We start from the raw sequence: 114202 nt of genomic DNA on the forward strand, positions 1-114202 counted from the left end.
TCACCACCGGCGGCACCAGATTGGGCATCACGATCGCCCGCGCGAAATGGGCGGTTGTGCCGGGCAGGACGCCTTTCAGCATCTCCCCGTCTCTCAGGTGGAGGTGCCAGTCATCGGGGCGGCGCAGCGTGAGGCGATCTGTCATGCGGTCCGATAGCACTCCCCGCCGGGCCAGACCAGATCCCCGAAGTCCTTGCGCGGTCGGGTCAGGCTTCCGATATTGCGGGCAGGCTGATCCGAAAGGGGTACGAAGATGCTGGGGTTCCTGGTCGCGTTGCTTGGCGGTTTCATCGCAACCAACATGGAAGAGACGCTCGCCCGCCCGGTGGCGCGTGCGCTCGCGCCCCGTATCGTGGTCGAGCCGGGCGAGATGAAGTTGCTGGCCTTCATGCTGACGATGCTGATCGTCGCGATCCTGCTGGCGATCTTCGACTGGGACTCGCCGGTCGGCTTCATGCTTGGCGGAACGCTCGGCTGGTTTGCCAACCGGATCGTCGCCGCCGTGCGCGCTGGCATCGACAGCCGGTCCGAGGACTGATCACTCCGCCGCGGTCACGTCGCCACGGTTTTCCAGCGCCTTGAGCTTGTTGCGGAACACCGGGCGGTTGGTGTGCTCGATCCCCCAGCGACAGACGCGCTCGGTCAGGTCGATGCGCCCGGATTGCTGCGTATGGGTCAGCAGGCTGCGCAGGTAGGGCATGTAGCGGCGCCGCGCCCGGTAGAGCGACCGGAACCCGGCGGCATCCAGCGTGCCAAGCATCGCCCCGCGCAGGACATCATCGAGGATGTGCATCCCCTCAAGCGCGCGCTCCAGCTCGTCACCGAGGTGGGGACAGGGCAGGCGCAGCACGTTCGGCCGCCGGAACAGGGCGGCGTGCATGTCGTCGAGCGTCAGTTCGGGATCGAACAGCACGTAGGCCTGCCGCGCGGCGTCCAGCATGTCGGGCGCGAAGCCGTAGCGGCTCTCAAACTCCAGCCGCCGAGCGGGCAGGAAGCGCCGGTCCCACCGGGTCGTGTCGGGCGTCAGCGTCGCCTGCGGGCGCAGCGCCACGACCGCCGCGCCGGGCGCCGCGACCGAATAGGCCGCCGCCGCATAGCCGCCAGAGCCCGCGCCGTAGAACAGGACGTTGTCGTAGCTGTCGAAGAAACCGTCGTCGGTCATCCGGTCGATGAAGTCGTAGACCGCCGGATTGCGGAACCATGTCTCGGACGCGCTGAACAGGGTGAGCGAGGTCCATCCTTCGGAGCGGGCGAGACGCCAGCCCCGCGGCTCGCGGCCCGGGTTCGCCTCCTGGACGCGCGGTATCACCTCGAACGCGACCATCAGGTTGCGGTTTCCCTCGATCAGGACGGCGTCGTGCGCGGGGCCGAGCGCTTCGTGGAACCCGAAGTCCCAGCCGGCCTCGCGTACTGCGTCGAGCCACGCCTTCCCCGAAAGTTCGGAGAGATCCACATCGAATTCCATCGTCTCTTCGACCATCGCCCCCACGCCTCGCGACAGGTCCTGTCCGGCCAAGGTGGCCGGCGGTTCGGCAGCGAAAATGGCTCGTCGCGAGGCACCGCGCAACCCTCGACGCCGCGGTGCCGCAAGCGCCCGGACCCTGCGGAATTGCTGAAATGCCAGTTAATCAAGGCTTAACCGCCGCCGCACAAATGACAGATTTGAACCAGTGGTTTCACAATGTTGTCGCCATTCATGGCTCATGCTGTGACGGTCGGGACAGGGACAGCCGATTGTTTCCCTCCATGGGAGAATCTCGCGCCATGAAGAGTCGCCGCCGGACAGCGCCACCTTGACCCCTGCTGCGCCAAGTGCAGCTATGGCCTGAGGAGGCCGCCCATGAACACGATCGAAGACGTAGAGAGCGCACTCGCCGGTCAGGACTACATCTGCGACCGGCCGCTCGCGACGGTGCTGTTCCTCGCCCTCCGGCTTGGCCGTCCGCTGTTTCTCGAAGGGGAGGCGGGGACCGGCAAGACGGAGATCGCAAAGGCGATGGCGGCGGCGCTCGGCCGGCGGCTGATCCGGCTTCAGTGCTACGAGGGGCTCGACGCGTCCTCTGCCGTCTACGAGTGGAACTTCGCGGCGCAGATGATCGCGATCCGGACGGCCGAGGCGGCGGGTGGCACGGATCGCGCCGGCCTGCAATCCGAGCTGTTCGGCGAGGACTTCCTGATCGAACGTCCCCTGCTGGAAGCGATGCGACCCCAGCCCGGCGGCCCGCCCGTTCTGCTGATCGACGAACTCGACCGCACGGATGAGCCGTTCGAGGCGTTCCTGCTCGAAGCGCTGTCCGACTTCCAGGTCACGATCCCGGAACTCGGCACGATCAAGGCGCCCGAACCGCCGATCGTGATCCTGACGTCCAACCGCACCCGCGAAGTGCACGACGCGCTCAAGCGGCGCTGTCTCTATCACTGGGTGGATTACCCGAGCGCGGAGCGTGAGATCGAGATCCTGCGCGCCCGTGTGCCAGAGGCGGCGGACGCTTTGTCGCGCAACATCGTCGCCTTTGTGCAGCGCCTGCGGACGGAGGACCTGTTCAAGAAGCCGGGCGTGGCGGAGACGATCGACTGGGCCAAGTGCCTGCTCGCCCTCGATGTCATCGACCTGTCGCCCGAGGTCATCAGCGACACGCTCGGCGCGATCCTGAAGTACCAGGACGACATCCAGCGGATCGAGACGTCGGTGACCAAGCAGCTGTTGGAGGAGGCGCGGACCGCCGCGGCCGTCTAGCGTTGGCGGCGCAGGCGCTCCACGTAGTCGACGAGGTCCTCGACCGTCGCGACTTCCCACGGCTCTTCCGGCGTTCCCGACCCGTAGGTCAGGCGGATGACGTAGTAGTAGGGCTCCGGCCCGAGCAGGCGGATCAGGACATGGTCGGCGTCCGGTTTCACCGGCTCGGCGATGCCGATCACGTTGAAGCGCCCGGTGCGCAGCACGGAGGTCGCGGGCTGTTCGCGCCGGACCTGACCGACCATGCGGGCCGCGACGACGCCTTCGACCACGGTCCAGCCCTCGGGGAGCGGCTGGTCGTCGAGGTCGTGGGGCATGTCGCGGCTTGGGTCGAACAGCCGTTCGAGTTCCGCCAGCGACCGGATTGCGCGGATCATCGGCGCGCGCTCGGTGCGTTTCGGGCGACGGCGCAGGCGTTGAAGCAATCCGCGCAGGGGACTGCGGCGCGGCGGCTCGCTCCAGTCGAGCTCGATCACGAAGAACGGGGCGCCCCAGCCGTCGATCTCGAACACCGCTTCGTTGCCGTTGCGCGCGGCGCCGATGCAGGTGATCGGATGCCGGAAGATCGGATCGCGGGTATCGCGCTGACGGCGAAGCTGGCGCACCGCCCTTTCCGCGCTGTCCGCAGTAACCGGACCCCACCCGGGGGGCCATTCGCGATCGACCACTTCGCTCATTTTCGCACGTTAACAACTGATCGGGAGGGGAGATATGCCTGACATCTCCGTGCTCGATATTCCGCCAGATGGCAAGCTGGTCCGCAACATCGTCCACTTCGCGCGGGCGCTGAACCGGGCCGGTGTGCCGATCGGATCGGGCCGTGTCGCTGATGCGGTGCGCGCGGTCGAGGCGGCGGGCTTCACCGACCGGGCCGACTTCTACTGGACGCTGCACGCCTGTTTCGTCTCGCGGCCCGAGCATCGTGCGATCTTCGCGCAGATCTTCCGTCTTTATTGGCGCGATCCGCGGTTTCTCGAACAGATGATGTCGATGATGCTGCCGATGGTGCGCGGCACGCAGGAAGAGCGCAAGGCGCGGGCGGCGGAGCGTCGCGCCGCCGAGGCGCTGCTCGACGGACGCGGACCCGAGCCGCCGGCAGAGGAGGAAGAGCCGGAGGAGGTCGAGATCGAGATCGACGCGTCGCAGACCGCCTCCGCGCAGGAAAAGCTACGCTCGCTCGATTTCGAACAGATGTCCGTCGACGAGATGGCCGCCGCCCGCCGCATCCTCGCGACGCTCGACCTGCCGGTGCGACCGATCGCGACCCGACGGCTGGTCGGCGCGCCGCGCGGCGATCGGGTCGACTGGCGCGGCACGATCCGCCGCTCGCTGCGCACCGGCGGCGACATACGCGACATCGCCCGACGAAAGCGGCGCACGCGGATGCCGAACCTCGTCGTGCTGTGCGACATATCCGGGTCCATGTCGCACTATTCTCGGGCCGTTCTGCACTTCGTCCATTCCGTCGCCAACCGGCGCGGGCAGGGTTGGGCGCGCGTGCATGCCTTCACCATCGGAACGCGGCTGACCAACATCACCCGGCACCTCGCCACGCGTGATGTCGATGCCGCGCTCGCAGCCGCCGGGCAGGAGGCGCGGGACTGGGAGGGGGGGACGCGGCTCGGCGCGTGCCTGACCGCCTTCAACCGCGACTGGTCGCGGCGGGTCATGGGGCAGGGCGCGGTCGTGCTGCTCATCACCGACGGGTTGGAGCGGGACGTCGACAGCGGCCTCTCCGCCGCGATGGAGCGGTTGAGCCTGTCCGCGCGGGAGGTCATCTGGCTGAACCCGCTGCTGCGTTTTGACGGTTTCGCGCCACGCGCCGAGGGGATCCGGGCGATCTTGCCCCATGTCGACCAGCTTCGGGCCGGTCACAACATCGCCGCGCTCGAAGGGCTGGCGCAAGCGCTGGCAGACCCGCGCGGCTCTGGCGAAAAGGCCCGGATGATGGCGATGCTCTGACGCGGGTGCTCAGGTGCCGCAGAAGGTTCGGGTGACGCGCTCATCCTCCGCTGGCGGATGTGTCCAGTCGGAGTTTTCTATATTTGGATCATATGGTTGGACGACGATCTTCAGAAGTTTCTCGAACTTCGAGTAGTCGCCGGACTGACCCGCCTGAATGGCTTCTTCAATCCTGTGGAGCCGTGGGATGACCACCGGGTTCACGTCGGCCATCAGCGTTGTATCGGGCGACATTGACTGCCAACGTACCTTCCACTCGTCGAACTTTTCGCGCTCGATGAACTGGTCGCGTGCATCCTCGTGCGGCAGGCGGCGGAAGGTATTGGTGAAATCCGCGCCGTCCGTCGCCATCAAGGTCAGCAGGTCCTCGACCAGCGTGGGCTCTTCCAGCGCCGGCAGACCGAGCTTCTGGCCGAACAGCCGTAGCCATTCGGCCTGGTAGACTTCGGGGAACCGGTGGACGATGTCGGTGAAGTCCCGGATCGCGGCATCTCGATCCTCCATCAGCGGGATCAGACATGTCGCGAATTGCGCGACGTTCCAGACGCCGATCTGCGGCTGCTGCGCATAGGCGTAGCGGCCGAACTGGTCGATGGAGGAAAAGACCGTATCCGGGTGATAGGTGTCCATGAAAGCGCAGGGGCCATAGTCGATCGTCTCGCCGGAGATCGTCATGTTGTCCGTGTTCATCACGCCGTGGATGAAGCCGACGGACATCCAGAGCGCGATCAGGCGTGCTTGACGTTCCATCATCTTTTCAAGGAGTTCCGGGACGGACTTCACGGCCGGGTAGTGCCGCTCGATAACGTGGGTGACAAGCGCAGAGAGCGCCTCGGTGTCCTCGCGCGCGGCGAAGAACTGGAAGGTGCCGACCCGGATGTGCGAGGCCGCGACGCGCGTCAGGACTGCGCCGGGCAGCGTCGTCTCTCGGTAGACCTCGTCCCCCGTCAGAACAGCGGCGAGCGCACGGGTCGTGGGAATGCCGAGAGCGTCCATCGCCTCGCTCATCACGTATTCACGGATCACCGGGCCAAGCGCCGCCCGCCCGTCACCCATCCGGGAATAGGGGGTGGGGCCAGAGCCCTTCAGTTGCAGATCGACCCGGCCCTTCAGCGTCGCTATCTCGCCCAGCAGGATCGCCCGACCGTCGCCCAGCTGGGGGTTCCAGTTGCCGAACTGGTGTCCGGCATAGACCTGCGCGAGGGGCGAGGCGCCGTCGGGAATTTCATTTCCTGAGAACAGTTTGGCGAGCTCTGTTGATGTCAGGCCGCCGGTGTTGATGCCGAGCTCTTCCGCGAGTGACGTGTTGAACGCCAACACCTCCGGCGCGGTCACGGGCGTCGGGTTCAGCGCGGTGAAGAAGCGCTTCGGCAGGCGGGCATAGGAATTGTCGAAGGGGATCGCGAGGGTCATGCGTCTTATCTAAGTGCTGCTCGACCGGGCGCAACTCCGCACAAACCACAAAGAATCCTTTGCGGAGATTTCTTTGTGGTTTAGGTGGGTGCCAATCCCGGAGGTGAACACATGCCCGAACTGCGCAAGGTCCGGCCCGATGCGGCCACGCTCAAAGCCTTGGCCCATCCCGTCCGGCTCCGGATGCTGGGCCTGCTGCGGCTGGAAGGGCCGGACACCGCGACAGGACTGGCCGAGCGCATGGGCCTGAACTCCGGCGCGACAAGCTATCACCTTCGCCAGCTCGAGAAGCACGGCCTGATTGAGCAGGACACCGAGCGCGGCAACAAGCGCGAGCGATGGTGGATGGCCGCGCATGACAGCACGGTGCTCGACGTCGACAGCCCCCTCGGAACGCCCGAGGCGGAGGCGGGCTTCGGTCTGATCCGGTCGATCGTGACGCTTCATATCGCGCAGATCGAGCGCGCGATGGAGGTGGCGCCGACCTTGCCCGCGGAGTGGTGGCAGGCTTCGACCTCCAGCGACGCCACGGTGCGGCTGACGGCAGCGGAGGCGAAGGATCTGAATGAGCGGATGTATGCGCTGCTGGCCGAGGCAAAGGAGATGGAGCTCGCCCGGCAGGGCGCAGAGCCCGACGGCGCGCGGCCCTATACGGTCCTTCTGCACGGCTTCCCTTACGTGGGGCTGACGGAATGAGCCGCCGTCCGCTCTACGGGCTGATCGCGCGGCCGCCGGCTACAGCCAGCGCGACATGAGGCAATAGCGGTCCCGAAGCTTGTAGCCGTCCCTGGCATAGAGCCTGTGCGTCGCCTCGTTCTCGCGGTCGACCTCCAGGTGGATCGCCTTCACGCCGCCATCGCGCAGGCTGACGGACAGCGCATGAAGCGCCTGCGTGGCGATACCACGACCGCGCACGGAGGGGCGGACGTAGATCTCGTCGAGGAATGCATCCATGCCGCCAAGCTCGATCGACCAAGTGAAGCTGACGATCATGTAGCCGAGCGGCGCGCGCGCCGGGCCGAACAGCCAGACGGCCCCGTGGGGCGAGCCCTCGAGCAGCGGCATGAGCGCGGCCTCCCGGTGAGCATCGTCCGCGGCGATCCCGTATTCCTCGTGGAAGCGGGCGACCAGCGACAGCACCGCGGGCGCGTCGTCGGCGGAGGCGAGGCGGATCGGGGTCATAGCTTGCCGATCCGGTCCGCCAGCAGGGCGAAGAAACGGTCGGTATCGATGTCCTTGAGGAATGTCGCGTTGGCGGGCCGGTCGGTGACGCGCCACCAGTCGGCGACGGTCATGCCAAGGGTCAGCTCGGAGCTCGTCTCGATCTCGACATTGATATGACGCCCCGACATCAGCGAGCGGTCGATCAGGTAGGCGATCACGCAGGGATCGTGCAGCGGCGCGCCTTCCGATCCGTACTTCTCCTTGTCGAACCGTTCGAAGAAGTCGGTCCAGGCGGCGATCGTGTCGCCCACTTTCGTTCCCATCTCGCGAAACGGGCGGATGCGTTCGGGCGAGGTCAGCGCTTGGTGCGTGAGGTCGAGCGGCACCACGGTGATCGCGACGCCCGACTTGAAGACGACATCGGCGGCCTCGGGGTCGACGTAGATGTTGAACTCGGCGGCCGGGGTGATGTTGCCGACTTCGAAGTAGGCGCCGCCCATCAGGACGATTTCCTTCACCCGGCCCACGACGTCGGGCGCCCGCTGGAATGCCGTCGCGATATTCGTCAGCGGCCCGAGAGGGCAGAGCGTCACCGTGCCCTCCGGCTCCTCGCGCAAGGTGTCGATGATGTAGTCGACGCCGTGCTTGTCCTGCAGCGGCATCGTCGGCTCTTCCATCGGCGGCCCGTCGAGGCCGGTGGTGCCGTGCACATGCTCCGCCGTGATGAGCGGGCGCGAAATGGGCGCGTCGCAGCCGGCATAGACGGGTACGTCGGTGCGGCCGGCAAGCTCGCAGACGATGCGGGCGTTGCGCTCGGTCAGTGGCAGGGGGACGTTGCCGGCAACGGCGACGATGCCGAGCACGTCGAGCTCTTCCGGTGCGGCGAGGGCGAGGAGAATCGCGACCGCGTCGTCCTGTCCCGGATCGGTATCTATGATGATCTTCTGTGTCATGTTGGGGCGACAAGATCAGCAAGCGCGGGTGAGGTCCAGAGCGGTCATGCCGCGCCGCTCACCAAACCGTGAGGGAACGGTGATCGGGGGGGCGTCGGTTGGTGGGGCAGACACGCAAACGAAATGAGGAGGATCACATGACCTATCTCAAGACGACTATGGCCGCCCTGATCGCAACTCTGCCCGCCGCTGCGTTCGCGCAGACCGACGCGCTCGAGAACGAGATCGAGATGGACGGACCGATGACCTTCGAACAGGTCAGCGAAATGTATCCCGACGTCGAGATGACGGAATTCGCGGCTGTCGACACCAACGGTGATGGTATGCTCGACGAAGCCGAGTTCGAGGACTTTGAAGAGCTCGACATCGACGACGATGACGACGTCGACGGCGGCGACAACGACGACTGATCTTCCCCGTTTTGCATTCCCGGGGAGAGGCCCGTGCCATTCGGCACGGGCCTTTTTTGTTATGGGAACGCGGTCAGGTGGCGCCGCGGCTCAACGCGGCGACGCCGGTGCGGGCCACCTCGTTCAGGCCGAGCGGGCGCATCAGCTCCGCGAAGGCGTCGATCTTCTCCGGCGTGCCGGTGATCTCGAAGACAAAGCTTTCGAGCGTGCTGTCCACCACGTTGGCGCGGAAGATGTCGGCCAGACGCAGCGCTTCGACCCGCGCGTCGCCCTTGCCGGCGACCTTGAAGAGCGCCAGTTCGCGTTCGACCGCGCGGCCTTCGACGGTCAGGTCCTGCACTTCGTGAACCGGGACGATCCGTCCGAGCTGCGCCTTGATCTGTTCGATCACCTGCGGCGTGCCGGTGGTGACGATGGTGATCCGCGACAGGTGCCCGGTATGATCCACCTCCGCCACGGTGAGGCTTTCGATATTGTAGCCCCGGCCCGAGAACAGGCCGATCACGCGGGCCAGAACGCCCGGTTCGTTCTCCACCAGCACCGCGAGCGTGTGCTTCTCCTGCACGTCCGAGAAGGTCGGCCGGAGATTGTAGGCGGAGTGGCTGGTGGAGCCTTGCTGGATGTTGAGCGGTGACATGGGTCAGGCCTCGTCAGGTTGGGGCGACCAGGCGGCCAGATCGCGCCGCCGGTGCAGGATGTCGATGATGTCAATGCGAAGAGTCAGGCGCTTGAAGACCAGAAGGTGCTGACCTGCGATGACAGTGTCATAGTCCGCGTGCCGGTTCAGGCCGGTTATCGCAGTCAGGTTCCTGACGTGGACACGGCTTTCGGCCAGCGCGGTTATTCTCTCGTTCAGCATGTCTTCGTAGGCGTGTGCCTGCTCCGTTCCGAATGTGTCCGTGGTCCAGTTCGCTATCTCGGTCAGTCTGCGTGCGGCTGCCGGAGCGAAGCTGATCTCAAGTGCCATTGCCGCCCGTCTTGTCCTCGTACTTTGCCCGCGCCTCTGCAAAGGCGCGTCGGATCGTTACTTCGGCCGGTTCATCCAACGCGCCATGCTTTTCGTAGTCGGCGATGACGTCGTCGATGCGATCGGCAAGCCGCGCCATCCGAGCCTCATCCTCTTCCAGCATCCGCAGCCCCGCCCGCATCGCTTCGGAGGCGTTCTGGTAGCGGCCGGATGCGACGAGCCGGTCGAGAAGCTCGGACTGGTGATCGGTCAGCACGACGTTGCGGGTGGGCATGGGCGATCCTCCGGCAGGGCCTGTTGGCAGTATATGCCAACAGGCCGCCGTCGCAATGTCAGACCAGCACGGAGCCCTTGGCGTCGATGACGCCCTGGGTCTCTGCGTCGCCCATCAGCATCTCGTTGTGGGCCTTGCCCGACGGGATCATGGGGAAGCAGTTCTCGTGCTTCTCGACGAGGCAGTCGAAGATCACCGGACCATCGTGGTTCAGCATCTCCATGATCGCGTCGTCGAGGTCGGCGGGGTCGGAGCAGACGATGCCCTTCGCGCCGAAGGCCTCGGCCAGCTTCACGAAATCGGGCAGGGCCTCGGACCAGCTTTGCGAGTAGCGCTCGCCATGCAGCAATTCCTGCCACTGGCGGACCATGCCGAGCCGCTCGTTGTTCAGGATGAACTGCTTGACCGGCAGGCGGTACTGAACCGCGGTGCCCATCTCCTGCATGTTCATCAGCCACGAGGCCTCGCCCGCGACGTTGATGACCAGCGCATCGGGGTGCGCCAGCTGAACGCCGATCGAGGCGGGGTGACCGTAGCCCATGGTGCCGAGCCCGCCGGAGGTCATCCAGCGGTTCGGCGCCTCGAAGCCGAGGAACTGCGCGGCCCACATCTGGTGCTGACCGACTTCGGTCGTGATGTAGCGGTCGTAGTCCTTGGTCAGTGCCTCGAGCCGCTCCAGTGCGTACTGCGGCTTGATCGAGGTTTTGCTGCGTTTGTAGGACAGGCAGTTCACCTTCCGCCATTGCTCGATCTGGTGCCACCAGAGCGACAGCCCCTCGCGGTCGGTCTTGCGACCGCGCGACTTCCAGACCTTGAGGATGTCCTCGAGCACGTGGCCGACATCGCCGATGATCGGCAGCTCGACATGGATCACCTTGTTGATCGACGAAGGGTCGATATCGATATGCGCCTTGACCGAGCCGGGCGAGAAAGCGTCGATCCTCCCGGTGATCCGGTCGTCGAAGCGGGCGCCGACGTTGATCATCAGGTCGCAGTCATGCATCGCCATGTTGGCCTCGTAGAGACCGTGCATCCCGAGCATCCCCAGCCATTTGTCGCCCGACGCCGGGTAGGCGCCCAGCCCCATCAGCGAGGAGGTGATCGGAAAGCCGGTCGCCTCGACCAGTTCGCGCAGCAGCTGGCTGGCCGCCGGGCCGGAGTTGATGACGCCGCCGCCGGTATAGAAGACGGGACGCTTCGCCGTCTCCATCGCCTCGACCAGCGCCGTGATGACCGCCATGTCGCCTTTCAGCTGCGGGGCATAGTGGCTCTTCGGGCCTTTCGTCGGCTCCTTGTAGGTGCCGTCGGCGAACTGGACGTCCTTGGGAACGTCGATCAGCACCGGGCCGGGACGGCCCGAGGTCGCGACGTGGAACGCCTCGTGGATCGTTTCCGACAGGCGGTCGGGGTCCTTCACCAGCCAGTTGTGCTTGGTGCAGGGGCGGGTGATGCCGACGGTGTCGGCCTCCTGGAACGCGTCCGAGCCGATCGCGAAGGTCGGGACCTGACCCGAGAGCACGATGATCGGGATGCTGTCCATCAGCGCGTCCGTCAGGCCGGTAACCGCGTTGGTCGCGCCGGGGCCGGAGGTCACGATGGCGACGCCGGGTTTGCCGGTCGATCGGGCGTAACCTTCCGCTGCGTGAACCGCGCCCTGTTCGTGGCGGACCAGGATGTGGCGGATGTCGTTCTGCTGGAAGATCTCGTCATAGATCGGAAGAACGGCACCGCCGGGATATCCGAATACCGTGTCCACACCCTGATCCCGCAGGGCCTGAACCACCATTTTCGCTCCGGTCATCTGACGTGTCATCTGTCTCTCCGTTCGCTGACGTCCGTCGTTTACGCATAAAAAAACCCCCGAGGTCATCGGGGGCGCATGGGGAACCGTTATGGTCTGCCGTTACCGGCCCATGCGCCACGTTCCTACAAGTACGAGAATGCTGTTCATCGGAAGCCTCATGCGTGTTCGCGCTATATGCACCCCGACTCGGACAGGGTCAACCGCGTTTGTGGAGAAAATTGCCGCAAGCGGTATCGGCGCGAAACAATATTGCGAGAGCTTGTGTGCGCAGGCGGAGGGCTTTGGGCCTCTCTCTGACCACTTCAGGCTCTAGTCCTTTGTCCCATCGAGGTAAATGAGTCCTTGGCCAACGGGCAGCGCTGTTCCCTGTTGGCCTGACGTCGTTCAGGCAATTGCACGCGGGTGCATTTGGCCGAGACTTCTAATGAGGTCTTTGTATCGCAACAGGTCGAGACCGCCCGGAGCGAGCCCGTCACCACGGCCGGCGTGCTGCGCCATTTCGTCTGGATGGTGGAAGAGGGGCGGACACCTAGGTCATCTCGCGCGCCATGGTCGGGGCCGACGACATGGTGACGTCCGGATGGTTCGAGAGACTCGGTCAGAGCCTCACGGTCTTGGCTGATCGCCGGCGGCGACGACGGGAGCCATCGCTTCGAGGCGGGCACCGACCTCATCGACCTCACTGGAATGCGCCTCTCTATCGACGACCTGCTCCTGACCGTCGAGGACAGCGAAACCCGGATCGCGGCGGAGGATCTGCGGCTGAGAATCACCCTCGACGGGCACGAAGCGTTCGGCGAAAGCAGCATTCTGATCTGACCTGACGCCGGTTGGATAGGCAGCTTGGCCCCGAAAATTCCCCCTTAGATTGTATTTGGTTGGATCGCTGGAAACAATGATGGCCGGGACACGCATTCGTCCCAGCCGCTGGCGATTTTTCCCAACTTTCTTTTTCAAATTGCCGCAATTCCGCCAATATCCCGCCAGTGGGAGATGCCGCGCCGCGTGGCATCCAGTTCGGAATCCTTTGGGGGGGATGCCATGCCAGACGCCATTCAGGCCTTTATCGACCTGTTGCTTTCGGGAAATCCCGATGCGGCAGCGACATCCACCGAGCTTGCCGACGGCAGCTATCTCGTCACCTGGTTCGGTCCGGCAAGCGAGGGCAGCGCCCCCGTGCTCGGCCAGCTGTTCACCGAAGCCGGTGACACCCTCGGCGAAGAGATCGAGATCGCCGAGTCCGCCGTCTTGACCAGCGGCATCGACGCCGCCGCCGTGGGCGAAGGTGCGACGGTATTCTACGAAGGCCCCGAAGGTGAGATGGCCGCGATGGTCGACCTCCCGGAGGAGGCGACCGATGTCCCTTTAGACGGGGGCGTGGCGGTCACGGCTGACGAGCCGGCCGCCGAGCCTCTGATCTACACCGGTGTCCTGCAGCGCGAGACGGTCGAGGGCACCGAGGGTGACGACACATTCGAGACCTACGGCGGCGACGACACGATCTACGCTGGCGACGGCAACGACACGATCGACTCCGGCAAGGACGGCGACCACGTCTATGGCGGCGACGGCGACGATTCCATCAACGGCAGCTTCGGCAACGACTTCATCTACGGCGGCGACGGCAACGACCTGATCGAAGGCAGCTGGGGCAACGAGTTCATCAGCGGCGGCGCCGGCGACGATGAGATCTACGGCGGCGAGAACAAGGACACGATCTACGGCGGCGAGGGCAACGACGCGCTCTACGGCGGCGACAACAATGACACGATCTGGGGCCGCGACGGCGACGACACCATCTACGGCGATGCCGGCAACGACCTGCTGCGCGGGTTCGACGGCGACGACACCATCCTCGGTGGCGACCGGGACGACGACATCCGCGGCGGCTCGGGCAACGACTCCCTGCACGGCAACGCGGGCGACGACAATGTTCGCGGCAACGGCGGTGACGATACGGTTCGCGGTGGCGACGGCGACGATGAAGTGCGCGGCGGTGCGGGCAACGACTTCGTCATCGGCGGCGACGGCAACGACCTCGTGATCGGCAATGCCGGCAACGACACTGTCGACGGCGCGCTGGGCGACGACCGGGTCCACGGCGGCTTCGGCGACGACGAGCTGCGCGGCGGCGGCGGGGACGACACCGTCTGGGGCGGTGGCGGCGACGACATCGCGACCGGCGGCGACGGCAACGACGTCATCTACGGCGGCGAAGGCGACGACATCATCGAAGCCTCCGGCAACGTGATCGACATCCCGCTGCCCGGCGGAGGTTTCCAGTCCCTGTCCGGCACGCCGAACCGTGGCTACGACGGCCTCTTCGAAGCGGACCAGAACCCCGCCGACGACGAGGACTCGGTGCGTGGCGGTGAAGGCAACGACATCATCACCACGGGCGACGACAACGACACCGTCCGGGGCGGCGAGGGCGACGACTTCATCGACGGCGGCTTCGACGACGACAGCCTCGCGGGGAACTGCGGCGACGACACGATCATCGGCGGCGAAGGCTCCGACCTGATCCGGGGCGGTCAGGGCGACGACCTGATCTACGGCGGCCTCGACCCGCGCTTCCCGGACGAGCTGAACGTCGACGATGCCTCTGACCTCGTGCTCGATAACGGCGATGACGTGATCTACGGCAACGAAGGCAACGACACGATCTACGGTGAGGACGACAACGACGAGATCTACGGCGGCGAAGGCGACGACTGGATCAACGGCGGCAAAGACGACGACATGCTGACCGGTGACGCCGGCAACGACATCTTCTCCTTTGACGAGGACGGCGCCACCGACACGGTCGCCGACTTCACCAAGGGCGAGGACAAGATCGAGATTGCCGGTGTCGAGGATGTCGACGAGTTCGCCGACCTGTTCCTCAGCCAGGACGACAGCACGGCCGTGATCGAGGCGGGCGCGCTGCAGATCAGGCTCGAAGGGGTCGACTCCGCCGATCTGGACGAGACGGACTTCATGTTCATCTGACGCGGGTCATACCGCTCGAGTGAAAGGCCCCGGCACCAACCGGGGCCTTTTTTCGTCACGGTCGCCCTGCGGCTGCCTCGCGCGCCGGCAGGTCGATGCAGAGACGCACCCCTTGGGATCCGGCATTCGTCGATGCGGCTAGAGCCCGACGACCTGCGCCTCGCTAGGATGCGGACCAGGCTTTGATGGCCTTCTTTGATGGCATGCAGCCGAGCCTGGCCGGTGTCGGGGTTACGTCGCTGGCCGCGCCGGGTCTTCAACTCGAGATCGCGATGGTCTTGAACATCCCGGCGAGATCGAATGGGTGAGGACCTGCAGGTCGCGCCGAATGTCCTGGCCACCGAGAGGGGCGGCGAATCGATGCGAATCGATTCACCGTAACTTTTAGGAAGGGCACCTAAGGTGAAGCGGCAAAAGATGATTCTCCCGCTTCTTGTGCTGCAAATTCGGACTCTGACGCTGCGGATTGCCGACGAATTGCCCGACCTTAGCTATGGCGCGATCAAGCCGATGTGAGTAGATTTCCGCTACTTCGGATGCCCGCACCGTGGGAAGGCGTGGGCGCGAACCAATGGGAGGATACCTTGGATAGACGTTCATTCCTGACGAAGGGTGCCGTCGGCGGCACCGCTGCGGCTGCGTCCGCGCTCGCCGCTCCGGCCTATGCGCAAGGCAACCGCACGCTGACGCTCGTCACCACCTGGGGCCGTGGCCTCGCCGGTGTGCATGACAGCGCGCAGTATGTCGCCGATGCGATCACCGCCATGACCGACGGCCAGCTCACGGTCGAGCTTCGCGCCGCCGGTGAACTCGTCGGCGCCTTCGAGGTGTTCGACGCCGTCTCCGCCGGCCAGGCCGACATGTACCACGGCGTCGACTACTACTTCCTTGGCCAGCATCCGGCCCTGTCGTTCTTCAGCCAGATTCCGTTCGGCATGAACTTCCAGGAGTTCAACAACTGGTTCTACCACGACGGCGGCAGCGAGCTGTCCGACGAACTCTACTCGATCTTCGGCCTGAAGGCCTTCCCGGCCGGCAACACCGGCCCGCAGTCCGGCGGCTGGTTCGCCAGCGAGATGAACTCGCCCTCCGACTTCCAGGGCCTGCGCTTCCGCATGCCGGGGCAGGGTGGCCAGGTGCTCGGCAAGCTCGGCGCGTCCGTTCAGAACCTTCCGGGTGCCGAAGTGTACCAGGCGCTGTCGTCGGGTGCGATCGACGGGACGGAGTGGATCGGCCCCTGGGCTGACGAGACCGCCGGTTTCCAGGAGATCACCAACTTCTACTACACCGCCGGTTTCCACGAGCCGGGCCCGAACCTCAACCTCACGATGAACCTCGACGTGTTCGAGAGCTTCACGCCCGCGCAGCAGGCGATCGTCGAGAACGCGGCCCGCGCCAGCAACCTCTGGACCATGTCGCTGTTCATGGCGAACAACTCGGCCGCGCTTCAGCGTCTGCAGTCCGGTGGCGTGCAGGTTCTCGAGTTCTCTGACGAGATCTGGGATGCCTTCGGCACCGCCGCGCAGGAAGTCATCGAGGAGTCAATGGGCGACGAGCTCTACGCGCGCACCTACGAAAGCTACATGGCTTCGCTGACCAGCTCCGCCAACTGGGGCAGCCGCTCCGAAGGGGCCTTCTCGGCTCAGCGCAACCGGGTCATGGGGCTCTGATCCCGCCTCCCGCGCGGCACCCCGCAGAGGGGACCGCGCGGGGGCAAGGTGGCAGGCGCCTCCGGGCGCCGCCACTGACGGGCAAGGGCGGCGCTTACCTGACAGGGCCGGCGCCGCGCCTCCTTTTCTGACAGAGGGAAGAGGTCGAGGATGGAAGACGAGGTCGTGGCCGAAAGCGGCGGGTTCTGGTCCACCTACGAAAACGGGTTCACGCGCTGGGTCGAGCGGCTGCAAGGCAACGCTCCCGAGGGTGCGGAGCCGTTGCCGCCGGCCGGCAATTTCTTCGCCGGGCTGTGGGACGCGATCCTCTGGGTCGTCGGCAACATGTTCGAGGCGGTCTACAACATCCTCTTCGCGATCACGCACCCCGGCCTCTGGCTGGCGTGGGTGCCGCACATCCAGCTCAGCGGCAGCATGCCAGATCTGACGATCGGCGAGTCGCTGATGCGCTTCATCTATTACGGCGGCTCGGTCGAGCTGTTCTTCGCGCTGTTCCTCATCGTGCTCTGCCTCACGGTGGCGGGCATGATCTACAAGCCGTTGATGTGGGGCTGCGTGCGCGTGCTGGAGACCTTCGCCAACGGCGTCGGCCGCTTCATGGCGTGGGCGGGCCTGCTCATGGTGCTGCAGCAGATCCTGATTGTCTTCATGCAGCGCGTCTTTGCGGTCTCCGAGATCTCGCTCGGCTTCGGGGCGACCTTCGCCAAGGACGTCTCCTGGTGGTCGGAGGAGCTGAAGCTCTGGAACGCGCTGATCGTCTGTCTCTGCGTGTCCTACACCTTCGTACAGGGCGGACACGTGCGGGTCGACCTGATCTACAGCGCCGTCAGCGAGAAGACGAAGCGGATGATCGACATGGTCGGGTCCATCATCTTCATCCTGCCGGCAGCGATCCTGACGTGGCTGTTCGCGTGGTTCTTCCTGTGGCGTCACCTCGTCACGCCGAACCCGTCGGCCTCGGAAAGCCTCGACCGGCTTCTGAACAAGGCGCGCGCCGTGCGCTGGAACGTCGAGACCATCGGCTTCAGCCCCAACGGGTTCGATGCCTACTTCCTCTTCAAGCTGCTGCTCTGCGGCTTCGCGGGGATGATCATGCTGCAGGCCGTGGCCTTCTTCTACCGATCCTACCTCGAATGGTCCGAGGGCGAGGCGAGCTACGGCAAGTACCTCGACCGCGACACGCTCGGCGAGGGTGAAGAAGCCTACGAAGGCACCCACTAGGACGAGAGCGGGGACAGGGACATGCTATTCGGATTGGACGGGGTCGAAATCGGCCTGATCATCGTCTTTCTCTGCCTGTTCGGGGGGATCCTCTCGGGCTTCCCGGTGGCGTTCGCCATCGCGGGGGCCGGGGTCATCTCGTTCGGCCTGATCGCGGCGCTCGACTCCGCGGGGCTGCTGATCCACCAGGCCATCGACACGTCGAGCGACGCCTACCGCGCGCTGACGGGGCAGGGGATCAGGCCCGACGACATATCGCATTTCCGATACCCCGACCTGCCGACCGTCGGCACGCCGGTCTTCCCGCAGGGCTGGGAGACGGCGATGGACCGGAACCTGTCCTTCATCGTCAACCGCATCAACGAACGCGTGCTCGCCGGCCAGTCGATCGAGACGCTGCTGGCGGTGCTGATGTTCGTGATGATGGGCATCACGCTCGAACGGTCGAAGATCGCCGACGACCTGCTGACCACGATGTCGCGCGTGTTCGGCCCGCTGCCGGGTGGCCTCGCGGTTTCCGTCGTCGTGGTGGGCGCGTTCCTCGCCGCCTCGACCGGCATCGTCGGTGCGACCGTCGTGACCATGGGGCTCTTGTCGCTGCCCACCATGCTGCGGGCCGGCTACTCGCCGCAGATCGCCACCGGGGTGATCGCGGCGTCGGGCACGCTCGGGCAGATCATCCCGCCCTCGATCGTGATCGTGCTGCTCGGCACACTGGCCGGCGACCTCTACTCCACCGCGCAGGAAGAGCGCGCGCAAGCGCTCGGCTGTTCGGACGCGCTGACCTACCTCGGTGAGCCGGCCGTCGTGTCAGTCGGCACGCTGTTCCAGGCGGCGATGCTGCCGGGTATCCTGCTGGCCTTCCTCTATGCCGCCTATGCCTTTGGCTACGCGATGCTCAATCCGTCCAAGGCCCCCGCAGTCCAGTTCGAGAGCCGGTCGGGCGAAGTCGTCACCCGGCGCGAGGCGATGGTCTGGTACCTCGTCGCACCGCTGGTGCTGATCGCCGCGCTGATCGGCGCGACCGAGGGCCGGGTCGTCGGCAACCAGTACTTCACCGTCGGCACCTATTCCGAGGCCGGGGAAGGCGCATCGCTGCGCACGAACGTCGGGCCGGACTGCCAGGCCGCGATGATCGATCTGCACGGCCAGTCCGCGTGGGACGACGCGGTGGCGGAGCAGGCCCGCATCGACGAGGCCGGCGGCGTCACCCAGGCGGTGCAGCTCTCCGAAGACGAGCGCCGCGACATCCTCGCCCGCCGGATCGCCAACGCCGCGCCGCTCGGCACCGGGATCGCCTTCACCGTGATGCTGCTCGGCATCGTGCTCGCCGCCGCGCGCGGCGCACGTCCGACGCACTCGCCCGCGCCGCTGCTTGTCGGCGGGGCCGGTCTGGCCGTCGTGCTGCTGTTCGACTGGCTTTTCATCTCTCCGATCACCAGCCCCGGCACAACGGCGGTGATCCTCGCCGTGCCCTTCGGGGTCGCCCTCTGGGGGTGCAAGCATGCGGTGCAGCGGCTGGCCACAAATGACCTGATCCGGGTCGTCTTCCCGCCGCTCGTCCTGATCGTCGCCGTGCTCGGCTCGATCCTCGGCGGGATCACCAATCCGACGCCGGCCGCTGCGCTTGGCGCGGGCGGGGCGCTGATGCTTGCGGCCTACCGCAAGCGCGTCGACCAGGGCCTGAGCCCGAAAATGGTGCTGATCGGTGCCGGTGCGATCGTGGTGATGCTGCTCGTCGGGATCAACTTCGACATGCGCATCGACGCCGACATGAGCCTCGAGGACCGGATCGCCTACATCATTGCTTTCGCAGCCTTCCTCGTCTCGATGTTCGGCATCCTCTACTCCTGCTGGGTGCTGTTCGCCGGCGGCGTGCTGACGCCGGTGGTCCGCGAGACCGCGAAGGTGACGAGCATGGTCTTCACCATCCTCATCGGCTCTCAGCTGCTGAACCTCGTCGTGATCTCTTTCGGGGGCGAGCACTACATCCAGCAGTTCCTCAAGAGCTTCGACTCCGAGTTCACGGTCTTCCTGATCGTGATGCTGGTGCTGTTCATCCTCGGCTTCGTGCTCGACTTCCTGGAGATCATCTACATCGTCGTCCCCATCGTCGGCCCCGTGATCTACGGCGGTACCTTCGATCCGAAATGGGTCACGATCATGATCGCGGTGAACCTGCAGACCTCGTTCCTCACCCCGCCGTTCGGCTTCGCCCTGTTCTACCTGCGGGGCGTTGCGCCGCCCTCCGTCACGACCGGGCACATCTATCGCGGGGTCGCGCCCTTCGTGCTGATCCAGGTGGTGGGGCTCGCGGTGCTCTGGTTCTTCCCCGACATCGTCACCATCGTGCCGAGCCTCCTCGACTGACGCGCAACTGTGGGCGGACCAGGTCCGCTGCAACCACCGGTGGGCTGGCCGACAGGCCGGCCCGATTTGGCAAAGACGGCGTGGCAGTTGGCCACGAGGGCAGGGCCGACAGCTGTCATTGAGGGGCCCTCAGAACGTGGCGACGACGGGCGCACAGCGACGATGTGCTCGATCGCAGACAGACGAGCCGCAAAGCACGTGACCCCAAATTTTCGCCGAAAATTTGATAACAGCGGCAAGGTTGAGAAACGGTTCACGCCCGAGCGCCGAACTCTCTGCAAGTCGCTACAAATGTCGTAGATGCGATCGCCGCTGCGGTCACCTCAACGAAACGACAGCAGGTCCCACCGATTGCCGAACGGGTCCCGGAATACCGCGACCTTGCCGTAGATTTCCTCGCGCGGGGCTTCCTCGAACGTCACACCGGCTGCTGTCATCCGCGCGAATGTCGCGTCGAAGTCCTCGACCTTCAGGAAGAAGCCAACCCGTCCGCCGGTCTGGTTGCCGATGGCGGCCTCCTGCGCTGCTCCGACGCCCTTGGCCAGAAGCAGCGCCGCATCGCCGCCCGGCGGAGCGACCAGCACCCAGCGTTTCTCCTCCGACAGTCGGGTATCCTCGACCAGCGTGAAGCCGAGCTTGCCGACATAGAAGTCGATCCCCGCGTCGTAGTCGGGCACGACGATCGTGACGGCGTGGAGTTGCAGCGGGTCAGTCCTCGCGGCGTGTCGGACGGGTGTCCGGCAGGCTGATGCGCGCGACCTGTTCTGCGATCGGGGCGACCGACAACGGATGGGTGTCGGCGTTGAACGTCTCCGGATCGTCGAGCGGCGTCCACTCGGCCTTGTAATAGACTTCGAGCCCCGAAAACCGCGCCTTGTACCCCATCTTGCTGCTGCCCGGCACCCAGTAGCCGAGGTAGACGTAGGGCAGACCCATCTCCTGCGCGAGGCGGATATGGTCGAGGATCACGTATGTGCCGAGAGAACTCTTTTCCTTCTCGGTGTCGAAGAAGGAGTAGACGAGGCTCAGCCCGTCATCGAGCACGTCCGTCAGGCACACCGCCTCGAGCCCCTCGTAGGGCGCACCGCGCGGCGCGGCGGGGTCGTGATACTCGATGATGCGCGACCGGATCGGGGTCTCCTCGATCATCGCGGCGAACTCGAAGATGTCCATGTCGGCCATCCCGCCGGTCGCGTGGCGCGAGTCGAGGTAGTCGCGGAACAGGTCGAATTGCTCTTCCGTCGCCCACGGCGCGAGCGCACGACGCGCGAGGTGCGCGTTCCGGCGCAGCACCCGGCGCTGGCTCTTCGTGGCGGCAAAGCGCGACACGTCGATCCGCGCCGACAGGCAGGCGGAACATTCGGCGCAGGACGGCCGGTAGAGCACGTTCTGGCTGCGGCGGAAGCCCTGCTTGGACAGGGCGTCGTTCAGTTGCTCGGCGCTCTCGCCCTGCAGGGCGGTGAACAGCTTACGCTCCATCCGCCCCTCGAGATAGGGGCAGGGCTGCGGGGCCGTGACATAGAACTGTGGCGCGAGCGGAAGTGTATGGCGCATGAGTGTGTTGCGTCTCCTCGGGGCGACGTTAGCAACCGTGTCCGGGGACGCCAAGTGTCGAGTCGGGCCCCCGCAAGGAGGGACCCGCTCAGAGCGGACGGCAGATTGCCGCGGTGCCCAGCATATGGTCGGTGAGACCCTGCTTGCGGCGTCCCGTCAGCATCATCAGGACCGAGACCGCCTGCAATACGAAGAACGCGATAGAGACCTGGTAGCCGAACGTGTGCAGCATGGCCGCGCGATTCGACAGCTGCTGCCCCTGGCTGTCGCGGATCTGGATGCCGGTGATGAGCATCCCCAGCGTGGCCGAGGCATTGGCCAGCATCGTCCAGCGGTAGAAGAACCCGATCACCAGCATCATCAGTGGGAAGAAGAAGATGCCGGTGAAGGCGGTGAAGGGCAACATGACGACCGCCACGATCGTCACCAGCGTCACGTCGACGAACCAAGCCAGCAAGCGCCGCAGCGGCACGCTGTCGTAGAAGTCCGGCCGCACGTCGGGGTCGGGCAGGCGGGTGGTCTGGTCGGGGTAAGCGTACATCTGTGTGCTTTCGATCATGCGTCCGGCGGTCCCCTGACAGGGGACCGGCCGGGACGGCGTTCAGCGTTCGAGGTGGTGATCCGAGCCTTCGGCTGCAACCCGTGCGGCGCGCGCATCGAGGAAGTCGTCGAACTCGGAGGCGTCCTTGGCCGCGCGCAGGCGGACGAGGAAGGCCTCGAAGTTCGCGCGCTCCTGCTCAAGCCGGCGCAACGTGTCGTCGCGGTAGGCGTCGAAGGCGCTGTTGCCGGTTGGGGCCGGGACCTTCGGCCCCTCGTCGCGGACGTCGGCAGCCGTATCCCCGGAGGCTCCGAAGCGGGTGAAGCCGCGCCAGATGAAGTAGATTGCGAGCGCGACGCCGGATGGCGGCAGGAACACGAAGCCGAGGATCGTGGCGACGGTGGCGAAGCCGGAGAAGGCGATGAAGGACAAGGCGCGCAGGCCGAACCGCTCTTCGGTGAGGAAGATCTCGTCAAAGCCTTTCCAGGCGACGAGCGCAGCGATCACGACGCCGGCAGGCGGAATGAAGACGAAGCCCAGCACCGTGGCAACGATCGAGAAGCCGGTGAAAAACACGATGCGCAGGGCCTTCAGGGCAAAGTCGCCGGACTGGTCCTCGCGGGGCCGGGCGTATTCTGAAATGGACATGGGGCCGAAACCGTCAGCTGGAGGTGAATACGGACCGGGCCGGCGCGATGCCGGCCCGGAGCGGGAAACAGATCAGGCGGTTGCCTCGGTGCCGTCGTCGCCCTCGCGGGCCTTGCGGGCACGGTCTTCCATGAACTGGTCGAACTCCGCCTTGTCCTTGGCGTCACGAAGCCGCTCGAGGAAGGCCTCGAAGTTGGCCTGCTCGTCTTCCAGACGGCGCAGCGTGTCGGCCTTGTAGGCGTCGAACGCGCTGTTGCCGGAAGATTTCATCGCGGCGCGGAAGGCTTGGTGGGTGGCGTTGCCGCGGCGGTAGCCACGGCTGCAGCTGCGGGAGAACATGCGCTTGCTCCAGATCATGTAGAAGAGGATGGCGAGACCGACGGGCCAGACGAAGACGAAGCCAAGCACCATGGCCGCGATCCACGCGCCCTTGCCTTTTTCGTCGAGCCAGGCCTCGGCCTTCGAGAACCATCCCAGGTCGTCCCGGTCCCGGATGGAACGCGTGGGATAGTTTTGGGCGGTACTGTCGGACATTTCGAACTCCTCTCGGGGTGGGTTTCAATGTGAATGCGTTTCACATCACCCGATATGAGACTCGGGGTCCGACCCTTCAAGGGTTCATGTTAAAGATTTTCACATCGCCCGTCGCGGAGTTTTTCGCAGCGGTTCGCCGGATGGGCCGCAGATCCTTGTCAGGCGGTGAAATTTCCCGCTTCGGCCCCGGTGATGCGCAGCAGCTCGTCCGGCGCGATCGGAAAGATATGCTGCGGCGTGCCCGCGGCTGCATAGACCGTCGCGAAGTCCGAAATCCGTGGATCCCAGTACATCCGGGGCGGCGAGAGGTGCCCGACGGGCGAGACGCCACCGATCGCGAAGCCGGTCCGCTCGCGCACCAGCGCGGCGTCCGCGCGGCCAACCGGCTCCCCCGCGACGGCGGCGGCGCGGTCGGGATCGACGCGGTTGCCGCCGGCGGTGAGAAACAGGATCACATCGCCTGACGTCTCGCCCTGGAAGATGATGGACTTCACGATCTGGTCGAGCTCGCAGCCTGCGGCGTCCGCCGCATCCTGCGCCGTGCGCGTGCCGGCCTCCATGTGCAGTACGTCGCCGTCCAGCCCCGCGTCCTGCAGGGCCTTCACCACGCGCTTCAGACTCTTGCTCATGTCGACCGTCCTTTCCGTTGCGGGGCGCACATTAGCGATCCGCGGCTTGTTGACCAGTCGCCGCTTCGGACCGATGGTCCGCGCATGAGTTTCGAAGCCCGCATCACCCGCTGCCCCGACCCGTTCGACAAGGACAAGGGGGAGGAAATCGCCGCCGAACTCGGCGACACCGGCCCCGCCGTCGCTGACCTTCTCAAAGGGACTGCAGGGTGCAGCCCCTACCTCGCCGGCCTGATCCGGCGCGAGCAGGACTGGCTGCTCCCCGCGCTCGACGATCCCGAAGCCGCGCTCGGGGCCGCGCTCGACGCGCCAGGCGAGGCTGAGACGGACGACCTGGGCGCCGCGCTTCGGCAGGCAAAGCGCCGCGTCGCGCTGCTCACCGCACTCGCCGATCTTGGCGGGGTCTGGTCGCTGGAGGAGGTGACCGGTGCCATCTCCCGGCTTGCCGACCGCGCCGTCGACCTCGGCCTGAAGCGCCTGCTCGCCACCGAGGCAGAGCGCGGGCGCCTGCCGGAGAAACACGGCATGTTCGTGCTCGCCATGGGGAAGGGCGGTGCGTTCGAGCTGAACTACTCCAGCGACATCGACCTGATCGTCCTGTTCGACGAGACCCAGCACGACGCGGACGCCTACGACGAAGTGCGCGCCGGTTTCGTGAAGGTCACGAAGCGGCTGGTCTCCCTGCTGTCGGATCAGCGCTCGGACGGCTACGTCTTCCGCACCGACCTGCGGCTGCGGCCCGATGCCTCCGTGACCCCCGTCTGCATCGCGGCGGGTGCGGCCGAGACCTACTACGAGAGCGTCGGCCGCACCTGGGAGCGGGCGGCCTACATCAAGGCGCGCGCCTGTGCCGGCGACATCGCGGCGGGCGAGCGCTTCCTGAAGACCCTGCGCCCCTTCGTCTGGCGCAAGCACCTCGACTTTGCTGCGATCCAGGATGCGCATGACATGCGGCTCAGGATTCGGGATCACAAGGGCTTTGGCCGGTCGGCCGCGCTGCCGGGCCACGACATGAAGCTCGGCCGGGGCGGCATCCGCGAGATCGAGTTCTTCACCCAGACCCGCCAGCTGATCGCGGGTGGGCGCGACCCGTCGCTGCAGGTGCGCGGCACGGTGGAGGGGCTTTCCGCCCTCGCCGCCGCCGGCTGGGTGGGGGAGGACGTCGCGACGTCGCTCACCCATCACTACCGCCAGCACCGCGAAGTGGAGCACCGGCTTCAGATGATCGGCGACGCCCAGACCCACAGCCTGCCGACAAACGACGAAGGGTTCGACCGGCTCGCCGCCTTCATGGGCACCGACCGCGCCACGCTGAAGCGTGACTTGTCCGACCGGCTGGAGGCCGTGGATTCACTCACCGAGGGCTTCTTCGCGCCCGGTGCGACCCCGCCCGCGGCGACCCGTTTCGACAGCGCGGTGTCGGAACGCTGGCAGACCTATCCCGCCCTGCGCTCGCGCCGTGCGCAGGAAATCTTCAAGCGGATCGAGCCCAAGCTCTACGCACAGCTTCAGGAGGCCGCCCGCCCGGAGGAAGCGCTGTCCCAGTTCGACGGGTTCCTGCGCGGCCTTCCGGCAGGCGTGCAGCTGTTCTCGCTGTTCGACGCCAATCCGCAGCTGCTCGGCCTGATCGCGGACATCTGTTCGACGGCGCCCGCGCTCGCCGCCTACCTGTCGCGCAACGCCGGTGTGCTCGACGCGGTGATCGGGGGCGACTTCTTTTCGCCCTGGCCGGGCGTGGAGCATCTGTCGAAGGACATGTCGGAGGAAATCGGGCGCGCGACCGATTACGAAGCGGCGCTCGACGCGGCGCGGCGGTGGGCGAAGGAATGGCACTTCCGCGTCGGGGTGCATCACCTGCGCGGCCTCGTCGGGGCCGAGGAGGTGGGCAAGGATTACGCCGACCTTGCCGAGGCCGTGGTCGCCGGCATCTGGCCCCATGTCGTCGCCGAAGTCACCCGCCGGCACGGGCCGCCGCCGGGCCATGGCGCGGTCGTGCTGGGCATGGGGTCGCTCGGCGCGCGGCGGCTGAATGCGACCTCCGACCTCGACCTGATCGTGATCTACGACGCCGACGGGGCCGAAAGCTCCGACGGCCCGCGCCCCCTGACCTCGCGCGCCTACTACGCCAAGCTGACGCAGGCGCTCGTCACCGCCTTGTCGGCCGCGATGGCGGAAGGGCGGCTCTACGAGGTCGACATGCGGCTGCGGCCTTCGGGGCGGCAGGGCCCGGTGGCGACGGCGCTCTCCGCGTTCGAGACCTACCAGTTGACGGAAGCCTGGACGTGGGAGCATCTCGCCCTGACCCGCGCGCGCACCATCGCCGGTGACCCGGCGCTGGCCAAGGATGTCGAGGCTGTCCGCTGCAAGGTGCTCGCCGACCGGGGTGGCAGCCGGGACGTGCGCGCCGATGTCGCCGAGATGCGCGGCCGGATCGCCGCCGCCAAGGCCCCGCAAGGCCAGTACGACGCCAAGATCGGGCGGGGTCGCCTGCAGGACATCGAACTCTGCGCGCAGGCCGCGACGCTGCTCTCGGGCGGCTCTGCGCGGGAAGTGCCCGACCAGCTCGCGCTCGGCGCGACGGCGGGGATCCTGACCGACGATCAGGCCGCGACGCTGCAACGCGCCTCCGCTCTGTTCTGGTCGCTGCAGTCCGCCTCGCGCCTGCTGACCGGGGCGCCGCTCGATCTCGACGCCGTGGGCGAGGGCGGCTTGCGCCTCATCCTGCGTGAGACGGGTATGGAAAGCGTCGACGCGCTGCGCCAGACTATGACCGAGCTCGGAGACGCCGCCGCCGCGGCCATCGACGAGGTGCTGGGAGGGGAACATGCGTGACGCCGACGATCCGAAGGGCCTGATCCGGGAGGCCTACGCCATCGAGGGGATCAGGGATCCGGAATGCCGGTCGATCTTCCTCGACTGGTATCTGTCCATGGCGGAGGGGGAGGACCCCCGGCCCGCCATCGAACGCCTGCTGGCAAAGTACGGGCAGGGCCGCGACGATCACCCGATGACGCTGACCCTGAAGGAAGGACTCGCGGCGCCGCCTGAGCCGAAGCGCCGGGGTGGCCGGGCAGGGAGGCTCGGATGAGGGGCCTTGGTCTTGGAACCCTGATCGCGCTGCTGGCGGGAACTGCGCAGGCGGCGCTGCCTCCATGTGTCTATGACGACCTCGTCCGCGAGGCGCCGCTGGTCTTTCACATGAGCGTCGACCGGGTCGACGGGCCGGACGCGACGGGGCTCTGCTTCGTGCGCGGCCACATCGCGACGGTCTTCCGGGGCGAGGCGGACGCCGCGCAGCCCGCGACCGTGCGGGTGGCCTGCGCCAATCCCGACAATCTCGTCGGGCCGACGATCTTCTGGGACCGGGACGCCCTGGCCGCCACGCCGTTCCTCGAAGTCCACGGCGCGCCGGGGAAGGGCGTGGCCGGCCATGGCGCCGGCCTTGTCCTTCTCGATACGCCGACGGGCCGGATCGAATGGCAGCCCGAATGTGGCGGCTGACCTAGCGGACCAGCTTCGCCGCCTCAGCGGCCAGCGCGGTGATCGCGTCCCAATCACCCGCGGCGACCTTGTCCGCAGGGGCGACCCAGCTGCCGCCGACGCAGACGGTGTTAGACAGGGCGAGGTATTCCGGCGCGTTGGCGAGGCTGACGCCGCCCGTGGGACAGAAGCGGACCTGGGGGATCGGCGCGCCGATCGCCTTCAGCGCCTTTACGCCGCCGTTCGCCTCGGCGGGGAAGAACTTCTGGACGGTGTAGCCGCGCTCCAGCAGGGCCATCGCCTCGGACGCGGTGGCCGCGCCGGGCAGCAGCGGCAGGTCGTTCGCCTCGCAGGCATCCAGAAGGCGGTCCGTCGCACCGGGCGAAACCCCGAAGGTCGCGCCGGCGGCCTTGGCCTTCTCCACGTCCTCGGGCGTCAGCAGCGTGCCGGCGCCGACGACGCCGCCCTTGACCTTCGCCATCTCGGTGATCGCCTCGAGCGCGGCGGGCGTGCGCAACGTGACTTCCAGCGCGGGCAGACCGCCCGCGACGAGCGCGGCGGCAAGATCGCCGGCCGTCGCGGCATCGTCGATCACCAGCACCGGCACCACGGGGGCGAGGTTGCAGACCTTCAGGGTCAGTTCGGAGGCATGTTCGGGGGTCATCTCATCTTCTCCTTGCCGGGGCGCCCGGCCTGTCCGTCGGAGCCTCCGGCGGGAGGTATTTCGGGCCAGATGACAGGGAGGTCGCTCTCCTCATCTGGCCGATAAATACCTCCCGCCGGCAGGCGGAATTCGCGTCTGTCGCGCCGTCCTCAGACGACCACGGCGGCGCCGTCGGCGGCAAGGCCGACATTGTTGCGGAAGGCGGCGAACAGCTCGCGCCCGACTCCGGTGCCGTTGCCCGAAAGGTCGGCCTCGGCCGGGGTGCGGCCTTCGAGGTCCTCGAGGCATTCCAGCGTGCCCGCCGTCGCGTCGAGACGCATCCGGTCGCCGTCGCGCAGCAGCGCGATCGGCCCGCCATCGGCGGCCTCGGGGCAGACGTGGATCGCGGCGGGCACCTTGCCGGACGCGCCCGACATCCGGCCGTCGGTCACCAGCGCCACCTTCAGCCCCCGGTCCTGCAGTACCGCGAGCGAAGGCGTCAGCCCGTGCAGTTCGGGCATGCCGTTCGACTTCGGACCCTGGAAGCGGACCACGACGATCGTGTCCTCGGTGAACTCGCCCGCCTTGAAGGCGGTCTTCACCGCTTCCTGGTCGTGGAAGACGCGGGCCTTCGCCTCGATCACCTGCCGTTCGGGGGCGACGGCGGAGACCTTGATCACCCCGCGGCCGAGGTTGCCCGACAGCTGCACGAGGCCACCGGTCTTCTGGAACGGGTCGCTCGCGGGGCGCAGGATCTTGTCGTTGTGGCTCTTGCCGTCGGACTTTTCGTAGGTGATCCCGGCATCCGACAGTTTCGGCTCGTGGGTATAGAGCTCGAGCCCGTCGCCCGCGACCGTCTTGGTGTCGTCGTGCAGCATCCCGGCGTTCAGAAGCTCGCCGATCATGTATTGCAGCCCGCCCGCGGCGTGGAAGTGGTTCACGTCGGCGAGGCCGTTGGGATAGACCTTCGCCATCAGCGGAATGACCGACGAGATGTCCGCGAAATCCTGCAGATCGAGGATGACGCCGGCAGCGCGCGCCATCGCCGGCAGGTGGAGGACGAGGTTGGTCGACCCCCCCGTCGCCATCAGTCCGACGATGCCGTTCACGAAGGCCTTCTCGTCGAGGATGTCCGACACCGGGCGATAATCGTTGCCGAGCGCCGTGATCTCAAGCGCCCGCTCGGTCCCGGCGACCGTCAGCGCGTCGCGCAGGTCGGTGTTGGGGTTGATGAAGCTCGCGCCGGGCAGGTGGAGGCCCATGAACTCCATCAGCATCTGGTTGGTGTTGGCGGTGCCGTAGAAGGTGCAGGTGCCGGGGCCGTGGTAGCTTTCCATCTCGGCCTTCATCAGCGCGTCGCGGCCGACTTCGCCGGTGGCGTACTTCTGGCGGACCTTGGCCTTTTCGTCGTTCGGCAGGCCACTGGTCATCGGCCCGGCGGGCAGGAACACGGCGGGGATGTAGCCGAAGGTCGCGGCGGCCATCACGAGGCCGGGCACGATCTTGTCGCAGACCCCGAGGTAGAGCGCGCTGTCATAGACATTGTGGGACAGCCCGACACCGGCGGCGAGCGCGATCACGTCCCGCGAGAACAGCGACAGCTCCATCCCGGTCTGGCCCTGAGTGACCCCGTCGCACATCGCCGGAACGCCGCCCGCCACCTGCGCCGTGGCGCCCGCCGCCCGGGCGGCGTCGCGGATCAGCTGAGGGTAGCGCTCGAACGGCTGGTGGGCCGAGAGCATGTCGTTGTAGGCCGTGATGATCCCGATGTTCGGGGTCTTCTCGGCGACCAGCGCATCCTTGTCGGTCCCCATGGCGGCATAGGCATGCGCCTGGTTGGAACAGCTCATGTGGCTGCGCTTGGGCCCTTCGGCCGCGGCGGCGGCCATCGTGTCCATGTACTTGCGGCGCGGTCCCTCGGAGCGGGCAATGATCCTGTCGGTGACGGCGGCGATGGTCGGATGGAGGCTCATGAGTCGTCCTTTCCTCGCGTTCCCGGCGAAGCCTTAGCAGCTTCCGTTACCGCTAACAAACACTCCGTTTGCCGCGATATGTAAAGGTTTCGGGGGCTTTTTCGGGGCAGCAAACCCGAAATGGCGCGGGTTTGACCACATTTTTGCCCTCCTGCCTACCGAAGCTTTCCTCAAGGGCAGGAGGAGCCCGTGTTCGTTCCGATGCGTCGGGACCTGTTTAGCAAAGGTGATGGATATGAGAACATCCCGATTGATTTCCCTGCTGGCGATCAGTGCCGCCGTCGCGGGCTGTGCCAACGTCGATACGGTGACGCGGGCCACCGGCATGCAGACGACCACGCTCGGCGCCGCCGCGCCGTTCGTGCAGCGAAACTACGACGTGGTCGACGTCCGGGTGGATATCCCGGCCTCGCTGACCGTCTCCGAGGCGAACAGTTTCTACCCCAACGCCGACATCGTCTGGCGCGGTGACCCGCTGGGCGACCGCCGGGCGCAGATCGCCGCGATCTTCGAAAGCGCCTTCGACCGTGGCACCGCGGGCTTCGCCGGCGACCGACCGGTCGTGGTCAACATCACGGTCGAGCGATTCCATGCCCTGACCGAGCGCACGCGCTACACGGTGGGCGGCACGCACTCGATCGACTTCTACATGTCGGTGACGGATGCCGAGACCGGCGCCGTGATCGAGCCGCCGCGCCTGATCGACGCCAGCCTCGTCGGCCTCGGCGGGCAGGCGGCCATCAATGCCGATGCGCAGGGCCAGACGCAGAAGGTGCGGATCACCGACCACCTGACGGCCATCGCCGCGCGCGAGCTTGCGCCGACCGTCTGATACCGTTCGTCTGATCCGGCTTTTCCCGGACGACCGAAGTCTTTAAGGGGGCGGCCATGCTGCCGCCCTCCGACATCCCGACCGTCCGTCTCCTGCCGAAAGCCGAAGCCCGCGCAATCCGGCACGGTTTCCCGTGGGTCTATTCCAACGAGCTCGTCCTCGACCGGCGCACCAAGGCGCTGGAGCCGGGAACGCTGGCCCTCCTCGAGGATGCCGAGCGGCGGCCCATGGGGATCGTCGGGTTCAACCCGGCCTCCAAGATCGCCGCCCGGATGCTGGAGACCAATCTAGAGCTGCCGATCGACGCCGCGTGGTTCGAGGCCAAGTTCGCCCGCGCACTGGCGCACCGCTCGCTGCTCTACCCCGATCCGTTCTACCGGCTGGTCCATGCCGAATCCGACGGCCTGCCGGGCGTCGTGATCGACCGCTTCGGCGATATCGCGGTGATTCAGCCCAATGCCGCGTGGTCCGAGCGCCTGCTCGAACCGATGGTCGAGGCGCTGGTCCGGGTCACCGGTGTCACCACGGTCATCAAGAACGCCTCCGGCCGGTCGCGCGCGCTCGAAGGACTCGACGACGTGACGCAGGTTCTGCGGGGCGAAATGCCGGCGGCGCCGGTTCCGGTTCCTATGAACGGCGCGACCTACCTCGCCGACGTCGGGGGCGGGCAGAAGACGGGCCTGTTCTACGATCAGCGACCGAACCACGCCTTCGCCGCGACGCTGGCGAAGGGAGCACGTGTGCTCGACGTCTTCTCCCATGTCGGGGGCTTCTCGCTCGCCGCGCTGGCCGCCGGTGCGGAGAGCGCCGTCGCCGTCGACGGCTCGACCCCCGCGCTGGAGCTCGCGCGTGGCGGGGCGGAGGCGACCGGCGTGTCTGACCGGTTGACGCTGCGCTCGGGCGATGCGTTCGACCAGCTCGCCGCGTTGCAGGGCGAGGGCGCCCAGTTCGAAGTCGTGGTCTGCGACCCGCCCGCCTTCGCGCCGAACCGGCAGTCGCTCGAAGCGGGCCTTCGTGCGTATGAGCGGATTGCCCGGCTCGCCGCGCCGCTGGTCGCGCCGGACGGCTACCTCGTGCTCTGTTCCTGCTCCCATGCCGCCGACCTGTCGCGGTTCCGCGCGGCCTCGGCCCGGGGGATCGGCAAAGGCGGCCGCCGGGGGCAGCTGATCCATACGGGCTTCGCCGGGCCGGACCATCCGCAATTGCCGCAGCTTGCCGAAAGCGGCTACCTCAAGGCGCTGTTCTTCCGGCTATGAGCGGTCCCCGCCTGCTGGTCGACGCTTGCGTGCTCTACCCGACGGTGATGCGGGAAGTGGTGCTCGGCGTCGCTGCGGAAGGGCTGTTCGACCCTCGCTGGAGCACCCGGCTGCTGGAAGAATGGGCCCGCGCCGCCCGCAAGCTCGGCCCGGCCGGGGAAGAGCAGGCCCGCGCCGAAGTCGCGCAGGTGCGCGCGCGCTTTCCGGCAGCGGAGATCGCGGTGCCCGACGGGCTGGAGCGCCGGCTCTGGCTGCCCGACCCGGACGACATCCACGTCCTTGCGACGGCAATCGGCGGCTCCTGCGACGGCATCATGACGGTCAACGCCAAGGATTTCCCGCGCGGCCTGCTGGCCGAGGAGGGGCTGGAGCGGGTCGATCCCGACGGCTTCCTGATGACCTGCTTCGCCGAGGCGCCCGACCGGGTGGCGCGGGTCGGCGCCGCCGTGCTGGACGAGGCGCGGCGGCTCTCGGGCGAGGCGTGGGAGATGCGCGGCCTGATGCGCAAGGCGCGGCTGCCACGGCTCGGCAAGGCGCTCGCAGGGGCCGGGACGACCTGACGCTTTGGTGACATCGGCCCGGAATCGGGCCCGCTGCCCTTGCCCCCAAGGCAGTTTTCGGGCACGGACAGGCGCCGTTGGCTCACCTTATTATGCCCGCCGCATTTCATTCGCCGGACTTGCCGGCCCGAACCCGCGTTCTGGACGCTCCGCTTGTGCTGACCTCCATCTGGACCGACTACATCGCACCGATGCTGCGACGGCCGCCCCGTTTCCAGGTGGCCGCGCTCTGCCATCGCGCGGGCGATGCCGGGCCGGAAGTCCTGATGATCACCTCGCGCGAGACCAAGCGCTGGATCCTGCCCAAGGGCTGGCCGAAGAAGGGTTACGACGCCGCCGGCGCCGCGCTCGAGGAAGCGTGGGAAGAGGCGGGCGTCAAGTCGCGCCCGGCCACGCCGCGCCGGATTGGCGACTACCGTTACACCAAGCGCCTGACCGGCGGCGTTCCGGTCGAGACGCAGGTCGCGGTCTTTGCCATCGAGGTCGACAAGCTCTATGAGCAGTTTCCGGAAGTATCCGAGCGTGAACGTCGCTGGTACGACCATGCCGAAGCGGCGGACCTGGTGGACGAGGACGGCCTCCGGGACCTGCTGCGCGATCTGCCCGCGCTGATCGGGACGAGCCACTGAGCGGCCGCCCGGCCGGGGAGAGACCTTGAGCGAGCAGGACCAGTCCCAGCAATGGAAGACGCTTGACCACGACCTCAACCGGCTGAGCCGGGTCGAGGCGGCGGCCATGTATTCGACCCGGCCCCTGGTCGGCGTCGGCGTCTCGCTCGCCTTCCTGACGCTTGCCGGGATCGCCGCCGCGTTGTTGACCGGCGCGTCGCCGGGCGCACTCGCCGTGATCGTCGCGGCGGTGTTCGGCGCCTACATGGCGCTCAACATCGGGGCCAACGACGTTGCCAACAACATGGGCCCTGCCGTCGGGGCCAAGGCCGTCTCGATGGCCGGCGCAATCGCCATCGCGGCGGTCTGCGAAAGCGCGGGCGCGCTGATCGCGGGGGGCGAGGTCGTCTCCACCATCTCAAAGGGAATCATCGCCCCCGAGAGCCTCGCCACCGGGCAGGTGTTCATCTGGGCGATGCTGGCCGCGCTGCTCTCCGCCGCCGTCTGGGTCAATATCGCGACATGGATCGGTGCGCCGGTCTCGACCACCCAGTCCGTCGTCGGCGGCGTGATGGGGGCAGGGATCGCGGCCGCCGGCCTCTCGGCGGTCAGCTGGTCGACCATGGGCTCGATCGCGGCAAGCTGGGTGATCTCGCCGCTGCTCGGCGGGGTGCTTGCCGCGCTGATGCTGGCCTTCATCACCGCGCGCATCACGTCGGTCGAGGACAAGCTGACGGCCGCGCGCCGGTGGGTGCCGGTGCTGATCGGCCTGATGGCGGCGGCCTTCGGTATGTATCTCGCCATGAAGGGCTTCAGCCACGTCGCAGAGATCGGCGCGGGCACGGCGATCCTGATCGGCCTCGCTTCCGGCCTGCTGTTCTGGGCCCTGTCGATGCCCCACGTCCGCCGCCTGTCGGAGGGGATGGAAAACCGCAATCGCTCGATCAAGCAGCTCTTCCGGTTGCCGCTCGTCATCTCCGCCGGCCTGCTCTCCTTCGCCCACGGTGCCAACGACGTGGCGAACGCGGTCGGCCCGCTTGCGGCGGTGGTCTATGCGCAGCAGACGGCCTCGGTCTCTTCCGAGGTGGCGATCCCGATCTGGGTGATCCTGATCGGCGCACTCGGCATCTCGGTCGGGCTGATCCTGTTCGGCCCGCGCCTGATCGGCATGGTCGGCAGCCAGATCACCCGTCTGAACCCGATGCGCGCCTATTGCGTCGCGCTCTCGGCGGCGGTGACGGTGATTGCCGCCTCGTGGCTTGGCCTGCCGGTCAGCTCGACCCACATCGCGGTCGGCGGCGTTTTCGGCGTCGGTTTCTACCGCGAATGGCAGGAAGAGCGCCGTGCCCGGCGCCTCCACCGCACGAAACTCGGCCCCCGGATGGCGCGGGAAGAACGCAAGCGCCGCAAGCTCGTCCGCCGCTCGCACTTCATGACCATCGTCGCCGCGTGGCTCGTGACCGTGCCCGCCGCCGCGCTGCTCTCCGCGCTCTGCTTCTTCCTGCTGTCGGCCATCTCCGGCTGACCTTCCGCGAAGTCGCGACGGAACCGCCCCCTGATCCTCCGGGTTTTCCCGGCAAGGAAGAAAGGAGGCGCTGATGGCCGAAAGACATCGCTCCCAGGACCACGAACGCGAAACCGACGACTTCATCGAGGACGACCTCGGCACGCCGGGCCAGCAGGGCCGCGCGCAGGGCAATCTCGAGCGTCAGGTCGGCACGCGGGACGAAGAGAAACAAGCCGAGAAAGGTGCGGGCAAGACCCGCGTCACCAAGTCCGACGAAGCGGGCGAGGGCGATCTCGGCGGACACCACGGCACCGGAAAGGACTGAACCAGATGAGCGCGCACTTGGACAACGGAACCTGGGTCATGATCGCCGACGGCGAGAAGGCCCTCTTCCTCGAGAACCTCACCGACGCCGAGAACCCGAATCTCGAAGTCGTCCGCAAGAAGGAGCAGGAGAACCCCTCCGACCGCGAGCAGGGCGCCAACCGCCCCGGTCGTCGCAGTGACAACGGCACCGGCCAGCGCTCCGCGATGGATGACACGGACTGGCACGAGCTGGCCAAGGAGCGCTTCGCCGACGACCTCGCCGACCTGCTCTACACGATGGCGCACAAGCACCGGTTCGAGAAGATCGTGCTGGTCGCCGCGCCGAACGTACTGGGCGAGATCCGGGGCAAGCTTCACAAGGAAGTCGAGTCCCGCGTCGTCGCCGAGATTCCGAAGACGCTGACGAACCATCCGATCGACGAGGTCGAGAAGATCCTGACGTCCGAACTCGCGGACTGATCAATACCAAGCGCGGCCGCATCGCGGGCCGCGCTTGTCCCGCCCGCCGCGACGTGATTATTGCGGCGGCATGACCGACGCGCATCGCGGCGTACTCTCGATGGTTGCGGCCTGCACCATCTGGGGGCTGTCGCCGCTCTATTATCACAACCTGGACCATGTCCCCGCGGCCGAAGTGCTGGCGCACCGGACACTGTGGTCGCTCGCCTTCTTCGCGATGGTCCTGTTCGTGCAGGGCCGCATCCGTGAGTTGCCGCGCTCCGTAGCCCGTCCAAGGCAGGCGGGCAGGATCCTCGCCGCCGGGCTCTGCATCGGCTGCAACTGGTTCGGCTTCATCTACGCCATCCACAACGGATACGCGCTCGAAGCATCGCTCGGCTATTACATCTTTCCGCTGCTCGCGGTGCTTCTGGGCCGGTTCCTGTTCGCCGAGTGGCTGTCGACCCTGCAGTGGTTCGCCGTCGCCTTGGCCGGCGTGGCGGTGGTCACCCTGACCATCGGCCTCGGCGTGCCGCCATGGATCGCGCTGATGCTGGCGTCGACCTTCGCGGGCTACGGCATCTTCAAAAAGCGTCTGGACCTGCCGCCCGTCGTCTCCGTCACGGCGGAGGTCATGCTGCTGTCGCCGATCGCGATCACGTTCCTCGCGCTGCAGGGTCACGTCTGGACGGCGGGGACGTTCATCCTGCTTGCCCTGTCGGGTCCGATCACCGCCGCGCCGCTGATCCTGTTCAGCTACGCGTCGCGCCGGGTGCGGCTCTCGACCGTCGGCATCGTGCAATACCTCAACCCGACGCTGCAGTTCCTCTGCGCGGTCATGGTCTTTGCCGAACCTTTCACGCCCTGGCACCAGATCGCCTTCGCGATGATCTGGACCGCGCTCGCGCTCTACTCGGTCAGTGCCTTCGGTCAGGAAAGGGCGCTGCGCAGGGCCTCTTCCAGCGCCGCGCTGTCGGGCACCGCGCGGATGTAATCGCGCAGGCTTTCGCCGGCGAACCCCTCGGCGATGACGTGGTCGATCAGTGTAAGGACCGGATCCCAGTAGCCTTCGACGTTCAGAAGCAGGATCGGCTTGTCATGCAGGCCAAGCTGGCGCCATGTGATGACCTCGAACAGCTCGTCGAGCGATCCGGCCCCGCCGGGCAGAACCACGATCGCGTGCGCGTTCATGAACATCACCTTCTTCCGCTCGTGCATCGTCTCGGTGATGATGAACCGGTCGAGGTCGCGCTTGCCGACCTCGAGCTCGAGCAGGTGCGTCGGGATCACGCCAAGTGTCTCGCCGCCGCTTGCCTTCGCCGCACGGGCCACTTCGCCCATCAGCCCGACGTCGCCGGCGCCGTAGACAAGGCGCCAGCCGTTGCGCGCCAGCAGCCGCCCGGTCTCCGCCGCTTCGGTCACGTAGGAGGACCGGACGCCGGGGCGGGACCCGCAATAGACGCAGACGGCAGAGGTATTGGCTGACATGGGCTGACCTTTCGGGACGGGGAGGGTGGCCCGAAGGCCTGCTTTTGACCGGTGATAGCGCCGCTGGTATTGTCCCTCAACCGCCTCGGGGCTATGGCGGAGCGAACAATTCAACGAAGGGCGACGCTGCCATGCCCATTCCGCTTTGGAAGGTCCTTGCCTATTCCGCCGGGGCGCTCGTCGCCACCGGGACAGGCGTCGCCGTCTTTCAGCCCGAACTTCTGAGCCGCCCGACCGTCGAGACGCCCGGTGAAGAGGGCGCGGAGGAAAGCACCGCCGCCGCTGACGCAACCACCGAGGCACCCTCTGCGGCACCCTCCGACGCGCCGGTCGAGGCCGCCTCCACCGAAGATCCCGACCCGTCCGACGATGAGGCCGCCGAGGCTGAAGCTGCCGGGGACATCGCAGCCCCCAGTTTCGACGTTGTCCGGATCGAGCCCGACGGCTCCGGCCTTGTCGCCGGTCAGGCCGAACCGGGCGAGGCCATCTCGATCCTGCTCAACGGCTCCGAAACGATCCGGGCGGAGGCCGACGGTTCCGGCCGCTTCGTCGCTTTCCTCGACCTGCCGCCCTCCGACCAGCCGCGCACGCTTGCGCTGCTCGCCGACCCCGAAGGCGCGGGGCGCCGTTCCGACCAGACCGTCATGGTTTCCCCCTTCACCGGCGAGCAGGTGGCCGCTGCCGAAGTGGAGGGCAGTTCCGACGACGGCGAGACCGTCGACCTCGCGCTCGCGGATGTAGGCGCAGACGACGCGGAGCTTTCCGGGCCAGCTGGCGGCGAGCAACCCGTCGCCGCAACGGAGGTCGAGCCTGAGACCGCCACGGACGCAGTCCAGCCCGACGAGGACGGCTTAGTCAGTGGCAGTCGCGCGACGGTGGACAGTGCGGCCCCCGAAGCTGAAGGCACCGACATCGCGAGTGGTTCAACGGCAGACGGCGCTGCTGGCGAGACGGGCGCTCGTGACCAGACTGCGGACAACGAAGACCCGGCCGACGTCGACGTCGACGTCGCGGCGTCTATGGAGCCGTCCGATGCCGGGCAATCGACCGATACCGAACAGGCGTCGGACATCGAACAACTCGCCGAAGCCGATCAGCCGACCGAGAGCGGACAGCTGGTCGAAACCGGTCCGGCTGCCGAAGCCGTTGCGACCGAAGGCGACTCGTCTGACGTCGCCAATGCAGACCAGCCGACCGACAGCGACACCGCGGCCGAGCTCGCGCAGAACGCCACGACCGGCGACGCGGTCACGGAACCCGACGCGGCAGCAGTCGACGCGACCGCCGCAGCTGCCGTCGATGCCGACAGCGCTCCGGTGGCTGAGGAGCTTGCTCTCACCGAAACAGACGAGGGTCCGGAAACGGACAGCGCGTCGCAAGGTGATGTCCTGGCGATGATCGAAGAGACGGCGCCGATCGGTCAGGTGTCCGAAAGTGAAGTCTTGTCCGAGCAGGGCTCCGATCTTGGGCCGGTTTCCGGCGGCAATGTCCTTGGACTGAGCGCTCATCAGAGCCTGCCGGACGGCGAGACGGCGACGAACCCGACCGTCGCGCAGCCGAGCCCGACGGGAGCGGACAAAGGGACCGACGCGACAGGCCCGCAACCGGCAAGTGACGATCCTACCGGTGCTCAAGTCGCGGAATCCGCCGGCGAGATCGAAGCACAGCCGGAAACCTTTGAAACGGCTGACGCTGCGACCGAGGTGACTGAAGCGCCGTTGAACGCCGCCGAGACGACTGACGCGCAGCCGGACTCCGGCGAGATGACGGACCCACAATCCGATGTCGCCGACGCCAGCGACCCGCGACCCACGACGAGCGAACCGACCCCGGACGCCGCCGCGACCGACATCGCGCCCGAGGTGGCCGGCGGACCGGCGCCGGACGCTCCGCCGCTGCCGGGCACGGGTGTCGCCGATGCCGGCACCACGACGGTCGGTGCGGCACCCGAGGAGGGCGACGTCGCCGCGCTCGCCGAGGCCGCACCGGGCGAGGAAGTGCCCCAAGCCGAGCAGGCGACCGCGCCGCAACCGCCCGAAAGCGAACCGCCCGAGGGCGGCGAAGCCCCGCAAGTCGCCGAGACCGCCGGCACTGCGCCGAGCGCGCCGTCGGTCATCGTCGCCGATCAGGACGGCGTGCGCGTCCTGCAGGCGGCACGTGGCGGTGATGCGGCACCGGATGTGATGTCGAGCGTCGCGCTCGACTCGATCACCTACGACCCCGAGGGCGACGTCGCGATCGCGGGCCGGGCCGGGGACGAGGGCTTCGTGCGCATCTACCTCGACAACGCGCCGATCACGACGAGCCGCATCCGCGAGGACGGCGTCTGGCGCACCACGCTCCCCGAGATCGACACCGGCGTCTACACGCTGCGGGTCGATGAAGTCTCCGCCGACGGCGAGGTGCTGAGCCGGATCGAGACGCCGTTTCGCCGCGAAGCACCCGAGACGGTGGCCCGCGTCATGGCGGAGGAGACGTCCCGTGCGGACTTCTCCGTCGCCGTGCGCACGGTGCAGCCGGGCTCTACCCTCTGGGCGATCGCCGAGGACCGCTATGGCGAGGGCATTCTCTACGTGAAGGTGTTCGAGGCGAACCGCGACCTGATCCGCGACCCCAACCTGATCTATCCCGGACAGGTCTTCCGGCTGCCCGAAGACGGCTGATCCGGCCGGCTGCTCAACCGGCTGCCTCCGGCCATAGTATTTTGGGCCAGATGAGCGAGCGGGACGCGGTGCGCAGTTGAACAGGTGCGTCGCCGTGGGTGGTCTTTCGCGCGGCAGCGCTTAAGTTCGCGTCATGCGTCGACTTCCCAAAACCTCGGCCAATCTCAACAACGAGCGTGTCAGCGGCCTGCGTACCGTGCGCAAGGTCGCGCCCTACCTGTGGCCGGATGGCGAGGGCTGGGTGAAGCGCCGCGTCGTGCTGGCGCTCGCCGTGCTGTTCGTCGCCAAGCTCGTCGCTGTCGGAACGCCCTTGTTCTACAAGGGCGCGGTCGACTCTCTGTCGGGCGAGGGGGAGGGATTCTACCTCGCCCTTGGCGCCATCGGTCTGACGTTGGCATACGGCGGCGCCCGGCTGTTGAACGTCGGCTTCCAGCAGCTGCGCGACGTGATCTTCGCCAAGGTCGGGCAACGGGCGTTGCGTCAGCTCGCGCTCGAGACCTTCAGCCACATCCACCGGCTGTCGATGCGGTATCACCTGACGCGCAAGACCGGGGGCCTGTCGCGGATCATCGAGCGCGGGGTGAAGGGCGTGGAGTTCCTGCTCCGCTTCCTGCTGTTCTCCATCGGGCCGCTACTGCTCGAGCTCTTGATGATCGGTGTCGTGCTCTTCTTCATGTTCGACATCTGGTATCTGGTCGTCGTCGCGGCGGTGATCGGCCTGTATATCTGGTTCACCTTCGCGGTCACCGAGTGGCGGGTGAAGATCCGCAAGGTGATGAACGATCAGGACACGGACGCGAACCAGAAGGCGATCGACAGCCTGCTCAACTTCGAAACGGTCAAGTATTTCGGCGCCGAGGCGCGCGAGAGCCGCCGGTACGACGGCGCGATGCGGGCCTATGTCGATGCCGCGCTCAAGACCTCCTACTCGCTGGCGTTCCTGAACTTCGGCCAGTCGGTCATCATCACCGGGGGTCTGGCCGGGGTCATGGTGATGGCCGCGATCGGCGTGCAGAACGGCGCGATGACGGTCGGCGACTTCGTCATGGTCAACGCCTACATGATCCAGATCACCATGCCGCTGAACTTCCTCGGCACGGTCTACCGCGAGATCCGGCAGGCGCTGATCGACATGGGCGACATGTTCGACCTGCTCGAACAGCCGCCCGAGGTCGAGGACAAGCCGGACGCGAAAACCCTCCGGGTGACCGGCGGCGAAGTGCGCCTCGAAGGCGTCGCCTTTGGCTATGATCCGGAGCGGCCGATACTGAAGGGGATTGATCTGACGGTCCCGGCAGGGCACACCGTGGCACTGGTCGGATCGTCGGGTGCGGGCAAGTCCACCATCGGACGGCTGCTGTTCCGCTTCTACGACGTCACGGAGGGGCGGCTCCTGATCGACGGGCAGGATGTGCGCGATGTCACGCAGGACAGCCTGCACGACCAGATCGGCGTCGTGCCGCAGGACACGGTGCTGTTCAACGATACGATCTATTACAACATCGCCTACGGGAAGGACGTCTCCACCCGCGAAGAGGTTGAGGCCGCCGCGCGTGCTGCCTCCATCCACGACTTCATCCTGTCGCTGCCGCAGGGCTACGACACGCAGGTCGGCGAACGGGGCCTGAAACTGTCGGGCGGCGAGAAGCAGCGCGTCGGTATCGCGCGCACGCTCCTGAAGAACCCGGCGATCCTGCTGCTGGACGAGGCGACCTCGGCACTCGACACCGATACCGAGCGCGAGATCCAGGGTGAGCTGCGCGAGATGTCGGAGGGGCGCACGGTCATCACCATCGCGCACCGCCTGTCGACCGTGGCGGATGCCGACCGGATCGTCGTGCTGGAGCATGGCGAAATCGTCGAGGAAGGCAGTCACGAGATGCTCCTCGCGCGGCGTGGCCGCTATGCGCAGCTCTGGGACCGGCAGGCGGCGGAAGAGGAAGCCGCCTGAACAGCACTGCCCCATTTGGCGGCAACTGCGCGCGCGTGCAGCATTGCACAGCCCGGACGCGGGCCTGCCGGGTTGCGCGACGGAAACCGGAGGCGTAGGGGCAGGGTAATTCCTCCCTCCGGAGTCCCCTCAGATGAACCTGTTCAAGACTGGCCTCGTCCTTGGCCTGCTGTCCGCCGTCGGTCCGTTCACGATCGACATGTATCTCCCCGCGCTGCCCGAGATCGGCCGGGACCTCGATGCAAGCGTGACGCAGGTGCAGATGACGCTCTCCGCCTTCTTCATCGCCTTCGGCCTGTCCCAGCTGTTCTGGGGCCCGTGGGCCGACCAAGTCGGACGCAAACTGCCGATCTACGTCGGCATCGGCATCTTCGCGATCGGCACGATCGGCTGCGCTCTCGCCCCGTCGATCGGGATGCTGGTCGCGATGCGCGTGGTGCAGGGCGTCGGCGCGGCCGTCGTCATGGTGGTGCCGCGCGCGATCATCCGCGACATGTTCACCGGCCCGCAGGGCACACGCCTGATGGCGATGGTCATGCTCGTCATCTCGGTCTCTCCGATGCTCGCCCCGCTCGCCGGCAGCGGGCTGCTGGCGTTCGGCGGCTGGCGGCTTTTGTTCTGGATGCTGGCGGTCGTGGCGGTCGGCTCGATCTTCGTCACGTCGTTCGCTCTGAAGGAGACGCTGCCGGTCGAGCGGCGCCGCGCGATCAATCTCGCCAGCCTGCGGGCAGGCGCGAAGACGCTGCTGAGCGACCCGATCTTCCTCGGCCTGACCTTCATCGGCGGCTTCGGGATGGCGAGCTTCTTCGTCTTCATTTCCTCGGCGAGCTTCGTTTACACCGAGCAGTTCGGGCTCACCGAGGTGCAGTTCTCGCTGGCCTTCGCGGCGAACGCCATCGGCTTCTTCGGGGCGAGCCAGCTCGCCGCGCCCATCAGCGAGCGGTTCGGCGTCGTTCCGGTGATCCGCGTCGCGGTCGGTATCTTCGCCTTCTTCACCACCGCGCTGCTGTTGGTGGCGCTGGCGGGCGGCGCGACGCTCTGGACGATCATGGCGCTGCTGTTCTGCGGGAACGCCGGGCTCGGCTTCGTCATTCCGACCACGATGGTCATGGCCCTCGACGAACATGGCGAGATCGCGGGCCTGGCCTCGTCGCTCGGCGGGACGTTGCAGATGGTCGCGGGCGGGCTGATGATCGCGGTCTCCTCGCCGTTCTTCGACGGCACCGCGACGCCGATGATCGCGGCCATCGCCGTCTGTGGCTGGGTGGCGATGATCCTGACGCTGATCGTGCTGCCCAAGATCACCGCGCGCGACAGGTTCGCCGCCGCGACCTGACGGTTGGTTCGATCGAGCCAGTGTGCTCTCAGGGCGCTGCGACCTACGCGAGAAACGTCAGCAGCGCCCTGTTCACGTCTTGAGGCCGTTGCTGCGGCGCGCGGTGACCGCGCAATCATCGAGGAAGACCGGCTCGCTGCAGCCTGACGGCCAGGTCGTCCGGTGGAGGGAGCGGTGAACCGCTCCCTGACCGAAATCGAGAGCGACGCGGCGCGCCGGATGCTTGCGCGCTAAGAGGGCCCCAGCCTTGGCGTCGTCGCCCGGATGGCCACGGACGGCAGTTGACGGCGCGAGGTGCGTCAATGTCGGGATCAGCGGCTCCGGTCGGTCGGGCTTGACCCGGCCGACCTTCGATCACTCGGCAGCGCGCAGCGGCAGCATCGGCTGCCCGGTCACGTCGCGCGGGCCGGCAGGGGCCACTTCGTCCGGCGTCCAGATGATCTCGGGGTGCTTGATGCGTCGTGCCTCGCGGTTCAGCGCCCAGTCCTGCGCCGCCTTGCTGCCGCGGCCGAAGGACAGCCGGGCAAGGAACCGGGCGATCCAGCGGGCGTAGGTCGTCGCCCAGACCCGCAGCGCCAGCATGGACGGCGTGAAGATCAGCGTCAGCACCGTCGCGATACCAAGGCCGAACACGACCGCGGTCGCAAGCTGCGTCCACCAGAGCGCCGTCGGCGAGCCGAGCGAGTAGCCACCCCCGAAGAAGTCGATCGACAGGCCGAACATCATCGGCGTCAGGCCCGCCATCGTGGTGATAGTGGTCAGCAGCACCGGACGCAGACGTTCTTCGGCGGTGCGCACGATGGCCTGGATACGGGGCATGTAGGCCGCGTATTCCTGGTAGGTGTCGATCAGCACGATGTTGTTGTTCACCACGATCCCCGCGAGCGCGACGATCCCGGTGCCGGTCATGATGATCGAGAAGGCCTGGTCCATGACCAGCATCCCGATCAGCACGCCGGTGGTCGACAGCACGACCGCCAGCAGCACCAGCACGGCGTTGTAGAACGAGTTGAACTGCGCGAGCAGGATGATGAACATCAGCCCCATGGCGCCTGCAAAGGCCACGACGAGGAACTGCTGGCTCTCTTCCTGGTCGGCCTGGTCGCCTGCCCACTCGTAGGAGATGTCGCCGGGCAGCGCCTCGTCCCCGTCGAGCCAGGTCGTCAGCTCTCCGATCCGTTCGTTCGGGTTCACCGGCACGAAGCGCGCGTCGCCGCCGATCGCCTCTTCCAGCTGGGCAAGGGTCACGCCGTCGTTGAGGTGGGAAAGCTGATACTGCACGCCGTCGGGGGCGGTCAGCACGGGCTGGCCGTTGTCGCGGATGCGCACGTCGCCCTCGATCCGGCGCACGAAGCCGAGCGCCCCGTCGCTACCCTCGGGCAGGTCGGAGGCCGCTTCCGGCGGGAGCGTGACCTTGAAGAAGCCGGGCTCCACGTCTGCGCGGACCTCGAAGTAGCGCTCCTGGTCGATCCGGTCGATCTGGGCGAGCTTCTCGACCGGGGTGCGGGTGATGAAGTTCGACAGCGGCACGAGGCCGTCGGCCGTGCGGACGCGCAGCGTGTCGAGGGTGGACAGCGTGCGGTCCTGCTCTGGGAAGCGGACGCGGATCTCGACTTCTTCGTCGGAACTGTCGACGCGCATCGTGTCGAGCAGGATCCCCCGCGTGACGAGCTGGACCATTGCGCCCACGGCGGCAACGTTGGCGCCGAACTGGCCGGCACGTTCGACGTCGACGTCGATCTGCCAGTCGATGCCGGGCAGGGGGAGCGTATCCTCGATCGCGATAAGGCCGGGCATCGACTCGAACCGGGCGCGCGCCTCTTCGGTCGCGGCGGTCAGCTCTTCCCAGTCCTCTCCCTTCAGGCGCAGACTCACCGGCTTGGCGGAGCCGGGGCCCATGGCGAGGTTCAGGATCTCGGTACGGATGCCGGGGATTTCGTCGAGCTTGGCCTTCAGGTTGTCCATCACGACGTTGCCGTCGAGCTCGTCGATGGTGACGCCCTCGTGGGTGCGCACCCAGTCCGGGCGGTCTTCCCAGGGCACGAGTTCGAGCTGAAGCTGGCCGATCGTGTCGGCCGGGCCGCTCGCGCCCGCGGTGTTGGAGTTCAGACCGCCATCACCAGCGAAGGCGAAGACGGTCTTGACGCCGGTGGTATCCAGCGCGGCGAGTTCGGCCTGCCGGACCAGCGCGTCCTTCTCGGCAAGCGAAAGGTTGCCGCGGGCCTGCACGTAGACGATCGACTGTTCCGGTTCGCTGTCTGCGAAGAACTCCACGCCGTTCGAATTCTGGCCGAAGTAGGTGAAGGTGCCGACGACGAAGGCCATCACGGCGCCGATGGCGACGAGCGGCATGATCGGGTTGCCGGTCAGGAACTGGATCAGCCAGCCGAAGGGCGTGTGGCCGCGCTTGGTCGAGATCTTCTTGGGCTGGCGATGGATCGCCGCCGCATCCAGCGTGATGGACAGCAGGATCGCCCCGGCGAGGAACATCGCGATGCCCGGGAGGCTGTCGACGATGCCACCGGTCTGCACCGCGCCCCCGGTCAGCCAGAGCGGGTTCAGCGTCGTCATTGCCCCCGCGAAGGTCAGCGCGGCGGCGGCGGGTACGAGCAGGGCCCGCACGACCCAGGGCAGCGCGCGACGCAGCCCGTCGGCCGCATGGCCGAAGCTGCGCGACATGCGGCCCGTGATGCCGCCCATCACGGGCAGGAACACCAGCGCCACGATCAGCGAGGCGCAGAGCACGAAGATCAGCGTCACGGGGAGCATCCCCATGAATTCGCCCACGACGCCGGGCCAGAAGAGCATCGGCAGAAAGGCGCAGAGCGTCGTCGCGGTGGAGGAGACGACCGGCCAGAACATCCGCTTCGCCGCCTCGGTGTAGGCGTGCATCGGGCCGACGCCCTCGGAGATGCGCTTGTCCGCATATTCGACGACGACGATGGCCCCGTCGACCAGCATCCCCACGGCAAGGATCAGGCCGAACATCACGATGTTGGAGATCGTGACCTCCATGATCGCGAGGAACGCGAAGCAGAGCAGGAACGACGTCGGGATCGCGAAACCCATCAGCAGGGCAGGGCGGGTGCCGAGCGCGGCGAGCACGACGATCATGACGAGCGCGATGGCCGTCAGCACCGAGCCTTCGAGCTGGCTGACCATCGAGGCGATGGTGCGGCTCTGGTCGTTCGAGGTTCCGACCTGGATCGCGTTGCGCAATTCCTCGGGCCAGCCGGCGCGTTCGGCTTCGACTTCCTCCATCACGAGCGCGGAGGTGTCGATGATGTTGAAGCCCTTGCGCTTCACCACCTGCAGCGCGACCGTGTTGACCCCGTCGAACCGCGCGGTGGAGGTGCGGTCCTCGAAGGTGAGGCGGATGTCGGCGAGTTCGCCCAGCGTGACCTGCCGGTCGCCGTCGCTTTTCACGACGAGGTCGTAGACATCCTGCGGCTCGTCAAAGCTCGACGGGATCTTCAGCGAGAAGGCCCCCTGGTCGGTCTCGATCTCGCCCGCGGCGATCAGCTGGTTGTTCTGCACGACCACGTCGACCAGCTCATTTGCGGTGACGTTGTAGGTCTCGAGACGCAGCGGGTCGATCGTGACCTCGAGCATCTCGTCGCGCTGGCCGGTCATGCTGGCCGAGAGAACCGGCTCCAGCCCCTCGAGACGATCCTGCAGGTCCTTGGCGACGCGCAGCAGCGTCCGCTCCGGCACGCGGCCGGTCAGGTTCACGATGAGGATCGGGAATTCGGAGAAGTTGATCTCGTTGATCGTGTAGTTGTCGGCGCCTTCGGGGAAGGACCCTTCGGCGGCGTTCATCGCGTCGCGCACGTCCGACATGGTCTGGGTCTTGTCCCAGCCGAACTCGAACTCCAGCGAGACACCGGCATATCCCTCCGACGCGGTGGAGGTCATGGTCTTCAGGCCGTCGAGGTTCGACAGCTCGGTTTCCATCGGCTTGACCAGCAGCGTCTCGCTGTCCTCGGCGGAGATGCCCTGGAACGGCACCGACACGAAGAGCGCGGGGATCTCGATGTCGGGCTCACCTTCCTTGGGAAGGCCGACGTAGGCTGCCGCACCGGCCAGGATGGAAAGCAGGATGAAGGCAATGACCATCCTCGCACGCGAGGCGGCCCAGTCGATGATGCCGGTCAACCGTCAGCCTCCCGATAGGTGGGCTCCACCGGAACCCCGTCCGTCACGTATTCCTGCCCGACGACGATGATGTCGACCTGATCGGGCAACCCGGTGAGCCAGACCCCGTCGGCGCTGTCGCGCACCATCCGGGCCGGCATGAAGAGCGCGGTGCGGTCGTCGGCGACGGTGCGCACGCCGAGCTCTCCCTCGTCGTTCAGCGTAAGAGCCGATTGGGGCACCAGGTGGGCGTCGCGGCCGTCGGCCTGGATCAGGATCTCCGCCGTCTCGCCGTCGCTGATCGACAGGTCCTCGTTGGGCACCGTGACCTCGATGCGGAAAGTGCGGGTCATCTCGTCGGCGGAGCGGCTGACGAAGGTGACTTCGCCGCGCACGTCCTGCCCGGAGGACAGCCGCGCACCTGCCGTCGCCCCGATATGGATCTTGGAGACGTTGGCCTCAGGCACGAACCCGACGAGGCGGATCGGCTCGAGCTGGATGATCGTCGCGCAAAGCCCGCCGACCTGCACCAGCGAGCCGCGCTCTGCCGTATCTGTTTCCGTCAGGCCACCGAACGGGGCGGTGATGGTCAGGCGCGTGATCTCACGCTCCGCCGCGGCGACGGAGGCCTGCGCGGACTGGATCGTCGCCTGGGCACCTTCGACACCGGCCTGCGCGCCCTCGATCCCGGCCTCTGCACTGGCGACTCCGGCGCTCGCGGCGACCAGCGTCGCCTGCGCGGAGGAGACGGAGGCACGGGCGCTCTCGAGCGCGGCTTCGGCATTGGCGAGCTGGGTCTCGGAGGTGTAGCCGTCCTCGCTCAGCCGGCTGGCGGCGTTGTAGTTGATCTGCGCTTCCGACAGGCGGGCACGGGCCTCTGCGACACGGGCTTCGGCCTCCGCCACGCGGGATTCGGCTTCGGCGCGGCCGGCTTCGGCCTCGGGTATGCGGGCGCGGGATTCCGGCAGGCGGGCGCGCGCCTCGGCAAGGCGGCCCTGTGCCTCTTCCAGCGATGCGGTCCGGGTGCCGGGGTCGAGCTCGCAGAGCACGTCACCCTCTTCCACGGTCGATCCCTTGGGAAGCGGTTCGGAAATCACCTGGCCGGAGGTTTCGGCCCGCACCTCGACAGTGCGGGCGGCCTCGGTGCGGCCCCGCAGGACGACGGCATCGTCGATCGTCTGGGTCTGGGAGGCGAGGGCGACGACCTTCACGCGGCCGATCTCGATCTCACCGTCGGTCACGAGTCCGCCATCGTCTTCGGCGGTAGCCTCGTCAGCGGCGGTCTTGGCCTGCACTTCTTCGACGGTTTCGCCGCGTGCGAACGCCATCAACTGATCGCGCTGAACGATAATGAAATAGAGCGCGACCGTTACCAGGATCGCAGAAATAATGGGCATGAGGCGCATATCGTAGAGCCTGTTCCTGCACTGCGGCGTTCCGAACTTGTCCGTTCACTTAGCGACTTGCCGAAAGACCGCAACCTTTCCGTGAACACATTTAAACTGAACTGACCGGTTTAGTCCAGTCGAGAGGCATTTTCGCCGCACATGCCAAGGCTTTTGTGCATGCGGCCCGCTTTACGGGCAGTCTGTGAACACTTCGGGCGGGGTCTTGTCCTGCTTCTCCGCTTCACGATAAGAGACGCCAGACAAATTCGGCCGTGATGCGGCGTCGGGGAGGCTTTGTGAGCAACAACGACAGTTTTGTTGAAGAAGTGAGCGAGGCCGTTCGTCGGGACCGCCTGTTCGCCACCTTCAGAAAGTACGGCTGGATCGCCGGCCTCGTGGTGATCGCGATCGTCGGCGGTGCCGCATGGTCGGAATACACCAAGGCCCGCGACGCGGCCGAGGCCGAAGCGCTCGGCGATGCGCTGCTCGTTGCGAACGAGGCCGACGACGCCGAGGAACGCGCCGCCGCGCTGACCCAGGTCGAGGCCGACGGCGGTGCCCGTGCCGTGGCCGGAATGCTGTCCGCCGGCGCCCTGGAAGAGGCCGGCGATGCTGCGGCTGCAGCGCAACTGCTGCGCGACCTGTCGAGTGCCGCCGACGTTCCGCCGCTCTACCGCGATCTCGCCGCGCTCAAGGCCGTGATGGTCGACCCCGACATGCCGCCCGAAGAGAAGGTGAACGCGCTCGACAGCCTCGCCCAGCCGGGTGCGCCGTTCCAGCTTCTGGCGAAGGAACAGCAGGCCTACGCGCAGGTCGCCGCCGGTGACCGCGAGACGGCGCTCGGCACGCTCCGCTCGATCGTCGACGATGCCGGCGTTTCGCAGGGCTTGCGCGACCGGGCCCAGACGTTGATTGTGGCGCTCGGAGGAGATGTCACCGACGGTGGCGCCGCTCCGGAAGAATGACGAACGAGAGGCTACAGGCAGTGGTGCGGGGCATGACCAAGTTGAACGGCCGGACCCTACTGGTCGCACTGACGCTGCTGGCGGCCTGCGGTGAGCCGGACGTCCGGCTCCCGGGGGAACGGATCGGACTTCGCTCGTTCAATGGCGGGGCGGACCCGGTCACCTACTCTGAATCGCAGCCGAACACGTCGCGGCCGATCTCTCTGCCCGCGTCCCGGCTGAACGCCGACTGGACCCACCGGGGCGGCAGCGCGAGCCATCTGCTTCAGCATCCCTCGCTCGGCGGCAACCTGTCGCTGGCCTTCCGCACCGACATCGGGTCCGGCAATTCGCGCCGCGCCCGGATCACCGCCGACCCGGTTGTGGGCGACGGGCGGGTCTTCACCTTCGACTCCAACACGCAGGTCAGCGCGGTCTCGACCGCCGGCGCGCCGCTCTGGACGGTGTCGGTGCGTCGTCCGCTGGACCGCGCCTCCGACGCATCGGGCGGCGGCCTCGCCTACGGCGGGGGCATGGTCTACGTCACCACCGGTTTCGGAGAGTTGATCGCGCTCGACGCCGCGACGGGCGGAGTGGCCTGGCGCCAGGACCTCGACGCCTACGGCGGTGCCGCGCCGACCGTGTCGGGCGATCTTGTCTTCGTCTCCGCGCGTGACGGCCGGGCCTGGGCGGTGGAGCGCTCCAACGGGCGCGTGCGCTGGACCATGCCGGCCACCCCCGCAGCGCAGGGCTACGGCGGCGGCTCCGGTATCGCGGTCTCGAACGGCGTGGCGGTCATGCCGTTCCCGAGCGGCGAAGTCACCGCGGCCTTCCAGCAGGGCGGCATCCGCCGCTGGACCTCTTTCGTCGCGGGCCAGCGCACGACGCGCGCGCTGTCGGCCAACATCGACATCTCCGGCGATCCGGTGATCTCGGGCGACCGCGTCTACGTCGGCAACGCGTCGGGGCAGACCGTCGCGCTCGACCTCGCGACGGGGGACGAGATCTGGTCCGCCCGTCACGGCGCGCAATCGCCGGTGATCCCGGTCGGCGGCTCGGTCTTCCTCGTCAACGACCTGAACCAGCTCGTCCGCCTCGACGCGGCGACCGGTGCGTTGATCTGGCGGACCCAGATGCCCGACCTCGCGCAGCGCAACGGCCTGTTCCGCACCCGCACTGCGAGCTTCGCGCATTACGGCCCGGTGATGGCCGGTGGCCGGTTGATCGTCGCCTCCTCTGACGGGCAACTGCGGCAGTTCGATCCGCGCTCCGGTCAGCTGCTCGGCGCGGTCGCGCTGCCGGGTGGTGCGGCGACGAACCCCGCCGTGGCGGGGGGCATCCTCTACGTGGTCAACCGGGACGGCGAACTTCTCGCTTTCCGTTGAAGGCGATCGGGTGTATCGGGCCGGGTTCCAAACCCGCTAGAGTCCATCCATGAGCTTTACCCTCGCCATCGTCGGCCGGCCCAACGTCGGAAAGTCCACCCTGTTCAACCGTCTCGTCGGGCGGCGGCTGGCGCTCGTCGACGACCAGCCCGGCGTGACCCGCGACCTGCGGGAGGGCGAGGCACGGCTCGGCGACCTGCGCTTCACCGTGATCGACACGGCGGGGCTTGAGGATGCGACCGACGACAGCCTGCAGGGCCGGATGCGTAGGCTGACCGAGCGCGCGGTGGAGATGGCGGACATCTGCCTCTTCGTCATCGACGCGCGGGTCGGAGTGACTCCGGTCGATGAAATCTTCGCCGAGATCCTTCGTAAGAAGAGCGCGCACGTCATTCTCGCCGCGAACAAGGCCGAAGGCCGCGCCGCAGAAGCGGGCCTGTTCGAGGCCTATTCGCTCGGCCTCGGCGAGCCGCTCGCGATCTCCGCCGAACACGGCGAGGGAATGAGCGACCTGCTCTCCGTCCTGATGCCGCTGGCGAGCGAGCATGAAGAGCGCGCCGAGACCGATGCGCCGGTGATCGACGTCGATGTCTTCGAGGACGACGAGGACGGCGCGTCCGCGCCCGACTGGCGACCGTCGCAGACCCGGCCGCTTCAGGTCGCCGTGGTCGGTCGGCCGAATGCGGGTAAGTCGACGCTCATCAACAAGATCCTCGGCTACGACCGGCTTCTGACCGGGCCGGAGGCGGGGATCACCCGCGATTCGATATCCCTGTCGCTCGACTGGGACGGCACGCCCGTCCGGTTGTTCGACACGGCGGGCATGCGCAAGCGCGCCCGGGTGCAGGACAAGCTCGAGAAGCTGTCAGTCGCCGACGGTCTGCGCGCGGTGAAGTTCGCCGAAGTTGTCGTCGTTCTGCTCGATGTCGAGATCCCGTTCGAGCAGCAGGACCTCCGCATTGCCGACCTCGCCGAGCGCGAAGGCCGCGCGGTGGTGGTCGCGGTGAACAAGTGGGACCTCGAGAACGAGAAGCAGGACAAGCTGCGCGAGCTGCGGGAAGAGTTCGAGCGCCTGCTGCCGCAGCTGCGTGGCGCGCCTCTGGTGACGGTGTCCGCCAAGACGGGCCGTGGCCTAGACCGGCTGCACGATGCCGTGGTGCGCGCGCACGAAGTCTGGAACCGCCGGGTGCCGACCGCCGCGCTGAACCGCTGGCTGGCCGAGATGGTCACCGCGCACCCGCCGCCCGCGCCGGGCGGCCGCCGGATCAAGCTGCGCTACGCAACGCAGGCGAAGACCCGTCCGCCGGGGTTCGTCGTCATGTGCTCCTATCCAGACAAGGTGCCGGAGAGCTATTCCCGCTACCTCGTGAACGGCCTGCGTGAGGACTTCGACATGCCGGGCACGCCGATCCGGCTGCACATGCGGTCACAGTCCGACAAGAACCCCTACAAGGGCAAGAAGAAGTCGATCCCCTCGCGCCTGCGCAAGCACCTCGACAAGCCGTCCTTCAAGGACAAGTGACGGCTCAGCCTTCGCGGCGTGCCAACAGGCGCGTCGCGAGCGGACGCAGGATCAGCGCGGCGATCAGCAGGATGCCGAGCAGCGCCAGCGTCGCGATGCCCGGGCTCGCGCCGGCCGGGGCGTTCTTCACCATGATGCCTGTCAGCGCCCAGATCACCGCGATGCCGTAGGCCGGGCTGACCTGCGGGCGGCTCTGCACCGCCGCTGCGACCAGCAATGCGAGCGGCAGGCAGACCCAGGCCCAGCCGGTCGGTCCCAGCACAAGTCCGTAACCAGCCGCTGTCGCGCCGAGCGAGACGAAGCTCGCCGCCGTCAGCCAGCCCGCAAACAGGCCGACCGGGTGGCGCAGCGTCCAGCGATCGAAGATCGGCGTCCGCAACAGCGCCGCGATCGCACCGCCCGCCATCAGGAATATCATCACGGTGGCGAGCAACGCACTTTCGTTCGCGACCGCGAGCCACGGCACGCCGACGGCGAGCGCGATGAGGAGGGGGCCGCGCACCTTCTCCCACTCCGGATCGTCGCCGCGCGACTTCAGACCGAACGCGGCGGACACGATGAGCCAGAGGTAGATGATGCCCCAGATCGAGAACGCCCATCCGGCGGGCTGGATCGGAGGCGAGTCCTGCGGTACGGGCAACTGATTGCCGTCGTAGCCCTGGAATGGCTCGGTGACGAAGGGAGCCGCCGCGAAAGCGACGGCAAGAAGCAGGGTGGCCCAGGCCGTGATGGTGCGTCTCATGTTGTGAATACGCACGAGACGGCAGTTCGGTTCACCCGGATTGCGAGCAAGCGAGATGTTTCGCGCGCGAAACTGATGAACGCGTGTCCGGTAGCGGGCAGTGGCGCATCCGAGGGCGCTCGGGATGTCGATGAAGTCCGGGGCGTTACGCGGAAAGCGCGGAATCAACGCCGCAGGCCGCCGCACCATCGCCGGGCCGCGCCCCATCGACGGCGCGGCTCAGCGCGGGGAGGGGCGGACATTGCGGTCCGCCCGACCCGATCTCAGACCAGCTCACCCTCGGGCGTCACCTTGGTGCGGCCGCCGAGGTAGGGGTGCAGCGCGGAGGGCAGGGTGACGGAGCCGTCCTCCTCCTGACCGTTCTCCAGCACCGCGATCAGCGCGCGACCCACGGCGAGGCCGGAGCCGTTCAGCGTGTGCACGAACTGCGGCTTGCCGTCGCCGTCCCGATAGCGGGCGTTCATCCGCCGGGCCTGGTAGTCGCCGGCGACGGAGACCGAGCTGATCTCGCGGTAGCGGTCCTGACCGGGGAGCCAGACCTCGATGTCGTGGGTCTTCCGCATCCCCGCGCCGAGATCGCCGGTGCAGAGCACCACGGTCCGGTAGGGCAGGCCGAGACGCTCCAGCACCGCTTCGGCGCAGGAGGTCATGCGCTCATGCTCGGCGGCGCTGTCCTCGGGCTTGGTGATGGAAACCATCTCGACCTTCTCGAACTGGTGCTGGCGCAGCATTCCGGAAGTGTCGCGTCCGGCGCTGCCGGCTTCGGAGCGGAAGCACTGGGTGTGGCTCGTCATCCGGATCGGCAGCTGGTCGGCTTCCAGCATCTCTCCGTTCACGACATTGGTGAGCGTGACTTCGGAGGTCGGGATCAGCCACCAGCCGTTGGTGGTCTGGTAGCTGTCCTCGCCGAACTTGGGCAGTTGTCCGGTCCCGTACATCATCTCCTCGCGGACGAGCACGGGCGTGATCATCTCGGTCAGGCCGTGCTCCGTCGTGTGCAAGTCCAGCATGAACTGGGCGAGCGCGCGGTGGAGGCGGGCCATCGCGCCGCGCATGACGACGAAGCGGCTGCCTGAGAGCTTGGCCGCGGTCTCGAAATCGAGGCCGCTGGTCGCGGCGGGGATCTCGTAGTGCTCGAGCGGGGTGAAGGAGAAGTTGCGCGGGCTGCCGACCTTGCGGATCTCGACGTTGTCGTCCTCGTCCTTGCCGTCGGGGACCTCGTCGTAGGGCAGGTTCGGGATGCCCATGAGCAGGTCATGAAGCTTCGCATCCTCGGCCTTGGCGTCGTCGTTCAGCTTGGCGATTTCGGCCTTCTTGGTCGCGACTTCGGCGCGGAGTTTCTGGAACTCCTCCTCGTTGCCGGCGGCCTTTGCGGCACCGATCGCCTTGGCGGCGGTATTGGCGGCGGCCTGCGCGGTCTCGGCCGCCTGGATCTTGGTGCGGCGGCTCTCGTCGAGGACCAGGATCTCGGAGGAGACCGGCGCGAGTCCCCGGCGGGAGAGGGCGGCGTCGAAGGCGGCCGGGTTCTCTCGGATAGCGCGGATGTCGTGCATGGGTCTCTTCCCTCTGCTGGTGGTTCGGGCGCGGTATGCCCGATCCTCGCGGTAGGGAAAAGAGGGCGGCGACGCGTCGCGTCCGTCAGGTTGCGGGAGGCAGGAAACGGTCGATCAGCGCACCTGCGATATCGTCGGCGGCGATGCGTGCGGCCTGACGGTCGGCGAGCGCGATGTCGTAGAGCGCGATCATCGCCTCGATCCCGGTGCCGACGGTGAGCGCGTTGACCAGCCGCTCCGCCGTCGCGTCGTCGAGCGGATCGCCGGCCTCGGACAGGGCACGTCTGTACATGACCACCCGGCGCGCGCCGCGGCGAGTCGGCAAGGTGGACTTGTCGGGCTGCCACGCGGCGAGGTTCAGCGACAGGTATTGCCGGAAGGTCGGCTCGTGCTCGACCGCGAGGTCGAAGAAATAGCCGCTGATCGCCATCAACCGGCTGCGCAGGTCCTCGGCGCCCGCGACGACCTCTTCATAGTCGAGCACGGACAGGTCGAGCACCGCTTCGGCGGTCAGGACCGCCGGGTCACTGAAGTAGCGATAGGCGGTCGCACGGGAAATCCCGTGCACTTCGGCCGCCGCGACAACGGTCACCGTCTCTCCACGAGCGAGGAGTTGACGGGCACCGTCGAGGATCGCGTGGCGGGTCCGATCTTTCTGAGCTGCGCGGGCCATCCTATCCTTTATGAGACGCTTGTCTTATTATGAAAATGGTGTATCACGATGAGACATTGATTATCAATACTTCCCGGAGTCCTCAGATGTCGGATCGACCCCGCACTTTCAACGTTCTCAATATCCTCATGAAATTCCATGCCTTTCCGGGCGACTCGATGAACAAGTTCTGCCTTGTCGAAGCGCTCGTGCCGGTCGGGGCGGGCGCGCCGCCGAACCACCACGCCGGTGAGACGGAGGCCTTTTACGTCCTCGACGGCCAGATCGGCTTCATGGTCGAGGGTGAGGAGATCCTCGCCGGGCCGGGCGACTATGTCGCGATCCCCGACGGTGCGGTCCATGCCTTCCAGGCGGTCGGTGACGGGCCGGCGCGTATCCTGATCCTGAACGCGCCGGGTCACATGCACGAGACCTTCTTCACCGGGATCGGCACGGAGCTGCTGGACGGGCAGACCACCTTGCCGGAGCCTGCCGCGCCCGACATCCCGATGGTCATGGCGAAGGCGCAGGAGTCCGGCATGACCATGGTCGTGCCCGCCTGACCTCTCTCTGAACGATCCTTCGTGGCCGGCCCCCTATTGCGGGACCGCCGGCCACGGAGCGGGGCCTTCGGGTCTCCGGCTGCGGTCCGGTCCCGGTATTCTTGCGGGTGCCGGGCCGTTCGCTTTCGCCGTCCGACAATGTTGCAAAACCCCACCGAAGCGGGGCGGCGCGACGCCGGTGCAGTTGCGTCCCGGCGACTCTATGTCCATATGGCCTCCCAACCGGGGCGGTGCCCCGCAACGCACAGGTAGGAGTTCCCATGGAAGGTGGCGCAATCGCCCAGTTCATTCCGCTGATCCTGATCTTCGCGATCATGTATTTTCTGCTGATCCGTCCCCAGCAGAAGAAGCTGAAGCAGCACCAGTCGATGGTCGCCGCGCTGCGTCGCGGGGACCAGGTCGTCACGCAGGGCGGTCTGATCGGCAAGGTCAGCAAGGTGAAGGACGACAACGAGATCGAAGTCGAACTCGCCGCGGGTGTCATCGTGCGCGTCGTACGTTCCACCATCAGCCAGGTCGTCAACAAGACCGAGCCGGTGAAGGAAAAGGCCTGATGCGCCTGCTGCCACTCGTCCTTCTGATATTGACGGGTGGCAGTCCGGCAGCGGCGCAGGAGGATGGGGCCTGTGGCGTCCGGCTCCGCGCCACGGTCGATGTCGGGGTCATGCAGTCGATGCGCGTCGGACGGATCCTCGCCGACCGGAGCGATCCCGTCGGCGGTGTCGTCGACCTCGTTTCGGCGGGGACGTTCGACATCCACTTGCGCGATGTCACGGACTTCGATGCGGCGGCACAGTCAGATCTGTTCCGGCCGGCGCTCGGGCAGATTTTCCTGATGGATGGTGACGCGCGGGTCGAGCCGCCGCTGGCGGAGGGCCTCGTCGTCACCGATGCGCGTCCGAAGATGGACGGGGCGGGCCGGCCTGCGGTGTCGCTGAAGTTCGACACCCTCTCCGCAGAACGGATCAACCGGGTCACGTCGGAAAATATCGGACAGCTGCTCGCCTTCGTGATCGACGGTGAGGAGGTCGCGACGGCGACGGTGCTCGAGGCGGTCGGCGACACCATTCTGCTGAGCGGCAATTTCACCGACGCCGAAGTGGCGGAGAAGGTGGCGACGATCGGCTATGGCTCCCTGCCGGACGCGATCGAGGTCGAAACCGTGGAGGCCACGGGAACCCCATGCGACTGATCCCGGCAGGCCTGCGGCAATCGGCGCCCCCCGCATCGGACTTGCTGCTGGCGTCCGGCGTGGTAGAGCCGTGGCGCTGCGGATCGCGGGACGACTAGAAGGACAAGAGATGCTGAACATCCCTCTGTGGCGGAAGGTGCTGGTGTGGCTCATCGTGGCTGCCGGTCTCCTGCTCGCGCTGCCGAACCTGTTCTATTCACGTGTTGAGATGTCGAACGACGCCGAGGCGGTGATCGCGTCGGGTGAGTCGAACGACGAGTTGATGGCCGCCGCCGGTCAGTGGCCCTCGTGGCTGCCGGACGGGCTGGTGAACCTCGGCCTCGACCTTCGCGGCGGTGCGCATCTTGTCGCACGCGTCGAGGTCGCCGACGTCTACGAAAGCCGGATGGACTCGCTCTGGCCGGAAGTGCGCGATGCGCTGGCCGCAGAGCGGGACACGATCGGCTTCGTCACCCGCGAGGAATCCGCCCCCGATCAGCTGGTGGTCCGCATCTCCGAGGCGGACGGCGCGAGCCGGGCGCTTGAAGTGGTGCGCGGGCTGGCACGGCCCGTCGCGTCGATCTCCGGCGCGGGGCAGATGGACATCGCGGTGTCCGCCGACGGCCCCGTCCTGACGATCGGCCTGACCGAGGCGGAACGCGTCGCGATGGACGACCGCACGGTTCGCCAGTCGCTCGAGATCGTGCGCCGGCGGATCGACGAGGTCGGCACCCGCGAGCCGTCGATCCAGCGGCAGGGCGACCAGCGTATCCTGATCCAGGTGCCGGGCGTCGGCTCCGCGCAGGAACTCAAGGACATCATCGGCACGACCGCGCAGCTGACCTTCAGCGCCGTGGTCGGCACCGCGTCGAGCGCCGACGAGAACCCCGGCGCCGGCAACGAGATCGTGCCCTTCCGGGACGAGCCGGGACGCTTCCTCGTGATCGAGACGGCGCCCGTCGTCTCGGGCGAGGATCTCGTCGATGCGCAGCCGACGTTCGATCAGAACAACCGTCCCGCCGTCAGCTTCCGTTTCGATCCGACCGGGGCGCGCCGCTTCGGCGACTACACGTCGGAGCATGTGGGCGAACCCTTCGCGATCATCCTCGACGACGAGGTGATCTCCGCCCCCAACATCAACGAGCCGATCCGGGGCGGCAGCGGTATCATCACCGGCAACTTCACGGTGGAGAGTTCGACCGACCTCGCGGTTCTGCTGCGCGCCGGTGCGCTGCCGGCGGAGCTGACGTTCCTCGAGGAGCGGACGATCGGGCCGGAACTCGGGCAGGACAGCATCGACGCGGGCACGATCGCCTGTATCGTCGCCTTCGCGGGCGTCATGATCTTCATGGTGCTGAGTTACGGCCTGTTCGGGCTGTTCGCCGACATCGCGCTGCTCGTGAACGTCGGGCTGATCTTCGGCCTTCTGTCGATGATCGGCGCGACGCTGACGCTGCCCGGCATCGCGGGGATCGTGCTGACGATCGGCATGGCGGTCGATGCCAACGTCCTTGTCTTCGAGCGGATACGCGAGGAGCTGAAGACGGCGCGCGGGCCAAGCCGGGCGATCTCGCTCGGCTACGAGAAGGCGCTGTCGGCCATCATCGACGCCAACATCACAACGTTCATCACGGCGGTGATCCTGTTCGCCATCGGCTCCGGTCCGGTGCGCGGCTTCGCGATCACCCTCGGCCTCGGCATCCTGACGTCGGTCTTCACCGCGATCTTCGTGACGCGGATCCTGATCGTCACCTGGTTCGACCGCCGCCGTCCGAAAACGATCGAGGTCTGAGACATGCGACTGCGACTGGTACCCGAGACGACCAACTGGGATTTCTTCGGCCGCATCACGCTGTGGCTCGGCATCTCCGGGTTCATGCTGATTCTCGCCCTGGCCTCCTTCGGCATCCGCGGGCTGAACTACGGCATCGACTTCGCCGGCGGCACGACGATCCGTACCGAAAGCAGCGAGCCGGTGGATGTCGGCGCCTACCGTGAGGCGCTGGCGCCGCTCGACCTGGGCGACGTGACGATCACCGAAGTGTTCGATCCGACCTTCGGGGAAGACCGCAACGTCGCCTCCCTGTCGATCCAGGCGCAGGACGGGCAGGAAGCCGTGTCGGGCGAGACGATCGCGGCGGTGCAGGCTGCACTGACCGAGCTGAGCCCCGACATCACGTTCCCGAGCGTCGAGTCGGTCGGCCCGACCGTGTCGGGCGAGCTGATCCAGACGGCGGCCCTCGCCGTGATGCTCGCGATCGGGGCGGTGCTGATCTACATCTGGCTGCGGTTCGAGTGGCAGTTCGCGCTCGGCGCCGTGGTCGCGCTGGTCCATGACGTGGTTCTGACGCTCGGCGTCTTCTCGGAAGTGGGCATCCGTTTCGACCTCGCCATCATCGCGGCGCTGCTGACGATCGTCGGCTATTCGCTGAACGACACCGTGGTCGTGTTCGACCGGGTGCGCGAGAACCTGCGGCGCTACAAGAAGCGGCCGCTGAAGGAAGTGCTCAACCTGTCGATCAACGAGACGCTGAGCCGGACCTTCATGACCTCGTTCACGACGCTGCTGGCCCTGATCGCGCTTTATATCCTGGGCGGGGATGTGATCCGGGGCTTCGTGTTCGCGATGATCTGGGGCGTCGTGGTCGGGACCTACTCGTCGATCTTCGTCGCCTCGGCGCTGCTGCTGAAGCTCGGCGTGAAGCGCGACTGGTCGAAGCCCGAAGCGGGGCAGGCGCAGGGCCCGGCGGGCACGCAGTTCAAGAGTTCCGACAGCTGATGCCGGGAGAGCGGATTTTCGACGAAAATCCGGGGGCCGCTTCGGCGGCCCTTCTATTTTTCGGCGAAAAATAGGCTCCCGTGGAGCCGTATCTCCTGGGACTTGCGGCGCTTGTCGCCGGCACCGTCCGGGGCTTCAGCGGCTTCGGCACCGCGATGATCTACCTGCCGGTCGCGGGCCGCTTCCTCGACCCGTTCGAGGCGATCACCACGCTGATGCTGATGGACCTCGTCGGGCCGCTGCCCGGCATCCCGGCCGCCCTGAAACATGCCCATCGGGCCGACCTCGGGCGGCTGCTGATCGGGCTGCTGGTCGGCATGCCAGTGGGCTTCGCCGTCCTGCTCGTCGCGTCGCCCGACCTGTTCCGTACGCTGGTTTCGGGCATCACGCTGATCCTGCTGGTCTTCCTGGTCTCGGGCGTGCGCTATCGGGGCACGCTCGGCGCGGGTGGTATCTTCGGCACCGGGGTCGCCTCGGGGCTGCTTGGCGGGGTGGCGGGGCTGTTCGGCCCGCCGGTGATCCTCGTCTACATGGCGCGCCCACTGAGCCCGGCGGTGATCCGCGCCAATGTCCTGATCTTCCTGATGCTGGCCGATGTCAGCCTGATCGCGCTCTATGCCGGGACGGGCGAGATCGTCGGCGGCGCGGTGGTCACCGGGGTGCTGTTGATGATACCCAACCTCGTGGGCAACTGGATCGGCGGACGGCTCTTTGACGAGCGGCGGGAGCGGCTCTACCGTCTGGTCTCCTACTCCATCATCGCGGCCTCGGCGATCGCCGGGCTGCCCTTCTTGCGATAGAGGCCGGGGAGGCCGGAGCGATGCGCCTGAACGAGATCACCTTCAACGACGCGCTGCCGATCGATGGCTATGGTCCGGGGTTCTTCCGGATCGGCGACGAAGCGGTCGAGGGGCCGTTGACCGTCTCGCCCTCGGGCGTCGGCGCTTGGGGCGGCTATGACGACGCGGAGGCGCTGCTGGCGCTGGCGGGGGCCGTGGACGTGCTGTTCGTCGGGACGGGTCCGGAGATCGCGCATTTGCCGGCCGGCTTGCGGGGCAAGCTCGAGGATGCGGGGCTCGGTGTCGAGGTCATGGCCTCGCCGGCCGCCTGCCGGACCTACAACGTCCTTCTGGCCGAGGGCCGGCGGGTCGCGGCCGCGCTGCTGCCGGTCTAGCGCCCGTGTCCGGCGTGGTGTCGGAGTATTTCTGGCCAGATGAGGCGAGCAGGGCGCGCCCCATTCCCACCGTGCGCGGGGTAGAGTAGGCCTTTGGCGATGTTGAGCGTTCGTGAACTGACCGTGGCGCGCGGGGGCGTGCCGGTGCTGGACGGGGTGAGCCTGTCGCTTGCGCCCGGTGAGGCGCTGGTGCTGCGCGGCCCGAACGGGATCGGCAAGACGACCCTTCTGCGCACGATCGCAGGGCTTCAGCCGGCGGTCGCGGGCGAGGTCGAGATTGCCGGCGAGGCGGCCTACGCGAGTCACGCCGACGGGATCAAGGCGCAGCTCACCGTTGCGGAGAACCTGGCGTTCTGGGCGTCCGTCCATGGCGGCACGGTCAGCGACTCGCTGTTCGAGGATTTCGACCTGATCGAGTTGCGGGACCGACTGGCGGGGACGCTTTCGGCCGGCCAGAAGCGGCGGGCCGGGCTGGCGCGGCTCGGGCTCGTGGGGCGGCAGCTGTTGCTGCTGGACGAGCCGACGGTATCGCTCGACCGGCAGTCGGTGGCCCTGTTCGCGCGGTTCCTGAAGGAGCGGCACCTGGCCGGGGGCGGGGCGGCGCTGATCGCGACGCATATCGACCTGGGTCTCGATGCGCCGGAGCTTGATCTGACGCCCTTCGCGGCAAAGCCGGATGCGGCCGGCGGCACGGACGAGGCGTTCCTGTGATCGCGCTGCTCGTGCGGGACCTGCGGCTTGCCGTGCGCGCGGGTGGCGGGTTCGGGCTTGGCCTCGCGTTCTTCCTGATCCTCGTCGTGCTGGTTCCCTTCGGTGTGGGGGCGGAGGTCGGCGTGCTGCGGGCCATCGCCCCGGGTATCCTGTGGGTGGGGGCCTTGCTGGCATCGCTCCTGTCGCTCGACCGGATCTTCGCGCTCGACTGGGAGGACGGGGCGTTGCCGCTGATCGCGACCTCGCCCTTGCCGCTGGAGGGGGTGGCGCTGGTCAAGGCACTGGCGCACTGGCTGACGACGGGGCTGCCGCTGACGCTGGTGGCGCCGGTGTTGGGCGTGCTGCTGAATCTCGCGCCCTCCGCCTACGGCTGGCTGGTCCTCGCGCTCGCCATTGGTACGCCGGCGCTGTCGGTGATCGGGACCTTCGGGGCGGCGCTCACCGTTGGCCTGAAGCGGGGTGGCTTGCTGCTCTCGCTGCTGGTGCTGCCGCTTTACGTACCGACGCTGATCTACGGGGCGGAGGCGGTCCGGCGCGGGGCCGAGGGGCAGGGGGGTGGTGCGGCGCTCGCGCTGCTCGCCGCGATCACGCTGGGGTCGGTGGCGCTGTTGCCCTTCGCGTCGGCTGCGGCATTGCGCGTCAACCTTCGGTGAAACCATTGAGGGCGCTCGCGGGCGCCGTTAAGAGATCCTCCATGTCGCTGTGGGATTATGCCAACCCGAAGAAGTTCGTCGAGACGACGACTCCGCTGCTGCCGTGGATCGGTGGCGCGGCGGTCGGGCTTGTCGTGCTCAGCCTCGTCTGGGGCTTCTTCTTCACGCCGGAGGCGGAGCGGTTCGGCTCCACGGTGAAGATCCTCTATGTCCACGTGCCGAGCGCGCTGATGGCGATCAACGCGTGGCTGATGATGCTGGTCGCCTCGCTGATCTGGCTGGTGCGCCGCCACCACGTGAGTGCGCTCGCCGCCAAGGCCGCCGCGCCGGTCGGGGTGGCGATGACGGTCATCGCGCTGGCGACCGGGGCGATCTGGGGGCAACCGACATGGGGCACCTGGTGGGTGTGGGACCCGCGGCTGACCTCGTTCCTGATCCTGTTCCTGTTCTACCTCGGCTACATCGCCCTCTGGGAAGCGATCGAGGACCCGGACGCCGCCGCCGATCTGACGTCGGTGCTCTGCATGGTCGGCTCGGTCTTCGCGATCCTGAGCCGCTATGCCGTGCGCTTCTGGAACCAGGGGCTGCACCAGGGGACGTCGGTGCCGATGGCGACTGGCGGGCGGACGGTGTCGGACGTCTATTTCGTGCCGCTGCTGCTGGCGATGGCAGGCTTCGTCCTGCTGTTCGTCTGGCTGGTTCTGCTGCGCACGACGGCTGAAATCCGGGTGCGCCGGACGAGCGCACTGGCGACCCGTGCCCGACGTGCGGCGGAGGCGCGGAGCTGATGGTGAACCTTGGCAATTACGCGGGCGAAGTGCTGTCGGCCTACGGGGTGACGATCCTTGTCCTCGCCGTGTTGATCGGCCTCTCAGTGCGCAAGTCCCGCAAGGCGCGGGCGGCACTCGACGCGGTGGAGCGGCAGAATGGCTAGGATCAGACCCCTGATGATCGCGCCGCCGGTGATCTTCGCCGCGCTGGCTGGGCTCTTCGCCGCGGGGATGTACCGCGACAATCCCGACGAGCTGCCCTCGACCCTGATCGACCGACCGGTTCCGGACCTCGAGGGCGTGCAGCTTGCGTCTTACCCGACGTTCTCGTCCTCCGACCTGGCCGACGGAGAGGTGAAGATCGTGAACTTCTTCGCCTCATGGTGTCCGCCGTGCCGCGCTGAACATCCGGCGCTGATGGAGCTGTCGGAGGAAGGGGTGCCGGTCTACGGCGTCAACAAGTCCGACCCGGAGGACAACGCGCTCGCCTTCATCGAGGAGATGGGCAATCCCTACCGCGCGATCGCGGTGGACCGGAACGGTCGCGACTCGATCGACTGGGGCGTGGTCGCGCTGCCGGAGACCTTCGTGGTCGATGGCGACGGGGTGATCGTGCTGAAGTTCTCCGGCCCGATCCACGGCGTGATGGACACGATCATCCGACCGGCACTGGCCGAAGCGGCGGAGTAGCCTCACTCCATCGCGGTGTGAGTCGTGCGCACCCAGATTTCCCGACCATCGGCGATGACACGAACGCAGCCTTCGCTCGACGGGGCGCAGCTGCTGCGGGGACGCGGCGCCTCAGGCGCCGACATGGGCTGCGAGGGCACGAGCGCGGTCAGCCGTGAGACGGCGCTGTCCGCCTCACCGGAGAGCGCGAGGCTGGTCAAAAGGATCCCGATGCCAAGCACCATGGTGACGAGCCCGCCGTGATTGCGCGTCTTGCGCGGTGCCCGGTCGAGCCGGGTCATGACCAGCACGAAGATCGCACGTCCGCCGAAAATCAGCGTGGAGAGGAGCAAGACCTTCGGCAAGACGCCCGAGGTCAGCACGCCGAGCAGCGCCCCGATCCGGTCGAACAGGTCGAAGACAACCGCCAGCAGCGAAGAGAAGAGCTGTCCCATGTGTGCACCCATTACCTGACACCGCGATCAGTCAGAGCGGCCGAACGCGGCCAAAACGGGGCAATCTGCGGTTGCGGCCCGCCTCCGTCAAATCCGTTGCCGGATCACAACGCCGTGGTAAGTTGACGCGGGGTAAAATGGGAGGTGTCGAAATGAGTCGCCTGATGATCGGGGTGCTCGCCCTGAGCGCGGCACCGGTTCTGGCGGAGCCGTCGCTCGAACGAGGGACGTACCTCGTCGAGGGGCCGGCAGCCTGCGGAAACTGCCACACGCCGCTCGGGCCGGACGGGCCGATGATGGAGATGTCGCTCGGCGGGCGGGTGGTGGAGGACAGTGCGGCCTTCACCGCCATCGCCGACAACATCACGCCCGGTGGCGCCGTGGCGGACTGGACGGACGAGGAGTTCGTCCGCGCGATCCGCGAGGGAATCAGGCCGGACGGGTCGGTGATCGGGCCGCCGATGCCGATCGCGTTGTATCGGGGGCTTTCGGACGACGACGTGATGTCGATGGTGCTCTACCTGCGCGGAGTGCCGGCGGTCGACAATGACCCGGGTGAGAGTACCTACAACATCCCGCTGCCGCCGGCCTACGGCCCGCCGATCGAAAGCGTGGCCCATCCCGAGGACGGCGTGACCGAGGCCTACGGCGCATACTTGGCAGGACCGGTGGCGCATTGCCTCGAATGTCACACGACGATGGGCGAGATGGGGCCGATGTTCGACACGCACCTCGGCGCCGGCGGCCTCGAGTTCCACGGGCCTTGGGGCGTCTCCGTGGCGTCCAACATCACGCCGTCAGGGGACGGGATCGCGGGCTATAGCGACGAGGAACTGGCCGCGATGATCACGCAGGGCGTGCGACCGGATGGCGGTCCGATGTACCCGCCGATGCCCTACGCCAACTTCGCACGCATGACAGAGGACGACCTTGCCGCCGTGATCCTCTACTTGCGCTCGATGCCGCCGCTGCCCGATCCGTGAGGGTCAGTAGCGCAGCCAGCCGAAGGCGCGGCTGACGAAGTGCGCGGCGTCCTTGATGACGGGGTCGCCGTGCGCCATCAGCACTTGCCGGACCGGCCATGCGGCGATCCGGCCGATGTCCTGTCGCGCCTGCCGCTTGTTGGTGAAGGCGACCCCGAACTTCCGCGGCACGGTCGCCTCGGGCTCCAGCATCCGGTCGAGCCGAGCGATCAGCCGGCGCGGCCCGGTGAAGTGATCGGGCGGGAAGTTCTGCACGAGGTCGGTGAAAATCAGGGTGCCGCTGGCGCGGTGGAAGAAGACCACTTCCTCCGTAAGGACGTTGCCGCGCACGATGACCTGATCGATCTGGCCGGCCCATTCGGGATGCGGTTCGGGGCCGAGGTCCGCCTCGAAGGCGATGTCGGCCCGTTTGCGGCGCAGGCCCGGCGCGGCGTGAAGCGTCGCTTCGGGGTAGGCGGCCTGCCACTCCGGCAGCGCGAGGTGATGCAGGGAGTTCGGCGCGATTACGTGGGCGACCGGGCCGAGCCCGTCCACCGCGCGGCGCAGTTCTTCCGTCAGGGCGACCGGCGACCAGGCCCAGAGCGATCCGTTCCGGAGCCTGACAAGGGCCATCCGTGTCGGGTAGCGAAAGCCCATCGACTCGACCTGGGGTCCGTCGATGGTCCAGATGTCCGTGCCGAACGCCACTAGCACCTTGGCCTCACGCCGCCTCTGTCAGCGGGAAGGGCGCGACGTCGCGGTCCGCCCGCAAGTGGCCGTCCTCGACCCAGAGCTTCGCGACATGGATCACCGTCCGGCGCTCCTGCCCGGTCTCGGGGATGGGTTTCGCGGCCTCGTCCCATTCGGGGTGCGTGAAGTAGAACAGCGCGGCCTGGTCGCCCGTGACGACGACATCGGCGTGCCGCGCGAAGGAGCGGTCCATCGGGTCGGTGCCCGGTTCCGACAGGATCAGGCCCTGCCGCTCCCACCGCTCCATGTCGGCGGAGCGGTAGACGGCAAGCCCGCGCCATTCGTCGGTAATGAGCCAATGATGCCCGCCGAGCGTGAAGACGTTCGGCCCCTCGTGGGGCGGCGCGTCGGGGGAGCCGGGAATCACGATCCCTTCCATCTTCCAGTCGTAGAGGTCGGGGCTGATCGCCGACCATGTCGAGGATCCCCGTTCCTCGTCCTTGTACCACATGCGCCACGCGCCGGAGGGCAGGCGGGCGACGCAGGCGTCGATCACGTTCGGCTCCTGCAGGGGCAGCACCGATTGCCGCGTCCACGTCCGCAGATCGGGCGAGGTGAAGTGGGTGATGGTGCGATAGACGCCCTCGAAGCTATCGGGCGCGCCGGCGTAATAGGTGAGGTACATGTGATACTCGCCCTCCGCGCGGATGACCTCGGGCGCCCAGTGGGTGTTGAGGCCGTCGTCGCCGGGCAGGTCGAGCCCCTCGACGGTGCCGGCATACATCCACTCGACCCCGTCGCTGGAGATGGCGATGCCGATGGGCGAACCGCAGATCCAGCCCCAGCCCGGGCCGCCGAGGTGGGCGCGGCGGTTGGTGTAGAACATCCACCACTCGCCGGTGTCCTCGTTGCGGATCACGGTGGGGTCGGCGGCCCCGTCCTGAACTGGGTCGATGAAGATCGGTGCTGACATGAGTGTCCTCCTTGCCGGCACTATGGGTCAGACTAGCTCCGCTGTCCAAGCCGTCCGAGGAGGTCTTCATGCCCGTCACCCTGTCCGGAAGCTGTCGCTGCGGCGCGGTGTCCTTCACCGTAGCGAGCCATGCGCCCGTGCCGTACCAGCGCTGCTACTGCTCCATCTGTCGCAAGACCGGCGGCGGCGGGGGCTATGCCGTGAACATCTCCGCCATCAGCGATACGCTCTCGGTCGAGGGTGAGGCGGCGCTCGGCACCTATCGGGCCGAGATCGAAGGCGAGGTCAGCAAGGGCGAGCGGCGCTATTGCACGCGGTGCGCGACGGCGCTCTGGCTGTTCGATCCGCGCTGGCCGGAGCTGCTGCACCCCTTCGCCTCGGCGATCGACAGCGCGTTGCCGGTGCCGCCGTCGCTCGTCCACCTGATGCTGGACTTCAAGCCGGACTGGGTCATCGCCGAGGTCGGCCCTGAAGGCGAGACCTACGCCCGTTACCCGGAGAAGAGCCTCGAAGCGTGGCATCGCGAGAAGGGGCTCTGGGTCGACTAGGGCCGATCCGGGAAAACCAGTTCCTTCCACCCGGTGACCGGGTCGGTCTCTCGCGCGAATCGGGTGGTGTCGGAGAGGGCGAGCACGAGTTCCGCGGTCGTGCGCACCGGGGAGCCGCGAAGCAGGTGCCCGCCGCGCATCACCCCATTCGGCCCGGCGACGGAGAGATGAAGGTGCGGCCCGTCCGGGGACAGCGTGCCCGACAGCGACAGGATTTCGAGCGGCCCGGCGACCTCGCTCGCGCCATCCAGCGAGGCGTAGCGCAGTGCAGCATTGGTCAGGCTGCCAACGGCGGCGGCGACGAAACCCGAGCGCGCGCCGGCGGCTTCGAATGCCGCTTCGATCCCGCCACGCAGGTCCTCACCCGGCATCAGCCGAAGAGCGACGTGGCGCAGTTCCGTCATCTCGATCGGCATGATCCCTCCCATGATTGGCGCCGATCTCGCGCGCGAGGCCCTCGGGCAATAAGCGCCTGTCTCGGCATTCATTAACCTTAACGCTCCCCAGGCTCATCTGGCCGAAAATACCTCCGGGGGTGAACGGGCCGCAGGCCCGGAGGGGGCAGCGCCCCCTGCGCCTCGCCAAATCGCGATGCGGCCAGGTTCAGCGCTCAGGCAACAGATTCACACCGCACAAAAAAGAACCGCCCGCCCCGAAGGGGGCGAGCGGCCTTGTCAGCTTGCGCCGATGGCGTCCGGTCAGGCGGCCGCGCCGGCGAGGTTGCGCAGCACGTAGTGCAGGACGCCGCCATGTTCGACATACTCGACCTCGATCGCGGTATCGATCCGGCACTTCAGCGTGATCTCCTTGGTGGAGCCGTCGCCGTAGGTGATCGTCGCGAGCACCTCGGCCAGCGGCTTCACCGTGTCGAGGCCGGAGATCGAGACCGTCTCGTCACCCTTCAGGCCGAGCGAGGTCCGGTCGTCGCCGCCGGTGAACTCGAACGGGATGACGCCCATGCCGACGAGGTTGGAGCGGTGAATGCGCTCGAAGCTCTCGGCGATGACGGCCTTCACGCCGAGCAGGTTGGTGCCCTTGGCCGCCCAGTCACGGGAAGAGCCGGCGCCGTACTGTTCGCCGCCGAAGACGACGAGGGGCGTGCCTTCCTTCTGGTAGGCCATGGCCGCGTCGAAGATCGAGGTCTGCTCGCCGTCGGGGCCGAGCGTGTAGCCACCTTCGACCCCGTCCAGCATCTCGTTCTTGATGCGGATGTTGGCGAAGGTGCCGCGCATCATCACCTCGTGGTTGCCGCGGCGCGAGCCGTAGGAGTTGAACTCCCGCAACGGCACCTGGCGGTCGATGAGGTACTTGCCGGCCGGCGTGCTGTCCTTGAACGACCCGGCGGGCGAGATGTGGTCGGTCGTCACCATGTCGCCGAGGATCGCGAGGATGCGCGCGCCCTCGATGTTGGTGATCTCGCCCGGCTCCTTGTCCATGCCCTGGAAGTAGGGCGGGTTCTGGACGTAGGTGGAGGAGGGCGGCCAGTCGTAGGTTTCGCTGTCGGTCGTCTCGACCTCCTGCCACTTCTCGTCGCCCTTGAAGACGTCGGCGTACTTCTCCTGGAAGGCGGAGCGGGTGACGGTCTTCTCGACCAGCTCGGCGATCTCGGCCTGGCTCGGCCAGATGTCCTTCAGGTAGACGTCCTTGCCGTCCTTGTCCTGACCGATCGGGTCGGCCCAGATGTCGACATTCATGTCGCCGACAAGCGCGTAGGCGACGACCAGCGGCGGCGAGGCGAGGTAGTTCGCCCGCACGTCGGGGCTGATCCGGCCCTCGAAGTTGCGGTTGCCCGACAGCACCGACACGCCGATCAGGTCATTGTCGTTGATGCACTTGCTGATCTCCGGCGCCAGCGGGCCGGAGTTGCCGATGCAGGTGGTGCAGCCATAACCGACGAGGTTGAAGCCAATCGCGTCGAGATCGTCCTGCAGGTTCGCCGCCTCGAGGTAGGAGGTCACGACCTGCGACCCCGGCGCGAGCGACGTCTTCACCCACGGCTTGCGGTTCAGGCCGAGCTCACGCGCCTTCCGCGCCACGAGGCCGGCGCCGATCATCACGTAGGGGTTCGACGTGTTGGTGCAGGAGGTGATCGAGGCGATCACGATCGAGCCGTCGTGCATCTGGTAGCTGCCGTCCTCGGTCGAGACGTAGCCGCGCTTGTGGTGGCCTTCGTCGCCGGGGATGTCGACCGGCTCGGGCTGGCCGCCTTCGCCTTCCCAGCGGCCCTCGGCCTTCTCGGTGGCGTCCTTGCCCTCGCGCTGGCCCTTCACGTAGGTGCTGAAGGCCGTGGCGGCCTCGGACAGCGCGATGTGGTCCTGCGGGCGTTTCGGGCCGGAGATCGCGGGGACGACGTCGGCCATGTCGAGCTCGAGCGTGTCGGTGTAGACCGGCTCGTAGCCCGGGTCGCGCCACATGCCGTTCTCCTTGGCATAGGCTTCGACCAGCGCGATGCGGTCCTTGTCGCGGCCCGTCAGCTCGAGGTACTTCAACGTCTCGTCGTCGATCGGGAAGAAGCCGCAGGTGGCGCCGTATTCGGGGGCCATGTTGCCGATGGTCGCACGGTCGGCGAGCGGCACGTTGTCGAGCCCGTCGCCGTAGAATTCGACGAACTTGCCGACCACGCCCTTCTTGCGCAGCATCTCCACGACCTTGAGCACGAGGTCGGTGGCGGTGGTGCCTTCCTTCATCGCGCCGGTCAGCTTGAAGCCGATGACTTCTGGGATCAGCATCGAGATCGGCTGGCCGAGCATGGCGGCCTCCGCCTCGATCCCGCCGACGCCCCAGCCGAGCACGGCAAGGCCGTTGACCATCGTGGTGTGGCTGTCGGTGCCGACGAGCGTGTCGGGGTAGGCGACCTCTTCCCCGTTCTGGTCCTTGTCGGTCCAGACGGTCTGGGCAAGGTACTCGAGGTTGACCTGGTGGCAGATGCCGGTGCCCGGCGGCACGACGCGGAAGTTGTTGAACGCCTTCTGGCCCCACTTGAGGAAGGTGTAGCGTTCGATGTTGCGCTCGTACTCGCGGTCGACGTTCATCTGGAACGCGCGCGGGTTGCCGAACTCGTCGATCATGACGGAGTGGTCGATGACGAGGTCGACCGGGTTCAGCGGGTTGATCTGCTGGGCGTCACCGCCGAGCGCGACGATCCCGTCGCGCATCGCGGCCAGGTCGACGACGGCGGGAACGCCAGTAAAGTCCTGCATCAGCACGCGGGCCGGGCGGTAGGCGATCTCGCGCGGGTTCTTGCCGCCCTTTTCCGCCCATTCCGCGAAGGCCTTGATGTCGTCGGTCGTGACGGTCTTGCCGTCCTCGAACCGGAGCATGTTTTCCAGCACCACCTTCAGCGAGGCGGGCAGGCGGGAGAAGTCGCCGAGCCCGGCGGCCTCGGCCGCGGGGATCGAATAGTAGGCGACGGACGCGCCCCCGGCGCTCAGCGTCTTGCGGGTTCCGGAGCTGTCGTGGCCGACGGTGATGGGCATGGGAAGCCTCCTGTCAAAGGACGGGTGAAGGTTGTCACTCCTCTGCCAAAGCTAGGGCGCGCAATCAAGAGGCAATTGTATACCATTGCACACAATCGGGTGCTCGCCCGCTCCTCGCCGGCCGGGATGGCGGCATTGTCACTGTCACAACTTCTCCCGCAACCTTGATTGGCAGCTTGGCAGGCCGTGGGCTACGACTTCTTGGGGTCAAGACGAGGTTTCCATGCGACTGCTTTCACCGGCGATGATGCTTGCGGCATTTTTGAGCGCTCCCGCTGCGCAGGCGGACGATTCCCCGGTGGTGGTGGAGCTGTTCACCAGCCAGGGCTGTTCGTCCTGTCCGCCCGCCGACAGCACGCTGAAGGAGCTCTCGACGCGCCATGACGTGCTCGCGCTGGCGCTGCACGTGGACTACTGGGATTATATCGGCTGGACGGACGAGTTCGCCGATCCCGCCTATACGCTGCGCCAGAAAAACTACGCGATCGCCGCGGGCGAGCGGATGATCTACACGCCGCAGATGATCATCGGCGGCGTCGATCACGTGATCGGCAACCGCCCGATGGAAGTGATGGACCGGATTTCGGCCCATTCCGACCGTGACAGCGGGGTCGAGGTCTCGATGCGCCCCGAGGGAGACGAGATCCTCGTGCTGGTGGCAGGGCAGATGTCCGGCGACCGTCCGCTTCTGGTGCAACTGGTCCGTTTCCGCCCGGAGGAGACGGTCGACATCGAACGCGGTGAGAACGCGGGCCATACCTACAGCTACGCCAATATCGTCACCTCCTGGGAGGTCATCGGCAGCTGGAACGGCCACGACCGGTTCGAAGCGCGCGTCCCGCGCGGCGACACGCCGGCCGCGGTGATCGTCCAGCAGGAAGGGCCTGGACAGGTCGTCGCCGCCGCGAAGCTTGGTGACTGAGCCGCGACTCCCGCAGCGTCATCTGGACTCAAATACCTCTCGGGGGTGAATAGGCCGCAGGCCCAGAGGGGGCAGACAGCCCCCTGACACCGCCCGACCGGAGGGAGGGCTCCCGAAGCGCACCGCAGGTGCTCCGCCGGATCCGTCAGGCCAGCCGCCCGCCGCGCAGTTCCGCCCGGAAGGTTCGCGGCGTCTTGCCGGTCAGTTCCCGGAACGCATCGTACAGCCGCGTCATGGAGCCGTAGCCGGCCATATGCGCGACCTCCGCCGGGCCGAGGTCGGTTTCCGCCAGAAGCCGCATGGCCAGGCCGAGCCTCTGACGGCGGATATATTCCGCGATTCCGAAGCCGAGCACCTTGCGGAACGCCGCCCTTGCGGTGGTCGGGTGCAGACCGCTCGCCGCCGCGACCTCGCCGACCGTGATCGCCCGGCCGAGGTTGTCGTTCACGAAGGCCGTCATGCGCTCCACGTGCCAGACGCTCCGCGGTCCCGCGCCGCGCGCGCCGGTGGGGGAGGCCGGGGCGGTCACCGTCTGGAACGACATCCGCCGCAGCCGCAGCAGGATCTCGTCGCGCCAGATCAGGTGCATCGCCGCCGGCACCTTCGTCCAGTCCGACACCATCTCCGCCATCCGTGCCTCGTCGCTCGGGTCGGCTGCCTCGGCCTGCAGGAGCTCGCCGCGCAGCACGGCGGAGCGGAAGCCGGGCGCCAGCGGCAGCGACAGGAAGAGGTTCACGGGGACGTAGGCACAGAACAGGCGCTGGCTCGGCTCCACGGTCACGACCTGATGATGGATCGCCGCCCAGAACACCGCGAGCCGTCCGGCACGCAATTCCACCCGCCGGCCGCCGATCAGGTAGTCCATCCGCCCCTCGGGCAGCAGGTTCACTTCGACATGGTCGTGCCAATGGGGCAGGGGCATCGCGTCGGCGAGGTGGGATTCGACGAAGAAGGCCGTGCTCGGCATGTCGTCGTCGACATCCTGCGGCATGTGGATCTGGAAATCGTTCATCGGCCCCGAAACGCTCGTTTTCCGGAATAGTCTGACGCAACCGCGGAAAACTTTCTAGGATCCAATGGGCATCGCCCCGGCTAGAGTGATCTCAGCCAGGGCGGGCAAGGCCGGCGAACAGGCCATCCGCTTCGGGGTTTCGCTTACTCAGGAGAGGTAACAATGAAACGACATCTGATCACGGCGAGCGCGCTTGCGCTGGTGGCCGGTGCCGCGCAGGCGCAGGTCGAACTGAAATACATGATGTGGGGCGACCCGCCCGAAATCGCGGTCTGGGAACAGCTCGTCTCCGACTTCCAGGAAACCCATCCCGATATCTCGATCTCCGTCGAGGTCGCCGACTGGGACAGCTACTGGAACAAGCTGCGCGTCACGACCGCCGGTGGCGACGCGCCCGACATTTTCGCAATGGACGCGCCCGTATATCCAGACTGGCAGAGCCGCGGCACGTTGCTGAACCTCCAGCCCTACATCGACGCCGATCCGGGCGCGCTGGACGGTGTCTACGAAGGCCCGCTCTCGTCCTACGCCCTCGAAGACGGCTATTACGGGATGCCGCGCGACTTCCAGACCATCGTGCTCTACTACAACACCGCGATGTTCGACGAGGCAGGGCTCGACTATCCGGACGACAGCTGGACGCTCGACGACCTGCGGGCGGCGGCCGAGGCGCTGACCATCGACAAGGATGGCGACGGCACGATCGACCAGTGGGGTATCGGCACCGAGGCCTGGGACATGGAGCCTTTCTGGGGGCCCGTCGTCTACGGCTACGGCGGCGACATCATCAGCGAGGACGGCAGCACCACCCTGCTGACCGAGGGCGCGGCGCCCGAGGCCTTCGCGTACGTCCAGGGCCTCTTCGACGACGGGCTGATCATGTCCGAAGAGGATCTCGACAGCTACGGTTGGGACGGGCTCTATGCCGGGGTCGCGGCCATGGCCTTCTCCGGCCACTGGGTCGTGCCGGCCTACTCCGAGCTCGATTTCGACTGGGCCGTCGCACCGTTCCCGGCCGGTCCGGAGGGCCGCGCCACGCTGGTCAACAGCGCCGGCATTGTCGCGTCCTCCAGCACCGAATATCCGGACGAGGCGTGGGAGTTCATCAGCTATGTAATCAGCGAAGAGGGGCAGTCGACCCTCGCGCAACTCGGCTTCGCCATCCCGGTGAACGAGGCGGCTGCGACCGGGCCTGCCTACCTCGAGCAACCCGTCGAGGCCGACCATCAGCTCTTCGTCGACGCGCTCGATTACGCGCACACCAAGCCGTCGTTCCTCGGTTACGAGGAATGGTCGGAGATCGTGGGCGAGCCGCTCTCGATGGTCTGGCGCGGCGAGATGAGCCTCGACGACGCGATGTCCGAGATCGGCGATTATGCGGACGACGCGCTCAACTGAGCGCGCGGCGGCCCCGCACCCTTGCAACTCCACCTTCTTCCCTGGGTGAGACGGGTGCGGGGCCCCACGATGACAACGAGGCAGCAGCAACCATGAGTGTGGCGGGTTTCTCCCCCAAGGGCGGCGAGCGGGTCTGGGCCGCGGCGCTGATCTTTCCGACGATGGTCGGCCTCGCGCTCGGCGCGCTCGGCTCGATCGTTGCGACGATCGGCCTGTCCTTCTTCGACTGGGATCTCTTCACCACGCCCGAGCTGGTCGGGCTAGAGAACTACACCGACCTGCCGGGCGACCGGCGCTTCATGCGGGCGCTGACGAACACGCTGATCTTCTCGGCGATCTACGTGCCCGGCACGGTCATCCTGTCGATGCTGATCGCGGTGCTGCTGAACCGCCAGATCCACGGCAAGAGCGTCTTCCGGTTGATCTACTTCCTGCCCGTCGTCTCGTCCCCCACAGCGGTCGGGCTGGTCTGGAGCTGGATCTACTCCAAGGACCAGGGCGTGCTGAACGCGATGGTGACCGGTCTCGGCATGGAGCCGGTGCATTGGCTGGGTCGCGACCTGGCACTTTACTCGGTCGTGGTCGTCAATATCTGGGGCGCGATCGGAGAGGGGATGATCATCTTCCTCGCCGGGCTGCAGGCGATCCCGAAGGACGTCTACGAGGCGGCGATGCTCGATGGCGCGGATCGGGTTCGCACGTTCCTGCGGATCACCATGCCGCTGCTGATCCCGTCGATCTTCTTCCAGTCCATCCTGTCGACGATCAACGCCTTCCAGGCCTTCGACTATGTCTACATCCTGACCCAGACCCAGGGCGGCGGCTCGACCGTGCCGACGCTGGTCTTCAACCTCTACCGGGAGGGGTTCAACAACTTCCGGATGGGCAACGCGGCGGCGCAGGCGGTCGTACTGGCGGCGATGATCATGGTGCTGACGCTGATCTACAACCGCATGCAGAAGAAGTGGGGCTGACCGGATGAGCAACGCGCACCTCCTCAAGCCCACCTTCGGCAACCACCTGCGGGAGAACTGGATCTTCTACGCCCTGCTGCTGGCCGGGTCGGTCATCATGGTGGGGCCTTTCGCGTGGATGTTGTCGACCTCGCTCAAGGTGCCGGGCGACCAGTTCGACCAGCGGCTGATCCCGCAACGCACGACGCTCGAGAATTTCGCGCTGGCGTGGGAGCGGATGGATTTCAGCCACCTGATGTGGAACTCGTTCCGGATCGCGATGCTGTCGACGATCGGGCAGGTGCTGACCTGCTCGATGGGGGCCTTCGTCTTCGCCGTGGTGCGGTTTCCGGGCCGCGAAGTGCTGTTCGTGCTGCTGCTGGCAACGCTGATGATCCCCTATCAGATGACGGTGATCCCGCAGTTCCTGATCTTCCGGGCCGTCGGGCTCTATGGCACCGGCGCGCCGCTCTGGCTGCCGCAGTTCCTCGGCGGGGCGTTCGGGGTGTTCCTCGTGCGGCAGTACTTCCGGTCGATCCCGACGGATCTGCTGGATGCCGCGCGGCTCGACGGGGCGTCGCTGTTGTCGATCTACTGGCGCATCTACCTGCCGCTGGCGAAACCGGCGCTGGCCGCGCTGGCGATCTTCGCCTTCATGACCTCATGGAACGACCTGTTCGCCGCGCTGATCTACCTGCCGTCCGACCTCGAAAAGACGACGCTGCCGGTGGGCCTGTCCCTGTTCGACCGGCTCTACCGGGCGCAATGGACGATCATGATGGCGGCCGTGCTGATCTCGGTCGCGCCGATCATGGTCGCGTTCTTCCTCGTCCAGAAACAGTTCATCCAGGGCATCGCCATGACCGGCGTGAAGTAAGCCCCTAAAAACCAACGGAGACTATCCATGACACGTATCTGCCTCGTCGGGGCGGGCAGCACCGTCTTTGCCCAGAACATCCTGGGCGATGTGCTCAGCAATCCCGAGTTGCAACATGCCGAGATCGCGCTGCACGACATCGACGGCGAGCGGCTGAAGACATCGGGCATCGTTGCGCGACGCATCGGCGAGACGCTCGGCATCCGCGATCTGAAAGTGGAAGAGCACCTCGAGCGGCGACCGGCGCTGAAGGGCGCCGATTTCGTGATCCTGATGATGCAGGTCGGCGGCTACAAGCCCGCCACCGTGACCGATTTCGAGGTGCCGGCGAAGTACGGCCTCGGCCAGACGATCGGCGACACGCTCGGCATCGGCGGGATCATGCGTGGCCTGCGGACCATCCCGGTGCTCTTCGACATATGCCGCGACATGGAGGAGCTCTGCCCCGACGCCATCATGCTGCAGTACGTGAACCCGATGGCGATGAACTGCTGGGCGATCAAGGACCAGTTCGCGGGGCTCAGGACGGTCGGGCTGTGCCATTCGGTGCAGGAGACGGCGCACGACCTGGCCAGCGTGCTGGGCGAGGACCCGGCGACGCTGAACTACCGCTGCGGCGGGATCAACCACGTCGCTTTCTACGACCGGTTCGAGAAAGTGTTCCCCGACGGCTCGCGCGAGGATCTCTACCCGCGTCTGAAGCAGATCGCGCAGGAACGGACCTATCCCGAGTATGACGAGGTGCGCTTCGACATGCTCCGCCGCGTCGGCCATTTCGTGACCGAAAGCTCGATGCATTTCTCCGAATACAGCGCCTGGTATCTGAAGGCGACGCAGCCCGAGAATGTCGAGAAGAACAAGCTGAGGATCGGCGAATATCTCTACCGCTGCGAGGACCAGATCGAGGAGTGGCACGAGCTGCGCCGAGAGCTCGAGGGCGATGCGCCCCTCGAGGTCGAGAAGTCCAACGAATATGCCGCCGGGATCATCCAGGGCGTCGTGACCGGCGCCCCGCAGCAGATCTATGGCAATGTCCCCAATGACGGGCTGATCGCGAACCTTCCCGATGATTGCATCGTGGAAGTGCCCTGCATGGTCGACCGCAACGGCGTGCAGCCGACCAAGCTCGGCGCGATCCCCTCGCACCTCGCCTCGATCATGGGGCTGTCGATCGCGGTGCAGCGGGAAGTGGTAAATGCGGCGGTGACCGGCAAACGAGAGCATATCTACCACGCCGCGATGCTCGACCCGCACACGGCCGGGGAGCTGAACCTCGACCAGATCTGGCACCTTGTCGACGACCTGATCGAGGCACACGGCAACTGGCTGCCGGCCTATCACTGACGCGGCCTGATCCGGCGGAGCGGCTGCGCCGCGCTCGGGGAGCCCTGCCATGCGGTCGGGCGGTCGGGGGCTCTGCCCCCGCCGCCTGCGGCGGCTCCCCTGGAATATTTGCAGGCCCGAAGAACGAGAGGCGCCGACCCTTGCGCGGTGACGTCTGTCGTCGTATCTGGCGGCGAGTGCCCCTATAGCTCAGCTGGTAGAGCAACTGATTTGTAATCAGTGGGTCGGGAGTTCGAGTCTCTCTGGGGGCACCATCATTCGATAGCAGGTTGCAGTTGAACTCGGCGGTCCCGGTTGACCTCGTCGATGCATATCGACCGGAAATACCGGCATGTTTGAGGCGGTCCGACATAATGTCGCGGGACCTGCGCTGGTTCGGTTTCTGCGGGATCGCCGATGGGCCCTGGGGTGCGGGGCCAGGTTGTGGCCACGACGATTGGAAACCGAAAGCGGCGTTTTCCCGTACATCTCCCAGTCCTCCGCGTCGGCAGACTGTGAAGGATGCGGTTGCCTAGCGGTGCCAATCACCTGACAGCTCGCACAGCGGGGAATATCTGCGCCGAACATCGTCGTGCTATCGCCAATCTATCCAGATTACGCGAATACCATCCTGCAAGTCAGCCGACAGTGCTCGTCGACGAGCATCTGGGTATCGCTCCACGGGAAGTCCGGGCGTGCCAGCAGCAGTGAGACGAGTCCGTGCAGGGATGCCCAAAGGTTCTGACTTCGTAACAGGATCATTTCGGTGGAGAGGTCCGGGCGGTTCAGCCCGACGATCCGGACCAGATGCCCGAATGCACGGGGGCCGGGGTGATCGGTCTGGTTGAAAGTGGACATGCTCGCGTCTTCTGAGCCTCGCTCGTCGCCCGGGTGCTCCAGCATGAAGGCGATCCGATATGCATGCGGGTTCGAGAAGCCGAACTCGAAATAACCGCGCACCGCCTTTTCAAGTTGCGCTTCGGGGCTCTCATCCTCGGCCGCAGAGATCTTTTCTTCGAGGAGCGCGAACGCTTGAGCGGCAACCTCGTCCTTTATCTGCTGCAGGGAGGTGAAGTGCGCGTATAGGGACGGCTGCGAGATACCGACGTCCTGGGCGATATGTCGGGTCGTCACGGCATCAACCCCCATGCGGGCGAAGAGTGTGCCGGCCTTTTCTAGGATTTCCGTCCTGCGGTTGCGGCGTCTTGTTGTCTTCCTTTCGGGCGGCACGATCCGTGGTCTCTCATCGCTTGTGAACTTTGACATCTAATAATCCATGTACGGCCTTGAACGCACCCCTATCAGCGATAGTTGTTTGCCTATCAGTGATAGGAAATCTGCCATGTCATCCAACTACGCCGCCTGGCTCACCGTGCCACACGGTCGGCTCACCGTCTCTTCGGCCCCACTCACCCCGCCCGAACGAGGCCAGATCCGACTGAAGGCACGAGCGGTTGCGATCAACCCGATCGACCGGTTCAAGCAGAAGATGGGCAAGCCCCTTTATGGCTGGCGTGCCTATCCCATGGTTTTGGGCTTCGACCTGGCAGGAGAGGTGGAATCGGTCGGGCCGGGAGTCACGAGATTTGCGCCCGGCGACCGGGTCGTTTCGCTCGCCGTCGGCATGGAGAAGTCCCGTAACCGCGATGCCGAAGCCGCCTTTCAGCTTTTCACCAACGTGAGGGCCGACCTGTCTGCGCCGATCCCGGATCACATGAGTTTCGAGGAAGCGGCTGTGCTTCCGTTGGCGTTGTCAACGGCCGCTTGCGGTCTCTTCGGCGCAGACCAGCTCAATCTCCCTCGACCCGGTGGAGCCATGACGGATCAAGGACGGACGGTACTGGTATGGGGCGGCTCGACCAGCGTGGGCTGCTGCGCGATCCAGCTGGCCAAGGCGGCGGGATATCGGGTCGTGACTTCCGCGTCTCCGCGAAACTTCGACTATCTCGAACGGCTCGGCGCGGATGTCGTGCTCGACTATGCCGGCCCGGATGCCGCGCGTCGCGTCGCGCAGGCTCTCGCGGGACATAGCGTTGCCGGGGCGATCGCGATGGGCGAGGGCTCCTCCAGGGCCTGCATCGACGTGCTTGGTACAAGTGAGGGCACGCGCAAGGTCGCGATGGCGACCTTTCCGGTCGATCTCGATGCTCTGCCGGACGCGCCGGGACCCTGGACGTTGGTAACTCAGATGCTGCCACGCATGATGACTGGAATGTTCGGTCTCTGGGTCACGGCAAAGCGGCGGGGCGTGGCGCACTCGACGATATGGGGCACGTCGCTGATGGAGACCGACCTCGGCCCTGCGATTTTCGAGAATTTCCTGCCGCAGGCCCTGGCCTCTGGGCAGATCATGCCCGCACCGCCGCCGTTGGTTGTCGGCGATGGTCTCGAGGCCATCCAGTCAGCATTCGATAGGCAGCGCCAAGGAGTATCAGCCAGGAAGGTCGTTGTGACGCTCTAAGCTGCGGACCCACCGTCGCGATGGATCAGGGATGGAAGGCACCGCACGCCGTGTCAGTAGACGGCGTGCGGCATGTATCAGCGTGGGTCAGGGGGCGGGTCGAAACCGCCGAGTTGAAATTCGAGCGTCGTCGGGATGCCCGGCCCCGACAAAGGCAGCGCGTGGCCTTCGCCGATCAGAGCGCGCGCCAGGACAGCGGCGCCGGTGTCGGTATGGCGTCGCCGGCGAAAGGCGCACGAGGCACAAAGTCGAGACCTGGCTCGGGCAACTCCCGGATCATGCCCGGCAAGTTCGGTCGCAGGGTATCCGCCATCGACATCGCTTTCGAGTCCTCGGGCTCGGCACGGACCAGCGCATTCGGACGCGCCCCATGATCAGGCATGCCGGAGGCGGTTTCGTCACATATCGCGGTGCGCGCGACGACTGAGTGACGCTGACGAGTTGATGCAATGCGTAAGGTCGCGGCGACTGCCCGGTCGAAGGAACCAAGACGGATGCTCGGTCGAAACTGGAATGGGATCGCTGCAGCCGACACACGGTAAGATCGCTGCGAGCGGTCTGGCGCTTTGCTGTGGTTTCATTGATCGACTAGCAAAGTCACATGCCCCTCCGAAGGCACGATCTACCTGTCAGCGCTGCCGCCGGTCCGCCATCCAGCTGTCGAGCGTCGCGATCTGATCCGCGCTCATCCGCAGGCCGAGCTTGCTGCGCCGCCAGACCACGTCTTCGGCCGTGCGGGCCCATTCCCTGTCCATCAGCCACGCGACTTCACGCCCCGTGAGTGTCGCGCCGAAGTCGGGGCCGGGGTCATCTGACGAGGTCAGCATCTTCTCGGCATCCGTGCCGTAGGCCCGGACCAGCCGGCGCGTGGCGTAGGGCGTCAGCTCGGGGTGATCTGCGGCGAGGCGGTCGGTCAGGGCTTTCACGCCGCTCACATCGAAGTCGCCGCCGGGCAGGGGGACACCCGCCGTCCAGTCGCCCTTCGCGACGGTGAGGTGCTTTCCGATCTCGCGCATCGCGCTCTCGGCGAGGCGTCGGTACGTCGTGATCTTGCCGCCGAAGATGTTCAGCATCGGCGCCCCGGTCGAGGTGTCGACCTTCAGCACGTAATCCCGCGTCGCCGCGGTCGCCGACCGTGCGCCGTCGTCGTAGAGGGGCCGCACGCCGGAGTAGGTCCAGACGATGTCGTCCTCGCTGATGTCGCCCTTCAGGTAATGGTTCACGAAGTCGATCATGTAGCGCCGCTCATCGGGCGTGCAGACCGGCTTCTCCGACGGGTCGTGATGTTCCTGGTCGGTGGTGCCGATCAGGGTGAAGTCCTCCTCGTAGGGGATGGCGAACATGATCCGCCCGTCCTCGCCCTGGAAGAAGTAGCACTTGTCGTGGTCGAACAGCCGCTTGGTGACGATGTGGCTGCCGCGCACGAGGCGCACGCCCTCGCGGGCGTTGCTGCGTACGCGGTTGTGGAGGATGTCGCCGACCCACGGACCGCCGGCGTTGACCAGCATCTTCGCCCGGACTTCGCGGGTGGTGCCGTCCTCGTCCTCGAGCGTCACCCGCCAGTGGTCGTCCTCGCGTTCGGCCGAGGTCACCTTGGTGCGGACCATGATCGTTGCGCCGCGCGCTTCGGCATCGCGGGCGTTCAGCACGACCAGGCGGGAATCCTCGACCCAGCAGTCGGAATATTCATAGGCCTTCTCGAACCGGTCTTCGAGCGGGGCGCCCTCGGGCGCGGTGCGCAGATCGAGGGTCGAGGTCGGCGGCAGGATTTTCCGCCCGCCGAGCGTATCGTAGAGGAATAGCCCCAGCCGGATCAGGAGGGCAGGGCGGCGACCTTTCATCCACGGCATGACGGTGTTCAGAATGCGCGAGGTCGGCGTCGACCCTTCGAAGCGCATGTCCTTGTGATAGGGCAGCACGAAGCGCATCGGCCACGAGATGTGAGGCATCGCGCGCAACAGCGTCTCGCGCTCGATCAGCGCCTCGCGGACCAGGCGCACCTCGAAATATTCGAGGTAGCGCAGGCCGCCGTGGAACAGCTTGGTCGAGGCGGAGGAGGTCGCGGAGGCGAGGTCGCCCATCTCGGCGAGTCCGACGGAGAGCCCCCGGCCAGCCGCGTCCCGTGCGATGCCGCAGCCGTTGATGCCGCCGCCGATGACGAAAAGATCGTAGCTGTCGCTCATGGCCGGTCCTCCTGAGACGTGGTTGCCATGGCTGATACCAGCCCGGCGCAGATTCGAAAGTCAAATCGAACATAAACGAACGAATGTGAAAGCGCTTGACTTGTCGCGGATGCGTGGCCTCTTTGGCCGCAACGGAGATCGCCCATGACCCAGACCTTTCGCCATCCCGAGATCCTCGACATCGCGCGCCGCGACGGGCGGGTGACGGTAGAGGGTTTGGCGGAGCATTTCGGCGTCACGCACCAGACGATCCGGCGCGACCTCACCGACCTCGCGGATGCCGGACGGCTCGACCGGGTGCATGGCGGCGCGATCCTGCCGTCGCGGACGAGAAACCTCGGCTACGAGGATCGCAAGGCGCTGAACGCCGGCGCGAAGGGCGACATCGCGCGCGCCTGCGCAGCGCGGATCCCCGACGGGTCGTCCATCTTCCTCAACATCGGCACCAGCACCGAGGCCGTCGCGGCGGCGCTTTACGACCACCGCGACCTGCTGGTGGTGACCAACAACATGAACGTCGCCAACATCCTCGCAACCAACGACGGTTGCCGCGTCGTGGTCACGGGGGGCGAGTTGCGCCTGTCGGATGGCGGCCTGATCGGCGATCTCGCGGTGTCGACGATCCGGCAGTTCCGCTTCGACATCGCGGTGATCGGCTGCTCCGCACTGGACGCGGGCGGTGACGTGCTCGACTTCGACCTGCAGGAAATCGGCGTGAGCCAGGCGATCCTGCGGCAATCGCACACCAGCTTTCTCGTGGCCGACGGGTCCAAGTTCAGCCGGCGCGCGCCGGCCCGGATCACCGGTCTGTCGGAGATCGACCTGTTCCTGACGGATCAGCCGTTGCCCGGGGACCTTCTGCGGCGCTGCGGGGAGTGGGGGACGGAGGTGCAGCTTTGCCCGCCGTCAACTGCGGTCAGCGCCGGAACAGAATGAACCGGCCCGGGCCCTGCGCGGCGAGGATCAGCAGCCCTCCGGCGATGGCCCAGTTCTTGACGACGATCGTCACCTGCCACGGGTCCGCGCGCAGCTGCCAGTGGAACCAGCTCGTGAAGATGCAGTACCCCGCGAGCAGCAGCGCCCACGCCGTCACGCGCGGGCCGAGAACGAGGCAGACGGCAGCGGCGAGGTTGAACAGCGCGACGGGCCAGACGAGCCAGCCGGGCAGCCCGAGCGAGGCGATCATCTCTTCCACCGGGCCGGGGTCTCCGACTTTCTGGAGCGCGCCTCCGAGGAAGAGCAGGGCGATCAGCACGCGGCCGGCGAGGTTCATCATGTCACGCATGTCCGCGACCGTCGCAGAGCGCGGCGGCGCCTGCAAGGCAGGGCTTGCGCCGGACGGGGCGGCGGCATAGCTGGCGCGGCATGGCCCGTGCTCCTCTGCTTCAGCTCAACGATGTCTCGCTCACCTTCGGGGGCGATCCTGTCTTTTCCGACCTCTCGCTCGTCGTCCAGCCAGGTGACCGGGTGGCGCTCGTCGGGCGCAACGGCTCGGGCAAGTCGACGCTGATGAAGCTGATGGGGGGCCTGATCGAAGCGGATACCGGCGACCGGTCCGTCCCGCCCGGCATCTCGGTCGGCTACATGGAGCAGGAGCCCACGATGGAGGGCTGCGCGACGCTCGGCGACTACGCGGCCTCGGGGCTCGATCCGTCGGAAAGCTGGCGGGTGGAAGCCGTGGCCGAAGGGCTGAAGTTCGACCCGACGCGCGCCGTCGAGGTTGCAAGCGGCGGTGAGCGCCGCCGCGCCGCGCTGGCCAAGCTGATGGCCGAGGCGCCGGGGCTCATGCTGCTGGACGAGCCGACCAACCACCTCGACATCGAGGCGGTGCAGTGGCTGGAACAGGCGCTGCTCGACACGCGCGCCGCCTTCATCGTCATCTCCCACGACCGCGCCTTCCTGCGTCGTCTGACCCGCGCCACGCTCTGGATCGACCGGGGACAGGTGCGCCGGCAGGAGCAGGGCTTCGACCGGTTCGAGGAATGGCGTGACAAGCTGTGGGACGAGGAAGACCAGCAGCGGCACAAGATGGACCGCAAGATCAAGGCGGAAGCCCGCTGGGCGGTCGAGGGCATCAGCGCGCGTCGCAAGCGCAACATGGGCCGGGTCCGCGCGCTTCAGGACCTGCGGTCCGAACGCGCGGCGATGATCCGGCGGCAGGGCGCGGCGGCGCTCGCGCTCGACGAGGGGCCGAAGTCGGGCAAGAAGGTCATCGTCGCCGAGGGGCTGGTGAAGGCCTATGACGGCAAGACCATTGTGGACGGTTTCGACCTGACCGTGCAGCGGGGCGACCGGGTCGCCTTCGTCGGCCCGAACGGCGTCGGAAAAACCACGCTCATCAAGATGTTGCTGGGCGAAGTTGAGCCGGATCAGGGCGCGGTCGCACATGGCACCAACCTCGAGATCGCGGTGTTCGACCAGGCGCGGGCGCAGCTCGATACCGGGGCGACGCTCTGGGAGAACCTGACCGGCGACCCGCTGATGCGCGTCTCGGGGCAGGCGGACCAGGTCATGGTGCGCGGCACACCGCGGCACGTGGTCGGCTACCTGAAGGACTTTCTCTTCGACGAGGCGCAGGCCCGCGCGCCGGTGCGCTCCCTGTCGGGGGGTGAGCGGGCGCGGCTGCTGCTCGCCAGGCTGATGGCGAAGGAGAGCAACCTGCTCGTGCTCGACGAGCCGACGAACGACCTCGACATCGAGACGCTGGACCTGCTGCAGGACATCCTCGGAGACTACGACGGCACCGTTCTGCTGGTGAGCCACGACCGGGATTTCCTCGACCGCGTGGCAACGACGACCGTTGCGATGGAAGGCGACGGGACTGCTGTTCTCTATGCCGGGGGCTGGACCGACTACCAGGCACAGCGCGGCGAACGTGAGGCGGCGCCGACCGCGCCCGCGCAGAAGGCCCCGACAGCGAAGCCTGCGGCGTCGGAGCCTGCGCCGGCGGCCAAGAAATCCGGTCTCAGCTTCACCGAAAAGCACCGGCTTGAAGAGCTGCCCTCGGTCATCGAGCGGCTCGAGGCGGAGATCGGCAAGCTCGGCGAGTTGCTGTCGGACCCGGACCTCTTCGCCCGCGAGCCGGTGAAGTTCCGCAAGGCGACCGAGGCGCTCAGCGAGCGGCAGGACAAGCTGTCGGCGGCGGAAGAGGAATGGCTGCTGCTTGAGGAGAAGGCCGCCGGCTGATCCCCAGGATCATCCACATGAACCGTCCGGCCTAACCGACCGGAACCGTTGGCAGACAAGGGCGCCGGGCGCGTCCTATCTGCAACGCATTCACCCACGGGTCCCCGATTAACCTTACCCCCACTTGACCCTGAGGGCACCTCGCTCTCAGCTTGCCGCGGGATTCTTGGCCGGGGATGGGGGGACAACCACCTCCGGAATTTGGAAGGCAACAGGCGATCGCTGCACCGGGGGGCCGGGGCCGGCGCCCCTATTTTGGTCCGAGGAGGAAGGTTTGGCACTTCGTTCGCTGGTCACCGCGTTTTCGACCGTTCTCACGCTGGCGGCACCTTTTGCTGCCGCCCAGACCGAGGACGTCAAGACGTCCGAGGGCGCCTCTCGCCTCGTCTTCATGTCGGCCGATCCAAGCGAAGGGCGCCCCGGCAACGCCGCGCCGGACCTGAAGGTCCTCGCGCTCCCCGAACTGCCGGAAGCAGGTGAGGCCGACGTCGAAGTGCTGGCAGCCCTCCTGCGGTCGAGCCCGGTCTCCACTTTCATTGCCACGCCGGACTCGCCCAGCGGCGCACAGACCGGCGACCTGCATCTCGTACTCGATGCCACGCTCGGCGGCGCCAGCGGCGAAAGCGGTGTCTCCGTCGAAGTCGGGGGCGAGTCGATGTCGATGCAGGCCTTCGGCGAGCGGCTGAAGGCGCTGACCGACGCGCTGAACCCCGAACGCCGCCAGACGGCCTACATCCGCCTCAGCGACCCCGAAGATCACTTCGCGGGCGCGCTCGGCCAGCTTCGGTCCGCGATCGACCCGGCGGGCTTCGGCATGAGCGTTCTGATGGTCGGCGTCGATGCGGCGACCTGCGAGGGCGCGCGCTCCCCGATCCATTACACTCTGATTGGCGGCCTCGCCGATGGCGCACCGTTCGGCGACGACAACGGCAAGACCACGCTGGCCGAGGCGATGTCCTGGGTGCAGGCGTCGCTCGAACGCGACGTTGCCCGCGAGGCGCCGTGCGCCGCTCGCTACAGCCTGATCCTGCGCGGGGACCAGGACCCCGAACGGGTGCTGGTGGAGACGGGCGGCCAGCCGCTCTTCCCCGAGATGGAAACTGCCGTCTACCGCGAGAAATTCCAGTCGCTGTTCCTCATGACCTCGTCGGACAGCGCGCAGATCGGGGAGTTCCTCGACAGCTGCACCTACTGCCCGAACGAGTCGGAGCTCACCGCCCGCCAGCAGGAAATCGGTGAACGCCAGCTCGCGCTCGAGCTCGAGAAGGGCATTTGGGACGAGATCCGCGGCGACGACACGCCAGGCCGGATCGAAGTCTACCTGTCGAACTGCCAGCTCTGTGCCTACCGCGACGAAGCCGAGGCCGCGATCACGCAACTCGCCGCCGCCGAAGAGGCGCGCACCGACGAGAACGACCTGTTCCGCAACCTCGTGGCCTCGAACGACCTGCCGGGCCTGCGCGACTGGATCGACACCTGCATCGCCTGCGATTTCATTGACGATGCCCGCGAGGCCGTTGCCACGCTGGAGAACGACAGCCGCGTCGAGGAAGAGCTGTCCGCGCTCAAGGCCGCGATCGAAGCCCGCAACGCCGACGAGGTCGAAAGCTGGCTCGCCTCCTGCGAGATCTGCTCCGGCCAGGACGAGGCACAGGCCGCGCTCGACGATCTCGTCGCGCAGGCAGAAGCCGCGCGTCCCTGTGTGGAGGCTGCCGGCCTGCCGCAGCAGGGCGGACCGCGCCTTTTGACGGACATCGACCAGTCCGCCGCCCGCGCCACTTGCGGCGCCGCGCTGACCCGCTTCCCCGGCAACCCGCTGGCCGTCACGGCGCTTGGCCGGATCGAACAGGCCGCCGGCAACATGACCGAGGCTCAGGCCGCCTATGAGGCCGGCATGGAAGCCGGGATCCCCGCAGCTTACGGTCTTGCCGCGCACAGCCTCTACGCTCCCGGCAACGGCACCGTCGCAGATTACGAAGGGGCCGAGCAACTCGCCGTCGAGGGGATGCGCCGGGGCGACTGGCTGTCGGGCGAAGTGCTGACGGTGCTCTACTCGCGCGAGCTGATCGACGGAAAGGGGCCGGCCGAAGCAGCTGAAATCGCTCTGGAACATGCCGAGGCCGGGAACCCGGTCGCCCAGTTCTTCACCGGCTATTTCTACCGCATCGGTTCCGGCGTGCCGGCCAACGACCGCGAAGCCGTGCGCTGGCTTCAGGCGGCGGTGGACCGGGGCTACACGCACGCGAACTCCTTCCTCGCCGAGATTTACGAAGACGGCGGCGAAGGCGTGCCCGCTGACGCCGATGTGGCAGGTGAGCTTTACTGGTCCGCGCTCGAAGCGGGCGACCCGACGGCCACCGATCGGCTGTCTTCCCAGATCAACGATCGCCCGAGCCCCGTGGTCCGCGTGATCCAGACCCGTCTGCAACAGGCGGGCGTTTTCAACGGCCGTGTCGACGGCATCGGCGGAAACGCCACCGCGAGCGCGGTGCTCCGCTATGCCGCCTCGGTGCAAGGCCAGTGACAGAGGGACCGATGACTTCACATTGGGTACATGCCGCCGCCGCGGCGCTGCTTCTCGCGATCCCGGGCGTGTCCCGTGCCGAACCGCTCTCCTCGCTCGACTGTCCGAGCGAACCCTCAAGCATCGTCGTGCTCGGCGACTCTCTGGCAGACGGCCTCTGGGGGTCGTTCTACCGCGCCTTCATCCGGTGCGATCAGGTCACGGTGCTGCGCCGCACGACGGTGTCGGACGGCCTTGCGAAGACCTCGCCCGAGGAATGGATGACCCGGCTTGGCCCCGAGGCGCAGAATGCCGACCTGATCGTGGTGCAGATCGGGGCCAACGACATCACCAACATCCGTGAGGGCACGACCCGCCACACTTTCGGCACCGACGAGTGGCGCGCGACCTACCAGGACCGCGCCGAGCGGCTGGTCACGGCCTTGCAGGGCACCGCTCCGCAGGTCGTCTGGATGGGTCTGCCCATCGTCGGGCAGGAGCGGTTCGAGCCGAGCTACCGCGAAATCACCGCGCTGCAGGAGGCCGCCGTGACCGCTGCCGGCGCCAAGTTCGTCGATACGCACGAGCCGACCACCTTCGGGGGCGACGAGTTCGTGATGACGGCCCAATATGACGGATCCATGCGCCAGATGCGCGTCACGGACCAGGTGCACTTCACCGAACTGGGGTACGACGTCGTGGCAGGTCTCCTGCACGGCGACGTGGAAAAGATATTCTCGGCGGGCGATCGCGCCGCCGGGCTGGACGGACTGACTTTACAGTGAAACATTTTGCATGTCTCGTCGGCGGCATTACCGCCGCTGCCTTCGCCTTCTCGACGCCCGCTGCCGCGCAGGACCTCGGTCTTTCGCTGACGCAGCCCAAGGTCGCGACCATCGCGCAAACGGGCCAGACCCTGCGCCCTGGTATCACGAGCGCCGATCCGGCCCGGATGCTGGTGATCGGCGACTCGCTCGCCTCCGGCTTCGGCACGCTGCTCGAACAGCGCGCGGGCGCCCGTGATCTGCCGATGATCGTCGAGGGGCGGGGCCGGCCGTCGACCGGGCTGAGCCGTGCGGATTACTACGACTGGCCGGCGAACTTCGCGGGCATGGCAGCCGCGTCGCGCCCTGATATCGTGGTCGCCCACTTCGGCGCGAACGACATGCAGTCCGTGCTCGCGCCCGAGGGCCGCACGAACTACGGCACCGACGCTTGGGAAGACGCCTATCGCACCCAGATCCGCAAGATCCTCGATGTCGCGGCGGAGAACGACGCCGTTCTCATCTGGCTCGGCCCGGCGCCCGATGGCAGCACCAACCTGAACAACCACCTTGCCCGGCTTAACCCGTGGATGGAGGAAGAGGCGCTTGCTGCCGGTGCGAGCTTCATCCCGCTCACGCCGCTGACCGCGCCGACGGGCGTGTTCCAGCGGACGGTGACGATCGACGGGCAGGCGATCTCGATGCGGACGGCCGACGGCTCGCACTTCACGCCCCAGGGCTATGCCCTTGTCGCGAACTACGTGCTCGACCAGCTGATCGAACGCTTCCCCGAGCTGGCCCCGGTCGAGACGGCGACGACGCTCGCATCGGCGAGCGACCCGATCCAGTCCGACCTCCAGTAGAGCGGGCGGCGGACGCCGCATGGTCTTCCCAACACTCCAGTTCATCCTGTTCTTCGCGATCGTGCTCGCCCTCAATGCGGCGGTCGGCGGCCGCGGAGGCCTGCGCAAGGCGCTCCTGATCGCAGCCTCCTACGTGTTCTACGCGGTCTGGGACTGGCGGTTCTGCTTCCTCATGGCCGGCGTATCGCTGGTGGCGTGGCTCGGCGGGCTGTTCGTGAACCACGACCGCTGGGGCCGGGTGGCGAAAGTCGCCTCGTTGGTCCTGCTGCTCGGCGCGCTGGCGGTGTTCAAGTATTTCGGGTTCTTCCTGTTGTCGTTGCAACAGTTGCTGGGCGATACCGCCCTGTCGCGAGACCTGAGCTGGATGCGCATCGTGCTGCCGGTGGGGATCTCTTTCTACACGTTCCAGGCGATCTCTTACGTGATGGACGTCTCCCGCCGGACCATTGCGGCGCGGAAAAATCCTGCGGACGTGGCGCTTTACATCTCGTTCTTCCCACAGCTCGTGGCGGGGCCTATCGTGCGCGCGGCGGACTTCCTGCCGCAGATCGACCGGCCGGAGAAGGTCGATGCCGCGATGCGCGGCGCGGCGGTCGTGCTGATCCTGTCGGGGCTGTTCAAGAAGATGGTAGTGGCGAACTACCTCTCCGTCCTGCTGGTCGACCCGGTCTTCGCTTTCCCGGACGGTCAGGCGGCGCTCGTCACATGGGCGGCGGTGCTCGGTTACGGTATCCAGATCTACTGCGATTTCTCCGGCTACTCGGACATTGCCATCGGTGTGGCGCTGTTGCTCGGCTACCGGTTCGCGGTGAACTTCAACCAGCCGTACCGTGCTGCCGGGCTCGCCGATTTCTGGCGGCGCTGGCATATCTCGCTGTCCAGCTGGATCCGCGACTACCTCTATATCCCGCTCGGCGGCAACCGGGGCGGCGCCCTGCGTCGGACGTTGGTCGTGCTGACCACCATGACCCTGTCCGGTCTGTGGCACGGGGCGGGCTGGAACTTCCTGCTCTGGGGGTTCCTGCACGGTGCGGCGCTCGCGATCGAGCGTGGCATTTCCGGCAAGCTCAGGCCACTGTCGTTCCTTGCGATCCCGGTGACCTTAGTGATCGTGTTCCTGCTCTGGATCCCGTTCCGGGCGCCGACATTCGGCGACACGACTGCGATCCTGTCGGCGATGTTCCGGGCCGAGGGCATGGCACCGACCGCACTCACGCTGCAGGCCGTCGTCCTGCTGGCGATCGGGCTAGCGATGAATTGGCTGCCGCTGCGCTGGCGGGACGGGGCCGAGCGCGCGCTGATCGCCGCGCCCGCTGCGTTCCAGGCGCTGGTCCTGTCGGTCGGTGTGCTGCTGTGCTTCGCCGTGGCGCAGGACGGCGTCGCTCCCTTCATCTATTTCCAGTTCTGAGGGGGGCGGATGGCACGCAACATCGTCTTCATCGCAACGCTCTGGGCCTGCCTTCTGGTGGTCTGGCTCTTCTCGGGCGAGCAATTTCTTGACTTGATGTTCGCCATCCCTGACGCTGGGGCAATTGATGATGCAATTTTGGAAGCCGTCGTCGGACTTGAAGAGGTCCGGGCCACGCTGGGGGTGCCCGACCTGTTCGCGCAACTGAGGGAGTTGCTGCACGGTCTGACCGGCCTGGGGTAGAGGGTGAGTTGCTGCCATGATCCTGTCTCGCCGCCAGTTTCTGGCGACCGGTACCGCTGCGCTTGCGACGCCCGCAGTCGCAGCCCAGGCCGTCCCGTTCGGCATCGACTACCTCGAAGGACTGGCCGAGCCCGGCGCGCTGCATGACAGCGTGCCCTTCGTCGCGCCATCGGCGGTCCACGAAGCCTACAGCCACGCCTTCTACGTCAATGTGTCCTTCTACGGCGATGCCCGCCAGAAGATGTGGGTGCTGGAGCGCAAGGGCACCGGCTGGGACCTCGCCATGCGGGACGAGGCCTTCTGGACCCGCCACGGCGGAGAGGCCGCCTACAGCTTCCCGGTGTCGTCCGGCGCGCTCCATCAGGGCAACAGCCGGGCGGGACCAACGCCGAACGGTATCTTCAACGTCGACGAACGCTCGCAGCGCTATCGGTCCGGTTGGGGCAGTCCGGGAATGTACAAGGCGGTCTACATCGACCTCCATTACAATTCCGGACGGGTGTCCGGCGTCGCGATGCACGGCACGACTTACGGTCGCTACAGCGCACTCGGCCGGCCGGCGAGCCACGGTTGCGTGCGCATGACCTGCGAGAACATGGACGTGGTCCACGCGATCCTGCACCCCGGTGGCGCACGGCGCGAGGACAGTCCGCTCTGGGGAGAGGTGCCGCGCTACTTCACATCCGCGCCGGAAGACAGCATGAGCGCCCGGTCCGGCTACGTGCGAGACGGGTCGCTGCAGTATGACGAGAGTGGAAACCTTTTGACTAAAATGGGTTACAAGGCGCTCTTCGTGTTCTTCCGCGACGATTTCTAGGTCGGGGCGATGCGGGCGCTGCGCCTCTTCCTCGTCCTTTTGCTGTCCATCGCGGCGAACGCTGCTTCGGCGCAATACCAATCCTGCCGAGCCGTTTTCACGGCCACGCCGCCGCCGATCAACGCTTGCGCGGACGGCACGCGCTACAACGTCGCCGTCGTCGGGGACGTCCTGTTGCACCAGCCGCTGCAACGGCAGGGGTATGCAAGCGGCTTCCACACCCTCTGGGGGGAGGCGGTCCCGTTCCTGCGGATGGCCGACCTCGCCATTGCAAACCTCGAGGGGCCGATTGCGCCTGGCATGACGCGAGGCGGCGGACAGCGCGCGGATCCGGGCGCGGTGTTCGACGGAACGGTCTACACCAGCTACCCGATGTTCAACTACAACCCGGTCGTCCTGCAGGCGCTGAAGGAGGCGGGGGTCGATCTCGTCACGACCGCGAACAACCATGCGCTCGACCGGTTCTCGGCAGGGGCGGACATGACGATCGCCCAGCTCGAAGCCGCGGGGCTTCCCTTCGTCGGCACGGTACGGGCCGGCGCGCCGCGGGACTTTTCCCATGCGGTGAACACGCGGATCGGGCGGCTGATCTTCATCGCCTGCACCTTCTCGACGAACGGGATCGGGGATCCGAATTCGCAGGTGCTGCACTGCTACCGCGAGCGTGAGGCTCTGCTCGGACTGGTGCGCGCCCACGCGAGCCGCGCCGACACCGCGGGGGTGATCGTGATGCCCCACTGGGGCATCGAATATACGGAGCGCCCGGCCTCCACCGACCGACAGCTCGCCGCCGAGCTGGTCGCGGCCGGAGCCTCCGCCGTGATCGGCACACACCCCCACGTCGTTCAGTCGTGGGAGATCCTGCAGGGGCCGGCGGGCAACGTGCCGGTCATCTACTCGACCGGCAACTTCGTGTCCGGGCAGGTGAACTTGCCGCGCCAGACGGGGATGCTGGCCTGGCTGGAACTCTGCCGCGCGCGTCCGGGCGGCGACCTCGGCCGGGCGCTGACCGTCAATGCGGCTGTCGGCAACGCGGGGTGGGTCGCGATGCGCATGGCCCGCACGCAATACGGCCGCCAGCTGATCGTCGCCGACCCCGAAGGGATCGCCGACGCCGCGCTGCCGTCGCACCAGCTGATCGAACGCCTGGTGCCGGGGCGCGCGATGATGCCCCGCATGGCCTGCACGGGCGCCCCCGCCGCGCAGAGCGCGATGGAGGTCAGCCTCCAGTGATCCGGCTCGTCCTTCTGTTCTACTGTCTCGCCCTGCCGCTTCAGGCGCAGGAATTCGTCGTGACCTTCGGCGGAGACGTGAACTTCGCCCAGTCCCGCGCCACGCCGCGCTCCGACCGTGTGTTCAAGTATGGCTCCTACAGCATTGACACGACGACGGAATTCATTGCCGGGGAGTTCTCTGGCGACGTGAATTTCGTCAATGTGGAAACGGTGGTGTCCGACCGCGATGGCGTTCAGCAGGGCAAGACCTTTGTCTTCCGCAGCCACCCCGACAACTTCCGCCACCTGATGGACCTCGGCGTGAACGCCTTCTCACTGGCGAACAACCACGCGTTCGATCACGGCTGGCCGGGGCTCGCCGCGACGCTGGCCTTCTTCCAGTCCGAGGACCGGGCCGAGGCGCCTTTGCTCTACCACGGTGTCGGGACCGAAGCGGACGCCTTCGCCCCCCGGATCGCCGAGTATGGCGGCATCCGGGTGGCCTTCTCCGCGATCGGGATCGGCACGACAAGCTTCGTGCCCGGTGCGGACCGGCCCGGCATGGTGTCGATGCGGCTCGAAGCACACCGCGAGGCCGTGCTTGCCGGGCTGCGCGACGCCGATGCGGACCTCAAGATCCTGTCGATCCACGACGGGCTGGAGAACAGCGTGCCGCTCGAATGGGGACAGCGCGAATTCTTCCGTCGCGCCGTGGAAGAAGCCGGCGTGAACCTCGTGCTCGGGCATCATCCGCATATCGTGCGCGGCGTCGAGGCGGAGCCGGAGCAGGGGCGGGCGATCTTCTATTCGCTCGGCAACCTGCTGTTCGTCGGCGGTGCGGTGCGGGACGGCCTGCCGGTCGGGCAGGATTACGGGCTGCTCGGCAAAGCCTACTTTCACATGACGCCGGAGGGGCCGCGCCTGTCGGCGCTGGAGGCGGTGCCGCTGGTCAATGTCCATGTCGCGCCGAGGCCGATGTCGTCGGGTCGCGCGGCACTGACGCTCGACAACCTGTCCCGGATCAGCCGGACAGCGGCTGGCGATCTGGGCGTTCAGTTCTCACCTGCGGGGGCGGGCGCCGTGCGCGGGGCGGCCTGTTTCGAAGGGCCCTACGGGCCGGCGGCGCGGGCGCTGTGCTGTCAGCTCAACCGGACTATGGAGTGCGATCTGCCCGACCTGATGTGACGGTGCGGGGTGGCTTTCGCTAGAACATTCCCTATCCACCCCGGTCGCTTCAACGATTTCTTAACCCGTCGCGCATTATCAAATTTTCGGCGAAAATTTGGGGTCGGCGGGATCTGCCGGTTGAGCGGCTCGCGACGGCAGGCGGCGCCCTCAGAACCACCGCATCAATCGCAGGATCAGCACCAGCAGCGCCACGATGACCAGCAGGATCGCGGAGAACACCCAGAAGGCCGGTTCCCAGCTTGCCCCCGGCATCCCCGCAAGGTTCACGCCCATCAGGCCAGTCAGCGTACCGAGTGGCAGGAAGATCGCCGAAACGAGCGACAGGATGTAGAGGTTGCGGTTCACGCCATCCGACAGGGCGGTGTTGAGCTCGTCCGAGACGACGACCATCCGGTCGCGCAGGCTTTCAGCTTCTTCCACCGCGCGGATCAGCCGTTCGTGCGCTTCGGCCAGTCGCAACGGATCCTCGTCGCGTAACACGGCGGCGTTGCAACGGGACAGGTAGGCGACGGCCTCGCGCTGAGGGACGAGGAAGCGGCGCACATCGACCAGTTCGCCCCGGATGTCGGTGAGCGTGACGCGCAGCTTGCGGTCGGCATCGCGCAGCACGGCCTCTTCCAGCGCATCGCCGCTGTCGTCGAGCTGTATCAGGTAATCGTCGATCCGGACGTTCAGCTCTTCGATGAGTTCCGAAAGCAGAGCGCCGGATCGGCGCGGCCCGTTGCCCGCACCGACCCGGTCGGCCAGCAGCCGAAGGGAGGCGAGGGGCCGGCGACCGACCGAGATCACGCGCCCGTCCTCCACCCAGAGGCGGACGGCCACCATGTCTTCGGGCTCCTGTCCGGGGTTGGTGTTCACCCCGCGCAGGATCACGAGCGCACCGTCCCCAACCACAGTGGCACGGGGACGGGTCTCGCCGGCCAGCAGCGCGGAGCGGACGCTGGCCGGCAGGTAGCCGAGGTTCTGTTCGACCCAGCCGGCGGTGTCGGGGTGATCGTAGGCGAGATGGACCCAGGCGGGTTCCGGATCTTCGAGAGCGCGGGCGACCTCGGCGGTGCCGGTCAGCCGTTCCGCACCCTCCCGGGCGAGAGCGAAGGCGAATTCAATACAATCGGACATATGTCTTGAAACCTTCGCACCCTGCCGGGGTTCCCGGGGTCAGCTGTCGAAGCCGACTTCTTCCATGATCCGCAGCGCCGCTCCACGATAATCTGCGAGGCTGGCGAGGTCGACAGTGTCGGCCGTGAACTCGCCCCAGCTCGCCACCAGATCGGACAGCGGCGCGCCGTCAAGCACGGGGTACTCGTTGTTCACGTCGGCATAAATCTCCTGCGCCTCGGGGGAGACGAGGAATTCCATCAGCTGCTGCGCCTCTTCCTTGTTGGGCGCGGCGGCGGTCATGCCGATGCCGGAGACGTTCACGTGGGTGCCGCCTTCTTCGAACTCGGGGAAGACGATGCGCACCGAGTCGGCCCATTCCTGCTGCTCGGGATCGTTGACCATGAGGCCCATGTAGTAGGTGTTGCCGAGGCTGATGTCGCACTCTCCGGCCCAGATGGCGCGGACCTGTGCGCGGTCGTTGCCCTGCGGGCTGCGGGCGAGGTTGTCCTTCACGCCGGCGGCCCAGTCCCGGGCATAGTCTTCGCCGTGATGCTCGATCACCGCCGCGAGCAGCGCAAGGTTGTAGTCGTGCGTGCCGGAGCGGGTGCAGATGCGCCCCTCCCACGTGTCGGAGGCGAGGTCCTCGTAGGTCGTCACCTCGCCGTCGGCGACGCGCTCCTTGCTGGCATAGACGATGCGGGCGCGGGTGGTCAGCGCGAACCAGAGGTCGTCGGGCGACCGCAGCTCGGCGGGCACCGCGTCGTGCAGGATGTCGCTTTCGACGGGCTGCAGCACGCCGGCGTCGACGATCTGCTTCAGGTTGGCGATGTCGACGGTCATCACAAGGTCGGCGGGGGAGCGCGCGCCCTCGGCCTCGAGCCGTTCGACCAGACCGTCCTGCACGAAGGCGAGGTTGACGGCGATGCCGGTCTCCTCGGTGAAGGCGTCGATCACCGGCTGGATCAGCTCGGGCTGGCGCGTGGTGTAGATGTTCACGTCGGCAAGGGCCGGGGTCGCGGCAAGGCCGGCGAGAAGTGCAAGGCGCAGGGACATGGATCCTCCTTCTGAAGTTGGGGGATCGTAAATCCGACTAATTTAATCAGGTCAAGGGCTCTTGCGGCGTTCGGCGAGTTTTGCCGCCTCCCAGAGCGCATCCATCTCGTCCAGCGTGCTCTCGCCCGGCTTGCGCCCGTCCGCTTCAAGAGCGTCTTCCACCGCATTGAAACGACGTGTGAATTTCGCGTTGGTCCGGCGCAATGCCGCTTCGGGATCGACGCCGAGATGCCGGGCGAGGTTGGCCATCACGAACAACATGTCGCCCATCTCGTCTTCGATCTCATCGGGCGTCATGCTGTCGCGCGCCTCGACCAGTTCACCGGCTTCCTCGACCAGCTTGTCGAGCACCTGTCCGGTTTCCGGCCAGTCGAACCCGACCCGTGCCGCGCGCTTCTGCAGCTTCACCGCCCTCATCAGCGCCGGCAGGCCGAGCGCCACGCCGTCGAGCGTCCGCGTCTCCGCGCGGGAGGCGCGTTCGGCCGCCTTGATCGTCTCCCAGTCCTGCGTCTGCTGCTCGGGGCTCTTGGCGTTGCTTTCCTCGCCGAAGACATGCGGGTGCCGGGCGATCATCTTGTCCGACATCGTGTCGGCCACCTGTCCGATATCGAACAGACCCCGTTCGGAGGCCATCTGTGCGTGGAAAACCGACTGGAACAGCAGGTCGCCCAGTTCGCCCTTCAAGTCGTCCCAGGCCTCTCGCTCGATCGCGTCGGCGACCTCGTAGGCCTCTTCGATCGTGTAGGGGGCGATGGTGGAGAAGTCCTGCGCGATGTCCCAGGGGCAGCCCGTCTCCGGGTCGCGCAGGCGGCGCATGATCTCGATCAGGCGGGGCAGTCCCCCGTGAGGGTCGTGGATCAGGTCGGTCATGCGGCGCAGGCTACCCGGCAGGTCGGCGAGGGCAATGCGAATGTGCGCGGTGGCCGGGGAGCCGCGCAGGTCGGAACGGCGTGCGGGTCAGGGGCCGGTCGCCAGAGTATTTGGAGTCAGATGAATTCGGAGCAGGCCGCTCCGGCCGGGGTGACGCACGCCCCCGGGACGGTATATCGAGTGGAGACCTGACTGAACGGGAGGAGCCGCATGGCGCTCGAAGATGCGAAGACCGAGGTGGACCGGGCATTCGTCGCGGAGGATTTCCGGGGCCTGTCCTTCGAGAATGTCTTCGGCGGCGCCACGTCCTTCCTGCGGCGGCGCTATGCCAAGGACGTCACGGCCTGTGACCTCGTCGTTACGGGCGTTCCGTTCGACCAGGCCGTGACGCACCGGCCCGGCACGCGCTTCGGGCCGCGCGCGATCCGTGAGGCGTCCACCCTGCTGCCCTGCGATCCGCCTTATGGCTGGGGGTTCAGCCCGCTCGAGGAATTCGCGATCGCCGACGCCGGCGACATGGCGTTCGACTATGCCGACGTCGCAAGCACGCCCGACCTGATCGAGGCGCACGCGGCAAATCTGATCGGGCAGGGGCCGGGACTGGTGACCCTCGGCGGAGACCACTCGATCACGCTGCCGCTGCTCAAGGCGCATGCCGCCAGGCATGGCAAGCTGTCAGTGATCCAGTTCGACGCGCATTCCGACCTTTGGCCCGACGACGACATGGGGCGCATCGACCACGGCACCTTCATGGGCAAGGCCGTGTCGCTCGGCCTGATCGACCCGGCGACGTCGGTGCAAATCGGCATCCGGACCGAGTGTGAAGACCTGCGCGGCTTCAACCAGATCGACGCGCGTACCTGCCACGAGCGGGGCGCGGACTGGGTGGCGGCGCGAATTCACGAGATCGTGCGTGGCTCGCCCTGCTACCTGACCTTCGACATCGACGCGCTGGACCCCGCGTTCGCGCCGGGCACCGGAACGCCTGTGTGGGGTGGACTTGCGTCCTGGCAGACCGCAGCGATCCTGCGCGACCTCGCGGGCATTGCGCTTGTCGGAGGCGACGTGGTGGAGGTTTCACCACCCTACGACACCACCGGGGCGACCGCCGTGGCCGGCGCACACGTGGCAAGTGAGCTTTGCTGCCTATATCTTTGGAACAAGAGACGGAATGATCCCGCCTGACACGGGCGGAAAGCTGGAGTTCTGATGCGCTATATCCTGATCCTCATCCTGCTCGCGATCGTCGGGCTGTTCGCCTGGGTCCGAATGGCCCCGGTCGATGCCGCCCGCTGGCACGTCGACCCGACGGGGGCGGAGCCCTCGCGCATGAACGGCTGGCTTCTGCTGCCCGACGGCGGCGACGAAGCGGCGCCCTTCTGGGTGGCGACCGAGGAAGAGCTGCTGACCGCGCTAGATGAGATCGCGCTTGCCACGCCGCGGACGACGCGGGTCGCCGGCAGCGTCGCGGACGGGCGCATCACCTACGAGACGCGCACGCGCTTCGCCGGTTTTCCCGACTACACCACGGTCGAGGCGACCGGGGCCGAGGGCGGTGCGACGCTTCTGGTTTACGCCCGCGCCCAGTATGGCAAGGGCGACTGGGGCGTGAACCGCGCGCGGGTCGAAGGCTGGGTCGCCCGGCTGGACGACCGGTTCGAGCAGGTGGCTGCACCGGAGGCCCCGCCCGAGGACGAGTGACCGGCAAAGGCGCAGGCCCTTGACCGCTCCCGTCCGATGGGGAACAGAACGCGGATGATCCCGAAGGACACGCTCGACCAGATCACCGCCCGTTTCCAGTACCTCGAGGCTCGCATGGCCGAGGGGGCGGCGGGGCAGGACATGATCGCCTACGCCCGCGAATATGCGGAGCTGAAACCGGTGGTCGAGAAGATCGCCGGCTGGCGGGAGATGAGCGCGTCGCTCGACGAGGCGAAGGCGATGCTCGACGATCCCGAGATGCGTGACCTCGCCGAAGAGGAAGTGGCGCGCCTGAAGGCCGAACTGCCGGAGGCCGAGCAGGCGCTGCAATTGGCACTGCTGCCGCGCGACGCGGCGGATGCACGCCCCGCGATGATCGAGATCCGGCCCGGCACTGGTGGCGAAGAGGCGGCGCTGTTCGCCGGCGACCTCTTGCGGATGTACCAGCGCCATGCAGAGGCGAAGGGCTGGCGGTTCGAGATCATCGACGAGCAGGTGACCGAACTCGGCGGTATCCGAGAGCTGACCGCGCGAGTCGCGGGCGAGGGGGTTTTCGCCCGGCTCAAGTACGAAAGCGGCGTCCACCGCGTCCAGCGTGTGCCGGAGACGGAGAGCGGCGGGCGGATCCACACCTCCGCCGCGACGGTCGCCGTGCTGCCCGAAGCCGAGGATGTCGACATCGAGATCGCGCCGAATGACATCCGCATCGACACGATGCGGGCGAGCGGGGCGGGCGGCCAGCACGTCAACACCACCGATTCTGCCGTGCGGATCACCCACATCCCGACCGGGATCGTCGTGACGAGCTCGGAGAAGTCGCAGCACCGCAACCGCGAGATCGCGATGCAGGTGCTCAAGACGCGGCTGTTCGACATGGAACGCCAGCGGGCGAGCGACGAACGCTCCGCCGCGCGCAAGGCGCAGGTCGGTTCCGGCGACCGGAGCGAGCGGATCAGGACCTACAATTTCCCGCAGGGGCGGATGACCGATCACCGTATCGGGCTGACGCTCTACAAGCTCGGCGAGATCATGGGCGGCGACCTCGACGAGGTGATCGACGCCCTGACCTCTGAGACGCAGGCGCGGCAGCTGGCGGAGATGAACGGGTGAAGACCGGCACGCAAGTCCTTGTCGCCGCGACACGAATGCTCACCGAGGCCGGGATCGAGGATGCCGGTCGCGATGCGCGCCGTCTGTTGGCCCACGCAATGAAGGTGCCGAGTTCGCGGCTTACGCTGATGCTGCCCGAGCCGGTCTCGGACCAGCTCGCCGCCGATTTCGAGAGCCTGATCCTCCGCCGTGCGGCGCGCGAACCGGTGTCGCATCTGACCGGACGGCGGATGTTCTACGGGCGCGAGTTCCTCGTTACGCCCGACGTGCTGGACCCGCGCCCCGAGACGGAAACGCTGATCGAGGCCGCGCTGGCGGAGCCGTTCGGCAATGTGCTCGACCTCGGCACCGGGTCGGGCTGTATCCTGCTGACGCTGCTGGAAGAGCTTGGGTCAATGGGCCACCACGAAGTCTGGGGCGTCGGCACCGAACTGTCGCAGGAGGCGTTCGAGGTCGCCTGGTGGAATCGCAACGCCATGGGGCTGGAAGAACGGGCAGTCCTGCTGCCCGGCAGCTGGTTCGACCCGCTCGGCGAGGCGGTCGACCCGGATTTCGGCGGGTTCGACCTGATCGTGTCCAACCCGCCCTATGTCACGGCAGCGGAGTGGGAAGAACTCGACCCGACCGTGCGCGACCATGAGCCGCGCATGGCGCTGACGGACGAGGCGGACGGGCTGATGGCCTACCGCGATATCCTTCACGAGGTGGACCTCCACCTTGCCCCGAAGGGCCGCCTCCTGGTCGAGATCGGGCCGGAGCAGGGCGTGCAGGTGGCATCGCTGATGGTGCAGGCGGGTCTGGACGCGGTGCGCATCGTGCAGGACCTGGACGGACGCGACCGAGTCGTCATCGGGCGCAAAAGCTGACCAAAAGGCACGTGTTGCCGCGCATTTGCCGTACATTCCGGCGAATTGCACTTGAAAGGCGGCTCCCGGCGTGTTTAGTCAATGCCATCACGGGAAGCGGGCCATTACGGCCTCCCCGCGATCAGTCGCCAGAACATCCCCGGCCCATTGAGGAGTGACGCGCACGAGGCGCGCCGGGTTCGGGCAAAGCAACATCAGGCGGAACGGACGTTTCATGAGATCATCCAAGTCGCGCTCGCGGGGCAACAAGAACCGCAACCGGCCCTCGGGCGGCAACATCATAAACCGGGTCTTCGACAGCTCCGGTCCCGATGGCAAGGTTCGGGGAACGCCCCAGCAGATCATCGACAAGTACAATCAGCTGCACCGCGACGCCCAGCTCGCCGGCGACCGCGTCGATGCCGAGAACTTCGCCCAGCACGCTGAACATTATACGCGCCTGCTCGCCGAGGCGACGCGCGAAGTGGATCAGAAGCGCGAAGAGCAGGAGCGGCAGAACCGCGAACGCCAGGCCGAGCGTGACCGCGAGAAGAACGAGCGCCTGAAGGCGCAGGAGCAGGCCTCCAACAACGATCAGGGCAATGACAACGGCAACGATCGCAGCAACGATCCCGGTGCCGGCGATCAGCCCGACGTCGACAATTCCGGCCTGGTCGAGACCCCCGAGGCCCGCAGCGAAGAGCAGCCCGCGCCCAAGCCGCGCCGCAGCCGGTCGCGCAAGAAGCCCGCGGCCGATCAGCAGGGGTCCCAGGACGGCAAGGACCAGCCGCAGTCCGATAACGGGCAGGGCGGGTCGGATTCGGCCCCCGAGGCTGCCGAGTAAACTCGGGCTCTACAATCAGAAGAGTTGGTGAAAGCCCCCGTCCGTGACGGGGGCTTTGTTTTGTCTACTCGACCGTGACGGGGATGGTGGCCAGCATCGTCCGGTCCTGGTCGAGCATGTAGCGCAGCTCGTAATCGCCCGGCTCATCGGGCAGGCGGATCATCACCGGGTTCCCCTGACTGGTGCGGGTGTAGCTCAGCGACCCACCCGTCGCACCCACCTCGTAGAGGCCGATGTAGTCGCTCGGGTAGTCCGGCCCGTCCCAGCCGACCGGCAGCTCCGACCCTGCGGCGCCGGAGGGCGGGGCAACGATCTGCACATCGAGCGGCGTCACCTCGACCGTCAGCGATTTCAGCTGCGTGCGGTCCTGTTCGACCATATAGCGGATCTCGTAGGTGCCGGGCTGCGCGGGCATCAGCAGCTGCGCGGGGTTGCCGGCGCTGGTGCGGGCGTAATTGATCGAGCCGCCCGTCGCGCCGACCTCGTAGACGCCGATGAAGTCGTTCGGATAGTCAGGCCCTTCCCACGTCACCGGGATGGTCGCGCCCTGCGGCACGGAGGTCTCCGCCGACAATTCCGCCTTGAGCGGGGTCGTCGTGATGAGGTGCGTCGCCATGACCGTACGGTCCTGATCGATCATGTAGCGGATCTCGAACTCGCCCGGTGTCGGCGGCAGCAGCAGGTTCAACGGGTTACCGGCACTGGTCCGGGTGTAGTTGATCGACCCGCCGGTCGCGCCGACGTCGTAGACGCCGATGTAATCGTTCGGGTAGTCGGGCCCATCCCAGCCGATCTGGATCGTCGCACCCGCCGCCGCCGTGTCCGGCGCGGTGAGGGCGACGGCCACAGGCGTGAGCGTGATCTGCGTGCTCGCCGCGACCTGCCTGTCCTGATCGAGCATGTAGCGGATCTCGTAGGTGCCTTCGGTGGCGGGCATCAGCAGCTCAAGCGGATTGCCCTGACTGGTCCGCGTGTAATTCAAGGACCCGCCGGTCGCGCCGACCTCGTAGACGCCGATGTAGTCGTTCGGGTAATCCGGCCCGTCCCATTCCACCGTCACGGTCGAGCCGAGCGGCGCTGTTTCCGGCGCTGTCACGGTCACGCCGATCTTGGTCAGCTCTATGGTGGTGGAGGCGAGGACTCGGCGGTCCTGATCCATCACGTAGCGGACCTCGTAGGTGCCCGTCTCTGTCGGCATCAGCAGCTCGAGCGGATTGCCGGCGCTGGTGCGGGTGTAGTTGATCGAGGCGCCGGTCGCGCCGACCTCGTAGACCGCGATGAAGTCATTGGGATAATCCGGCCCGTCCCAGCCGACCTGGATGGTCGACCCGACGGGCGCCGTCTCCGGCAGCACGAGAGAGGCTTCGGTGTCGGTGACCTCGATGGTGGCGGAGGCGAGCGTCCGGCGGGTCTGCTGGATCACGTAGCGCACTTCGTAGGTGCCGGCCTCCGCCGGCATCTGGAGCGCCAGCGGACTGCCCTGACTGGTGCGGGTGTAGTTGATCGAGGCACCCGTCTCTCCGACCTCGTAAATCCCGATATAGTCGTTGGGATAATCCGGCCCTTCCCAGACCACGTCGATCGTCTCGCCGGCTTTGGCCGTCTCCGGCAGGGTCAGCATCGCGCCGGTATCGCTGACCTCGATCGGCCGCGTCGCGATGACTCGCTGATCCTGGGACATGAAGTAGCGCAGCTCGTAGGAGCCGGGCTCCGCCGGCAGGACAAGATCCACCGGATTGCCGTCGCGCGTGTAGCTGTAGTTGATGTAGCCGTCTTCGCCGGGCGTGGAGACGCCGATATAGTCGTTGGCATAGTCCGGTCCGTCCCAGCCGACCTGAATGGTCGACCCGGCCACGGCCGTGTCGGGCGCAGTCAGTGCCGCGGCGACCTCGGTCACCTCGATCGTGGTCGAGCCGATGACCCGGCTGCCCTGGCTGAGGTAATACCGGATCTCGTAGGTGCCGGCTTCCGTCGGCATGACGAGCCCGAGCGGACTTCCATCCCGCGTGTAGGTGTAGTTCTCGTAGCCGTCTTCGGTGGGGACGGAGACGCCGATGTAGTCGTTGGCGTAGTCCGGCCCGGTCCAGGTGACCTGCACGGTTTCGCCCGCCGCCGCCGTTTCGGGCGCTTCGAGCGTGGCTTCGATCGGTGTGACCTCGATGGCCTTGCGGGCCAGGATCGTGCGATCCTCGTTCAGATAATAGCGCAGCTCATAGGTGCCCGCTTCGGTCGGCATGACGAGGTCGACCGGGTTGCCGTCCCGCGTGTAGGTATAATTCACGTAGCCGTCCTCGGCGGGTTCGGAGACGCCGATATAGTCGTTGGCGTAGTCCGGGCCGTCCCAGCCGACCTGGATGGTCGAGCCGGCAACGGCACTTTCGGGTGCGGTCAGCAGGGCGCCGACCTCGGTCACCTCGATAGGTTGGGTGTAGATCGTCTCCCGGTCGCGGAAGCGGTAGCGCAACTCGTACGTGCCGGGGGCAGAGGGTGCGACGATCGACACGGGGTTGCCGTTACGCGTGTAGGAATAGTCGGAATAGCCGCCCTCCGCCGGGCCGATCTGGACGTTGTCGCCGCCCTGGTCCGGGCCGGTCCAGCCGACATCGAAGGACGATCCGGCGACAACGGAGGCCGGTGCCTCGAGGCCGATTTCCGGCTCGGTGAGCGTGATGAGGCGCGTGGCGATCGTCTCGCGGTCGCGCAGCACGTAGCGCAGTTCGAACGTACCGGCGCGTGGCGGCATGACGAGGCCGACCGGATTGCCGCGCTCGGTGTAGGAATAATCGTAATAGCTGCCGTCCAGCGGAGCGACCTGGATATTGTCGAGCCCCTCGTTCGGGCCGTCCCATTCGACCATCACGGTCGAGCCGCCGACGGCGGTCTCCGGCGCCATCAGGCTGGCGGCGGGCAGGGGCATCTCGAAGACGAGCGTGACATCGACGGGCGCGGAATCGACGATCTCGAAAGTCGTCTGCATCTCGGTCTCGGTCACCGTCCAGTAGGCGGTCGCGGTGTAGCTGCCTTCCTCCATCACCATCTCGAGCGGGTTGCCACCCTCGTCGTCGGCAAAGGCGGTGGTGCCATCAGTGACGTCCCAGAGCACCGGATCGGTGATGAGCGTCCCGTCGGTAAGTTCGGCGGTGAAGGTGACGGGCGCGCTTACCGGTTCGGGCTCGACCACGACGGAGAGCGCATCGGTCAGCTCGGAGGCGTTGGAGGCCGTGGTGAAGGTGCCGCCGGTCTCATCGGCGATACACTGCATCTGTTCGATCGCATCAGGCTCGTTGCCGACGTCGAACCCGATGACGTGCGCCGTGAAGTCGATGCCCGATTGCTCCAGCAGCCGCGCGGCGGCGCAGGGATCGGGGTTGCAGGTCTCGATCCCGTCGGAGACCAGCACGACGGTCGCCTTCTCCTCCGTGTAGCGCAGCGCCTCGGCGGCGGCGATGATCGCGTCGGTCATCGGCGTCTTGCCGCGCGGGTTGATGCCGTTCACGACGTCCACGATGGTCGAGGCGGTGCCGATATCGGGCGCGACGACCGTCTCGATATCGCTGCAATCCCCGCGCGTTCGGTGGCCGTAGACGGTCAGGCCGAGGTTCTGGTCCTCCGGGAAGTCCGACAGGATCTCGGAGACGACCTCTCGGGCGATGACGATCTTGTTCACACCTTCGATCTGGCCCCACATGGAGCCGGACCCGTCCATGACGAGAATGGTGTTGGGACGGGTCTGTGCGACCGCGCCAAGCGGCAGAAGACAGACGAGAAGGGCGACCAGCAGAGCGCGCATTGCAATACCTCCGACGAAATTATTGACCATAGGTAAGCACGCAGCACCCCGGTTTGACCAGAGCGTTGGAGGTCAGGGTTTCCCGCCTTTCGATCGGTGCGCGACGCGCGTTGACGGTGTGCGACGGAGGACAACGGCGGGCTCTGGCGTTCGCAGCGCAAAGAGCGTTCAAGGGGCGGCATGCATACCCCTCGCCAGACCGACCGCGCGCTTGTTGCGCTTCTGTGGATCACCGGGCTGTTCGCCGCGGCCCAGTTCGGAAAGATCTCCCTGACCCTTGCGCTGCTTGGCGAGCGCTACGCAACGGCGGGCAGCCTGCTGCCGTTCACGGTGTCCGTCGTCGGGATCATGGGCATCCTTTTCGGGCCGATCGCCGGCGGGATCGTGACGCGCATCGGCCTGCGCCGCGCACTGCTCGGTGCGCTGATGCTCGGAGCAGCGACATCCGCGCTCGAAGCGCTCGGGCCCCCGCTGTGGCTGTTCCTGTCGCTGCGGGTGGTCGAGGGCGCGTCGCATCTCGCGCTCGTCGTGGCGCTGCCGACGCTGATGGCCGAATCATCCTCCGACCGGGACCGCCCCGTGGTGATGGGCCTCTGGGGCACCTACTTCGGTGTCTCCTTCGCGATTCTCGCGCTCGTCCTGCCGTCCCTGGTGGGGCTCGGCGGGATCAGCGCGGTCTACGCGTCCCACGCGGTCGGCATGATCGCGATGGCGGCATTGATCGCGCCGCGCCTGCCGCGCGGGATGGGGGAGCGGACGACCTTCCGGCTCGGCGAGGAATTGAGGGCGATCTATTCCGAACCGCGCCTGATCGCGCCGGCGCTGATCTTCGTCTGGCACGCCTTCGTCTACGTCGCGCTCCTGACCTTCCTGCCGGGTGCGCTCGGCCATGTGTGGCTCGGCGTCGTCCTGCCCCTCGTGTCGCTTGCCGGTACGATGGGAGCGGGTGTGCTGGCGCGAACCATTACCCCGGCGCGGATCGCGGTGGTGGCGTTCACGCTGAACGGGGTCATCGCGGCGGCGATGCTGGTGCTGCCCGCGTTGCAGGTGCCGCTCGCCATCCTGCTGTTCATGACGCTCGGGCTCGTGCCCGGCGCCGGCTTCGCCGCGATCCCGTGGCTGAACCGTCTGCTGGGCGAGCGGGCGCGGTCGAACGGGGCGGTCGCGCAGCTCGGCAATGTGGGGACGTTCTCCGGGACTCCGGTCTTCGCGCTTGCGCTCGTCTGGGGCGGATCGGCGGGTCTGCTGGTGCTGCTCGTCGGGGTCTCTTTCGTCGGCTTCATCATCGCCTCGGTCATCAGCCGGCGATTCCGCTCCGCCGTCGCGGCGTAGCCGCCGGGGGCGACTTGATCCCCCAACTGCCTGCCCCATATGCAGAACCTGCGCGCGGAAGTCCGCCGGGCGGGGCAGGGTGAGCGAAGTTCACGTTTCGTTCGCATTTTCCGATTGGATCGGACCGCGCTCTCAACTATTCTTTGACCAAACCCAGACAGGGGGTCCCCGACATGGCCGATCTCAAGAAGATCGAAGTGCGCGGCGCGCGCGAGCACAACCTGAAATCCATCGACGTGGACATTCCCCGCGACGAGCTGGTGGTCATCACCGGGCTGTCGGGCTCGGGCAAGTCCTCGCTGGCGTTCGATACGATCTACGCCGAGGGGCAGCGCCGCTATGTCGAGTCGCTGTCAGCCTACGCGCGGCAGTTCCTCGACATGATGGAGAAGCCGGACGTCGACCATATCTCGGGCCTCAGCCCGGCGATCTCGATCGAGCAGAAGACGACCTCGAAGAACCCGCGTTCGACCGTCGGCACGGTCACCGAGATCTACGACTACATGCGTCTGCTGTTCGCCCGCGTCGGCACGCCGTTCAGCCCCGCGACCGGCCTGCCGATCGAGGCGCAACAGGTGCAGGACATGGTCGACCGGGTGATGGGTATGGAGGAGGGCACGCGTGGTTACCTCCTCGCCCCGATCATCCGCGACCGGAAGGGCGAATATCGAAAGGAATTCCAGGAGCTGAAGAAGCAGGGCTTCCAGCGCGTCAAGGTCGATGGCGCCTTCTACGAGCTGGACGAGCCGCCGACGCTCGACAAGAAGTTCCGCCACGACATCGACGTGGTCGTCGACCGCATCGTCGTGCGGGAGGGGATGGAAACGCGTCTGGCGGATTCGTTCCGCACCGCGCTCGACCTCGCCGACGGGATTGCCGTGCTCGAGACCGCACCGCGTGAGGGCGAAGGCGAGCCGGAGCGGATCACCTTCTCCGAGAATTTTGCCTGCCCTGTTTCGGGCTTCACCATCCCCGAGATCGAGCCGCGCCTCTTCTCGTTCAACGCTCCCTTCGGCGCTTGCCCGGCCTGTGACGGCCTCGGCGTCGAGCTGTTCTTCGACCCGAACCTGATCGTTCCGGATGTCACCCTGTCGCTCACGAACGGCGCGATCGCCAACTGGCGCAAGGGCAAGTCGCCCTATTTCACCCAGACCATCGACTCGATTGCCAAGCATTACGGCTTCGACAAGAAGGCGGCGTGGAAGGACCTGCCCGAGAAGGTGCAGCAGGTCTTCCTCTACGGATCGGGCAAGGAAGAGATCAAGTTCCGCTACGACGAGGGCGGCCGCGTCTACGAGGTCAGCCGGGCGTTCGAGGGGATCATCCCCAACATGCAGCGCCGCTACCGCGAGACGGACAGCGCCTGGATGCGCGAAGAGTTCGAGCGCTACCAGAACAACCGTCCCTGCGGCACCTGCCACGGTTACCGCCTGCGCGAGGAAGCGCGCGCGGTGAAGATCGCCGGCCTCCACGTTGGCGAGGTCGTGCAGATGTCGATCCGCCATGCCTGGGAATGGTGCGAGACGGTGCCCGAAAGCCTGACCAAGCAGAAGAACGAGATCGCCCGCGCCATCCTCAAGGAGATCCGCGAGCGGCTCGGCTTTTTGAACAACGTGGGCCTCGACTACCTGACCCTGTCGCGAAACGCGGGGACGCTGTCGGGCGGCGAGAGCCAGCGCATCCGGCTCGCCAGTCAGATCGGCTCGGGCCTGACCGGTGTGCTCTATGTGCTCGACGAACCCTCGATCGGCCTGCACCAGCGCGACAACGACCGGCTTCTGACCACGCTGAAGAACCTGCGCGACCAGGGCAACACGGTGATCGTCGTCGAACATGATGAGGAAGCGATCCGCGAGGCCGACTACGTCTTCGACATCGGCCCCGGCGCCGGGGTCCACGGCGGGCAGGTCGTCGCGCACGGCACGCCGCAGCAGCTGATGGAGAACGCCAACAGCGTGACCGGCGACTACCTCGCCGGACGGCGCGAGATCGCGGTCCCGGCGGAGCGTCGCAAGGGCAACAAGAAGAAGCTGACCGTCGTGAAGGCGACCGGCAACAACCTGAAGGACCTGACCGTCGACTTCCCGCTCGGCAAGTTCGTCTGCGTGACCGGCGTGTCGGGCGGCGGCAAGTCGACGCTGACGATCGAGACGTTGTTCAAGACGGCCTCGATGAAGCTCAACGGCGCCCGCCACGTGCCGGGCCCCTGCGAAACGATCAAGGGGCTGGAGCATCTCGACAAGGTCATCGACATCGACCAGCGGCCCATCGGGCGGACGCCGCGCTCGAACCCTGCCACGTACACCGGGGCCTTCACGCCGATCCGGGACTGGTTCGCCGGTCTGCCCGAGGCCAAGGCGCGGGGCTACAAGCCCGGCCGTTTCTCCTTCAACGTGAAGGGGGGCCGGTGCGAGGCCTGCCAGGGCGATGGTGTCATCAAGATCGAGATGCACTTCCTGCCGGATGTCTACGTCACCTGCGAGACCTGCCAGGGTGCGCGCTACAACCGCGAGACGCTGGAAATTCGGTTCAAGGGCAAGAGCATAGCCGACGTTCTTGATATGACGGTCGAAGATGCGCAGGAGTTCTTCAAGGCGGTCCCGACAATCCGCGAGAAGATGGACGCCCTGATGCGGGTCGGTCTCGGCTATATCAAGGTTGGCCAGCAGGCGACGACGCTTTCGGGCGGCGAGGCGCAGCGCGTCAAGCTGTCGAAGGAGCTGGCGAAACGGTCCACGGGCCGGACGCTCTATATCCTCGACGAGCCGACGACGGGCCTGCACTTCGAGGATGTGCGCAAGCTGCTCGAGGTGCTGCATGAGCTGGTCGAGCAGGGCAACACGGTCGTGGTGATCGAGCACAACCTCGACGTCATCAAGACCGCCGACCACCTGATCGACATCGGCCCCGAGGGCGGTGACGGCGGCGGCAAGCTCGTCGCAACGGGCACGCCCGAAGAAGTGGCCGAGGTCGAGGCCTCCCACACGGGGCACTACCTCAAGCCGATGCTGAAATCGCGGAAGGTCGCGGCGGAATGACGAAAGGCGGGGCCCGATGGCCCCGCCTTTTTCACTTCGGTTTCTGACTTACAGCACCGCGCCCGCGATCCGGATCAGTTGAAGCAGATCATAGGCTTCAGACGACATCTGCATCAGCTGACCGTCTACGACTGAGTAGCGCTGCCCGTCCTCCGTCGGCAGACCGTAGATCCGCGCAAGTTCGGCGGAGGTCAGCGAAGCGGTCGGCGCGATGCCGAGCGACTCGGCCAGTTGCTGACGCTCCGCCAGCGTCCGGATGCGTTGGAACCGCTCGTAGTTGCGATCCTCCAGTTGCACGACCTGACCGTCGATGAGGGCGTAGCGGAAGCCGTCTTCCGGGTCTTCCAGACCGAACAGCTCCTGGATGTCGGCGCTTGTCAGGTAGCTGGCGTCCGGTTCTTCGGCGACGACGTCCTCGAGGATCGTGTCGTTGTCATCGAGCAGGACGGCGATCTGCTCATCCGTGTATCCGGTCCAGTCCTGGAACGTTACACCCTGCTTGGCCTGTCCCGGCGGCACGCACGGCGGGTCGCGGAAGGCGAGGCCAGGCGGGCAATCGAACGTGTTGCGGAAACCATCGTTCGTGAAGATCGACACGTCGTCGCCCATGACGACCGCGATGCCGTCTGCGCCACGATTGCCGTTGCCATTGCCCCGGCCGTTGTTTCCACCGTTCCCGTTCCCGTTCCCGTTCCCGTTCCCGTTATTCCCGGCATTCTCGGCGGCGGCGCCGCGGTTTCCATTCCCGTTGCCGTTGTTCCCTCGGTTCCCGTTGCCGTTGCCGCCCCCGTTGTTGTGGGCCGCGTTGCCGTTCCCGTTTCCACGGCCGTTTCCGTTGCCGTTACCGTTTCCGTTGCCCTGTGCGAACCCGGTGGTCGCGGCTAGGGACAAGGCGGCTGTCATCAGCACAATGCGCTTCATCGAAATGCTCCTTCGTAGCTTCGACAGCCTCAACGCGCCGCCCACCTGATCAGACCCACAAGGAGCCGACGGTGAGCAGCGAACCGCCAACGCCGACAAATTTCGATCACGAACTTGAAAGTAAAGCGTGTTAACATTTTATCTCTGCAAACACGGGGAGTGACAGATGTTCCACAACGCGACGATGCCGTCAGGCGGGGCCGGCTGCGCGCCGGAAACCTGGGTCTACGATGAAGAGGACTTCACGCGGGTCGACATCGACTGCGGCCTCGTGGTCCGTCTTGTGCCCGGTCCCTTCAATATCACGGCCGAAGGTGCGGGGCGGCGGCTCCGGGACCTTCAGATCGTGCGGCAGGACGACACGCTTGTCGTGCGGCGCACGTTTCGTGGCATCGCCGGCTCTGTCGGTGCGAAACTGACAGGCAATCCGGTGGTGAGGGTCACGATCGCGATGCCGGTGCTCGAGGCGGTGGAAGCGCGGCGGGGGTGCTCGGTCTCTTCCGCCGTACCCGCCGCCTGGACGCTCGCGGCACATGCCGGGGCCGGGTCCCGGCTCGACCTCGGGCGCGTCCGGACTGAACGGGTGGACCTCACCGCGACGGCCGGCGGGCGGATTACCGGGGAGGTCCGCGCCGACCGCGTGCTGACCCGCTCCGATTTGGCCGGCACGGTCGACGTTTCCGGTCTCGCGACGCAGTTGCAGATCGAGGCGAGCCTCGGTGGCGTGGTGAAGGCGGACGAACTCGACGTCTCTCGCGTTGAGCTTCGCGCCAGCAGCGGCGCCGCGCTGTCCGTCACAGCCCGCGACAGGATCAGCGGTCAGGCGACTTCCGGAGCCCGCATCATCGCGTCCGGTCCGGCGCATCCGGAGGTGAGGCTCGCTTCGGGCGCGCGGATCGTCCCGCGAACCTGACTCCGGTGCGCCGCACGTCAGAGGTCCGCGTGATATTCTTCGATCAGGTGCCGCACGACGGCGCGCATGCGGCCATCCCGATCCTCTCCTGCGGCTTCGGCGTCCTTGTAGACCGCCCGCTGCCGATCCGCGCTGGTGCCGCCCCGGATGATGTCACGCGTCGCCTCGACCTCCGCCACGCAGCCGAGCGCCTCGGCATCCTCGGCAACGAGCTCGATCAGTTCTTCCAGCAGGGCGGGCACCGGCACGATCTCGTGCCGCCCGAAGTCGATCAGCCCCCCGCCGATCCCGTAGCGCTGCGCACGCCAGCGGTTCTCTGAGACGAGGAAGTTCTCGTATCGCCGCCACCGCTGGTTCAGCCGCCTGAGCCGCCAGAGCATCCGCGCAAGGCATTGTGTCAGCGCGGCGAGCGAGATGGCGTGCGACAGGCGGGGCGAGACATCGCAGATCCGCGATTCCAGCGTCGGAAACCGCGAGGACGGGCGCAGGTCCCACCAGATCTTGCTGGCATCCTCGATCACCCCGATGTCGATCAGCGCCCCGACGGAGCGCTCATATTCCTCCCAGCTGTCGATGCGGGGCGGCAGGCCGGTGCGCGGCAAGTTGTCGAACACGCTGATCCGGTAGGAGGCGAGGCCGGTGTCCTCTCCCTGCCAGAACGGCGATGAGGCCGACAGCGCCAGCAGGTGCGGCAGGAAATAAGCCATCTGGTTGAGCAGATCGGCCCGCAGCGCGTCGTCGTTCAGGCCCACATGGACATGCATCCCGCAGATCAGCATCCGCCGCACCACGCCGCCGAGGTCGTCACGCAACTGGTTGTAGCGCGCCTTGTCGGTGTGGTGCTGCTGCTTCCAGTCGGCGAGCGGATGGCAAGAGGCCGCGATCGGCGCCAGCCCGACCTTCGCGGCCTCGTCCGATACCACGCGCCGCAACCGCCGCAAATCATCCCGCGCCTCGGGGATCGTTGCGCAGACGCCGGTGCCGATCTCGATTTGGCATTGCAGGTACTCCGGGCTCACCTGATCGCCGAGCTGAGCCTGACAGGCTTCCAGCAATCCCTCGGGAGCCTCGCGCAGGGCGAGCGTTTCCTTGTCGACGAGGAGGTATTCCTCCTCGATGCCGAGAGTGAAATCGGGTTCGGCCACGGCATCCTCCTGCTTGATGGGGAACCATAGGCACGAATGACGGGGCGAGGGAACCTCGCCAGTCAGCGGCGTAGCGGGATCAGCGGTTGCCCGGCTGCATCAGCAGGTCCGCCATCGACCGCTCGCGCTCACCGATCATCTCGAGTGCCTGCTCCTCGGTCTGGGCGACGCGGATTACCACGCCCTCAAGCCCGTCCCACGACCGGCGCACGAGCCGGGCCATGTCGAACGAGATGTCGGTCGGGGCATAGTAGACAAGCAGGGTCTGTATGCCCTGCTGGGCGAAATCGTCGAGCTTGCGGGCCTGCAGCTTCAGCAGTTCCGGATAGTTGTTCTCGAAGCTCGTGACACGGGACAGATCCACAAGCTGACGCTGCCCCGGCGCGAAGTCGGGATGCGCCGCGTAGCGGCCGAACGCCTCGAGCGTCTCGCCAAAATTGACGTGGTCTCCGTACCTCACATAGACTAGGCCGCGGTCGGCAAGAATCTGAAAAGAAATCGCCATCTGTCTGTCTTAGACGCCTTTTACCTCTACGGCAACTTTGCACATTCCGTTCGGTCAAGCACGCCACATCCGGGTGGTGGCGCACACCCGGACCCTCGTCCGGGACGGGCCGCAGAACGCCAGATGAACCAGCAAGGAAAAGGGGCGGCGGATTGCTCCGCCGCCCGCTGAAAGCGTCGCCCGGACAGTCGATCAGTCCATCGCCTTGAAGTTGAACTCGCCACCTTCCTTGATGCCCGAGAACCACCGTGCGGTGACGGTCTTGGTCTGGGTGTAGAAGCGGAAAGCGTCGGGGCCGTACTGGTTGAGGTCGCCGAAGGAGGATTTCTTCCAGCCGCCGAACGTATGGTAGGACAGCGGCACCGGGATCGGGAAGTTGATCCCGACCATCCCGACGTTCACCCGGCTGGCGAAGTCGCGCGCGGTGTCGCCGTCCGCCGTGTAGATCGCCGTGCCGTTGCCGTACTCGTTGTCCATGACGAGGCCGAGCGCCTCCTCGTAGGATCCGGCACGAACCTGGCTGAGGACGGGCCCGAAGATCTCTTCCTTGTAGATGTCCATCTCTGGGGTGACGTTGTCGAACAGGGTCGGGCCAATGAAGTAGCCGTTCTCGTAGCCCTGCAGCCGGAAGTCGCGCCCGTCGGTGACGAGGGTGGCGCCCTGCTCGACGCCGCTGTCGATCAGGCCCCTGACGCGATCCATCGCCGCCTTGGTGATGAGCGGGCCGTAATCGACGTCCTCACCGGCGGTGTAGGGGCCGATCTTCAGCTTCTCGATGCGCGGGACGAGGCGTTCGACCAGCGCATCGGCGGCCTCCTGACCGACCGGAACGGCGACCGAAATCGCCATGCAGCGCTCGCCCGCCGCGCCGAACCCGGCACCGACGAGCGCGTCCGCCGCCTTG

At 66.9% G+C, this 114202-nt stretch carries 107 protein-coding genes and 1 tRNA gene (2 of these 108 running past the window's edge); 65 read left to right on the forward strand and 43 right to left on the reverse strand.

Annotated features, from left to right (window positions below):
• Positions 1-145, reverse strand: partial view of a dihydroorotase gene (gene pyrC, locus I8N54_RS07440; protein ID WP_140193165.1) — the 5' end (the start) only. The gene continues 899 nt to the left of window position 1, outside the view; 145 of the gene's 1044 nt are visible here — the first part of the coding sequence; the start codon lies at positions 143-145; its stop codon lies off the left edge, out of view.
• A gap of 108 nt (positions 146-253) precedes the next feature.
• On the opposite strand from pyrC, the gene I8N54_RS07445 reads away from it, so the two are divergent.
• The gene (locus I8N54_RS07445; protein WP_140193164.1) at positions 254-538 is read left to right on the forward strand and encodes a hypothetical protein; all 285 of its coding nucleotides are present in this window, start codon (positions 254-256) and stop codon (positions 536-538) included.
• On the opposite strand, the gene I8N54_RS07450 is transcribed toward I8N54_RS07445, so the two are convergent.
• Entirely contained in the window at positions 539-1516 is a 978-nt protein-coding gene (locus I8N54_RS07450; RefSeq protein ID WP_140193163.1) for a phosphoadenosine phosphosulfate reductase, read from the reverse strand.
• Between the two features lie 324 nt (positions 1517-1840).
• Here I8N54_RS07450 and I8N54_RS07455 point away from each other — a divergent pair, with 324 nt between their 5' ends.
• A complete protein-coding gene (locus I8N54_RS07455) occupies positions 1841-2737 on the forward strand; it encodes an AAA family ATPase (RefSeq protein WP_140193162.1) in 897 nt (298 codons plus the stop codon).
• Here the strand turns inward: I8N54_RS07455 and I8N54_RS07460 are convergent.
• A complete protein-coding gene (locus I8N54_RS07460) occupies positions 2734-3342 on the reverse strand; it encodes a hypothetical protein (RefSeq protein ID WP_140193161.1) in 609 nt (202 codons plus the stop codon). The genes I8N54_RS07455 and I8N54_RS07460 overlap by 4 nt on opposite strands.
• A 106-nt stretch (positions 3343-3448) precedes the next feature.
• On the opposite strand from I8N54_RS07460, the gene I8N54_RS07465 reads away from it, so the two are divergent.
• Positions 3449-4699 carry a vWA domain-containing protein gene (locus tag I8N54_RS07465; RefSeq protein WP_140193160.1) on the forward strand — a complete coding sequence of 417 codons (1251 nt, stop codon included), beginning with the start codon at positions 3449-3451 and terminating at the stop codon, positions 4697-4699.
• Positions 4700-4708: 9 nt separating this feature from the next.
• Here the strand turns inward: I8N54_RS07465 and I8N54_RS07470 are convergent, their stop codons facing one another.
• Positions 4709-6112: a protein adenylyltransferase SelO gene (locus tag I8N54_RS07470; protein WP_140193159.1), complete on the reverse strand. Its 1404-nt coding sequence runs from the start codon at positions 6110-6112 to the stop codon at positions 4709-4711.
• Between the two features lie 111 nt (positions 6113-6223).
• Here I8N54_RS07470 and I8N54_RS07475 point away from each other — a divergent pair, with 111 nt between their 5' ends.
• Positions 6224-6808 (forward strand): winged helix-turn-helix domain-containing protein, encoded by a 585-nt coding sequence (locus tag I8N54_RS07475; protein WP_140193158.1) that lies wholly within the window; start codon positions 6224-6226, stop codon positions 6806-6808.
• A gap of 39 nt (positions 6809-6847) precedes the next feature.
• Here the strand turns inward: I8N54_RS07475 and I8N54_RS07480 are convergent, their stop codons facing one another.
• Entirely contained in the window at positions 6848-7294 is a 447-nt protein-coding gene (locus I8N54_RS07480; RefSeq protein ID WP_140193157.1) for a GNAT family N-acetyltransferase, read from the reverse strand.
• On the reverse strand, positions 7291-8229 hold the full coding sequence (locus I8N54_RS07485; protein ID WP_140193156.1) for a nucleoside hydrolase: 939 nt from the start codon (positions 8227-8229) through the stop codon (positions 7291-7293). The genes I8N54_RS07480 and I8N54_RS07485 overlap by 4 nt, the downstream gene beginning before the upstream one ends.
• A 137-nt stretch (positions 8230-8366) precedes the next feature.
• Here I8N54_RS07485 and I8N54_RS07490 point away from each other — a divergent pair, with 137 nt between their 5' ends.
• Complete coding sequence (locus I8N54_RS07490; protein ID WP_197097466.1) at positions 8367-8639, forward strand: hypothetical protein; 273 nt, start codon at positions 8367-8369, stop codon at positions 8637-8639.
• 73 nt (positions 8640-8712) lie between these two features.
• On the opposite strand, the gene ilvN is transcribed toward I8N54_RS07490, so the two are convergent.
• The 5 genes from ilvN to I8N54_RS07515 all read right to left on the reverse strand — a co-directional run bounded on the left by ilvN (position 8713) and on the right by I8N54_RS07515 (position 12641).
• The gene (ilvN, locus tag I8N54_RS07495; RefSeq protein WP_140193155.1) at positions 8713-9276 is read right to left on the reverse strand and encodes an acetolactate synthase small subunit; all 564 of its coding nucleotides are present in this window, start codon (positions 9274-9276) and stop codon (positions 8713-8715) included.
• A 3-nt stretch (positions 9277-9279) separates the two neighbouring features.
• Entirely contained in the window at positions 9280-9606 is a 327-nt protein-coding gene (locus tag I8N54_RS07500) for a type II toxin-antitoxin system RelE/ParE family toxin (protein WP_140193154.1), read from the reverse strand.
• Entirely contained in the window at positions 9596-9880 is a 285-nt protein-coding gene (locus I8N54_RS07505) for a type II toxin-antitoxin system ParD family antitoxin (protein WP_140193153.1), read from the reverse strand. Before I8N54_RS07505 ends, I8N54_RS07500 begins: the two co-directional genes overlap by 11 nt.
• 58 nt (positions 9881-9938) lie before the next feature.
• Positions 9939-11693 carry an acetolactate synthase 3 large subunit gene (locus tag I8N54_RS07510; protein WP_140193152.1) on the reverse strand — a complete coding sequence of 585 codons (1755 nt, stop codon included), beginning with the start codon at positions 11691-11693 and terminating at the stop codon, positions 9939-9941.
• Positions 11694-12290: 597 nt separating this feature from the next.
• A complete protein-coding gene (locus tag I8N54_RS07515; protein ID WP_198571759.1) occupies positions 12291-12641 on the reverse strand; it encodes a hypothetical protein in 351 nt (116 codons plus the stop codon).
• 84 nt (positions 12642-12725) lie between these two features.
• On the opposite strand from I8N54_RS07515, the gene I8N54_RS07520 reads away from it, so the two are divergent.
• The 4 genes from I8N54_RS07520 to I8N54_RS07535 all read left to right on the forward strand — a co-directional run bounded on the left by I8N54_RS07520 (position 12726) and on the right by I8N54_RS07535 (position 19936).
• Positions 12726-14675 (forward strand): calcium-binding protein, encoded by a 1950-nt coding sequence (locus tag I8N54_RS07520; protein WP_197097465.1) that lies wholly within the window; start codon positions 12726-12728, stop codon positions 14673-14675.
• A 584-nt stretch (positions 14676-15259) separates the two neighbouring features.
• Complete coding sequence (locus tag I8N54_RS07525; protein ID WP_140193150.1) at positions 15260-16345, forward strand: TRAP transporter substrate-binding protein; 1086 nt, start codon at positions 15260-15262, stop codon at positions 16343-16345.
• Between the two features lie 324 nt (positions 16346-16669).
• Positions 16670-17566 carry a TRAP transporter small permease subunit gene (locus tag I8N54_RS07530; protein WP_408635372.1) on the forward strand — a complete coding sequence of 299 codons (897 nt, stop codon included), beginning with the start codon at positions 16670-16672 and terminating at the stop codon, positions 17564-17566.
• A gap of 21 nt (positions 17567-17587) precedes the next feature.
• On the forward strand, positions 17588-19936 hold the full coding sequence (locus I8N54_RS07535; protein ID WP_140193148.1) for a TRAP transporter large permease: 2349 nt from the start codon (positions 17588-17590) through the stop codon (positions 19934-19936).
• 323 nt (positions 19937-20259) lie between these two features.
• Here I8N54_RS07535 and I8N54_RS07540 read toward each other — a convergent pair whose 3' ends face one another.
• The 6 genes from I8N54_RS07540 to I8N54_RS07565 form a co-directional block, all read right to left on the reverse strand.
• The gene (locus I8N54_RS07540) at positions 20260-20640 is read right to left on the reverse strand and encodes a VOC family protein (protein WP_140193147.1); all 381 of its coding nucleotides are present in this window, start codon (positions 20638-20640) and stop codon (positions 20260-20262) included.
• A gap of 4 nt (positions 20641-20644) precedes the next feature.
• Entirely contained in the window at positions 20645-21490 is an 846-nt protein-coding gene (locus I8N54_RS07545; RefSeq protein ID WP_140193146.1) for an arginyltransferase, read from the reverse strand.
• Between the two features lie 88 nt (positions 21491-21578).
• A complete protein-coding gene (locus I8N54_RS07550) occupies positions 21579-22049 on the reverse strand; it encodes an RDD family protein (protein ID WP_231592421.1) in 471 nt (156 codons plus the stop codon).
• A 42-nt stretch (positions 22050-22091) separates the two neighbouring features.
• Complete coding sequence (locus I8N54_RS07555) at positions 22092-22676, reverse strand: DUF2852 domain-containing protein (RefSeq protein ID WP_140193145.1); 585 nt, start codon at positions 22674-22676, stop codon at positions 22092-22094.
• A gap of 72 nt (positions 22677-22748) precedes the next feature.
• Positions 22749-23210: a DUF2852 domain-containing protein gene (locus I8N54_RS07560; RefSeq protein WP_140193144.1), complete on the reverse strand. Its 462-nt coding sequence runs from the start codon at positions 23208-23210 to the stop codon at positions 22749-22751.
• Between the two features lie 158 nt (positions 23211-23368).
• Positions 23369-23839: a YbaK/EbsC family protein gene (locus I8N54_RS07565; protein ID WP_140193143.1), complete on the reverse strand. Its 471-nt coding sequence runs from the start codon at positions 23837-23839 to the stop codon at positions 23369-23371.
• A gap of 84 nt (positions 23840-23923) precedes the next feature.
• On the opposite strand from I8N54_RS07565, the gene I8N54_RS07570 reads away from it, so the two are divergent.
• From I8N54_RS07570 to I8N54_RS07580, 3 genes are read left to right on the forward strand one after another with little or no spacing between them, the layout of a single operon-like run.
• Entirely contained in the window at positions 23924-26671 is a 2748-nt protein-coding gene (locus I8N54_RS07570) for a [protein-PII] uridylyltransferase family protein (protein WP_140193142.1), read from the forward strand.
• On the forward strand, positions 26664-26927 hold the full coding sequence (locus I8N54_RS07575; protein ID WP_140193141.1) for a hypothetical protein: 264 nt from the start codon (positions 26664-26666) through the stop codon (positions 26925-26927). Before I8N54_RS07570 ends, I8N54_RS07575 begins: the two co-directional genes overlap by 8 nt.
• Positions 26924-27340, forward strand: coding sequence for a hypothetical protein (locus I8N54_RS07580; RefSeq protein WP_140193140.1), 417 nt, complete (start codon positions 26924-26926; stop codon positions 27338-27340). The genes I8N54_RS07575 and I8N54_RS07580 overlap by 4 nt, the downstream gene beginning before the upstream one ends.
• A gap of 1 nt (position 27341) precedes the next feature.
• Here the strand turns inward: I8N54_RS07580 and eda are convergent, their stop codons facing one another.
• Both eda and edd read right to left on the reverse strand, forming a co-directional pair.
• Entirely contained in the window at positions 27342-27983 is a 642-nt protein-coding gene (gene eda, locus I8N54_RS07585) for a bifunctional 4-hydroxy-2-oxoglutarate aldolase/2-dehydro-3-deoxy-phosphogluconate aldolase (protein ID WP_140193139.1), read from the reverse strand.
• Between the two features lie 149 nt (positions 27984-28132).
• Positions 28133-29935, reverse strand: coding sequence for a phosphogluconate dehydratase (gene edd, locus I8N54_RS07590; RefSeq protein ID WP_140193138.1), 1803 nt, complete (start codon positions 29933-29935; stop codon positions 28133-28135).
• 235 nt (positions 29936-30170) lie between these two features.
• Between edd and I8N54_RS07595 the strand changes: the two genes are divergently transcribed.
• The 8 genes from I8N54_RS07595 to rarD all read left to right on the forward strand — a co-directional run bounded on the left by I8N54_RS07595 (position 30171) and on the right by rarD (position 36457).
• Positions 30171-30767 carry a DUF6778 family protein gene (locus I8N54_RS07595; protein WP_231592418.1) on the forward strand — a complete coding sequence of 199 codons (597 nt, stop codon included), beginning with the start codon at positions 30171-30173 and terminating at the stop codon, positions 30765-30767.
• A 56-nt stretch (positions 30768-30823) separates the two neighbouring features.
• On the forward strand, positions 30824-32023 hold the full coding sequence (locus I8N54_RS07600; RefSeq protein ID WP_140193137.1) for an RSP_2647 family RNA methyltransferase: 1200 nt from the start codon (positions 30824-30826) through the stop codon (positions 32021-32023).
• Positions 32020-32583: an RSP_2648 family PIN domain-containing protein gene (locus I8N54_RS07605; RefSeq protein WP_140193136.1), complete on the forward strand. Its 564-nt coding sequence runs from the start codon at positions 32020-32022 to the stop codon at positions 32581-32583. The genes I8N54_RS07600 and I8N54_RS07605 overlap by 4 nt, the downstream gene beginning before the upstream one ends.
• Before the next feature lie 77 nt (positions 32584-32660).
• Complete coding sequence (locus I8N54_RS07610; protein WP_408635358.1) at positions 32661-33212, forward strand: NUDIX hydrolase; 552 nt, start codon at positions 32661-32663, stop codon at positions 33210-33212.
• A gap of 25 nt (positions 33213-33237) precedes the next feature.
• Complete coding sequence (locus tag I8N54_RS07615; protein ID WP_140193134.1) at positions 33238-34716, forward strand: inorganic phosphate transporter; 1479 nt, start codon at positions 33238-33240, stop codon at positions 34714-34716.
• A 73-nt stretch (positions 34717-34789) separates the two neighbouring features.
• Positions 34790-35023, forward strand: a complete 234-nt coding sequence (locus I8N54_RS07620) for a hypothetical protein (RefSeq protein ID WP_140193133.1) — start codon at positions 34790-34792, stop codon at positions 35021-35023.
• Between the two features lie 5 nt (positions 35024-35028).
• Positions 35029-35484, forward strand: coding sequence for a host attachment family protein (locus tag I8N54_RS07625; RefSeq protein WP_140193132.1), 456 nt, complete (start codon positions 35029-35031; stop codon positions 35482-35484).
• Between the two features lie 70 nt (positions 35485-35554).
• Positions 35555-36457: an EamA family transporter RarD gene (gene rarD / locus I8N54_RS07630; RefSeq protein WP_140193131.1), complete on the forward strand. Its 903-nt coding sequence runs from the start codon at positions 35555-35557 to the stop codon at positions 36455-36457.
• Here rarD and I8N54_RS07635 read toward each other — a convergent pair.
• A complete protein-coding gene (locus I8N54_RS07635) occupies positions 36394-36951 on the reverse strand; it encodes an LOG family protein (protein ID WP_140193130.1) in 558 nt (185 codons plus the stop codon). The genes rarD and I8N54_RS07635 overlap by 64 nt on opposite strands.
• A gap of 131 nt (positions 36952-37082) precedes the next feature.
• Here I8N54_RS07635 and I8N54_RS20145 point away from each other — a divergent pair, with 131 nt between their 5' ends.
• From I8N54_RS20145 to I8N54_RS07650, 3 genes are all read left to right on the forward strand, one after another.
• Positions 37083-39614 carry a LysM peptidoglycan-binding domain-containing protein gene (locus tag I8N54_RS20145; protein ID WP_140193129.1) on the forward strand — a complete coding sequence of 844 codons (2532 nt, stop codon included), beginning with the start codon at positions 37083-37085 and terminating at the stop codon, positions 39612-39614.
• Positions 39615-39747: 133 nt separating this feature from the next.
• The gene (locus I8N54_RS07645) at positions 39748-41565 is read left to right on the forward strand and encodes an ABCB family ABC transporter ATP-binding protein/permease (protein WP_140193128.1); all 1818 of its coding nucleotides are present in this window, start codon (positions 39748-39750) and stop codon (positions 41563-41565) included.
• 133 nt (positions 41566-41698) lie between these two features.
• The gene (locus I8N54_RS07650) at positions 41699-42901 is read left to right on the forward strand and encodes a multidrug effflux MFS transporter (protein WP_140193127.1); all 1203 of its coding nucleotides are present in this window, start codon (positions 41699-41701) and stop codon (positions 42899-42901) included.
• Between the two features lie 354 nt (positions 42902-43255).
• Here the strand turns inward: I8N54_RS07650 and I8N54_RS07655 are convergent, their stop codons facing one another.
• Together I8N54_RS07655 and I8N54_RS07660 are read right to left on the reverse strand one after the other, a co-directional pair.
• A complete protein-coding gene (locus tag I8N54_RS07655) occupies positions 43256-47056 on the reverse strand; it encodes an efflux RND transporter permease subunit (protein WP_140193126.1) in 3801 nt (1266 codons plus the stop codon).
• The gene (locus I8N54_RS07660) at positions 47053-48441 is read right to left on the reverse strand and encodes an efflux RND transporter periplasmic adaptor subunit (RefSeq protein ID WP_140193125.1); all 1389 of its coding nucleotides are present in this window, start codon (positions 48439-48441) and stop codon (positions 47053-47055) included. The genes I8N54_RS07655 and I8N54_RS07660 overlap by 4 nt, the downstream gene beginning before the upstream one ends.
• A gap of 278 nt (positions 48442-48719) precedes the next feature.
• Here I8N54_RS07660 and I8N54_RS07665 point away from each other — a divergent pair, with 278 nt between their 5' ends.
• From I8N54_RS07665 to der, 3 genes are read left to right on the forward strand one after another with little or no spacing between them, the layout of a single operon-like run.
• Entirely contained in the window at positions 48720-49388 is a 669-nt protein-coding gene (locus tag I8N54_RS07665) for a hypothetical protein (RefSeq protein ID WP_140193124.1), read from the forward strand.
• Positions 49389-49420: 32 nt separating this feature from the next.
• Positions 49421-50752 (forward strand): outer membrane protein assembly factor BamB family protein, encoded by a 1332-nt coding sequence (locus I8N54_RS07670; protein ID WP_140193123.1) that lies wholly within the window; start codon positions 49421-49423, stop codon positions 50750-50752.
• Positions 50753-50801: 49 nt separating this feature from the next.
• Positions 50802-52274, forward strand: coding sequence for a ribosome biogenesis GTPase Der (gene der, locus I8N54_RS07675; RefSeq protein ID WP_140193122.1), 1473 nt, complete (start codon positions 50802-50804; stop codon positions 52272-52274).
• Positions 52275-52278: 4 nt separating this feature from the next.
• Here der and I8N54_RS07680 read toward each other — a convergent pair whose 3' ends face one another.
• The 3 genes from I8N54_RS07680 to I8N54_RS07690 all read right to left on the reverse strand — a co-directional run bounded on the left by I8N54_RS07680 (position 52279) and on the right by I8N54_RS07690 (position 55242).
• Positions 52279-53016 (reverse strand): hypothetical protein, encoded by a 738-nt coding sequence (locus I8N54_RS07680; RefSeq protein WP_140193121.1) that lies wholly within the window; start codon positions 53014-53016, stop codon positions 52279-52281.
• Positions 53017-53279: 263 nt separating this feature from the next.
• A complete protein-coding gene (gene serS, locus I8N54_RS07685; protein WP_140193120.1) occupies positions 53280-54569 on the reverse strand; it encodes a serine--tRNA ligase in 1290 nt (429 codons plus the stop codon).
• Between the two features lie 85 nt (positions 54570-54654).
• Positions 54655-55242 (reverse strand): TetR/AcrR family transcriptional regulator, encoded by a 588-nt coding sequence (locus I8N54_RS07690; RefSeq protein WP_140193119.1) that lies wholly within the window; start codon positions 55240-55242, stop codon positions 54655-54657.
• 86 nt (positions 55243-55328) lie between these two features.
• Here I8N54_RS07690 and I8N54_RS07695 point away from each other — a divergent pair, with 86 nt between their 5' ends.
• The 12 genes from I8N54_RS07695 (at position 55329) to I8N54_RS07750 (ending at position 63732) form a co-directional block, all read left to right on the forward strand.
• The gene (locus I8N54_RS07695) at positions 55329-55784 is read left to right on the forward strand and encodes a cupin domain-containing protein (protein WP_231592417.1); all 456 of its coding nucleotides are present in this window, start codon (positions 55329-55331) and stop codon (positions 55782-55784) included.
• A gap of 260 nt (positions 55785-56044) precedes the next feature.
• The gene (gene yajC / locus I8N54_RS07700; protein WP_140193118.1) at positions 56045-56338 is read left to right on the forward strand and encodes a preprotein translocase subunit YajC; all 294 of its coding nucleotides are present in this window, start codon (positions 56045-56047) and stop codon (positions 56336-56338) included.
• A complete protein-coding gene (locus I8N54_RS07705) occupies positions 56338-56976 on the forward strand; it encodes a SecDF P1 head subdomain-containing protein (protein WP_140193117.1) in 639 nt (212 codons plus the stop codon). Before yajC ends, I8N54_RS07705 begins: the two co-directional genes overlap by 1 nt.
• Positions 56977-57085: 109 nt before the next feature.
• Positions 57086-58747, forward strand: coding sequence for a protein translocase subunit SecD (secD, locus tag I8N54_RS07710; protein WP_140193116.1), 1662 nt, complete (start codon positions 57086-57088; stop codon positions 58745-58747).
• Between the two features lie 3 nt (positions 58748-58750).
• Positions 58751-59734: a protein translocase subunit SecF gene (gene secF / locus I8N54_RS07715; RefSeq protein ID WP_140193115.1), complete on the forward strand. Its 984-nt coding sequence runs from the start codon at positions 58751-58753 to the stop codon at positions 59732-59734.
• A gap of 80 nt (positions 59735-59814) precedes the next feature.
• On the forward strand, positions 59815-60534 hold the full coding sequence (locus I8N54_RS07720) for a sulfite exporter TauE/SafE family protein (protein ID WP_140193114.1): 720 nt from the start codon (positions 59815-59817) through the stop codon (positions 60532-60534).
• Positions 60535-60554: 20 nt separating this feature from the next.
• Positions 60555-60908, forward strand: coding sequence for an Mth938-like domain-containing protein (locus tag I8N54_RS07725; protein ID WP_140193113.1), 354 nt, complete (start codon positions 60555-60557; stop codon positions 60906-60908).
• A 99-nt stretch (positions 60909-61007) separates the two neighbouring features.
• Positions 61008-61619, forward strand: a complete 612-nt coding sequence (gene ccmA, locus I8N54_RS07730) for a heme ABC exporter ATP-binding protein CcmA (RefSeq protein WP_140193112.1) — start codon at positions 61008-61010, stop codon at positions 61617-61619.
• Positions 61616-62272, forward strand: a complete 657-nt coding sequence (ccmB, locus tag I8N54_RS07735) for a heme exporter protein CcmB (protein WP_140193111.1) — start codon at positions 61616-61618, stop codon at positions 62270-62272. Before ccmA ends, ccmB begins: the two co-directional genes overlap by 4 nt.
• A 41-nt stretch (positions 62273-62313) precedes the next feature.
• Positions 62314-63060: a heme ABC transporter permease CcmC gene (gene ccmC / locus I8N54_RS07740; RefSeq protein ID WP_140193110.1), complete on the forward strand. Its 747-nt coding sequence runs from the start codon at positions 62314-62316 to the stop codon at positions 63058-63060.
• Positions 63060-63206: a heme exporter protein CcmD gene (gene ccmD / locus I8N54_RS07745; RefSeq protein WP_140193109.1), complete on the forward strand. Its 147-nt coding sequence runs from the start codon at positions 63060-63062 to the stop codon at positions 63204-63206. Before ccmC ends, ccmD begins: the two co-directional genes overlap by 1 nt.
• Positions 63199-63732 (forward strand): DsbE family thiol:disulfide interchange protein, encoded by a 534-nt coding sequence (locus I8N54_RS07750; protein WP_140193108.1) that lies wholly within the window; start codon positions 63199-63201, stop codon positions 63730-63732. Before ccmD ends, I8N54_RS07750 begins: the two co-directional genes overlap by 8 nt.
• 2 nt (positions 63733-63734) lie before the next feature.
• Here the strand turns inward: I8N54_RS07750 and I8N54_RS07755 are convergent, their stop codons facing one another.
• On the reverse strand, positions 63735-64166 hold the full coding sequence (locus I8N54_RS07755) for a hypothetical protein (protein ID WP_140193107.1): 432 nt from the start codon (positions 64164-64166) through the stop codon (positions 63735-63737).
• Between the two features lie 152 nt (positions 64167-64318).
• Between I8N54_RS07755 and I8N54_RS07760 the strand changes: the two genes are divergently transcribed.
• Complete coding sequence (locus I8N54_RS07760; RefSeq protein WP_231592415.1) at positions 64319-65149, forward strand: cytochrome c; 831 nt, start codon at positions 64319-64321, stop codon at positions 65147-65149.
• Between the two features lie 3 nt (positions 65150-65152).
• On the opposite strand, the gene I8N54_RS07765 is transcribed toward I8N54_RS07760, so the two are convergent.
• Positions 65153-65836, reverse strand: coding sequence for a DUF4336 domain-containing protein (locus tag I8N54_RS07765; protein WP_232790450.1), 684 nt, complete (start codon positions 65834-65836; stop codon positions 65153-65155).
• A 13-nt stretch (positions 65837-65849) separates the two neighbouring features.
• On the reverse strand, positions 65850-66791 hold the full coding sequence (locus I8N54_RS07770) for a glycoside hydrolase family protein (protein WP_140193105.1): 942 nt from the start codon (positions 66789-66791) through the stop codon (positions 65850-65852).
• Positions 66792-66859: 68 nt separating this feature from the next.
• On the opposite strand from I8N54_RS07770, the gene I8N54_RS07775 reads away from it, so the two are divergent.
• Positions 66860-67339, forward strand: coding sequence for a GFA family protein (locus tag I8N54_RS07775; protein ID WP_140193104.1), 480 nt, complete (start codon positions 66860-66862; stop codon positions 67337-67339).
• On the opposite strand, the gene I8N54_RS07780 is transcribed toward I8N54_RS07775, so the two are convergent.
• Positions 67336-67755, reverse strand: coding sequence for a PPC domain-containing DNA-binding protein (locus tag I8N54_RS07780; RefSeq protein WP_197097463.1), 420 nt, complete (start codon positions 67753-67755; stop codon positions 67336-67338). The genes I8N54_RS07775 and I8N54_RS07780 overlap by 4 nt on opposite strands.
• Before the next feature lie 282 nt (positions 67756-68037).
• Positions 68038-70815: an aconitate hydratase AcnA gene (gene acnA / locus I8N54_RS07785; RefSeq protein WP_140193103.1), complete on the reverse strand. Its 2778-nt coding sequence runs from the start codon at positions 70813-70815 to the stop codon at positions 68038-68040.
• A 223-nt stretch (positions 70816-71038) separates the two neighbouring features.
• On the opposite strand from acnA, the gene I8N54_RS07790 reads away from it, so the two are divergent.
• Positions 71039-71737 (forward strand): DUF1223 domain-containing protein, encoded by a 699-nt coding sequence (locus I8N54_RS07790; protein WP_197097462.1) that lies wholly within the window; start codon positions 71039-71041, stop codon positions 71735-71737.
• 145 nt (positions 71738-71882) lie between these two features.
• On the opposite strand, the gene I8N54_RS07795 is transcribed toward I8N54_RS07790, so the two are convergent.
• Positions 71883-72749 (reverse strand): helix-turn-helix domain-containing protein, encoded by an 867-nt coding sequence (locus tag I8N54_RS07795; protein ID WP_140193102.1) that lies wholly within the window; start codon positions 72747-72749, stop codon positions 71883-71885.
• A gap of 162 nt (positions 72750-72911) precedes the next feature.
• On the opposite strand from I8N54_RS07795, the gene I8N54_RS07800 reads away from it, so the two are divergent.
• From I8N54_RS07800 to I8N54_RS07820, 5 genes are all read left to right on the forward strand, one after another.
• Positions 72912-74147, forward strand: a complete 1236-nt coding sequence (locus I8N54_RS07800; RefSeq protein WP_140193101.1) for an ABC transporter substrate-binding protein — start codon at positions 72912-72914, stop codon at positions 74145-74147.
• A gap of 92 nt (positions 74148-74239) precedes the next feature.
• The gene (locus I8N54_RS07805) at positions 74240-75121 is read left to right on the forward strand and encodes a carbohydrate ABC transporter permease (RefSeq protein ID WP_197097461.1); all 882 of its coding nucleotides are present in this window, start codon (positions 74240-74242) and stop codon (positions 75119-75121) included.
• A gap of 4 nt (positions 75122-75125) precedes the next feature.
• A complete protein-coding gene (locus tag I8N54_RS07810) occupies positions 75126-75977 on the forward strand; it encodes a carbohydrate ABC transporter permease (RefSeq protein ID WP_140193099.1) in 852 nt (283 codons plus the stop codon).
• Between the two features lie 27 nt (positions 75978-76004).
• On the forward strand, positions 76005-77321 hold the full coding sequence (gene melA, locus I8N54_RS07815) for an alpha-glucosidase/alpha-galactosidase (protein ID WP_140193098.1): 1317 nt from the start codon (positions 76005-76007) through the stop codon (positions 77319-77321).
• A gap of 178 nt (positions 77322-77499) precedes the next feature.
• A tRNA-Thr gene (locus tag I8N54_RS07820) sits at positions 77500-77575 on the forward strand.
• 340 nt (positions 77576-77915) lie between these two features.
• Here I8N54_RS07820 and I8N54_RS07825 read toward each other — a convergent pair.
• A complete protein-coding gene (locus tag I8N54_RS07825; protein ID WP_140193097.1) occupies positions 77916-78566 on the reverse strand; it encodes a TetR/AcrR family transcriptional regulator in 651 nt (216 codons plus the stop codon).
• A 76-nt stretch (positions 78567-78642) separates the two neighbouring features.
• On the opposite strand from I8N54_RS07825, the gene I8N54_RS07830 reads away from it, so the two are divergent.
• On the forward strand, positions 78643-79761 hold the full coding sequence (locus I8N54_RS07830; RefSeq protein ID WP_140193096.1) for a zinc-binding alcohol dehydrogenase family protein: 1119 nt from the start codon (positions 78643-78645) through the stop codon (positions 79759-79761).
• A gap of 175 nt (positions 79762-79936) precedes the next feature.
• Here I8N54_RS07830 and I8N54_RS07835 read toward each other — a convergent pair whose 3' ends face one another.
• Positions 79937-80143: a hypothetical protein gene (locus I8N54_RS07835; RefSeq protein WP_140193095.1), complete on the reverse strand. Its 207-nt coding sequence runs from the start codon at positions 80141-80143 to the stop codon at positions 79937-79939.
• Between the two features lie 247 nt (positions 80144-80390).
• Positions 80391-81944, reverse strand: coding sequence for a glycerol-3-phosphate dehydrogenase (glpD, locus tag I8N54_RS07840; RefSeq protein WP_140193094.1), 1554 nt, complete (start codon positions 81942-81944; stop codon positions 80391-80393).
• Positions 81945-82088: 144 nt separating this feature from the next.
• Between glpD and I8N54_RS07845 the strand changes: the two genes are divergently transcribed.
• Positions 82089-82880, forward strand: a complete 792-nt coding sequence (locus I8N54_RS07845) for a DeoR/GlpR family DNA-binding transcription regulator (protein WP_140193093.1) — start codon at positions 82089-82091, stop codon at positions 82878-82880.
• Here the strand turns inward: I8N54_RS07845 and I8N54_RS07850 are convergent.
• On the reverse strand, positions 82861-83229 hold the full coding sequence (locus tag I8N54_RS07850) for a DoxX family protein (protein ID WP_140193092.1): 369 nt from the start codon (positions 83227-83229) through the stop codon (positions 82861-82863). The two genes, I8N54_RS07845 and I8N54_RS07850, sit on opposite strands and share 20 nt — an antisense overlap.
• A gap of 80 nt (positions 83230-83309) precedes the next feature.
• Between I8N54_RS07850 and I8N54_RS07855 the strand changes: the two genes are divergently transcribed.
• The 9 genes from I8N54_RS07855 (at position 83310) to I8N54_RS07895 (ending at position 94127) form a co-directional block, all read left to right on the forward strand.
• Entirely contained in the window at positions 83310-85130 is a 1821-nt protein-coding gene (locus tag I8N54_RS07855) for an ABC-F family ATP-binding cassette domain-containing protein (RefSeq protein WP_140193091.1), read from the forward strand.
• A 274-nt stretch (positions 85131-85404) separates the two neighbouring features.
• Entirely contained in the window at positions 85405-87654 is a 2250-nt protein-coding gene (locus I8N54_RS07860) for an SEL1-like repeat protein (RefSeq protein WP_140193090.1), read from the forward strand.
• A gap of 11 nt (positions 87655-87665) precedes the next feature.
• Positions 87666-88418 (forward strand): DUF459 domain-containing protein, encoded by a 753-nt coding sequence (locus I8N54_RS07865; RefSeq protein ID WP_140193089.1) that lies wholly within the window; start codon positions 87666-87668, stop codon positions 88416-88418.
• A complete protein-coding gene (locus I8N54_RS07870) occupies positions 88415-89260 on the forward strand; it encodes an SGNH/GDSL hydrolase family protein (RefSeq protein WP_140193088.1) in 846 nt (281 codons plus the stop codon). Before I8N54_RS07865 ends, I8N54_RS07870 begins: the two co-directional genes overlap by 4 nt.
• A gap of 19 nt (positions 89261-89279) precedes the next feature.
• On the forward strand, positions 89280-90668 hold the full coding sequence (locus I8N54_RS07875) for an MBOAT family O-acyltransferase (protein ID WP_140193087.1): 1389 nt from the start codon (positions 89280-89282) through the stop codon (positions 90666-90668).
• 9 nt (positions 90669-90677) lie between these two features.
• Positions 90678-90911, forward strand: a complete 234-nt coding sequence (locus tag I8N54_RS07880; protein WP_140193086.1) for a hypothetical protein — start codon at positions 90678-90680, stop codon at positions 90909-90911.
• Between the two features lie 16 nt (positions 90912-90927).
• Positions 90928-91728, forward strand: a complete 801-nt coding sequence (locus I8N54_RS07885; RefSeq protein WP_140193085.1) for a L,D-transpeptidase — start codon at positions 90928-90930, stop codon at positions 91726-91728.
• Positions 91729-91737: 9 nt separating this feature from the next.
• Positions 91738-92961 (forward strand): CapA family protein, encoded by a 1224-nt coding sequence (locus tag I8N54_RS07890; RefSeq protein ID WP_140193084.1) that lies wholly within the window; start codon positions 91738-91740, stop codon positions 92959-92961.
• Positions 92958-94127 carry a CapA family protein gene (locus I8N54_RS07895; protein ID WP_197097460.1) on the forward strand — a complete coding sequence of 390 codons (1170 nt, stop codon included), beginning with the start codon at positions 92958-92960 and terminating at the stop codon, positions 94125-94127. The genes I8N54_RS07890 and I8N54_RS07895 overlap by 4 nt, the downstream gene beginning before the upstream one ends.
• A gap of 150 nt (positions 94128-94277) precedes the next feature.
• Here I8N54_RS07895 and I8N54_RS07900 read toward each other — a convergent pair whose 3' ends face one another.
• Genes I8N54_RS07900 through mazG form a run of 3 tightly spaced genes read right to left on the reverse strand, consistent with a single transcriptional unit; the run spans position 94278 to position 97154 of the window.
• A complete protein-coding gene (locus I8N54_RS07900) occupies positions 94278-95249 on the reverse strand; it encodes a zinc transporter ZntB (RefSeq protein WP_140193082.1) in 972 nt (323 codons plus the stop codon).
• 39 nt (positions 95250-95288) lie between these two features.
• A complete protein-coding gene (locus I8N54_RS07905; RefSeq protein ID WP_140193081.1) occupies positions 95289-96284 on the reverse strand; it encodes a Fe(3+) ABC transporter substrate-binding protein in 996 nt (331 codons plus the stop codon).
• Positions 96285-96335: 51 nt separating this feature from the next.
• Positions 96336-97154 carry a nucleoside triphosphate pyrophosphohydrolase gene (gene mazG / locus I8N54_RS07910; protein ID WP_140193080.1) on the reverse strand — a complete coding sequence of 273 codons (819 nt, stop codon included), beginning with the start codon at positions 97152-97154 and terminating at the stop codon, positions 96336-96338.
• 210 nt (positions 97155-97364) lie between these two features.
• On the opposite strand from mazG, the gene speB reads away from it, so the two are divergent.
• From speB to I8N54_RS07935, 5 genes are all read left to right on the forward strand, one after another.
• Positions 97365-98339: an agmatinase gene (gene speB, locus I8N54_RS07915; RefSeq protein WP_140193079.1), complete on the forward strand. Its 975-nt coding sequence runs from the start codon at positions 97365-97367 to the stop codon at positions 98337-98339.
• A gap of 24 nt (positions 98340-98363) precedes the next feature.
• Positions 98364-98855 (forward strand): DUF1499 domain-containing protein, encoded by a 492-nt coding sequence (locus I8N54_RS07920; RefSeq protein ID WP_140193078.1) that lies wholly within the window; start codon positions 98364-98366, stop codon positions 98853-98855.
• Between the two features lie 54 nt (positions 98856-98909).
• Complete coding sequence (gene prfA, locus I8N54_RS07925; protein ID WP_140195546.1) at positions 98910-99965, forward strand: peptide chain release factor 1; 1056 nt, start codon at positions 98910-98912, stop codon at positions 99963-99965.
• Positions 99962-100831 (forward strand): peptide chain release factor N(5)-glutamine methyltransferase, encoded by an 870-nt coding sequence (gene prmC / locus I8N54_RS07930; RefSeq protein WP_140193077.1) that lies wholly within the window; start codon positions 99962-99964, stop codon positions 100829-100831. The genes prfA and prmC overlap by 4 nt, the downstream gene beginning before the upstream one ends.
• Before the next feature lie 214 nt (positions 100832-101045).
• Positions 101046-101654: a DUF4167 domain-containing protein gene (locus I8N54_RS07935; RefSeq protein WP_140193076.1), complete on the forward strand. Its 609-nt coding sequence runs from the start codon at positions 101046-101048 to the stop codon at positions 101652-101654.
• Positions 101655-101718: 64 nt separating this feature from the next.
• Here the strand turns inward: I8N54_RS07935 and I8N54_RS07940 are convergent, their stop codons facing one another.
• Positions 101719-105444 (reverse strand): VWA domain-containing protein, encoded by a 3726-nt coding sequence (locus I8N54_RS07940; RefSeq protein ID WP_197097459.1) that lies wholly within the window; start codon positions 105442-105444, stop codon positions 101719-101721.
• A gap of 180 nt (positions 105445-105624) precedes the next feature.
• Between I8N54_RS07940 and I8N54_RS07945 the strand changes: the two genes are divergently transcribed.
• The gene (locus tag I8N54_RS07945) at positions 105625-106776 is read left to right on the forward strand and encodes an MFS transporter (protein WP_140193074.1); all 1152 of its coding nucleotides are present in this window, start codon (positions 105625-105627) and stop codon (positions 106774-106776) included.
• Positions 106777-106949: 173 nt separating this feature from the next.
• Positions 106950-109814, forward strand: coding sequence for an excinuclease ABC subunit UvrA (uvrA, locus tag I8N54_RS07950; RefSeq protein ID WP_140193073.1), 2865 nt, complete (start codon positions 106950-106952; stop codon positions 109812-109814).
• Positions 109815-109862: 48 nt separating this feature from the next.
• On the opposite strand, the gene I8N54_RS07955 is transcribed toward uvrA, so the two are convergent.
• Entirely contained in the window at positions 109863-110735 is an 873-nt protein-coding gene (locus I8N54_RS07955) for a hypothetical protein (RefSeq protein WP_197097458.1), read from the reverse strand.
• 166 nt (positions 110736-110901) lie between these two features.
• On the opposite strand from I8N54_RS07955, the gene I8N54_RS07960 reads away from it, so the two are divergent.
• Positions 110902-111648 (forward strand): GIN domain-containing protein, encoded by a 747-nt coding sequence (locus I8N54_RS07960; RefSeq protein WP_140193072.1) that lies wholly within the window; start codon positions 110902-110904, stop codon positions 111646-111648.
• Positions 111649-111665: 17 nt separating this feature from the next.
• Here I8N54_RS07960 and I8N54_RS07965 read toward each other — a convergent pair whose 3' ends face one another.
• The 3 genes from I8N54_RS07965 to I8N54_RS07975 all read right to left on the reverse strand — a co-directional run.
• Positions 111666-112793, reverse strand: coding sequence for a carboxylate-amine ligase (locus I8N54_RS07965; RefSeq protein WP_140193071.1), 1128 nt, complete (start codon positions 112791-112793; stop codon positions 111666-111668).
• A 79-nt stretch (positions 112794-112872) separates the two neighbouring features.
• Complete coding sequence (locus tag I8N54_RS07970; protein WP_140193070.1) at positions 112873-113298, reverse strand: hypothetical protein; 426 nt, start codon at positions 113296-113298, stop codon at positions 112873-112875.
• Positions 113299-113490: 192 nt separating this feature from the next.
• Positions 113491-114202, reverse strand: partial view of a CoA-acylating methylmalonate-semialdehyde dehydrogenase gene (locus I8N54_RS07975; RefSeq protein ID WP_140193069.1) — the final stretch only. It continues 788 nt past the right edge of the window; only the last 712 of its 1500 coding nucleotides appear in the window; the start codon falls outside the window, past its right edge — the gene reads right to left on this strand; the stop codon is at positions 113491-113493.

Source organism: Pelagovum pacificum, from assembly GCF_016134045.1.
Taxonomy (GTDB): domain Bacteria; phylum Pseudomonadota; class Alphaproteobacteria; order Rhodobacterales; family Rhodobacteraceae; genus Oceanicola; species Oceanicola pacificus_A.

Bases quoted from the DNA above. Each gene is read 5' to 3' on its own strand.
- I8N54_RS07750 (WP_140193108.1), top strand. From the start codon at position 63,199: ATGGCTAGGATCAGACCCCTGATGATCGCGCCGCCGGTGATCTTCGCC.
- I8N54_RS07795 (WP_140193102.1), bottom strand. From the start codon at position 72,749: ATGAACGATTTCCAGATCCACATGCCGCAGGATGTCGACGACGACATG.
- I8N54_RS07845 (WP_140193093.1), top strand. From the start codon at position 82,089: ATGACCCAGACCTTTCGCCATCCCGAGATCCTCGACATCGCGCGCCGC.
- I8N54_RS07470 (WP_140193159.1), bottom strand. From the start codon at position 6,112: ATGACCCTCGCGATCCCCTTCGACAATTCCTATGCCCGCCTGCCGAAG.
- I8N54_RS07690 (WP_140193119.1), bottom strand. From the start codon at position 55,242: ATGGCCCGCGCAGCTCAGAAAGATCGGACCCGCCACGCGATCCTCGAC.
- I8N54_RS07940 (WP_197097459.1), bottom strand. From the start codon at position 105,444: ATGCGCGCTCTGCTGGTCGCCCTTCTCGTCTGTCTTCTGCCGCTTGGC.
- I8N54_RS07920 (WP_140193078.1), top strand. From the start codon at position 98,364: ATGCGCTATATCCTGATCCTCATCCTGCTCGCGATCGTCGGGCTGTTC.
- I8N54_RS07535 (WP_140193148.1), top strand. From the start codon at position 17,588: ATGCTATTCGGATTGGACGGGGTCGAAATCGGCCTGATCATCGTCTTT.
- I8N54_RS07485 (WP_140193156.1), bottom strand. From the start codon at position 8,229: ATGACACAGAAGATCATCATAGATACCGATCCGGGACAGGACGACGCG.
- I8N54_RS07490 (WP_197097466.1), top strand. From the start codon at position 8,367: ATGACCTATCTCAAGACGACTATGGCCGCCCTGATCGCAACTCTGCCC.
- I8N54_RS07650 (WP_140193127.1), top strand. From the start codon at position 41,699: ATGAACCTGTTCAAGACTGGCCTCGTCCTTGGCCTGCTGTCCGCCGTC.
- I8N54_RS07600 (WP_140193137.1), top strand. From the start codon at position 30,824: ATGCTGCCGCCCTCCGACATCCCGACCGTCCGTCTCCTGCCGAAAGCC.
- speB (WP_140193079.1), top strand. From the start codon at position 97,365: ATGGCGCTCGAAGATGCGAAGACCGAGGTGGACCGGGCATTCGTCGCG.
- I8N54_RS07900 (WP_140193082.1), bottom strand. From the start codon at position 95,249: ATGTCCGATTGTATTGAATTCGCCTTCGCTCTCGCCCGGGAGGGTGCG.
- I8N54_RS07890 (WP_140193084.1), top strand. From the start codon at position 91,738: ATGCGGGCGCTGCGCCTCTTCCTCGTCCTTTTGCTGTCCATCGCGGCG.
- I8N54_RS07770 (WP_140193105.1), bottom strand. From the start codon at position 66,791: ATGTCAGCACCGATCTTCATCGACCCAGTTCAGGACGGGGCCGCCGAC.
- I8N54_RS07580 (WP_140193140.1), top strand. From the start codon at position 26,924: ATGAGGGGCCTTGGTCTTGGAACCCTGATCGCGCTGCTGGCGGGAACT.
- I8N54_RS07780 (WP_197097463.1), bottom strand. From the start codon at position 67,755: ATGCCGATCGAGATGACGGAACTGCGCCACGTCGCTCTTCGGCTGATG.
- I8N54_RS07810 (WP_140193099.1), top strand. From the start codon at position 75,126: ATGAGCAACGCGCACCTCCTCAAGCCCACCTTCGGCAACCACCTGCGG.
- I8N54_RS07970 (WP_140193070.1), bottom strand. From the start codon at position 113,298: ATGGCGATTTCTTTTCAGATTCTTGCCGACCGCGGCCTAGTCTATGTG.
- I8N54_RS07445 (WP_140193164.1), top strand. From the start codon at position 254: ATGCTGGGGTTCCTGGTCGCGTTGCTTGGCGGTTTCATCGCAACCAAC.
- I8N54_RS07885 (WP_140193085.1), top strand. From the start codon at position 90,928: ATGATCCTGTCTCGCCGCCAGTTTCTGGCGACCGGTACCGCTGCGCTT.
- I8N54_RS07945 (WP_140193074.1), top strand. From the start codon at position 105,625: ATGCATACCCCTCGCCAGACCGACCGCGCGCTTGTTGCGCTTCTGTGG.
- I8N54_RS07825 (WP_140193097.1), bottom strand. From the start codon at position 78,566: ATGTCAAAGTTCACAAGCGATGAGAGACCACGGATCGTGCCGCCCGAA.
- I8N54_RS07705 (WP_140193117.1), top strand. From the start codon at position 56,338: ATGCGCCTGCTGCCACTCGTCCTTCTGATATTGACGGGTGGCAGTCCG.
- I8N54_RS07775 (WP_140193104.1), top strand. From the start codon at position 66,860: ATGCCCGTCACCCTGTCCGGAAGCTGTCGCTGCGGCGCGGTGTCCTTC.
- I8N54_RS07595 (WP_231592418.1), top strand. From the start codon at position 30,171: ATGAGAACATCCCGATTGATTTCCCTGCTGGCGATCAGTGCCGCCGTC.
- serS (WP_140193120.1), bottom strand. From the start codon at position 54,569: ATGCACGACATCCGCGCTATCCGAGAGAACCCGGCCGCCTTCGACGCC.
- I8N54_RS07455 (WP_140193162.1), top strand. From the start codon at position 1,841: ATGAACACGATCGAAGACGTAGAGAGCGCACTCGCCGGTCAGGACTAC.
- I8N54_RS07670 (WP_140193123.1), top strand. From the start codon at position 49,421: ATGACCAAGTTGAACGGCCGGACCCTACTGGTCGCACTGACGCTGCTG.
- I8N54_RS07755 (WP_140193107.1), bottom strand. From the start codon at position 64,166: ATGGGACAGCTCTTCTCTTCGCTGCTGGCGGTTGTCTTCGACCTGTTC.
- I8N54_RS07605 (WP_140193136.1), top strand. From the start codon at position 32,020: ATGAGCGGTCCCCGCCTGCTGGTCGACGCTTGCGTGCTCTACCCGACG.
- uvrA (WP_140193073.1), top strand. From the start codon at position 106,950: ATGGCCGATCTCAAGAAGATCGAAGTGCGCGGCGCGCGCGAGCACAAC.
- I8N54_RS07480 (WP_140193157.1), bottom strand. From the start codon at position 7,294: ATGACCCCGATCCGCCTCGCCTCCGCCGACGACGCGCCCGCGGTGCTG.
- I8N54_RS07530 (WP_408635372.1), top strand. From the start codon at position 16,670: ATGTTCGAGGCGGTCTACAACATCCTCTTCGCGATCACGCACCCCGGC.
- prfA (WP_140195546.1), top strand. From the start codon at position 98,910: ATGATCCCGAAGGACACGCTCGACCAGATCACCGCCCGTTTCCAGTAC.
- I8N54_RS07560 (WP_140193144.1), bottom strand. From the start codon at position 23,210: ATGTCCGACAGTACCGCCCAAAACTATCCCACGCGTTCCATCCGGGAC.
- I8N54_RS07935 (WP_140193076.1), top strand. From the start codon at position 101,046: ATGAGATCATCCAAGTCGCGCTCGCGGGGCAACAAGAACCGCAACCGG.
- I8N54_RS07645 (WP_140193128.1), top strand. From the start codon at position 39,748: ATGCGTCGACTTCCCAAAACCTCGGCCAATCTCAACAACGAGCGTGTC.
- I8N54_RS07905 (WP_140193081.1), bottom strand. From the start codon at position 96,284: ATGTCCCTGCGCCTTGCACTTCTCGCCGGCCTTGCCGCGACCCCGGCC.
- I8N54_RS07500 (WP_140193154.1), bottom strand. From the start codon at position 9,606: ATGGCACTTGAGATCAGCTTCGCTCCGGCAGCCGCACGCAGACTGACC.
- I8N54_RS07880 (WP_140193086.1), top strand. From the start codon at position 90,678: ATGGCACGCAACATCGTCTTCATCGCAACGCTCTGGGCCTGCCTTCTG.
- ilvN (WP_140193155.1), bottom strand. From the start codon at position 9,276: ATGTCACCGCTCAACATCCAGCAAGGCTCCACCAGCCACTCCGCCTAC.
- I8N54_RS07575 (WP_140193141.1), top strand. From the start codon at position 26,664: ATGCGTGACGCCGACGATCCGAAGGGCCTGATCCGGGAGGCCTACGCC.
- I8N54_RS07565 (WP_140193143.1), bottom strand. From the start codon at position 23,839: ATGAGCAAGAGTCTGAAGCGCGTGGTGAAGGCCCTGCAGGACGCGGGG.
- eda (WP_140193139.1), bottom strand. From the start codon at position 27,983: ATGACCCCCGAACATGCCTCCGAACTGACCCTGAAGGTCTGCAACCTC.
- yajC (WP_140193118.1), top strand. From the start codon at position 56,045: ATGGAAGGTGGCGCAATCGCCCAGTTCATTCCGCTGATCCTGATCTTC.
- I8N54_RS07555 (WP_140193145.1), bottom strand. From the start codon at position 22,676: ATGTCCATTTCAGAATACGCCCGGCCCCGCGAGGACCAGTCCGGCGAC.
- I8N54_RS07505 (WP_140193153.1), bottom strand. From the start codon at position 9,880: ATGCCCACCCGCAACGTCGTGCTGACCGATCACCAGTCCGAGCTTCTC.
- glpD (WP_140193094.1), bottom strand. From the start codon at position 81,944: ATGAGCGACAGCTACGATCTTTTCGTCATCGGCGGCGGCATCAACGGC.
- I8N54_RS07850 (WP_140193092.1), bottom strand. From the start codon at position 83,229: ATGCGTGACATGATGAACCTCGCCGGCCGCGTGCTGATCGCCCTGCTC.
- secF (WP_140193115.1), top strand. From the start codon at position 58,751: ATGCGACTGCGACTGGTACCCGAGACGACCAACTGGGATTTCTTCGGC.
- I8N54_RS07695 (WP_231592417.1), top strand. From the start codon at position 55,329: ATGTCGGATCGACCCCGCACTTTCAACGTTCTCAATATCCTCATGAAA.
- ccmC (WP_140193110.1), top strand. From the start codon at position 62,314: ATGTCGCTGTGGGATTATGCCAACCCGAAGAAGTTCGTCGAGACGACG.
- I8N54_RS07635 (WP_140193130.1), bottom strand. From the start codon at position 36,951: ATGTCAGCCAATACCTCTGCCGTCTGCGTCTATTGCGGGTCCCGCCCC.
- ccmA (WP_140193112.1), top strand. From the start codon at position 61,008: ATGTTGAGCGTTCGTGAACTGACCGTGGCGCGCGGGGGCGTGCCGGTG.
- I8N54_RS07465 (WP_140193160.1), top strand. From the start codon at position 3,449: ATGCCTGACATCTCCGTGCTCGATATTCCGCCAGATGGCAAGCTGGTC.
- I8N54_RS07830 (WP_140193096.1), top strand. From the start codon at position 78,643: ATGTCATCCAACTACGCCGCCTGGCTCACCGTGCCACACGGTCGGCTC.
- mazG (WP_140193080.1), bottom strand. From the start codon at position 97,154: ATGACCGACCTGATCCACGACCCTCACGGGGGACTGCCCCGCCTGATC.
- I8N54_RS07625 (WP_140193132.1), top strand. From the start codon at position 35,029: ATGAGCGCGCACTTGGACAACGGAACCTGGGTCATGATCGCCGACGGC.
- I8N54_RS07955 (WP_197097458.1), bottom strand. From the start codon at position 110,735: ATGAAGCGCATTGTGCTGATGACAGCCGCCTTGTCCCTAGCCGCGACC.
- I8N54_RS07865 (WP_140193089.1), top strand. From the start codon at position 87,666: ATGACTTCACATTGGGTACATGCCGCCGCCGCGGCGCTGCTTCTCGCG.
- acnA (WP_140193103.1), bottom strand. From the start codon at position 70,815: ATGCCCATCACCGTCGGCCACGACAGCTCCGGAACCCGCAAGACGCTG.
- I8N54_RS07805 (WP_197097461.1), top strand. From the start codon at position 74,240: ATGAGTGTGGCGGGTTTCTCCCCCAAGGGCGGCGAGCGGGTCTGGGCC.
- I8N54_RS07620 (WP_140193133.1), top strand. From the start codon at position 34,790: ATGGCCGAAAGACATCGCTCCCAGGACCACGAACGCGAAACCGACGAC.
- secD (WP_140193116.1), top strand. From the start codon at position 57,086: ATGCTGAACATCCCTCTGTGGCGGAAGGTGCTGGTGTGGCTCATCGTG.
- I8N54_RS07760 (WP_231592415.1), top strand. From the start codon at position 64,319: ATGAGTCGCCTGATGATCGGGGTGCTCGCCCTGAGCGCGGCACCGGTT.
- I8N54_RS07550 (WP_231592421.1), bottom strand. From the start codon at position 22,049: ATGATCGAAAGCACACAGATGTACGCTTACCCCGACCAGACCACCCGC.
- ccmD (WP_140193109.1), top strand. From the start codon at position 63,060: ATGGTGAACCTTGGCAATTACGCGGGCGAAGTGCTGTCGGCCTACGGG.
- der (WP_140193122.1), top strand. From the start codon at position 50,802: ATGAGCTTTACCCTCGCCATCGTCGGCCGGCCCAACGTCGGAAAGTCC.
- edd (WP_140193138.1), bottom strand. From the start codon at position 29,935: ATGAGCCTCCATCCGACCATCGCCGCCGTCACCGACAGGATCATTGCC.
- I8N54_RS07520 (WP_197097465.1), top strand. From the start codon at position 12,726: ATGCCAGACGCCATTCAGGCCTTTATCGACCTGTTGCTTTCGGGAAAT.
- I8N54_RS07725 (WP_140193113.1), top strand. From the start codon at position 60,555: ATGCGCCTGAACGAGATCACCTTCAACGACGCGCTGCCGATCGATGGC.
- I8N54_RS07660 (WP_140193125.1), bottom strand. From the start codon at position 48,441: ATGCGCCTCATGCCCATTATTTCTGCGATCCTGGTAACGGTCGCGCTC.
- I8N54_RS07510 (WP_140193152.1), bottom strand. From the start codon at position 11,693: ATGACACGTCAGATGACCGGAGCGAAAATGGTGGTTCAGGCCCTGCGG.
- rarD (WP_140193131.1), top strand. From the start codon at position 35,555: ATGACCGACGCGCATCGCGGCGTACTCTCGATGGTTGCGGCCTGCACC.
- I8N54_RS07545 (WP_140193146.1), bottom strand. From the start codon at position 21,490: ATGCGCCATACACTTCCGCTCGCGCCACAGTTCTATGTCACGGCCCCG.
- I8N54_RS07800 (WP_140193101.1), top strand. From the start codon at position 72,912: ATGAAACGACATCTGATCACGGCGAGCGCGCTTGCGCTGGTGGCCGGT.
- I8N54_RS07875 (WP_140193087.1), top strand. From the start codon at position 89,280: ATGGTCTTCCCAACACTCCAGTTCATCCTGTTCTTCGCGATCGTGCTC.
- I8N54_RS07855 (WP_140193091.1), top strand. From the start codon at position 83,310: ATGGCCCGTGCTCCTCTGCTTCAGCTCAACGATGTCTCGCTCACCTTC.
- I8N54_RS07570 (WP_140193142.1), top strand. From the start codon at position 23,924: ATGAGTTTCGAAGCCCGCATCACCCGCTGCCCCGACCCGTTCGACAAG.
- I8N54_RS20145 (WP_140193129.1), top strand. From the start codon at position 37,083: ATGCCCATTCCGCTTTGGAAGGTCCTTGCCTATTCCGCCGGGGCGCTC.
- I8N54_RS07475 (WP_140193158.1), top strand. From the start codon at position 6,224: ATGCCCGAACTGCGCAAGGTCCGGCCCGATGCGGCCACGCTCAAAGCC.
- I8N54_RS07835 (WP_140193095.1), bottom strand. From the start codon at position 80,143: ATGCCTGATCATGGGGCGCGTCCGAATGCGCTGGTCCGTGCCGAGCCC.
- melA (WP_140193098.1), top strand. From the start codon at position 76,005: ATGACACGTATCTGCCTCGTCGGGGCGGGCAGCACCGTCTTTGCCCAG.
- I8N54_RS07790 (WP_197097462.1), top strand. From the start codon at position 71,039: ATGCGACTGCTTTCACCGGCGATGATGCTTGCGGCATTTTTGAGCGCT.
- I8N54_RS07680 (WP_140193121.1), bottom strand. From the start codon at position 53,016: ATGAGACGCACCATCACGGCCTGGGCCACCCTGCTTCTTGCCGTCGCT.
- I8N54_RS07960 (WP_140193072.1), top strand. From the start codon at position 110,902: ATGTTCCACAACGCGACGATGCCGTCAGGCGGGGCCGGCTGCGCGCCG.